72 protein-coding genes and 1 pseudogene (1 of these 73 running past the window's edge) are annotated in these 115,343 nt (G+C 33.4%); 10 read left to right on the top strand and 63 right to left on the bottom strand.

Annotated elements, in window-relative coordinates; genetic code table 11:
* From Q5N74_RS13260 to Q5N74_RS13250, 3 genes are all read right to left on the bottom strand, one after another.
* On the bottom strand, window positions 1–715 hold the 5' portion of the coding sequence (locus Q5N74_RS13260) for a glycoside hydrolase family 27 protein (protein ID WP_304389360.1). 491 nt of this gene lie to the left of the window's left edge; only the first 715 of its 1,206 coding nucleotides appear in the window; its start codon is at window positions 713–715; its stop codon lies off the left edge, out of view.
* 146 nt (window positions 716–861) lie between these two features.
* Window positions 862–2,241 carry a sulfatase gene (locus Q5N74_RS13255; RefSeq protein WP_304389358.1) on the bottom strand — a complete coding sequence of 460 codons (1,380 nt, stop codon included), beginning with the start codon at window positions 2,239–2,241 and terminating at the stop codon, window positions 862–864.
* Between the two features lie 17 nt (window positions 2,242–2,258).
* Window positions 2,259–3,881: a T9SS type A sorting domain-containing protein gene (locus Q5N74_RS13250; RefSeq protein WP_304389357.1), complete on the bottom strand. Its 1,623-nt coding sequence runs from the start codon at window positions 3,879–3,881 to the stop codon at window positions 2,259–2,261.
* 261 nt (window positions 3,882–4,142) lie between these two features.
* Between Q5N74_RS13250 and Q5N74_RS13245 the strand changes: the two genes are divergently transcribed.
* Both Q5N74_RS13245 and Q5N74_RS13240 read left to right on the top strand, forming a co-directional pair.
* Window positions 4,143–4,442 (top strand): EF-hand domain-containing protein, encoded by a 300-nt coding sequence (locus Q5N74_RS13245; protein WP_304389356.1) that lies wholly within the window; start codon window positions 4,143–4,145, stop codon window positions 4,440–4,442.
* Window positions 4,443–4,567: 125 nt separating this feature from the next.
* On the top strand, window positions 4,568–7,282 hold the full coding sequence (locus tag Q5N74_RS13240) for an outer membrane beta-barrel protein (protein WP_304389354.1): 2,715 nt from the start codon (window positions 4,568–4,570) through the stop codon (window positions 7,280–7,282).
* Window positions 7,283–7,353: 71 nt separating this feature from the next.
* Here the strand turns inward: Q5N74_RS13240 and Q5N74_RS13235 are convergent, their stop codons facing one another.
* The 22 genes from Q5N74_RS13235 to Q5N74_RS13130 all read right to left on the bottom strand — a co-directional run bounded on the left by Q5N74_RS13235 (window position 7,354) and on the right by Q5N74_RS13130 (window position 43,955).
* On the bottom strand, window positions 7,354–8,052 hold the full coding sequence (locus tag Q5N74_RS13235; RefSeq protein ID WP_304389352.1) for a carbohydrate-binding family 9-like protein: 699 nt from the start codon (window positions 8,050–8,052) through the stop codon (window positions 7,354–7,356).
* Between the two features lie 125 nt (window positions 8,053–8,177).
* A complete protein-coding gene (locus Q5N74_RS13230; RefSeq protein WP_304389351.1) occupies window positions 8,178–10,874 on the bottom strand; it encodes a hypothetical protein in 2,697 nt (898 codons plus the stop codon).
* A gap of 170 nt (window positions 10,875–11,044) precedes the next feature.
* A complete protein-coding gene (locus Q5N74_RS13225; protein ID WP_304389349.1) occupies window positions 11,045–13,306 on the bottom strand; it encodes a beta-galactosidase in 2,262 nt (753 codons plus the stop codon).
* A gap of 18 nt (window positions 13,307–13,324) precedes the next feature.
* Entirely contained in the window at window positions 13,325–13,462 is a 138-nt protein-coding gene (locus Q5N74_RS13220) for a hypothetical protein (protein ID WP_304389348.1), read from the bottom strand.
* Between the two features lie 256 nt (window positions 13,463–13,718).
* On the bottom strand, window positions 13,719–15,158 hold the full coding sequence (locus tag Q5N74_RS13215; protein ID WP_304389347.1) for a sulfatase: 1,440 nt from the start codon (window positions 15,156–15,158) through the stop codon (window positions 13,719–13,721).
* Window positions 15,159–15,292: 134 nt separating this feature from the next.
* Window positions 15,293–16,939: a T9SS type A sorting domain-containing protein gene (locus Q5N74_RS13210; RefSeq protein WP_304389346.1), complete on the bottom strand. Its 1,647-nt coding sequence runs from the start codon at window positions 16,937–16,939 to the stop codon at window positions 15,293–15,295.
* Window positions 16,940–17,222: 283 nt separating this feature from the next.
* On the bottom strand, window positions 17,223–18,626 hold the full coding sequence (locus tag Q5N74_RS13205; protein WP_304389345.1) for a hypothetical protein: 1,404 nt from the start codon (window positions 18,624–18,626) through the stop codon (window positions 17,223–17,225).
* Window positions 18,627–18,649: 23 nt separating this feature from the next.
* Window positions 18,650–20,221 (bottom strand): sulfatase-like hydrolase/transferase, encoded by a 1,572-nt coding sequence (locus tag Q5N74_RS13200; RefSeq protein WP_304389344.1) that lies wholly within the window; start codon window positions 20,219–20,221, stop codon window positions 18,650–18,652.
* A 20-nt stretch (window positions 20,222–20,241) separates the two neighbouring features.
* Window positions 20,242–21,372, bottom strand: a complete 1,131-nt coding sequence (locus Q5N74_RS13195) for a glycoside hydrolase family protein (RefSeq protein WP_304389343.1) — start codon at window positions 21,370–21,372, stop codon at window positions 20,242–20,244.
* Window positions 21,373–21,376: 4 nt separating this feature from the next.
* Window positions 21,377–22,834: an arylsulfatase gene (locus Q5N74_RS13190; protein WP_304389342.1), complete on the bottom strand. Its 1,458-nt coding sequence runs from the start codon at window positions 22,832–22,834 to the stop codon at window positions 21,377–21,379.
* 25 nt (window positions 22,835–22,859) lie between these two features.
* A complete protein-coding gene (locus tag Q5N74_RS13185) occupies window positions 22,860–24,395 on the bottom strand; it encodes a sulfatase (protein WP_304389341.1) in 1,536 nt (511 codons plus the stop codon).
* Between the two features lie 12 nt (window positions 24,396–24,407).
* On the bottom strand, window positions 24,408–25,292 hold the full coding sequence (locus Q5N74_RS13180) for a sialate O-acetylesterase (RefSeq protein WP_304389340.1): 885 nt from the start codon (window positions 25,290–25,292) through the stop codon (window positions 24,408–24,410).
* A gap of 7 nt (window positions 25,293–25,299) precedes the next feature.
* Window positions 25,300–27,840 (bottom strand): T9SS type A sorting domain-containing protein, encoded by a 2,541-nt coding sequence (locus tag Q5N74_RS13175; protein WP_304389338.1) that lies wholly within the window; start codon window positions 27,838–27,840, stop codon window positions 25,300–25,302.
* Window positions 27,841–27,890: 50 nt separating this feature from the next.
* On the bottom strand, window positions 27,891–29,267 hold the full coding sequence (locus tag Q5N74_RS13170) for a sialate O-acetylesterase (protein ID WP_304389337.1): 1,377 nt from the start codon (window positions 29,265–29,267) through the stop codon (window positions 27,891–27,893).
* 8 nt (window positions 29,268–29,275) lie between these two features.
* Window positions 29,276–31,036 carry a right-handed parallel beta-helix repeat-containing protein gene (locus Q5N74_RS13165; RefSeq protein WP_304389335.1) on the bottom strand — a complete coding sequence of 587 codons (1,761 nt, stop codon included), beginning with the start codon at window positions 31,034–31,036 and terminating at the stop codon, window positions 29,276–29,278.
* Window positions 31,037–31,242: 206 nt separating this feature from the next.
* Complete coding sequence (locus Q5N74_RS13160; protein ID WP_304389334.1) at window positions 31,243–32,712, bottom strand: sulfatase; 1,470 nt, start codon at window positions 32,710–32,712, stop codon at window positions 31,243–31,245.
* A gap of 19 nt (window positions 32,713–32,731) precedes the next feature.
* A complete protein-coding gene (locus Q5N74_RS13155; RefSeq protein ID WP_304389333.1) occupies window positions 32,732–35,554 on the bottom strand; it encodes a hypothetical protein in 2,823 nt (940 codons plus the stop codon).
* Between the two features lie 169 nt (window positions 35,555–35,723).
* Window positions 35,724–36,224: a hypothetical protein gene (locus Q5N74_RS13150; protein WP_304389332.1), complete on the bottom strand. Its 501-nt coding sequence runs from the start codon at window positions 36,222–36,224 to the stop codon at window positions 35,724–35,726.
* Window positions 36,225–36,399: 175 nt separating this feature from the next.
* Window positions 36,400–37,698 (bottom strand): T9SS type A sorting domain-containing protein, encoded by a 1,299-nt coding sequence (locus Q5N74_RS13145; RefSeq protein ID WP_304389331.1) that lies wholly within the window; start codon window positions 37,696–37,698, stop codon window positions 36,400–36,402.
* A gap of 373 nt (window positions 37,699–38,071) precedes the next feature.
* Window positions 38,072–38,464 (bottom strand): AraC family transcriptional regulator, encoded by a 393-nt coding sequence (locus Q5N74_RS13140; RefSeq protein WP_304389330.1) that lies wholly within the window; start codon window positions 38,462–38,464, stop codon window positions 38,072–38,074.
* 100 nt (window positions 38,465–38,564) lie between these two features.
* Complete coding sequence (locus tag Q5N74_RS13135) at window positions 38,565–42,710, bottom strand: hybrid sensor histidine kinase/response regulator transcription factor (RefSeq protein ID WP_304389329.1); 4,146 nt, start codon at window positions 42,708–42,710, stop codon at window positions 38,565–38,567.
* 300 nt (window positions 42,711–43,010) lie between these two features.
* Window positions 43,011–43,955 carry a T9SS type A sorting domain-containing protein gene (locus Q5N74_RS13130; RefSeq protein WP_304389327.1) on the bottom strand — a complete coding sequence of 315 codons (945 nt, stop codon included), beginning with the start codon at window positions 43,953–43,955 and terminating at the stop codon, window positions 43,011–43,013.
* Between the two features lie 41 nt (window positions 43,956–43,996).
* Here Q5N74_RS13130 and Q5N74_RS13125 point away from each other — a divergent pair, with 41 nt between their 5' ends.
* Complete coding sequence (locus Q5N74_RS13125) at window positions 43,997–44,119, top strand: hypothetical protein (protein ID WP_304389326.1); 123 nt, start codon at window positions 43,997–43,999, stop codon at window positions 44,117–44,119.
* Window positions 44,120–44,144: 25 nt separating this feature from the next.
* Here Q5N74_RS13125 and galE read toward each other — a convergent pair whose 3' ends face one another.
* From galE to Q5N74_RS13065, 12 genes are all read right to left on the bottom strand, one after another.
* Entirely contained in the window at window positions 44,145–45,164 is a 1,020-nt protein-coding gene (galE, locus tag Q5N74_RS13120; protein ID WP_304389324.1) for a UDP-glucose 4-epimerase GalE, read from the bottom strand.
* Window positions 45,165–45,178: 14 nt separating this feature from the next.
* The gene (locus Q5N74_RS13115) at window positions 45,179–46,198 is read right to left on the bottom strand and encodes a UDP-glucose--hexose-1-phosphate uridylyltransferase (RefSeq protein ID WP_304389322.1); all 1,020 of its coding nucleotides are present in this window, start codon (window positions 46,196–46,198) and stop codon (window positions 45,179–45,181) included.
* Between the two features lie 13 nt (window positions 46,199–46,211).
* Window positions 46,212–47,360, bottom strand: coding sequence for a galactokinase (gene galK / locus Q5N74_RS13110; RefSeq protein ID WP_304389320.1), 1,149 nt, complete (start codon window positions 47,358–47,360; stop codon window positions 46,212–46,214).
* 97 nt (window positions 47,361–47,457) lie between these two features.
* A complete protein-coding gene (locus Q5N74_RS13105; protein WP_304389319.1) occupies window positions 47,458–50,442 on the bottom strand; it encodes a sulfatase-like hydrolase/transferase in 2,985 nt (994 codons plus the stop codon).
* A gap of 26 nt (window positions 50,443–50,468) precedes the next feature.
* Window positions 50,469–51,698 (bottom strand): family 16 glycosylhydrolase, encoded by a 1,230-nt coding sequence (locus Q5N74_RS13100; RefSeq protein ID WP_304389317.1) that lies wholly within the window; start codon window positions 51,696–51,698, stop codon window positions 50,469–50,471.
* 219 nt (window positions 51,699–51,917) lie between these two features.
* A complete protein-coding gene (locus Q5N74_RS13095; protein ID WP_304389315.1) occupies window positions 51,918–53,327 on the bottom strand; it encodes a sulfatase-like hydrolase/transferase in 1,410 nt (469 codons plus the stop codon).
* A gap of 340 nt (window positions 53,328–53,667) precedes the next feature.
* Window positions 53,668–54,801, bottom strand: a complete 1,134-nt coding sequence (locus Q5N74_RS13090) for a hypothetical protein (RefSeq protein WP_304389313.1) — start codon at window positions 54,799–54,801, stop codon at window positions 53,668–53,670.
* Window positions 54,794–56,719: an FAD-dependent oxidoreductase gene (locus Q5N74_RS13085; protein ID WP_304389312.1), complete on the bottom strand. Its 1,926-nt coding sequence runs from the start codon at window positions 56,717–56,719 to the stop codon at window positions 54,794–54,796. The genes Q5N74_RS13090 and Q5N74_RS13085 overlap by 8 nt, the downstream gene beginning before the upstream one ends.
* 30 nt (window positions 56,720–56,749) lie before the next feature.
* The gene (locus Q5N74_RS13080; RefSeq protein WP_304389311.1) at window positions 56,750–58,402 is read right to left on the bottom strand and encodes a sulfatase; all 1,653 of its coding nucleotides are present in this window, start codon (window positions 58,400–58,402) and stop codon (window positions 56,750–56,752) included.
* 2 nt (window positions 58,403–58,404) lie between these two features.
* Window positions 58,405–60,807 (bottom strand): hypothetical protein, encoded by a 2,403-nt coding sequence (locus Q5N74_RS13075; RefSeq protein WP_304389310.1) that lies wholly within the window; start codon window positions 60,805–60,807, stop codon window positions 58,405–58,407.
* 20 nt (window positions 60,808–60,827) lie between these two features.
* Complete coding sequence (locus Q5N74_RS13070) at window positions 60,828–62,696, bottom strand: CRTAC1 family protein (protein WP_304389309.1); 1,869 nt, start codon at window positions 62,694–62,696, stop codon at window positions 60,828–60,830.
* A 10-nt stretch (window positions 62,697–62,706) separates the two neighbouring features.
* The gene (locus Q5N74_RS13065; RefSeq protein WP_304389308.1) at window positions 62,707–64,167 is read right to left on the bottom strand and encodes a hypothetical protein; all 1,461 of its coding nucleotides are present in this window, start codon (window positions 64,165–64,167) and stop codon (window positions 62,707–62,709) included.
* A gap of 250 nt (window positions 64,168–64,417) precedes the next feature.
* Here Q5N74_RS13065 and Q5N74_RS13060 point away from each other — a divergent pair, with 250 nt between their 5' ends.
* The 3 genes from Q5N74_RS13060 to Q5N74_RS13050 all read left to right on the top strand — a co-directional run bounded on the left by Q5N74_RS13060 (window position 64,418) and on the right by Q5N74_RS13050 (window position 68,671).
* Window positions 64,418–66,037 (top strand): sulfatase, encoded by a 1,620-nt coding sequence (locus Q5N74_RS13060; protein ID WP_304389305.1) that lies wholly within the window; start codon window positions 64,418–64,420, stop codon window positions 66,035–66,037.
* Between the two features lie 94 nt (window positions 66,038–66,131).
* Window positions 66,132–67,082 carry an SMP-30/gluconolactonase/LRE family protein gene (locus Q5N74_RS13055; protein WP_304389304.1) on the top strand — a complete coding sequence of 317 codons (951 nt, stop codon included), beginning with the start codon at window positions 66,132–66,134 and terminating at the stop codon, window positions 67,080–67,082.
* A gap of 146 nt (window positions 67,083–67,228) precedes the next feature.
* Window positions 67,229–68,671 carry a hypothetical protein gene (locus Q5N74_RS13050; protein WP_304389303.1) on the top strand — a complete coding sequence of 481 codons (1,443 nt, stop codon included), beginning with the start codon at window positions 67,229–67,231 and terminating at the stop codon, window positions 68,669–68,671.
* A 90-nt stretch (window positions 68,672–68,761) separates the two neighbouring features.
* Here the strand turns inward: Q5N74_RS13050 and Q5N74_RS13045 are convergent, their stop codons facing one another.
* The 19 genes from Q5N74_RS13045 to Q5N74_RS12955 form a co-directional block, all read right to left on the bottom strand.
* The gene (locus tag Q5N74_RS13045) at window positions 68,762–69,691 is read right to left on the bottom strand and encodes a family 16 glycosylhydrolase (RefSeq protein WP_304389302.1); all 930 of its coding nucleotides are present in this window, start codon (window positions 69,689–69,691) and stop codon (window positions 68,762–68,764) included.
* Between the two features lie 86 nt (window positions 69,692–69,777).
* Window positions 69,778–71,346 carry a T9SS type A sorting domain-containing protein gene (locus tag Q5N74_RS13040; protein WP_304389301.1) on the bottom strand — a complete coding sequence of 523 codons (1,569 nt, stop codon included), beginning with the start codon at window positions 71,344–71,346 and terminating at the stop codon, window positions 69,778–69,780.
* A 27-nt stretch (window positions 71,347–71,373) separates the two neighbouring features.
* A complete protein-coding gene (locus Q5N74_RS13035; RefSeq protein WP_304389300.1) occupies window positions 71,374–73,638 on the bottom strand; it encodes a beta-galactosidase in 2,265 nt (754 codons plus the stop codon).
* A gap of 258 nt (window positions 73,639–73,896) precedes the next feature.
* Entirely contained in the window at window positions 73,897–74,667 is a 771-nt protein-coding gene (locus Q5N74_RS13030; RefSeq protein ID WP_304389299.1) for an HpcH/HpaI aldolase/citrate lyase family protein, read from the bottom strand.
* A gap of 159 nt (window positions 74,668–74,826) precedes the next feature.
* Window positions 74,827–76,257: a sulfatase-like hydrolase/transferase gene (locus Q5N74_RS13025; RefSeq protein ID WP_304389298.1), complete on the bottom strand. Its 1,431-nt coding sequence runs from the start codon at window positions 76,255–76,257 to the stop codon at window positions 74,827–74,829.
* Between the two features lies 1 nt (window position 76,258).
* The gene (locus Q5N74_RS13020; protein WP_304389297.1) at window positions 76,259–78,247 is read right to left on the bottom strand and encodes a glycoside hydrolase family 127 protein; all 1,989 of its coding nucleotides are present in this window, start codon (window positions 78,245–78,247) and stop codon (window positions 76,259–76,261) included.
* A 33-nt stretch (window positions 78,248–78,280) separates the two neighbouring features.
* A complete protein-coding gene (locus Q5N74_RS13015) occupies window positions 78,281–79,774 on the bottom strand; it encodes a family 16 glycosylhydrolase (protein ID WP_304389296.1) in 1,494 nt (497 codons plus the stop codon).
* A gap of 9 nt (window positions 79,775–79,783) precedes the next feature.
* Window positions 79,784–81,349 (bottom strand): MFS transporter, encoded by a 1,566-nt coding sequence (locus Q5N74_RS13010; RefSeq protein WP_304389294.1) that lies wholly within the window; start codon window positions 81,347–81,349, stop codon window positions 79,784–79,786.
* Between the two features lie 38 nt (window positions 81,350–81,387).
* Window positions 81,388–83,286 carry a CRTAC1 family protein gene (locus Q5N74_RS13005; RefSeq protein ID WP_304389293.1) on the bottom strand — a complete coding sequence of 633 codons (1,899 nt, stop codon included), beginning with the start codon at window positions 83,284–83,286 and terminating at the stop codon, window positions 81,388–81,390.
* Between the two features lie 301 nt (window positions 83,287–83,587).
* A complete protein-coding gene (locus Q5N74_RS13000; RefSeq protein ID WP_304389292.1) occupies window positions 83,588–85,042 on the bottom strand; it encodes an NAD-dependent succinate-semialdehyde dehydrogenase in 1,455 nt (484 codons plus the stop codon).
* 13 nt (window positions 85,043–85,055) lie between these two features.
* Complete coding sequence (locus Q5N74_RS12995) at window positions 85,056–86,213, bottom strand: mandelate racemase/muconate lactonizing enzyme family protein (protein WP_304389291.1); 1,158 nt, start codon at window positions 86,211–86,213, stop codon at window positions 85,056–85,058.
* A gap of 269 nt (window positions 86,214–86,482) precedes the next feature.
* Window positions 86,483–88,219 (bottom strand): RagB/SusD family nutrient uptake outer membrane protein, encoded by a 1,737-nt coding sequence (locus tag Q5N74_RS12990; protein WP_304389290.1) that lies wholly within the window; start codon window positions 88,217–88,219, stop codon window positions 86,483–86,485.
* 36 nt (window positions 88,220–88,255) lie between these two features.
* Window positions 88,256–91,465, bottom strand: a complete 3,210-nt coding sequence (locus tag Q5N74_RS12985) for a TonB-dependent receptor (protein ID WP_304389289.1) — start codon at window positions 91,463–91,465, stop codon at window positions 88,256–88,258.
* Window positions 91,466–92,179: 714 nt separating this feature from the next.
* A complete protein-coding gene (locus Q5N74_RS12980; protein WP_304389288.1) occupies window positions 92,180–92,518 on the bottom strand; it encodes a hypothetical protein in 339 nt (112 codons plus the stop codon).
* A 39-nt stretch (window positions 92,519–92,557) separates the two neighbouring features.
* Complete coding sequence (locus Q5N74_RS12975) at window positions 92,558–93,559, bottom strand: family 16 glycosylhydrolase (protein WP_304389287.1); 1,002 nt, start codon at window positions 93,557–93,559, stop codon at window positions 92,558–92,560.
* A gap of 24 nt (window positions 93,560–93,583) precedes the next feature.
* Window positions 93,584–94,672, bottom strand: coding sequence for a sugar kinase (locus Q5N74_RS12970; RefSeq protein WP_304389286.1), 1,089 nt, complete (start codon window positions 94,670–94,672; stop codon window positions 93,584–93,586).
* Window positions 94,673–94,683: 11 nt separating this feature from the next.
* On the bottom strand, window positions 94,684–95,361 hold the full coding sequence (locus tag Q5N74_RS12965; RefSeq protein ID WP_304389285.1) for a bifunctional 4-hydroxy-2-oxoglutarate aldolase/2-dehydro-3-deoxy-phosphogluconate aldolase: 678 nt from the start codon (window positions 95,359–95,361) through the stop codon (window positions 94,684–94,686).
* A 174-nt stretch (window positions 95,362–95,535) separates the two neighbouring features.
* Window positions 95,536–96,930, bottom strand: a complete 1,395-nt coding sequence (locus tag Q5N74_RS12960) for a sulfatase-like hydrolase/transferase (protein ID WP_304389284.1) — start codon at window positions 96,928–96,930, stop codon at window positions 95,536–95,538.
* Between the two features lie 167 nt (window positions 96,931–97,097).
* Window positions 97,098–97,955 (bottom strand): AraC family transcriptional regulator, encoded by an 858-nt coding sequence (locus Q5N74_RS12955; RefSeq protein ID WP_304389283.1) that lies wholly within the window; start codon window positions 97,953–97,955, stop codon window positions 97,098–97,100.
* Window positions 97,956–98,288: 333 nt separating this feature from the next.
* On the opposite strand from Q5N74_RS12955, the gene Q5N74_RS12950 reads away from it, so the two are divergent.
* On the top strand, window positions 98,289–99,344 hold the full coding sequence (locus Q5N74_RS12950; protein WP_304389282.1) for a T9SS type A sorting domain-containing protein: 1,056 nt from the start codon (window positions 98,289–98,291) through the stop codon (window positions 99,342–99,344).
* A gap of 917 nt (window positions 99,345–100,261) precedes the next feature.
* Here Q5N74_RS12950 and Q5N74_RS12945 read toward each other — a convergent pair.
* From Q5N74_RS12945 to Q5N74_RS12915, 7 genes and pseudogenes are all read right to left on the bottom strand, one after another.
* The gene (locus tag Q5N74_RS12945; RefSeq protein ID WP_304389281.1) at window positions 100,262–101,989 is read right to left on the bottom strand and encodes a PKD domain-containing protein; all 1,728 of its coding nucleotides are present in this window, start codon (window positions 101,987–101,989) and stop codon (window positions 100,262–100,264) included.
* 6 nt (window positions 101,990–101,995) lie between these two features.
* The gene (locus Q5N74_RS12940; RefSeq protein ID WP_304389280.1) at window positions 101,996–103,879 is read right to left on the bottom strand and encodes a RagB/SusD family nutrient uptake outer membrane protein; all 1,884 of its coding nucleotides are present in this window, start codon (window positions 103,877–103,879) and stop codon (window positions 101,996–101,998) included.
* Between the two features lie 4 nt (window positions 103,880–103,883).
* On the bottom strand, window positions 103,884–107,030 hold the full coding sequence (locus tag Q5N74_RS12935; protein WP_304389279.1) for a TonB-dependent receptor: 3,147 nt from the start codon (window positions 107,028–107,030) through the stop codon (window positions 103,884–103,886).
* A 592-nt stretch (window positions 107,031–107,622) separates the two neighbouring features.
* A pseudogene (locus Q5N74_RS12930) lies at window positions 107,623–107,880 on the bottom strand (tyrosine-type recombinase/integrase); the annotation flags it as partial.
* A gap of 266 nt (window positions 107,881–108,146) precedes the next feature.
* Window positions 108,147–109,403 carry a site-specific integrase gene (locus Q5N74_RS12925; RefSeq protein WP_304389278.1) on the bottom strand — a complete coding sequence of 419 codons (1,257 nt, stop codon included), beginning with the start codon at window positions 109,401–109,403 and terminating at the stop codon, window positions 108,147–108,149.
* Window positions 109,404–109,711: 308 nt separating this feature from the next.
* Window positions 109,712–110,914, bottom strand: a complete 1,203-nt coding sequence (locus tag Q5N74_RS12920; protein ID WP_304389277.1) for a site-specific integrase — start codon at window positions 110,912–110,914, stop codon at window positions 109,712–109,714.
* 867 nt (window positions 110,915–111,781) lie between these two features.
* Window positions 111,782–112,666, bottom strand: coding sequence for an SMP-30/gluconolactonase/LRE family protein (locus tag Q5N74_RS12915; RefSeq protein ID WP_304389276.1), 885 nt, complete (start codon window positions 112,664–112,666; stop codon window positions 111,782–111,784).
* A 303-nt stretch (window positions 112,667–112,969) separates the two neighbouring features.
* Between Q5N74_RS12915 and Q5N74_RS12910 the strand changes: the two genes are divergently transcribed.
* From Q5N74_RS12910 to Q5N74_RS12900, 3 genes are all read left to right on the top strand, one after another.
* Window positions 112,970–114,388 (top strand): alkaline phosphatase, encoded by a 1,419-nt coding sequence (locus Q5N74_RS12910; protein ID WP_304389275.1) that lies wholly within the window; start codon window positions 112,970–112,972, stop codon window positions 114,386–114,388.
* A gap of 158 nt (window positions 114,389–114,546) precedes the next feature.
* On the top strand, window positions 114,547–114,951 hold the full coding sequence (locus Q5N74_RS12905; RefSeq protein ID WP_304389274.1) for a hypothetical protein: 405 nt from the start codon (window positions 114,547–114,549) through the stop codon (window positions 114,949–114,951).
* Between the two features lie 175 nt (window positions 114,952–115,126).
* On the top strand, window positions 115,127–115,297 hold the full coding sequence (locus Q5N74_RS12900) for a 3,4-dihydroxy-2-butanone-4-phosphate synthase (protein WP_304389273.1): 171 nt from the start codon (window positions 115,127–115,129) through the stop codon (window positions 115,295–115,297).
* Window positions 115,298–115,343 lie beyond the last annotated feature (46 nt).

Here is a 115,343-nt window from a genome sequence, read left to right as displayed (position 1 = left end):
CAACAATTTCCATAACACTAAAATGAGGTTTTCCAAAATCTAAAGGTTTTGAAAAATCTGCTCCTCCGGTATGAATTCTTGATCTGATATCTCCTGTAGTTCTCGCCATATTGCAAAAGTCTGGGTACCAATCTCTGTATTTATAGGCCGAGATACTATAAAAAATATCTCTACCGCTTTCATTAAAAAGTTTACTCCATTTTTGATACAATTCTTTTGAAGTTTCTTCACTCCATCCCGATTTTGATTTTGGACAAGTCGCACATGGATCGTCTACGTATTTGCATTGATCTAATTTTATAAAATCAAGTTCCCATGCTTCAAATTGTTTCAAATGCACTTCTTCTCGTCCTGCTGCTCCAACAGGATCACCACCGCAATCATGCGTTCCGGGAACAACATGTAACCCCAACTTCATTCCTTTTGAATGGGCATAATCTGCTAATGGTTTGATTCCGTTTGGAAATTTAACTGGATGCGGTAAAAGCTCTCCGTTGGGACCTAATTTTGTATCTCTCCAACCTCCATCAATAATAACATAAATATAACCTGCATCTCGCAAGCCTTCTTTTACCATATCATCAATAACTTGTTTTACTACTTTTTCATTAATAGCATCTTTGCCAAACCAATTCCAACTATTCCAACCCATTGGAGGCGTTTTTGCTATTTCTGCCTTTTTTTGAGCAACCATTGTTGCGCTGATACAAATCATCAAAAAGCATATTACTGTTGCTTTTAATTTCATAATCTAAATTTATTATTAGTTTTTGTTCATGATTTCTGAGCCCAAAAACCCATCGTTATCATTGTATTAACTAAAAAACGCTTATATTTTAAATAATTCTTTTGATTTCATTTTTAATAAACAGGTACTGCTTCTTTTTCCCATTCAGCAATTGCTTTCTTTAATTCTTTTCCTTTTTCAAGGTTTTTATCGATTAAATCATTCTGTTCGCTAATATCTTCCTTCACATTGAAGAGTTGAAATTTGCCACTGTGGTATTTAATGAGTTTCCAGTCGCCATCAATAACCGCTGCATATTGATCTTCATAACTACGGAAGAAATATAATTTTCTTTTCTCCATGGTATCGCCTTTTAAAATCGGCATTAAACTTTTTCCTTGTATCCAATCATCAGTGCATTTTTTACCTGAAGCAATTTCTATCAATGTTGGATATAAGTCTAAAGATTGCACTGGAATATCAGTAACCGTATTTGCTTTGGTTACCCCTGGGTAATACACCATAAAAGGGACACGAGCACCACCTTCACCTAATGTATTGCCTCCTTTTTTACCGCCGCTAAGTGGTGTATTTGGAAAAGCCCCTCCTTGATCGGAAATTAAAATTATAATGGTATTGTCTGCAATTCCTTTTTCTTCTAAAGCCTTTCTAACTTTCCCAACAGACTCATCCAATGTTTCTACCATCGCACCCAAATCGGCATATTTACCTTCCATTCCTTTGGCCTTATATTTAGCTATCAAATCTTTTCGACCTACTTGCGGCCCGTGCACCGTGTAATACCAAAACGACAACATAAAAGGTTCGTTTTTATCATAGTTTTTGATAAAATCAGTTGCACCGTTTGTCAATACATCCGTTAAATAATCACCTTCCTTAAGACCTGATTTTAAGAATTCTTTAGGGTCTTCATCCGCATTAAAAAATGGGAAATAGTAGTTTTTTGGATGTCCTGCATTTGTTGTTCCGTACATCTCATCAAAGCCTTGTTTGTCTGGATAATTAGCTTCGTGTCCTAAGTGCCATTTTCCGATAAACATGTTATAATACCCGTACTCCTTCAAACGTTCTGCATATGTAACTTCTTCTACTGGCAAATAATTAATGGAAGGCATTTGAACTGGATCTCCTGGCCATAAACTATATTTTTCTTCATCTGGATTTCCCGATATATGACGAACCATTTCCATACGAACAGCTTCTTTTCCTGTTAAAAGTGAAGCTCTACTTGGGCTACAAGTTGGTGTTGGAATATAAGCTCTATTAAAGTCTAAACTCTCCGTTTTTAATTGATTTATATTTGGTGTTTCAAACAGAGGATTTCTATATCCAATATCTGCCCAACCCCAATCGTCAACAAACAATAAAACTATGTTTGGTTGTTTAGATTTTAACGGACTTACAACTTCTTTCTTTAACTGGCTTTTACACGAAACAAATTGAAGTGACATTAATAAGGTTACAACAATTAAAAGGTTGTTTGTTTTATTCATTTTGCTATTTTATTTTATTATTTAATAACTAATTTTTTAATGTTTTCATTATCAATTCTAACAAAATACACACCAGATTTTAAATGAGTTAAATTTAAAGTAATTGTTTCTGCCGATGCATTCAATTCAGATTTAAATCGCTCTTTTCCAAACACATCATAAATTAAAATTTGCTGTATATTATTGATTTTAGATAAATGTATATTCAGTTTTCCTAAAGTAGGATTTGGATATATCAACGATTCCTTAAATTCGAAATTTTTAGTTGATAACGATCCATTTTCTAACGGATTTCTTGGGTTTGGAGTGTTTCGATATTCCGAAGGGACGAAGAAATTAACACCTGAAACGGATTCATTACAAATTTCATAATCATCAAAACTATCCTTGAAAAAAGCGTTTGGAGGTAAATAATAAGATTCTATATTATACCCGTTTGCTGTAACCTCTGAAACAGGTAAATCAATAGGATAATGACCTGGCTTATCTTGCTCAGAAAGTACAGCACCTATTGCTGGACCAGTTCTACTTTCGCCATCCGTATTTAAAGTTGTAGAAATGCCAACACCATTAGAGCGTTCTACACGTAACTGACATGGTATATATCGTAATCGCTTTGAAGGATGCAATTGCGCATCTTGGCCAAAGTTTGCTGTAACGTTTCTTACTATGGAAGCGGAATCGAAAGAACCAGGTGTTAAGCCATCAATCGCTTGTTCATCTGTGGTAAAACCTGCCGACCAAACCACGGCAGCTTCACAACTTGTACCAGTAATATCTCGTATATCAAAAAAACCTTGATCTAAAGTATGTGGAGAAAGTTGTAGGGCACTTTGTCCGTTTGTACATTCAATATTTCTTCCATAAATATTAGATAATTTAATGGCTTCAAAAATAGCCCCCGCAGTATATTGAATTAAATCAAATCCTGTTTCTAACCTCAATGCCACACCACCAACACAAGTTAAATCTCTAAAAAGTATATTTTTACCAGCTTGCAATTGCACTAAGCCGTAGCCGTAATGCCCATTATCCATAGTCAAGTTTTCTATAATACCGCCTTGAGGCACGCCTCTAACCATGTTAATAACACCATTAGAAGTTTTGTAATTACTACCAAAGGCTAATGAGGAAAACTCTGTATAACTATCTGTAATATGAAAATTAGCTATTTTAAAATTACTACAATATTTAAAATTAATGACTCTAATACGGAGTATACTTGCTAATTCACTCAAATCGACATTAAATTTCCCACCTATACCTACAATACTAAAATTATCAATTCCAGCGTTCGCATCTGCATTAAACATCGCATTGTTTACACCTTGAATAGGATTAAACGGAATAAATATGGCACCAGCATCAACCTCCATATGAACGTTCGATTTTAGTGGAACTTCAAGTATTCTATAAGTTCCTGCTTGCACTGTAATGATACCTCCTGAAGTGGTTAATGCATCAATAGCATCGATAAATATCTGCGTATCATCACCAGTGCCAGCGGATGGCGATATTGTTTGAGTACCAGAACCCATAGTAGGATTGAAAAAAGTAATATCTGCTGGTAATGTTTGAGAAAATGATACAGATGTACTAAGCAACATCTGCAACATAAAAAAATGTAATTTTAGCTTCATCTTAAAATCAATTGATTGTTTGCGCTTCTGATACAAACTTTGTTATTAAACCAAATAAAGTGGATTATTCATACTAATATGTCTTTCATAGTTTAATAAATGTTTCTCATGGTAAATTAGCATTCTATTCACCAACATTATATGCTTAATGACATCGAAATTAAATTTAATTATCTCTAAATACATTCTATGGACTTACACGCACATTTTTTTCTTGATTCATGAATATCTTTGACTTATAACAGTTAAAATTAAAAACACATGAAAATTATAAAAATCACATTTGTAGTATTGGGAGTTTTGGCTTTTTCAACATCTTATGGTCAAGATCAAGACCGTGAAAAATTGGAAAAACAAAAAAAACAATTTGATAAAATTGACAAAGATTCTAACGAAGCTATTAGTTTAGAAGAAATGACTATTTTTTACGAAGGAAAGAAAAACAAAAGCGGCGACATTATTAATGCTGACAAAATGTTTAAAAACAAAGATAATAATGCAGATGGCAAACTAACTTTTGAAGAGTTTATTGCAAAACCTGAAAAGAAAAAAAAGAAATAAACTGTTTTAAATAGCACAAAATAAATAAGCCAAGGCCTTAAAATTTCTTGGCTTTTTTTTTACTATTAAACCATGCTTTAATATAAAAGTCAAACTATTTAAAAAATAGTTCAGAACAAACCCATATGTATCGTTTACCCATTTGCTTCCTTATATTTTTTTTACTTTCCACATTTGCTTACTGTCAGTCCTCAGCCATTATTGGGAATGTTGTTAATGAACAAAAAGAACCACTAGAATTTGTTTCGGTGGCGCTATTGAAACAAAATGATTCTACCCTTGTAAATTATACCATTACCGATGTTAATGGATATTTTAAAATTACTGAAGTACCAAATAGTCCATTAATAGTGCAATTTTCAAACATGGGGTACGAAACACAATCTAAATATATAGATTTCAAAAATGAACCCATCGATTTTAAAACGGTTACCCTCTTAGAGAATTTAAGCGTATTAGGAGAAATTACTATTTCCGCCGTTATCCCCATTCAAATAAAAAAAGACACTATAGCATTTAACGCCAGTTCTTTTAAAGTAAATCCGGATGATAATTTAGAATCCCTTTTAAAAAAATTACCTGGGGTAGACATTGAATCTGATGGAAAAGTGACCGCTCAAGGCAATGAAGTAACTAAGATTTTTGTTGATGGAAAAGAATTTTTTGGAGGCGACCCATCTATTGTTTTAAAAAATTTATCGGCAGATGCTATTTCCAAAATTGAAGTTATAGATAAGAAAAGTGATGAAGCTGAATTAACAGGTGTTGATGATGGCAATAAACAAGTTGTTATTAATTTCACCTTAAAAAAATCAAAAAAAAAACAAGGTTTTGGTAAAGCTTCAGCTGGAATGGGGCTAGATAGTCGATACTTTAGTAATTTAAATTATAATAAGTTTTCGCCAAAAACTCAATTTTCTATTATTGGAAAATTTAACAACATCAATGTTACGGGTTCCAGCATTCAGGGATTTTTGGAAAATTCCAATGGAATTGCTGATGAATCCGACGACGAAAATGCCGCAAAACAAAACACCAAAAGCCTGAGCGGATTTTTAAAAACGGGTGTTAGCGGAGTTAATATTGGGCATGAATTTAAAAATAAGGAATCGTTTAACGCTGACTATTTTTACAATCTTTCAGATAATAGTGGTACTTCTAATTCGAAAAGAATCTCCTTCTCGCAAAACAATAATTTTGATTATGAGTCTGAAGATACTTATCATAACACATCAAACAATCATAATTTAAATTTGAATTATGAAAATAAAGCAAACAAAACGAATAGCCTTATAATTAAAGGACAAATTACTTCTAATAAAAGGACATCTAATACAGAAACTTTGGGTTCCTATTTAAATGAACTTTCTGAATTAACAACTACAAACAACCAAACGTTATTCAATGATAATGATAACAAATCGGCTAACTTCAATATTAATTACAATAAAAAACTACAGAAAACAGGAAGAAGTTTCAGTACAGCATTTAGCACATATATAAGTGAATCTGCCCGTGATAATGAGCAAACTACTTTCAATAACAGAAATATAAACACTAATAACCCGAGCTATAGAGAAATTTTTACTTTTAGAGACGAGACTTTTAATACTGAAACCTATAACTTCAATTTTAGATTTAGAGAGCCGCTGGGAAAAAACCATTATTTAAACTTGCAATCGTTTTTAACTACCAAAAATGATAAAGAAGATATTAATCAATTAAAAACTACAGTAACCAATAATAATGCAGAGGAGCTTTTGATATATAAGTATAAACACATCGAAGATAGCTACCGTACCCGATTAGCACATAGTTTTAATTCTGAAAAATTCAATATTTTTAATGGTCTTGAACTTCAGTACCTAAACCGAACATTTGGCGTTATTAATGACGTCACCTTGTCAAAACATTTAGTTTATTTAAACCCTGTTTCAACCATACAATTTAAACCAAAAAAAGGAAGCAAGTACAAATTAGTATATAAAAGAATCATTAAGAATCCGCGTTCATCAGAAAGTTCCACGATAATAAATGACTTAAACCCCTACTTTATAAGACAGGGAAATCCTGATTTAAAGCCCGAAAAAATGGACGATATTTCATTTATTGCTAATATTTTTGAATTTAAATCGAATTTGAATTTTACGTCAAAAATCTCGTATCAATTTTCAAAAGATGCCATCGTTCAAAATATTGACATTGCGGACGATTTTGTTAAAACCAGAAGCTATCAAAACAGCGGAAACAGAGAACGATTCAGTTCTGAATTCAGTTTTGGTAAAAAGATAAACGGACTTGGATTACGATATACCATTAAAAACAAAAATTTATATGGCACCTCGAATTCCATTATTAATTTAGAGCTGAATGATGTAATATCTAAAGATTTCTTGATAGGTTTGGCATTAGAAAACAATAATAAAAACGTTATTGATTTAAAATTCGGAGCCAACTACAGCGTAAATAACACCTCGTTCTCATTAGAAAAAGATCTAAATAGAACTTATAAAAAACAACAGTACTTTACTAATTTAGATTACGATTTATCGAAAAAACTGAATGTAAACACACAGTTTGATTATATTGTTTTTTCCGATAATCAATTTGCATCCAACGTGATGCTTCCCATTTGGAACGCCGCCATTTCCTATAATGTTTCTAAGAGAAACAGCAACATCCTTAAATTAGTTTTGATTGATTTATTGGACAAAAATCTAGATGTTTACAGGCGTAGCACCACCAACTTCTTTGAGGAAACAAACTCTGAAAGTTTGGGGCGATATATTATTTTAAGTTATACTTATAAACTTAGTACTGGTCCGAAAAAGAAAAAATAATACCATCAATTTTACGACCAAACTTGTAAATCATTAAATCCTGCAGTTTCAAGATGAGTTAATAAAGTGGGTTATTCCACAAATTCAAGTAAGCCAAAAAAGTTAGTATCGTGAACATCTTTTTCAGTTGGAAAAATAGTAGAACACGTTCGTCTATTTCCTTCAGGGTCATTTCTATCTTGTCTAAGTGCTAAGAATTTCCATTGGCTACCGGCTTTTACTGGAAAGAATCTATCAACACCTTTAAACGTTTTTATAGGAATTGCCAGTTCCATGGTCCAGCCTTTGTCAATATCAGAATTGTCATTAATAGTACCATCAACAGTAAACTCAACCTCAAATTCTGGATTGAAACCTTTTAATGGTGCGAACTCATTATTATAAAAATTATTTAAATACACTATATCATTAGACGTTTTGTAAAGATTAATTTCTAAACAAAAATGCATATCAAGGCTTTCAGGAACTGGTATTAGAAAGATTTCTGCACAATCATCATGATAAGGTTCTGCATCTCTAACGGTTTCTCTGGCTGTAATATATTGGTCTTCACATTCATAAAACAAATACAAATTTTCTTCATCCCATAGCATTCTGAATTTAGAATTTTGCTGATCGGTTGGTTTTACAACATCAAAAAAATGGTTAAATGGTCTTACCTCAGTATTTTGCCAAATAGCTTCATCTAGTTTACCGTCAATAGTTATTTTGCTATTTGTTTTTGACACTTTAAATATATCCTGTGCAATATTTACTTTTGCTTCTAACACCGCATTAGTTTTATCCTTGCAATGATATAAAGTGATTATGAATAATACCTCGACAATAAATTTTAAATTATTTAAATGGGTCCTTTTTTTCACGATATTTTCTTTAATTTTCTATTTAATATTTTTCAATAGATCACATCAATAAATCGCATAGAACCCGCAGGAACTTTTAATTTCACTGAATTTCCATTAGAATTTATTTTTTCATTACTTAAAATATCAACCATCCCAACAGGTGTTTTCCCTTGAAACAAAATGCTTACCTCTCTGTCTTGAGGATTAATGTAACCTGGATCTATCAATATCAATCTTGTATGATTACCGTCTAATTTAATGGCACTCCAAGAAGCACCTTTTACCACTATCGGCAAATTCATTTCACCATCATTTACCGTATTTTTTATAGTGTCTCCAAATTGATTCGCAGGAATTTTTTTATCTCCATCAAACCCTACTTTTCCATCGGATATAAAAAATGGTTTCCCTTGTTTTTGAATTAACGATTTTGATTCAATTGGAGCCACAGGAACCATGCCATGAGGCATATCAGGCATATAATTTAACCATCGATATTTCACACCTAAAGCAGCGTTGGAGTAATCATATTCAGGGATATCTGTACCAGCCCAATGCATTTGACCTACTGAAAACACGGCATTATCATCATCTTTTTTATATTGAATCAATGAATGATGGTTATCTACCGAATGAATTAATTTTTCGTTGACATCCTTAATTAGATGCCACGATCCAATTGAAAGCATATCGTCTTTATCAACAATTGGTAAAACACCAGATTTCATTAATGCAAACAACACATTAAGCCCAGGTTCTTCGGTAAAAGAATTATCAGCAACTATTCCATAACGAGCACCAAATGCTGCCATTACAACGCCTTGCCTTAAATAAGGTGATATGGAGTTTTGACCGCCAGGAGATAATGGTCTCCAACTTGTTGGATTATCATCTATTAACCGCATTGCAAAATCATTTACATAACCACCTGCAAACATACCAACTCTTCCTGCTAAATTAATATCTTGAAGGCGGTTACTGGTATCTTCGGAAGCAGGAACCAGAATATCACTATATTTTCCAGAGAAGAACATGTCTTTCCATAATGGTAAATGTGAAGTCGCTGCCCAAAACATATTTTTATATCTAAAGTATAATTTAGCCTTATTATTTTTTCTGATAGCTGTTGCTAAACGCGGTAAATACGCTTTAATGAAATATTGAATTCTAGGATCTTCCACATTATCCATTTCGGCATACACAAAACCATAACAGGTGTTTGGTGCAACTTCCAATATTTTTTCTAAGGTTTCAATTTGAATATAAAAAGGGTCGTTGCCATGTCCTGCCCAAAAGGTAAATGGTTGTCCTTTTGCTTCATAATCTCTAGCCATTTGAACAATTGCTTCTCTAGAATCTTGGTATTTTCCACGACCATCCAATTTCAAAGCAATATCGCCTATAATTTTCACCATAGCGGAACGATCTGTCCCTTCTTTTGGCGATTTTTGAATAACAAATTTAATAGCTTGTCCGTTTAACTTTTCAACTTTTGAATCAATCTCTTTTGAAGTTATCATGATCCAATCTTTATTCGATTTCTTTTGATAACTTGGAGGTGTAAACTTTAATGTTTGTTCATATAGCGTATTTAGGTTTTGCTCTACCTCCAACATTCTCCCTTGCTTATTATGCTTGGTTTTCCACCAGTTGTCTTTGCTCACATCATAAAAACAAAGTCCGTTTCCTCCATCCACTTCACCTGCAGCAATTAACTGATTCGTTTTTGGTTCAAAAACAAAATCATTATAAACTAAACCACCATATCTGGCTCCCGATCTATCAATGAGTTTCCCCTTTGAATCCAACACAAACAAAATGCCTCCGTGTTGGAACATAATTTCATTTCTATTTGATAAATAGGCACCTTGTGAATGTCCGTAACGCTGACTTTCTTTATTGGTAGCTTTAAACTGTGCCAATACATTAAAATCGGAATCCAGCGCTGTCATAAATGGGGTAAACGACAAATCAGCAAAAAATAAAACATCGTCTTTTTTATCTTTATTAATATCCGAAATGGTAATATCAGTAACCATTGCTTTGCTTAATTCCTTTAATCTCTTATCTTTTATGGTGACACTTTTAATGACTTCTTTAGTATCAGTATCTAAAAACCCCATAAATTCCCAACGAAATTTATCGTGGTTATAGGTCATTAAAAATAATGATTGTTTATTAGTTTCAATAAAATTTCCTGATTCAATTTTTCGGACTACTCCTTCAATTACGGTTTCAGAAACTAATTTTCCTTTTGCATCTATTTCATATAATTTATAATCATTTCCTCCTGCGAAAATTTGAAGTTTTCCATTATTTCTTACCACAGCTATTTCTGAAAAACGCACTTTATGCCCCGGATTGAATTTCCAAAGTAATTTTCCGTTGCTTTCCCAACAGTATATATTTCCGTCTGCACTTGCCGCTACTAAATCATCATTTCCATCTCCATTTACATCAGTAGCATTCATTTCGAACATGACGGCTGGTGAAGTTGTAACATGTCGCCATAATTTTTTGCCATCGATCGTATAAGCTGAAACGCTTCCATCTAATTCTGAAAGGTAGAGAATCGTTTCTCCTTTTACATTGGCAGTAATGCTGTTTCTGATGCCATTTCCCTCTGTTGAGAAATTTTGTGCAAAAGACCTTTGACTTAAAAACAGCATGGCTACTGTAGCAAATAATAATAAATATCTATGTGTATTTATATGAATTTTAAAGTGCATGCGCTTAACATTCTTCATTGATTTCGACTTTAGTTTTACCAAATATCATTTTATGCTATTACAAAAGTGTATGGACAAGTAAAAGAAATGTATTTGTGAGTTTATAATTACTGAGACTTATAGAATTAAAAAAGGCTTAATCTTCTTTTAAGAATTAAACCTTTTTTATTAAACTCATCTTGACTTTTTTATTTTGAAACTTCAACAAAATAAACCTCGTTCGGTTTTAAAATAGGTGAACTGCTTACAACTACCCCATTAATTATGTCTTTACAAACTATTTTTTGAACACCTTTTAATGAAATATTTAAAGAAGCATTGGTTTTTCCAATATTTACAACAGATAAAATATAATTGCCTTTGTTGTTTTTTGCTACTTTCCAAGCACATCCTTTTACTCCTGTTTCATTAGTTTCTGTAACACTAACTTCAGGCAATAAATTTTCAATTTGAAGTACCTTAAATGCTTCTTCTTTAAAAGTTTCCAAAGAATTAGCGCGAATTAAAGTGCCTTTAGCTTGATTTAGTTTTGGTAACGGATTTCCGTATTCATCTTTTACCAACCTTACATCATCCATTATAACCGTTCCGCCATTATTTAAATAGTTTTGAATGGCTTTTAATTCTGAATCGGTTACAAACTCTGTTTTATGAATTAATACGGCATTCCAATTTGAATTATCCTGCTCATTTAAAATATTTTTTGTTGCAAAACCAATAGGAATACCCTCAAAATGAAGTGATTCGTATAATTCAAATTCATCGTCCATGTGCTTCTTTTTATTTATAGCAGACGTTTTCGAGTGAAAAACACGCAATGGTTTTTTAAGGCGTTGCAACGCCATAATATCTTCGGAATGGGCGTTCAAATCTATAATAGTGGAAGCCACTTCATTAACTATTCGTGGTTGTTGATTATTTGAAGCAGCATAGCCTTTTTCCCCTTTACTTTTTACAGAGCCATCTTCATTTCTTGCCCAAAACCATGTTTGGCTCGCGGTCATTCCATAGGTATGCGCCAACCAAAAGGTTGCCCGTGCATACATAGGATCCAGGTATAAATCTCTGGACTTCGTAGTGGATAAATAATGTAATTCCGAATTAAAATTAATTTTATCCGGACTTACCGATTTCATAAAATCAAAACCCATACACAACTCTCTCCAATTAAAAGCGTAATGATCTTCCCATTCTTCTTTTGGTCCCCACATATGGTTATTCTCTGCACCAGAATCATTTCCAATAATACCGCTTAACTGAGTTAACTCTTCCAAATCAATGCCATGAATACGTTCATTTTCTGTCCATAAATTGGGCATAATTTTTAAATGCACATTTGCAGCTGGGTCATGTTTCTGTATTTCTGTTTTTAAAAATGAATACCATTCGGTAACACGATTCATATTAAACAAAGACCAATCGTACCATTTAGCAGTTCCTCGCAGACTTACATCTATAGGGATTTCAATAGAAACATCCTTAAAGCTTGCAAAATCAGTATTCCATACAGCATTCAACTGATCAATAGTTTTATGCTTATTTTCTAACCATATTTTAAATTTTTCTTTGGTATAATTGGAAACCGGGCCGGATGCCCATGATATTTTATCGTCCACTTTTTGTGTAAAAAAATGAGGTTCGTTACAAAGCATATAGCCCAATTTGGTATATTGTTTCCCTGCCATTTGAGGCACCGTACTTCCCAACAATAGTTTTTGAATTTCACGAGCACCTGGGTTATCAATATCGTAAGCTGTATAGGTATCCTCTCGTATTGCAAAGTCATCACCATATTTTGCTTTTGCCCATTTTGGAACCGTTTTATGATTTAGAAATATGAACCCTAAAGTCCCATTAGGTTTACTGTATAAATCCTTTTTTGTATTTGGATTTAAATCCCCTTTTTCATTGATTACTTGGGAAGGCGTTAAGAGAAACCCATCTTGATTGCCATGAAATTTGGTGAGTTCTGGAACTCTAGGTTTCCATGTATAATCTGAAAGAAAAACAGGTCTGTTATTATATGTTAATTGGTCGCCATCCTGCGTTACTTTAGCCCAATCTACTTGTGGACTTGGTGTTCTAAACACCTTTTTCTCAAGAAGTAAAGTGATATAGTCTGTTGCCTCATCAAGCATCATGGATACTTCCATACGTTCAAAACCTGCAAGTAAGGTTGCCATTTCTTCCGCATTATTCTTGTATCGCTGTACTTTTTTAAAGTAACCAGTATTTTCTTTTACATTTTTCTCATCCCAATTGGCATATTTAAGAAATATTTCGGCAGTACGAACCGTCATTTTTTCTTTCAATACATCGAGTCCTTGTTTTTCTGCTTTTATTATGAGCTTTTCAAGTACATCTATTTTTTGTTTCGCAGCAACTTCTAAAGGTTGAGAATTTCCTATAAAACTTAATGCAGTGAATAGAACGAAAACTAATTTTTTCATATGATTTTTAAATTTTAATTAAATAGTTGCTTGTTCTGTTTTTAACTTAGAAACTGGTTTTCCAAATAAAAACCATATGGATACTATTAACGCTGTGGCAATTCCAACAGCATACGAAACGGTATAATCTAATTTGAATCCTTCAGGAGCAACCAAAATATAGGTTTTAGTGAATTATTTTTAAGGATATAAAATACGGGACTAAATACCCAAAAAATATAGCTGACAGTAAATTAAATGTCTTTCAGAATTTAAAAGTGTAAGTATAAACGAATTAAATAGGAACAAGAATAAAAATATTACCTATCCAATACTGAAATTCACCTTTAATAGTGGCTTCTATTTATCAATAAAATAAATTTCACGGATTAGCATTCCTAAAACAAGCCTTTTCCTTATAATTTTGAAATGACTACATGTTTTTTTTATCCCTGTCTTCCTTTTCTCTAGCGGGATCGTAATTCGGATTTTTTTTCATCATTTGAGCACCAACAGAAACTCTCCATTTCTTTAAATTCAAAAATAATTCTTCTGCTTTTTTAGGTTGAATCTTAGACAAATTATTTGTTTCATTTGGGTCTATAGATAAATCATATAATTCCAAGCTTCCATCCTCAAAAAATTCAATTAATTTGAAATTTCCTTTTCGGATAGCTCCATAAGGTTTGGTTCGATGGTAATGCGGATAATGCCAATAAATTGCATCTCTATCCAACTTTTTTAATGAACCATTGAACAATGGAACCATACTCATACCATCCATATGCTCTATAGGACGTGACGGCAAACCAGCTATTTCCAAAAGGGTTGGATAAAAATCTGTTCCAATAACCACTGATTCATTTTTAGAGCCTTGGACAACAACTCCGGGCCATTTTACAATAAATGGCTCTTTATCCCCACCTTCAAATGAAAATCCTTTATATCCTTTAAGTCCTCCTGTTGTTTCATCGTAGTTTCCGCCATTATCGCCTGTAAGTATAATAATAGTATTATCGGCAATACCTAATTCTTTCAATTTACTCATCACTCTACCAACACTAATGTCTAAGGACTCAACCATGCCTGCACGTTTTGGGTCAAGGAACTCATTTTTTGTATTCTTAAATGATTCAGCTTTAGCTTTATATTTTTGTTCTAACTCTGGAGGACACATTAATGGCCCATGAACAGTGTAATATGAAAAATACAGCAGAAATGGTTTTTCTTTGGTTATAGTATCTAAAAATGTTATCGCGGCATCCGTTAATTTATTTGTTAAGTAATCACCTGGCTTTCCATCATCTAAATTTGGCATATCGAAAGGCGAAAAGTATTTACCTCTCCCTTTTGGTTGTCCCCATTCTCTACCCCCAACATTTGTATCAAATCCGTGATTTGTTGGATAATGTTTATCAAAATCGGGTTGACCTTCTGGCATTAAATGCCATTTTCCAAAGAAAGCTGTTGCATAACCTCCATCCTTTAAAGCTTCAGGCATTGTAATTCTTTCATGATCCATTTTCATGTTCCAATCTGGTACTAACAACTTTGCATTTGGAAATTTATGTCCAGAAATCCAATCGGTTAAGTGTGTGCGAGCTGGATATCTGCCAGTTAATATAGCTGCACGTGACGGAGAACATACCGTACTTGCAGCATATGCATTTGTAAATTGCATACCTTCATCTGCTAATTTATCAATATTAGGTGTTTCGTTAAAATCTGCTCCATAACAACCAAAATCTCCGTAACCCAAATCATCAACTAGTAAAAAAACAATATTGGGCTTATTTTGAGCAATCAACGTCATTGAGCACAACAATAAAGTTAAAGAACTAAGCGTCAATCTATTTAATAGTTGTTTATACATAACTTGTTTTTTTAAATTTAATTGAACGAATCGGTTTGTAACCAGTCGCCTTATAGAATCCTTTGTAATTCTGCGTTAACATTTAATTTGTAAACACTAGCAACAACATTTTTCAAATTTTACTGAAAGCACCATTAATTATTTCTTAAAATTAAAGATTTACTCACTTTTATTCCTTTTTCAGTAATAACTTGAACTACATAAACTCCATCTATTAATTTTGAAACATCCAACTGAGTAGAATTGGAATCTGTTTTCAAATTAGATTTTACCAATCTTCCCAAATAATCATAAATCGCTATTTTACTATTCAAAGGAAGTTGAATTGTTACACTATTATTAGCTGGGTTTGGATATAGTTTAAAAGCTTCGTTCTCTGTTATATTATCTTCTACAGAGAGACCAGTACAATCCACATTTTTTTTATCGTTCTCATATAAAATATTATTATAATGAGTTGATATACATGGTAAAAAACCACTACTGGAAATAGGTCCATCAATTTGAGCCAAATATTCACCTTCAACGATATCAGGAGTTGCCCCACTATCTGGTATCGAAAAATATCCTACTGCCGATGCAGAGGGTATGATACGCACATTATCAGATTCTGGAGCTATAGTAAGATTTGCCCAAGGATACTGGGTTTGAATGGAATTTTCGACAAAATTATACTCTTGTGACAATCGACCATAAGCATTGGTTCCATAAATGGCATGTGCATTTTTAACTAGAACTGGGCCAGTAAATCTTCCTTTTTTGAATTTTACAGGGTCCACCAAATCTCCATTATCATCTTTCAGTTCACTATCAAAAAAACCAGTATGTATAACCACAGCGAAAGCGGAGCTTGTTGATTTCACATTCTCAACATAAACATCTTCATTTATTCTCCCATGAGGGGACAACATAACACAAGCAAACCCATTTATTAGGGATAGATCGCTCCCTTTAATTCCTTTTACAACGCCTAAGGCACGCTCATTATCAGTACCTACAAACTGAATACCTGATCCAGATTCCAATCGTAAGGTTACACCTCCAACACCAGAAAGTCTTACAAAATTTACATCTCTGCCACATTGAACTTGAACCACTCCATATCCAACATGCTGATTGTCACCATGAATATATCTGATATCTCCTTTTAAAGGAGATGAAACCACCTGATAATCTCTTAATCCTTTGTGAATTGAATTATCTGTACTGGTTTGAATGATATATGGGTTTAATGTGATGGCATTAAATTGAGTGAGTGCATCAATTATATAAGCGTCTGATATCCAAAAATTGGTCGTATTTGCCAGCATGAAAGCTCTAACCTGTCCATTCATTCCGAATTCAGTTAAATCAAAGACAAATTTTTCATTAATATCATCGTTTGGTTTGGTGTGATCACAATCACTACAAAATATTTTGACATTATTAATGTTTTCATTCGAATCCACTCCAATCTGAAAAATTGCGGGTTTTGATTGATTGACGGTTCCTTTTATAACGGTTCCTTTGGCTATATCAATATGCACATTCGATTTCAGATAAACTTCTGTTAATTTTACGTCACCTGAAAGCTTTATGGTTCCACCACTTGGCTGTGAAGAAACATCATCAATCAATCCTTGTAATGCAGCAGTGACATCGCTAAAACCACTTCCAATCAAAGTTCTTTCGTATGAACCAACCACACCATCAAACTCAGGTGTAATTTGTGCGGCAATTTTTAAACTAAATAATAATACAACGATTGTCATTAATCGTAACAGTTTTTTTCTATTTTTCATTGGTTATGTTTTATTTGAATTTCAATTAAAGCTCAATCTTTTGAATGCAACTTTTTCTCTTTATTTTTACATCATTCAATAGGTACGATATCTAATCAAATACTAAATTCGTCAAATACGTTTGACATCTTGTTGCTGTGCGTTAATAAAATGTATGTATAAGTAATCCATTGTAAACTTTAAAATTTAAGCACCTGTTTGGCTATTAGTAGATGTTAAACAACAAAAAAGGCAGTAACTAATAATTACCACCTTTATTGAATATTTAAAATTATGTATTTACTTATAAATCCTGCTTTTTCTTTTTCTTTCCTTTATTTTGACCTTTCTTCGGTTTAATTTCTTTTGTTTCTGATTTTGAATTCTCTTTGTCCCAAGTGATATCACAACCATTTATAGATTCTTTTGAAGAAGCAATAAATTCTTTGTTAACCATTTTTCCGTTAGCAACTGGAAAATTTTGAAGCACCAGTCCAGGCGTATTTACTGTATAAAACCCTTGAGACAAATCGGTTCCTCCTTTGGCATAATACATAATTCCTGTTATAGTTGGTCCGTGGTAACTTTCACCATCAATATTAAGTTCTGGATTGATTAGATTTCTTTGGCTACAGGGAACAAATGCGCGTCTTGATCCTCTCAACTGTGCATCTGTACCATAAATCACTTTTAAATTTGATATAACCGAATTAGAATCAAAGGAACCTAGCTCATAGCCCTCAACCATAGCACCATTTTTATCTTTTTGACCTTTCTTAGCACTTAAAAATCCGGAAGCTACAATGGCTCCTGCTTCACAACTTACTGCCGTAAGATCATCCACAAATATTTTTCCATTTATAATGGTATGAGGAGATAAGGTAATAGCCGCTTGTCCATTTTTACAAACAATATTTTTGCCATAAACTTGGTCAATTTTTATCGATTTATCCGTTAAATAGGCTTTACCAATAGCACCTGTTTCTAATCTAAGAGTGGCTCCACCTTCTCCATTTAAATTACGATATAAAACATTTATTGCGGCTTGACATTGAATTAATCCATAGCCATAATGCCCTTTGGAAATTTGAAGATGCTCAATAATACCATCATGAGCAAATAAATATTTTCCTTTGCCAATACCTAAAAGATTGACGGTTATGGCAGAAAAAGGGGTGAAATTATCTATTACCTTAAAATCGGCAATTCTAAAATTTTGAACGCCTCCTAAAGCTATTGCAATAACTCCAAAATCAGTTGTACTTTTCCCTCCTTGACGATTCGAAAAATCAAACGTAAAAAAAGATTTGCTATCAGTACACGACATACTAAAATTAGTGATACGGTTGGTTCCATTTTTTCCTACCGAAAACAAAACCGTTTTTTTAGGACTTGTAGTGGTAAAAACAACTTTTGGATCTACACGAATATGTACTCCCGATTTTAATTCTACCTCAGTATTTATAACATAATTATTGTTGTTTTTTGATGCACCAATCGTTAAAATACCTCCTCCTTTTTTCGCCACTTCATCAATCGCATCTTGAATAAGTTGTGAGTGATTAGTAGCCTTACTAGGTTCTGAAATTGTTTTTTTATAGGACTTAATATCGGGATTATAAAAATTACTATCCGCTGGAATGACCACAGATTGTGAAAACAATGAATTTGCTAATACTAATAAAAAAACTGTTATTAAATTTTTCATGTGTTTGTACTTTACTTTAATTTTTAAATTAATGCGTCAAGTTTTTCGGCTATCGCTTTATTGTTGTCCTTATTAGCTTTCATATACCCTTTTAAATCCTTTGCCAATTTTTTAATTATTAATGAATATTTAGGGTCGTTAATATAATTTACAATTTCATTTGGATCTGCTTTAATATCTAATAACCAAGTATCACCTTTTACCTCAACTACAAGCTTGTATTGCTCTGAAATTGCCGCATAATAACCTAGTTTTGTAAATGTAACATCATTCCAATCGGCTGGAAGTTTTTTTGCTAACAATGGCGTTAAATCTCTGCCTGCAACTTTCGGACAATCCACATTCAGCATACTTAAAAAAGTAGGCATCCAATCGGTATTATTAGCCGCTTTATTTACGACTAAACCTCTTGGAACTATTGGCGATTTACCAGTACTTCCTTGAGCCATAACAAAAGGAATTTTAGCAGATGCTTCATGAATGGTCCCCTTGTTAACACGCCCATGCTCACCTAATAAATCCCCATGATCTGATGAAAATACAATGATGGTATTTTCAAAAATGCCATCGTCTTTTAATTTTTGAATGATGCGACCTACATTATCGTCAATAAGTTTTACCATTCCTAGATATTGCTGGATTTCCTTTTTTAATTTTTCAGGATTTTTTGTTTTACCATCTGGTTTTTGCCATTTTGGAAGCACTTCATTGTCTTTGTTTTTAAAAGCAAAATCATATGTAGCAGGCAACTTTATATCCACATTTGTAAACATGGCATCATAAGGTGCTCTTACGGTATCGGGTGTGTGTGGATCTGGAATACTTACTACATAATAAAAAGGTGTTTCCTTATGTGCGTCAATAAACTCAATGGTTCTATCTGCCAACCAATCTGTAGTATGCTTAACATTTTTAGATTTACTGTCTTCAAAAAGCGGTTGCCCGTATGTATCGGTTCCAATTAATTTTACATTTTTATCGGCGCGATATGGATTTCCTTCTGCATCAATTCCTTTAAATTTATCATGACCCCCAAGAAACATAAACTTAGTATCCTGAAAACCATAATGATCTTCTGGATGACCAACTGGGTATGGTGACCACCATTCATCTCTATCTTTATCACCTGATTCATCTCTACTTTCAGCTAAATGCCATTTCCCTGAATAACCTGTAAAATAGCCCGCATTACTTAAAACATCGGCTATGGTAGTAACATCTTCTTTTAAATATTTACCATCCCCTTTTTTGTTAGAGTTATTGGGAATCCCTAAAGTTGTAGGGTAAATACCAGTAAACATCGAAGCTCTGGAAGGTGTACATACTGCAGCACTGGCATACATGCGATTAAAAATAGTTCCATTTTCTGCTAGTGAATCAATATTGGGAGTTTCTGCAAAAGCGGTTGACCCCCATTGAAATGCCTGATCTGCAGTTAATTGATCGCGATAACAACCTAAAGTTCTAAAGTTGTGCTCATCTGTAATGATCCAAATTACGTTTGGTTTTTTAGTGTTTTGTGAATGTGATTTTAAAGTTGAAAAACCTATGGTGGCAATCAAAAAAATCAATCTGAAATAATTTGAATTCGTCATTTTTTTTATAATTATATTATTTATTTGTTTTGTAAGTCTTTATCAAACACCACCCCAGCAAAAGAAACCACTACAATTTTACTGCCGTGATTATCATTTGCTTTATCTTGCCCTTTACCAACGTCTATTACTGAAAATATAAAATGCGTTACATGTCCGTTTTCAACATAAGCTGTTGGGCGCTCTACAAATTGCCAATCATTTATGGTGCCATCGGTATATTTAAATATTTTAAATTCGTCTTTTTTAAAGGCAATTCCTCTATAGATCCAATCTGCAATTTCATCCTCAGAAGTAAAATGATGTGATGTTTTTGTTGGCCAATGGTTATAAACCATATGATACAATCCGCCACTGTACCAAATAGTTGGATCTTCATTTTTAGTTTGAGGCAATTCTGGATAATTTTTATAAACACGATCACTTATTATTTTATAAGGACCCAAAATTCCGTTATCGCTAATCATTACAGCTGTAGAACGACCCACTAACATATATCTTCCATCAGGTCTTAGTAAAATTTTCACATTGGACATATGTCCATAATTTGGTTTTGTTTTATTCTGGTACCTTGCCAACCCAATATCAAATCCATTAGGATCTACTTGAATTTTCCCTAACAACTTAAATGGTCCATTTGGTGAATCTGAAACAAATATTTCGCCATCAGTAAGTTCACTAGTAACAGCTGCATAACGTCCATCGTGCATTCTTAAACCAATTACGTTATGACCTATTCCATCTTTCCAATCAGGCCATAGTAGACCTTTATCTACATAAAGGCCCATAATGTTATCACTTACCGCATGCATGCCTTTAGAGCCTAAATGCCAACCATCGCTATGAGACATTTCTTGTGTCCATCGACTTGCATACATGTGGTATTTACCATCATCGTCTTTAACAATCTTACCGTCCCAATAACACCAATTTTTAAGTTTTGAATCTTCCAATCCGTTTGAGGTATCACGTGGTACTGCCACGGCATCTCCCCAAATACCTTCAGAAACTAAAGGTTGCTGAGGCTCCATGGGTAGAAAATAATCTACTAATGATTTTCTTTCTTGCCCAGTTAAAGTTAGTAGGTTTAGTATAAAAACAAAAAGAGTTAGCTTCAATGACCTTTCTTTTATCGAATTTAGGTTTATCATAATTTTATTTCTGTGATTGTGCTTCTTTGATGAAAGGAATAAACTTTTCAACCAATTCTGGATGTTGACTTACCATATTATTTGATTCAGAAATATCATCCGCCAAATTGTATAATTCGTAATAAGGCTCCATTTTGGTGTCCTTTGGTGTGATTTTGAAAAATTTCCAATTGTCAACACGCAAAGCCTGATAATATGGATTATTATTCCATTCCCAATACAAATAATTGTGTTTTCTTTGCTGTTCCGTTTTGCCCAGAATTGTTGGTAACAAACTAATTCCATCTACATTTTTAGGAGATGCTAAACCCGTTAAATCGCAAACTGTTGGTAAAAAGTCCCAAAATGCACTCGGAAGATTTGAAACACCACCTTCCTTAACATGACCCTTCCACTTTACAATAAATGGTATGCGAATACCCCCTTCGTAAACATCTCTTTTATGACCTCTTAAACCTCCTGCACTATTAAAAAATTCTGTGTCCTGCCCGCCTTCATAGGATGGGCCGTTATCACTTGCAAACATGATGATTGTGTTTTCAGCAATATTTAATTCATCTAATAAATCAAAAATGCGACCAATGTTTTTATCCATTCTGCTAATCATAGCAGCATAAGTAATATTTGGTTCGTCTTGTGCGCAGTAGCCATCTACATATTGGCTTCCATAGCCACTATCCTTTCCTCCGCCGCCTCCAATTAGTTTTGGAACTTCTGGCCACTTTAATTCCCTGTATTGTGTTTTTGAATCTTCTGGCACCGTTAATTCTGCATGTGGAATAGCAAAAGGCAAGTACAAGAAAAACGGTTCTGATTTATTATCTTTTATAAATTGCAAAGCTTCTTTAGCAAACTCATCATGGCTGTATGTTCCTTTTCCTTTAATATATCTTCCTTGTTCATCACGAATATTTAAATTTTCAGGATATTCTACTTTGGTATGATTTCTCCATAAATATTCAGGATAATAGAAATGGGCAAATCCTTGATTTTCAAAGCCAAAATAATGATCAAAACCTTGTTGGTTAGGACTATTATCGGCAAGGGCTCCTTCAGAAAGTCCCCATTTTCCAATAATACCCGTTTTGTAACCCGCTGGTTTCAATAATTCGGCAACAGTAACATCGTTTGGATCCATTAATTCGCCATTGCGTTTAACCGAAGCATTTCCCATATGCATTCCAGTCATTAAGGAACATCTGGAAGGGGAACAAACCGTTTGTCCGGAATAATGATTGGTAAATTTCAGCCCTTCATTTGCCATTTTATCAATGTTGGGCGTTTTTATTTTAGTTTGACCATATACACCAACATCCCCATAGCCCATATCATCGGCCAGGATGTAAATAATGTTAGGTTTTTGCTGTTTTGCAGTTTTGGAAGTAGTGCTATTTTGCGCACAACTCAGCATTCCCAAAGAACAGAATAAAACCAAATTCATTAACAGTTTAAACTTATTCATGGTATTTAAGTTTTTTATAAATTGCTTAGTCATTATACTTTGGTGCTTTTGTTCGTTTACCTGTTTTATAATCCAACCCCGGACCATAATATTTATACTTATCAAATACATCACCATTTCCTAAAGTACGAGGATCTCCCTGAGCGATTAGTTCAGCTTCCATTTGTCTTTTCATATTTTTAGCAATTTGTATATATTCTGGCAATCCAGCCAAATTATTCATGCAATTTGGATCGTCTTGAATATTGTATAATTCTTCCTCGGGTCTTTTATCAAAACTCATTTCAAAATAATGATACTCACTATCGTCTGGTTTTAACTTTGTTAAATACGATTTTGTTGGTGAACCATCGCAATTCATATAATCATATTCCGGATTTCCTACCGGCCAGCGTTCTGGTTTTATGTTATGAACATATAAAAATTTATTATCTCTAATGGCACGGACAGGATACGCTAAATCGGTACCATCTTCATTAGAACGCCCCACATCATGACGTTCTTTTCCCAAAAGAACATGGTCATTCGCAGCATCTATCTGTCCGGATTTTTCAGATTCTAACAAGTTTTTAAAACTTTTTCCCGTCATTTGTTCATGAGGTTTCAAACCAGCAACTTCCATTAAAGTAGGGGCAATATCAGGGAAGCTTACAAAATCTTCAACAGTTCTTCCTTTCAGAATTTTTCCTTTCCAATAGGCGATTAAAGGCACGTGAAATCCTTCTTCATAAATTTGACCTTTTACTCTAGGAAAAGGCATTCCATGATCGGAAGTTATAATTACCAAAGTATTGTCAAGTAAACCTTTATCTTCAAGTAATTTAATGGCTTTTCCAACATGGGTATCAAACCACTCCACTTCAACAGCATAATCTAAAAGATCTCCTCTTATAAGGTCATTATCTGGATAAAATGGCGGAACCTTAGCATCTGCTAATTTTTTGTTTTCTTTTTTCCATGAATCCAATTCATAAAACCGGTGTGGTTCTTTTGCCCCTAACCAAAAGCAAAATGGTGCTTTGGAGTTGTTTTCATTTAAAAACTTCTCAAAATTAGCCGCATAATCAATATTACTAATTCCTTTATGAGGCGGTGTTAATTTAATAGAACTGTAATCTGGCCCTGCAGGGTTAATATCTCCTTTAAAAACTCCTGGTCCCCAACCTTTTCCTGTAAACCCAACGTTATAGCCATTTTGTTGCAACAACTCTGGATAAAACTTAAATTCAGTCGGCATTTTTGGATTGTGGTTTGTAGCTTCTTTTAACTGCCAACTATATTTTCCTGTAAGTATACAAGCTCTTGCTGGTGCGCATTTAGGGTTACAATTATAGGCATTATTAAAAACGACGCCTTCTTTGGCAATATTATCGATGGAAGGTGTGCTTATAAATGTATCGCCATAAGCTCCAAAACTATTCATGGAAGCATCGTCTGCAATACAAAATAATATATTAGGCTGTTTTTCTGATTTATTAGAAATATTGGTTTGTTTTGTTCTACAACCAAGTAGTAATGAAACGACTAAAATTGTTGCGAGTTTTAAACTTTTATTTATCATAGGATTTTTGATTTATTCTATTAATTTATTTGCAAAAGCGATTCCCAATCGCACTTGACCCTCCGTATTGTAATGCACATTATCTGTGTGCTTAGGAAAATCTGTATAGGGACTATCTCTAAAGGTTTTAATTATTTTTACATAATTTACTGAATTTTCTACATCAATGAATGCTTTTCGAACCAAATCTGAACCTCCTTCAATTCCATAGTGAGAATTTGTTTGACATGCTACAAAAGGCATGTTTTCGATATTAAATTCTGAGCGGTATTTTTCAATTAATTTCTCAAGATTTTTGCCATAACTATTGGCAGATACTTTGGACTGCGCATCATTTTCACCTTGCATCCAAGCCATTCCAATAATTTTATAGGTTTTACCTTTTTGAGTAAGAATCTCTAAATTCTTTTTAATGCTTTCCATGTGAATTTTGCAAAGATTCCAGCTTTGTTTGGCTTCTCCTTTTTCAATTTCTTTGGCTTTTTCTAAAGTCCATTCTGGATTCCATGCTCCGTAAAGTGATGTACCCCCTTTAGCTTCTTTAATTAATAAAAATTCCTGATTTGGATATTTTTCTGCAAGCGTTAAACCAATTAATAATTCTGGTCCAAAACGCTTTAAAAAATTATACTTTTCGCTGGGTTTGTTATTATAATAACTTAATGGTTTTTGTGCAGAATTTGATTGACTGACCCAAACTCTATTTGATACTTTTTTAATACGCTCTTTTATCGATTCTTCTAATTCGTCATAATTTCCAGCACCTGCCATATTAGATTGACCAGCTAATAATACAACCTGAACTTCATTATTGGAATTTACTTTTGACTGCGCTGAAACACTTAAATTGATTGCTAATAATGTTAGAATAAAAAATGTAGAATATCTACTTCTCATAAAATATTTATTTTAATCTATTAACTATTACTTTTTTGGTTTCTATTTTATTATCGGATTCTATTTTTACAAAATAGATACCATCCGTCATGTTTTCCATAGAAATTTCAACCATGGGTTCTTTACTTTGAATTGTTTTTAATAAGGCTCCAGTAATAGAATACAAAGTTATTTTACTCTCCTTTTGAGTGTTAACTTTTAATATAGAACTTACGGGATTTGGGTACAGCTTGAAACTATTAGCATCCTTTTTGCCAACTCCCAAACTCCTAGAATCGGTAATTTCAACAAAATAAAGTTCGTAAGGCTTTAGTATCGGATTATTAGTTACCTCTACGCCTTTTGATAAATCTTTTGCCATAGTATTCCCAATGGCATTCTTTAGGGTAATTGCCAAAGTGGCATCTGTTTTACCAAGATTAACAACTGATAACACATTATTTCCATTGCTGTTTTTAATACATTTCCAAACACAACCTTTATGGCCCGTTCCATTAGTTTCTGCTACAGTAACTTCTGGTGATTCATTTTTGCTATCAATTATTGATAAAGCATTTGATTTTATTGCTGAAAGTGCTGAAATATTCATTAAAACACCATTGCTTTGATTTAAACTAGAAAGCATTTCTCCATATTCATTTTTCTTTAAACTTACGGCATCAATAATTATGGTTCCACCGTTATCCAAATATGCTTGCAAAGCTTCTAATTCGGCTTGGGTAATGAATTCTGTTTTATAGATTAATATAACATCCCATTGGTTATTATTTTGTTTTTCAATAATGTCTTTGGTCGTAAACCCAATGGGAATGCCTTCAAAATGTAGCGATTCGTACAATTCAAACAAATCATCCATATGAGTTTGTTTGTTTATTGCAGATGTTTTTGAATAAAAAATACGAATTGGTTTTCTTTGGCGTTGCATAGCCATAATCTCATCAGAATTGGTGTTTAAATCCATGATGGTCGATGCCACTTCATTAACAACTCGAGGTTGATGATTGTTCGATCCTGCATAACCATTCCCTACTGCCAATCCATTTCTTGGTGAACCATCTTCCGTTCTTGCCCAAAACCAAGTTTGGCTTGCAGTCATGCCATAGGTATGTGCTAACCAAAATGTTGCTCTGGCATAGGCCGGATTCATATATAAATCTCGGCTCTTTCCCGTTGATAAAAAATGAGCTTCGCTGTTTAAGTTAATTTTATCTGGACTTACAGATTTCATAAAATCATAACCCATGCAAAGTTCTCTCCAGTTAAATGCGTAATTAGCTTCCCAGTCTTCAGTAGGTCCCCACATATGATTGTAATCGGCACCAGAATCGTTCCCAATAATGCCACTTAAATCGGTTAGCGCTTCTAAATCAATACCGTGAATGCGTTCATTTTCGGTCCATAAATTGGGCATAATTTTCAAATGGACTTTGGCAGCAGCATCGTGACTTTGAATTTCAGATTTTAAAAATTTATACCATTCAGTTGCCCGGTACATATTAAACAAAGACCAATCGTACCATATAGCTGTTCCTTTTTTACTCGTATCGATAGGAATAGCAATGGTTACATCATTAAAGTCAGCAAAACTAGTTCCCCATAAACTATTTAAGCGACTAATAGATACATGTTTATTAGCTAACCAAGTCTTAAATTTATCTATAGTATAACTGGAAACAGGCCCCGAAGCCCATGCTAAATTTGTACCAGTAGTTTGCGTAAAAAAATGAGGTTCATTACACATCATATAGCCCAATTGACTGTATTTTTTCCCTGCCATTTTAGGCACTGTACCTTCTAATAAAAACCCCCACATTTCTCTTGCACCTGGGTTATCAATGTCATAACCTGTAAAAGTGTCTGTTCGCATTTCAAAATCGCTTCCATATTTTGAAATAGACCAAGCTGGAACATTTTTATTATTCATAAAAATAAATCCCATGGCACCTGTTGGTTTGGTGTTTAATTCATTTGTTGTTGAGGCTTTGATGGTTCCTGTATTATCTGTAACAAGACCAGGTGTTAAAAAATAACCGTCTAGATTTCCATGAAATTCGTTTAATAATGAAATTTCTGGTTTCCAGGTATAGTCAGATAGAAAAACAGGTTTTCCATTAAATGTAAGTTGGTCGTTTTGGTGCGTAACCTGTTCCCAATTGACATTTGGAATTGGCTTTCTAAATACTTGACTTTGACGCAAAAGTGTTAAAAAAGCAGTTGCTTCATCTAACATTTGAATGACATCATTCCGTTCAAAATCAGGAAGAATAGACGCCATTTGAGAAGCATTATTTTTATATGCTGCTACCAAAGCAAACAAGTCGGTATTCATTGTGGTATTGGCCTCATCCCAATTTGCATAGTCTAAAAAGACTTCTGCGGTACGAACGGTCATTTTCTCTTTTAAGGCATCAAACCCTTCGTTCTCAGCCTGAGCAATTAATGCATTTAAATCCGTAATTTTTTGACGCGCTTGTTGTTCTAAAGTCTGAGCGCTTAAAAACATCATGTTTAAGAACACATAACTAAATATCAGACTTTTCAATTTCATAATTTTATATTTAAATCACAACATGTATTAAGGAGCTATTTGTATTTGAATTACCAGTTATCCGTTCTAAACGAAGATGCAGGTAATCCGGAAGTATTAAACAAGGATCCATCTACCCAAGCTGCCCAACCATAACGAACTGCTATTGGCTTTTGAACTTTTTCGCTTGAAACCTCCAATTGACCTTTAACAATTTTTGCCTCGGCATCCTGAAAAACTTTGTCTTCACCAGCCACTTGAAAACCAGACATTTCTTTTCCGAAATTAGCTACCCCATTTGGCGCAAAGTCAAATTCAATTTCAACCTTATTAGCATTTACGTTTATCGATTTATAAATTGGCCCGCTATATTCTATTCCTTTAAAATCATAGGTTTTTGCCAATGCCCATAATGCTAAGCGTTCACCAACCTTCTGTTTTTCCGCAGGATGAATATTTTCGTTTTCACCAATATCCAAAGTCACTGCCATACCTGTATTTGGCACAGATTGCATCGTTTTTAGTTGCTTTTCACGTAAAAATGCCTGATCCTCTCCGCCCCAAGCTAAGGGTGCTATTTGAACAAAATAGAATGGGAAATCTCCTTGATTCCATCGAGATCTCCAACTTTTAATCATAGCAGAAAATAATTTTGTATACGATTGATGATAAGTTTTATTTGCTTCACCTTGATACCAAATAGCGCCTTTTATAGTATAAGGTTCTAATGGATGAATCATACCGTTATATAATTGTGAAGGTAGTTTTTGAGGTATTGATTTATCGGTATGCCAATGATTGAATTCTTTTAATTCGGTGTCCATGATTTCCTTTGGTGTCCATGCTTCTGCCGGTGTTCCTCCCCAACTGCTATTGATCAATCCAATTGGCACATTCAGGTTTTCTTGCAACATCTTTCCATAGAAATAAGCAACAGCACTAAATTCTTTAACGGTTTCTGGAGTCGCCATTTTCCAATCGCCTTCACAGGTTTCTAATGGTTCTGAAGCCGTTTTTTTTCGCACTTCAAAAAATCTAATCTGGGAATTTTCACTTTTTAGAATCGCCAGATTACTCCCAATCACTGGCTGCCCTTTATTACCTTTTACAGGCATTTCCATATTTGACTGTCCTGAACAAATCCAAACTTCTCCAATTAAAATATTGGATAAAACGATTTCATTTTTGCCTTTAATTGTTAATTCAAATGGTCCTCCAGCTTCAGATTCATCTAAAAAAATTTTCCAATTTCCGTTCTCAACTTTGGCTATATAAGATTTGTTTTTGAAAGTAACCTCAACAGATTTTTCAGAATTAGCTTTACCAAAAACAGCAATTGGTGCATGACGCTGTAATACCATATTGTTTTGGAACAATGGATTTGGTGTTACTTGAGCTATTCCAATTTCACATAAAAAAAGAGAAATAATGAAAAATAATTTATTCATATTAAAGACTATTTTAGATTTTTAAATCCTTTGTTTCCTTTAATTTTAATTGTTTTTGAAGACTTTTCGTCCTTCAATATAGAATTCTCAGAGTCACCTTGGTATGTATTGTTCAAAACCTCCACATTGTTACAATTGATAAAATCGAAAATTGGTGCATCAGGATACAATGCCTTTCCTTGCGTTTTATCTTGTATTATGGTGTTTCCTGAAATTTTCAAACCGTCCACTCTATCGGCGATAATTATACGACTGTCAAAAGTTCTAATCGTATTATTTTCAAAACGAATATTTTTATCGAACAATTCGGTTTGATCGAATGATTGATTTAAACGCGGCGTCACATACATAACGGCATGTTCTGAACCACTATAGGCTACGTAATTAAAATTATTGTTTCTAATTAAAACATCTTCAACCGCTCCAGATTCGTACCAAAAAAATGTTTCACCACGGAATAGAATTGATGACATCATAGACGAAAGCTCGTTGTATTCTATAACTATTTTTTTAGGTGTTTTAATAATTATATTTCTGGCACGGTGGTTTCTAATAGTGTTGCCTCGCATGGTGAACTCAGGATTCCAGGTTTTGTTTTCCAATATATCACCCTTTGTTAAACTTGCTGGAATTTTGCTCTTGAATGTTAATTCTGAATATTTATCATTTATATATTTAACCTTTACTACTTCATTTTCACCGGCACGTTTCGGACTTGGATTTTCAATATACCAAATTTCATCACCAACACTTGCAAATTCAAACCCCATTTGTTCGAAGTGCTTCAATGCAATTCTAAGGGTATATTCATCAAGAATCGCATCTACTTCAACATAGGTACCATGCACATTGGTGCCATCATCCAACATATTTTCAAAACGGCAATTTTCAATTAAAATAGCGCCTTTACAATTGGCAAAATGTGTAGCATCGGCAATGGTAGAAACCACTCTATCAGTTCCTTCTTTTAGGTAAACCCCAGAATTTAAAATATTAATATCCGAAGTTCTTTCAAACAAAAAACCCATACCTAAAGCATGGTGTACTACAACATTGTTAAAATTAGCATTGCTGGAATTAATTGTTTGAAACGCTGGAGCATATCTATTTTGCTCATGTGGTCCTTTTGAATGAAGTATGGTGCCTACGGCAGGATATTTTTTTAGTGGCTCATGAAATCTTAAAATGCCATTCGGCATTTTCTCCACCCATCGTGGATTGCTGTTTAAATCCCAAGCTCCATGAGCAACTGCCTTTGTGTTTTTATCAAACGACAGTGTACTTCCTAATTCAAAAAAGTGAAAGTCGTCAATATTTGGAAAATTGAGTTTTCCATTATTTAAAGTCCATGAAAACCCTTCAGTTGATGGTTTAATATCTCGCCACCCTTCTTTTTCATTGATGGCCATAACTTCACCCTGAAATGAAAACGGAATATCCCAATCGATAGAAAGGTTTTTTACTGAAATATTTTTACAATTTTCAAATTGAAAAGGAGCTACTTGACCGTGAAAAATAAATTCTGACCCATTTCCTTCAATTTCAACAGCATTAAAATTTTCAAACCTAAAAACGATTTTTTTAAATCCATTTCCGTGATTTGTGATAAAGCAATATTTATCCATGGCATAATCTGGAAGGAATTTGTAAGTCCCTTTTTCGAAAACTAGTTTTATATCGCTATCCTTTACATTCTCTAAAGCTTTTCTAACTACCATAGTCATATCAGCATCAGAGGGTTTGAATTCAATGACTGTTTGAGCTTCCATATTGGAAGTGTTGAAAAGAACAATTAAGCAAATTAATTTTAGAAGATTCCAATTCATTATTATGGATTATTTATATTGTTATATATGTTGATTAAGCTATGTGATTCTATTTGTAAATTAAGCTGAAAAATAGAATAGGTTTGTATGTGTCAATACATGTATTGTCTTTGTTAATAAAATTCAATAGAATATTTGAAATTCTGCTATTAAAGATTTACGCCTGTACCTTGCATAGAATTGTCATGGTCCCACATGATTATCCAAGGATCTTTTGTTTCAAATTGGAACTTTTTAAGTTTATCTTTCATTTCTTGTAAAGTATTCTTAAAACTTTCATTGTCGGCGAGATTTTTTATCTCATTTGGGTCTTTTTCTAAATCAAAGAGCTCAAATTCTGGTCTGAACAGAAAATCTGAAACCTTCTTGGGACCATAATATTCTATATTATTTCTATAAATACTTTGCCATGTTGAAGATGCCCATAAATCTGAAGCAAACGGATACTCTAATCGATTTGCAATATTCCAAATCAATTTATAATTGCCACTTCTTACAACGCGCATGGGGTAATACATAGTAATTTCGTGAAATGTATGAGATGCATAAATAGCGTTCCAACCTTCGGGATTTTCTTGATCTATAATTTTGTCGAACGATTTTCCATGAAAGGCTTCCTGTTTATAATCCACCTTTGCCATATCTAAAATTGTTGGGGTTAAATCTACCCATGAAATCATAGCATTATTAGTAGCTCCTTTTGACGATTTGGTAGGATCTTTAATAATGCATGGCAATTTAATACCCGGTTCATAAACCGTTGTTTTCGCGCCTGGAAATGCCATGCCATTATCAGAAATATAAAAAACAATCGTGTTATTGGCTTTTCCAGTTTCCTGAAGCATGGTCATCAATTTACCAAACCCTTGGTCTATTCTGGATATGCTTTGGTAGTATTGCGCAATTTCTTCTCTTGTTTGTTTTGTGTCCGGTAAAAAATTTGGAACTAGAACATCATCCGGATTGTAACTAACCGTTTCAAAACCTTTATAACCTTCTTTTTTATTTCCAAAATTATTAGGCGTATCCCAATTTTCTGGCTTGAAAGGATTTCCCCTGTGTGGATCATCGGTACAGAAATAAAGAAAAAATGGTTTATCCGATTTTAAAACATCGCCACATTGTTCTGCCATTTCAACGGTGTTTCTTGGGTCGGCTTCCAATACCGTATTAAAATGATATACTTTTTCTGGTGCTACGTGATATTTACCAATTCGTGCAGTTTCGTAACCTGCTTTTTCTAATAGAACTGGTAACGTTTGAATGTTATCATAGGTACTAAAATGGTGATAATCGTGTACATGCCCATACGATCCTGTGGCATGTCCAAATTGCCCAGAAAGGATTACCGACCTGCTTGCTGCACAACTTGCACTGGTGCAATATGCGTTGTTAAATCTAGTGCCTTCGGCGGCTAATTTATCCAAATTAGGCGTTTTCACCACTGGATTTCCATAACATCCCAAAGCATCTGTACCATGATCGTCGGCAACAAACAATATAATATTAGGTCTATCTTGGCTAACTTTAATCTCTTCCTTTTTCATTTTTGTGCAACTAACAACGGTAAATGCTACACAAATAATTGCCGCTTTTATAATGATTTTTAAATTTTTCATTTGGTAAATACTTTTTAACTTAAAGTTTATCTTTTAATTCAATGTCAATAAATCGGAAAAGACCACATGGAATTTCAACTTCTACCGAACTTTTATCAGATACATTAAAGTTACTTTGCTCTAAAATATCCGTCATTTTTAATGGTATTACTGTATGAAATGTCACAATGGCTTTTCTATCATCTGGATTAATATAGCCATTATCAACAATCGTTAACCTTAAATGATTTGGTGAGGTTTGTGCTACTACCCAGGCCACATCACCAGAAACCGTTAATGGCAATAACTTGGAACTTTCTTTTATATTATTTTCAACCGTTTTGTAAAATTCATTCGCTTTAAAGGTCTCTTTTCCATCTTCTGAAATATAATTTCTACCGTCCGTTATATATTCTTTTAAAATATCTTTATAAAGCGGATGCATATGATTTTGAATGAATCCTCGAGCCGCACTTTTATCGGCATACACACCTTTTTGAGGTGGTGTTATTAAAACCATTCCGTTAGAATACGATGGCAAAAAGCTCAATCGTCTTTCTTTAACTCCTGCTGCATATTTTGAAAAGTCCCAATCGGTAACGGGTGCTCCCATCCAAGATCCGTTCATCCTGCTAAATACAAAAGCATTGTTATCTTCAAAATCTGAATCGTAAAACGTGGTCCATTTCACATTGGTGCCATCTTCCATATAATGGTGGTCTGGTTCTTTCATACTTAAATGAACAGGTGAAAAACTCACAATTTCTTCACGCTGTGGTACATATAATGCACCTTTTGCAATTAATTCCCATAACAGACTCATATAATCTTGATCTACAGGGAAATTATCTAAATATTGTGCACCACTTGAAACATGATAAACCATGGTTCTTAAAAAATGATTTGGTAGCATTTGGTGTGAATGCTGACGCGAACGGTCGAAACTAGTATTATCTCTGGCACCTCGAGTTCCCCAGCTATTTACAGAACCACTTGCCCAAAGCCCCATGCGACCCGCTATACTTAAATCCATGGTTTTATCGGTGGTTTCTTCCATAGAAGGCACAAAAACATCGGCAAATTCACCAGAAACCAAACGCGACCACATAGGGTGGTATATATCACCTTGCCAAAAAATATTTTTAGACCGCAAAAATATATTGGTGTTTTTACCTTGTGCATATTTAGCTAAGGGAAATATTAAATCGTTTAAAACATATTCAAAATCTTTTGAATGGTCGCCCATTTCAGGATAAATTAAAACAGTTTTCTTGCCTTTTGCAGCATCAATTACCTTCTTTGTTGTGCCCAAACTGTACATATATGGGTCGTTTCCATGACCAGCCCAATAGGCTATTCCGGGTGCGTTTTCAAACTTTGGAATAATATTCTCCAGCACTTGCTCTTGAGATAAAACATATTTCATACGCTGGTCGCGCTTCTCACTATATACTTTATTAGACATGGTAGAACGGTCCCAATTTTCTTTGTCACCTCTAGGAGTATTTAAAAACAGAGGACTTTTATAATGTTCACTTATATTTTTAGCAACCGATTTTGACAATGCTGTAGATAAATTTTCAGACATTAAATACACGGGTAACGGAGCACGCTCCCATGAAGGTTTTTTGAAACTTTTTAAACGCTCTCTAACCTTTGAAGAATTTGAAAGAATAGTACTTATTTTACCAGGTGGCGCTAAATTTTCGTAAGCTTTTTTCCATTTCGGATTATCTGTATCCATGACATGTATACAACTACCTCCACTTTGGCTACTTGCTAATATAATTTTATTAGTCGCAGGGTCTTTCCACATATCGTTATAAGAATATTTACCATCTAAAATCTCCGTAGTTTTAGCATCTAAACCTGGAGTCGATAGCAAAATATTGTTTCCTATTAGAGTTAAAAATTTAAAACTATTACCATCTTTTATTGTGGTAGGTTGAGCCACCCTATAGCCAAATCCTAAATTTATTGGCTTTTTTGAGGTACTAAAAACTGTTGATTTATCTGTTTCGGGATTATAAATTGAGAATCCTGTGTCTTTGGTATGTGCTGAGGTACCCAAAAGAATTTCCTGTGTTCCATCACCATCAATATCGACAATGGTCATATCTCCTACGTCAGACAAAACATCTTTTTTTGACAAAGCCCTGCTTTTAAAAGGCAAGTCTGCAAGGGGCTTAAAAAAATAAAAAGATCCTTTGCTTTGCATGTGGTTATGACTACCATGTACAACTAACACCTCAGAACCATCTGGCTGCTTTAAGGTTTTTAAAAAATTAATGGTGTGCTCTTTTGTTTTTGGAGCATTTTTACCCCAAGGTTTTAAATCCGAATACGTTGAAGATTTAATTGCCTTAATTAAAACCCCTTTCGGGGTTAAATAATAAAAACTTTTATCAAAACCTCCACAAACAACATACATATTTTTACCATCATTAAGTGCCGTTACGGCATACATTGGTGGCGGATTTTTATGCCCTGTTTTAAATGTCCAAACGAGATTTCCTTCCGTATTTAAACAATATAAATTGCCATCGGCATTTGCTATCAATATTTCATCTATACCGTCTCCCGTAATATCCTGACACCATATATCATGATTCATAAATCCTGACAACGGATTCTTCCAAAGTATTTTTCCATCGAAAGAAACCCCAAGAACAGTACCTTCGTAACTGCTGGCTATTAAAATAGTTTCCTTTTTGGTTTTCCCTGTGCGTACCTTAGTGATCGTGTATTTTGTATCGATACTGTACAGCTCACTTTTCACATCAATCTTTTGTTGCGCAAAACCACTATTAGTTAATATAAACACAACTGAAATTGAAAAAAATAATTTTAAAAAAATTCTCATAATAAGGCTATTGATTTGAAAGATAAAATAACAACATACATACCGCAAAGTTGTATGCCACAATTTATAATATGTACTTAATAGTACAAAAAAAGGAAGCTACGTATAACTTCCTTTTTAATTCAATTATTTTAATATATGGACTTTTCGTTTTTTTATTTTAGATGAACTATTTCGAAATTATTTTAAAATCGTCTAAATAAAAAGTACCTGTACCGCCCCATTTTGGGTTTGTTGAAACTGATATTATCAATACAGAAGCTTCTTTTTCAACAAGCATTTCTTCACTAATACTTACCCATTGGTTTGTTGGCACTTTGTTCAACTTAAAACCAGTCTGTACAAATGGTTCTTTTAAATTTATACTAAAACCAACAACTTTTGAATGCTCTTCAATAAATATTTTTGAAGTAATCGTATAAGTTCCTGGCGAAAGTTTTACATCTTTATTTTGAATTTGAATATTATTAGCTCCAGCTGGAAAATCACCACAACTAAACTTTAAACTTTTTGTTCCTTCCGCAGCTTTCTCGGTAGACACAGACCAAATTTCTTTATATTTTGTCCACCATTCTTTTTGAACGTTTTCAAAATCGAATTTAACGTCTTGAGCCGTTATATTCATTGCATTTAAACTTACAAAAGCAATTACTACTGCTAATTTTTTCATTTTGAATTATATTTAGATTTATATTATTTCAAATATTACATTATAAAAGTCATGAATTGTCTTGCAGCGTAAATGGATTGTGGTTGATAATAAATACAAGGAGCGATTTACTCTTAAAACAGTAAAAGGCTTCATATAAATTATGAAGCCCTTTACTTAACAATCAATTCTAAACTTATTTTTTAATAATTTTTTCTTGATAAACTTTTCCTTCATTTGAAATTTTCACGAAATACAGTCCACTTCTTAAATTAGAAACTGATACATTCTGTAAAGCATCAGCCTTCTGGATTGACTTAACTGTTGCACCTAAAATATTGTAAATTTCTATATCGCTTCCAGCTGGACTCTTAATATTTAATGTTTCATTAACTGGGTTTGGGTAAATTGCTACACCTTGTAACGTATTATTGGCTACAGATAAAGTTGGTGTAAGTTCTGCATGCAAGTCATCAATATAAACTATATCCCCAGCAAGTAAATCTGCTCCAGCTATTCCATATCTAAATTGAGCCGTTGAATAAGGACCATCAGGTGTGAAAGCAAAATCTACTTTTTCCCATGTTCCATCTGTTTTAGTTGTTGTTTTTATGTCTGATTTCGTAGTTAAATTACCAATGACGAAATCAGTACCAAATCTACCTTGTCCTTGAACTTCTATTACTGGAGAAATACCAGGGGTACTAGGTCTAACAACTTTTACCCATACAGAAGCTATCATAAAGTCTGAAGTAGTTGCACCTATATCATGAATGTAGTCATTAAAAACATAATGAGTTCCACCTGAAGGAGCGCTATATTCATGTTTCAAACTGTAGGTTCCCGTATGAGCATCGTTTGAACTTGAACTAATATTTGCCCAAGCTTGAGTAGCAGGATTAAATGGTGCAATGGAACTGCCTAAATCCTCAAAACTTGGGTTTTTAACCAATCCACTAAAAGTAGTTGGTGGCACTGAAGTTAGAAATTCTATTTCATCAACAACAATATCATTCTCCCCAGCTGTTCCACTGGCTGGATAATTTTGTCTAAAATATAGTGTAATTTCTTCGGTTGCACTGTCCCAATCTCCCCAAGTACTCAAATCCACATATAGAGTTTTAAACTCAGTATCATTGGGTGTTAAAATAGTTAAATTAAGTGGGGTATTTCCTGCTCCAGGTGTTAAAAGCCTTAATGAATTACCGTTAGAATTGTTTTTAACAACAAGTTTCATTGCTTTTTTTGCTGTAGCATCTATTGTTTGTAGTGTTAAATCTAATTTTATTTGAGCATTATTGCTTGTTCTTTTAAATTGAATGGCGCCATCACCAGAAATCCCTTCAGTAGGGTTGTGGGCGAAATCTATAACATTTTGACCAGCAATCCAATTGTCAGTCCCTGAACTAAAATTAAATAGTTGAGCATGAACTTGTGTTAGTCCAAACATACAAACCATTGTAATTAAAGTTTTTGTAAGTAATTGTGTTTTCATAATTTTTATGTATTATATGGATTAGTAATACCGCTAAACTATACCATACTTCAATTATTTTTGTATCTATGAGTAAATTGCTTGTACCTATCAGTACAGAAATCAATTGACGTCTTTTAATTATTGACTAATTATTTTATTTTAATAAGTAATTAAAATAAAGATGCTTCTTTTTAATATTTGAAAAGGGTAGAGTAAAGGTTTTGGAATTTTTGTTTAAATACACTTTAGTGATTAAAATATGGTGCCTTATCAAATTACTTCCTTCTGATCAAAGTAAATTAAGATAATCTAAATTTGGAAATACTAGAACACACAAGCAATAGTGCATCCATAAAAACGACTTTCTCCAGCTCGATAGGCTTTAATCCAATCAATTTTTATCTTCTGAATACTTTTTGACTATATGGGAAGCATATTTACCAGGAGGCACATCAAAACGCTTCTTAAACAATTTACTAAAAGGTGTTCTGCTCTTAAAACCTGTCATGGCATACACCTCGTTAACCGAAACGTTCTTTTGGATTAAAATTTCTCTTGCTTTTTTAAGCCTGTAATCTTTTACAACCTCAAAAGGAGTTAAGTCAGTAAGGGCTTTTACCCTTTGGAAAAAATGTGTGCTATTTAAAAATAATTCTTTTATAAAAACATTTAGGTCTAGATTAGGGTTGTCTAGATTTTCCTCAATAAGGTTATATAATTTTTCTAAAAAGGCATTATCGTTTTCGTTGTATTCGTTGTATTCGTTGTATTCGTTATTAATCATACTAAAACATATCTACAATGATTTAGCTCAAAATTAAAGTTACCCTTTTCGAGAAATGTTGTTTAAAGTTTATTAATTGTATGTTACAGTAAAAGAATTTCTAGAAATTGTATTTATCTTCTAATTCTGAAGCATATTTACCAGGGGTAACATCATAACGCTCCTTAAACAATTTACTAAAATGTGTTCTGCTTTTAAATCCTGTCATGGCATATACCTCGTTTACAGACACTTTCTTTTGAACTAAAAATTCTGCTGCTTTTTTTAGTCTATAATCTTTTAAAACCTCAAATGGTGTTAAGTTGGTAAGTGCTTTTACTTTTTGATAAAAATGGGTTCGGTTTAAATACAGTTCTTTAGTAAAATCGTTTAAATCTAAATTCTGATTATCCAGATTCTCGTCAATAAGGTTGTACAACTTTTCCAAAAAGGCATTATCGTTTCTGTTATTTAAGTTGTTTTCCTTTGTAAGCGGAATGCCTATTTGAAAACGTTCTCTTAACTGTTTTCTATTATTAAGTAAGGATTCTGTTCGTGTAATTAGATGCTGAACATTAAAAGGTTTTTTAATATAAGCATCGGCACCGTCGCGTATTCCTTGGATTTTATCGTCTATATTGGTAAGAGCCGTTAATAAAATAACGGGGATATGACTGGTTTTAATATCCGATTTAATTTGTCTGCATAAATCTAGGCCATTCAACTCGGGCATTTGCACATCACTTATTACAACATCCGGCCATTCATCTTCCATGGCATCCAAACACTCTTGCCCGTTACTAAATGTTTTTAGTTTAAAATATTTTGAAAGCACATTCGATACAAACTTCCTCATATCGGAGTTATCTTCAGCATAAAAAATTAATGATTCCGAAAAACTACCATCTATTTTAATATTTGAAGGATTGTTTTGTGGCAGCAACTGCTTTTTAAATTCAAATCCTTTTTCAGCCAATAGCATGACTTCTTCTGTTTTAGGCTGATCTTCTGCTGTTTCTTTTTTTACAATAGGCAAACGTATTTTCATTAGGGTTCCCTTACCTAATTCACTTTCGGCGCTAATGTATCCATAGTGCATTTCCACTAATAATTTTGAAAACGCCAAACCAATACCAGAACCACTTGTATGCACATTTTCATATTTATGTGATTGATAAAATCGCTCAAATACATGAGCTAAATCTTCGCTGTCAATTCCTTTTCCAGTATCACTTACCGATACTATTAAATCTTTGTCATCGCTTCTAAACGTTACTTTTATGGAGTCGTTTGCTTTTGTATATTTAAAAGCATTACTTAATATGTTATTAAATACTTTTTCCAGTTTATCTCTATCTGCTGAAACAATGATATTATTATTCTCAGCTTCAATTAATAGCTCTTTATTGTCATTTTCGGCCATGAAACTAAAATCCAAGCAAATCTCCTTAATGAATTCATTAAAATAAAAACGCGAATAATTCATTTTTAAAGCATTCGCTTCGGCTTTCTGAAAATCGTGCACCTGATTTACTAAAAGTGATATTTTCTTTGATTGCCGTTTTACAATTTGAAGTTTTTCTTTAATATCGGTGTTATTCTTAAACTGTTCTAACAGCATGTTAACGGGGCCACCAATTAACGTAAGTGGTGTTTTTAATTCGTGCGATATATTTGAAAAGAATCGAAGTTTAGCGGCGTTTATTTCTTTTGCCTGATTTTTTTCAAGGTGTTCAATTTGTAAATTATGGTTTAACCTTTGTATTCTTAATACAATTTTAACAACACTATAAATAAGGAGAAGTGCCAATAAAAAATAAAGCAAATATGCATACCATGTTTTCCAGAAGGGTGGTGTTATTGTAATATTTAAAATTTTTGGTTCTGTCCAATCATTGAAAGAATTTGAAGCCATCACTTCTAATTTATATTCCCCGGGTTGTAGTCCATTATAATAGACCGTTTGTTGATGAGACGGCACTTCAATCCAATCTGGATTTACAGGCATCAATCTATATTTTAAATTATGATTGTCTGGATTTAAAAAGTGTAGCGATGTTAATTGAATGGAAAAAACATTTTCATTATACTTTAGTTCTAGTTCGTCTCTGTCTGTTAAATACTTATTGTACAAAACCCTACCAGCAATAGTATCTCCCGGTAAAACAGTTTTATTAAAAATTTTAACATCACCAAATTCCAGTCTAGGAAATGCTTCATTATCTGGTAATTTTTTAGGATTAAAATAGCATAATCCGTCCAATCCAGAAAACAGAAAATACCCATTATTTAATTTAGCAGAAGCAAACCAAAAGTCATCAAAAGGTAAGCCGTCAGACATTCCAAACCTTCTAAAACTAAAATCCTTGGTATCAAATTTATTTAAACCAACATTTGTTGAAATCCATAAATTATATTCATTATCAAATAGAACACTTTTAACCACATTATTTGATAGTCCTTGTTTTTCAGAATATGAAATAAATTTGGGATTTGTTTGACTATTTAAAACCTTGCAGATACCACCTCCTTCTGTCCCTATCCAAAATTCTTCATTTGGCACTCTAATTATGGAGGTGACAAAACTACTGGAAATTGAAAATTTATCTTTTTTATCGTGAACAAATTGATCCACTTTAATTTTTTCAATAGGCAGATCTTCATTAATATTAATTCTAAACAACCCATCAGCATCAGCTCCTAACCAGATGAAATCATAAAGTGGGTCTGCATAAATAAATCGAGCCAATGTTAATTTACTGTTTTTAAAAAATGGGTTGTCATTTAGAGATTCAATATTCATTATATCACTATCCTTATTCATCGTGATTTTATATGCTCCTCTTGCAGAACCTATCCATAAATTCCCATAGCGATCTTCAGTATAAGAACGTGGGGATAAAAAATTAAAAGTCTGATCATTTTTGCTCTTTATCGATTCCATTGTTGTTGTACCGGTTCTTACACGATACAAACCAGACTGTACAATTTTTAGCCACACATTTTTATTTTTATCAACAAAAACAGATTGCACCTTTGCAATATCTTCCTTGGATATCTTAAATGGAATGGGTTCAAAATTATGGCTTTGTGTGTTGAATAATGCTAAGCCACCTATTCCGGTACCTTGGACGCTTGTAGCTATATAAACACGTTTATCATCTAATGCAGAAATAGAAGTTACATTATTTGATTTAATACCAAAGTCATAATCCATTTCTATACTATATTTTTTGAAAGGATTTTCATTAATGTCAAACCTAAACAAACCTTCATTAAACGTTCCATACCAACAGTTATAATTAGAAACAGCCAATATGGCACTGGATCTTAAAATACCCCTTTCTGGCTTATAAGTGGATGTTTTAAATGGCCTTTTGTTTTTTAATGAATCTATATCTTCAATATGTAGTAAGCCGGTATTTAAAGAACCTAACCATAAATTTCCTAAAGAATCCAGTAATGAACTGTTGAATTGTTCAGAATCGAAATCCTTATTCAAAACTTTAAATGAATATGAATCTTTATTTGATTTAAAATCCAATATTGCAATACCATATTGCAGAGTTACCAGTAGTGTTTGATTATCTATTTTAAGAATTGAGTTACTAAAAGCAACTTCATCATTCAAAATTTTTTGAAATTCTTTTGATTGAATATTGAAAAGCATTAACCCGGAAGATGTGGTGAAAATGAAATTATTATTATCTAAATCAATTCCATCATAAAATAAAACAGTATCACCAAATAACTCTTTTGATGGAACAAATTTGCCTATATACTCCTGGCTTTGTTTAAAGAAAAGTACACCATCACCTTCCGTAGCACATGCAATAATACCAGATTTATCGTTTATAAGAATTTTACGTACAATAGGTCCGCTTAATGCAGAGTTTTGTAACTTATTAGAGTATAAACCACTAAATTGTTCAGTAGAATAATTATAGATAGACACGCCTTCATCTGTACCAATCCAAAGATTATTTTTTTTGTCTTCAGCAATAGTTCTAACCCTATTACTTACCAATATATCTTTATCGATTGTATTCTTATAAGTTTTTAGATCGTAACCATCATACTTGTTAAGCCCGTCGTAGGTGCCAACCCATAAATAACCACGAGAATCTTCCAAAATGGATGTTACTCCATTATGTGCCAACCCATTTGTTATGGTTAGGTTTTGTTTGTATTCAAGGGTATTGGATTGCGCAAACGCGCCACAAAAAGTGAATAAAACTAATACTATGTGATTAATTCGTCTTATCATTTGATTTCCAAGCATTCTAGAACAAAAAAAGTAGCGCTTTTATATAATTTAAGCTTAAAAATTATACTCTTAAAAGGTTCTCTATTCATAATCTAATTTAAATAATAATTTCAAAAGATTAATAGGATTACTTTTTTATCTAAAATTAGCAATATACTTCGCAAAACCAAGAGAATTAATGATTCTATTAATTATTTTTCACTAAATGTTCGTAATCAACAAAACCACAAACGTCACCCTGTCCCAATGGTTATCGGAAAAGGGTGACAAAAATATTATGTTGTTTTACTGCTGTTCGAATTATATTTTAAGAACTTTTTCGATAGACACATTATCATCTGCCCTCACCTTTAATATGTACATACCTTGCGATAAGTTAGATACATCTATTCTTGGTTTATTGGTATTTGTTCCTTTCACGGTTTTAATTGATTTTCCAGTCATTGTCAAAATTTCTATTTCCAATTTGTTTATTGGCTTATTGAAATTAAAATTGAAATAATCTGAAGTTGGATTTGGAAAAATACTAAGTTCCGATTTTAAAATATCTCCAATACTTAAAGTTCCTACCGAACCTATCTCTCCGGCAACATTATTTGCTGTTTTATTAAAAGGCCATAAGTTATAATTGGTAGTTTCAGAAGTTGTCCAATTTGCAGCATCATTAATACTGGCTCTTAATTGAATAGGCGTTCCTGAAAGTGCGCCAGTATAAACTCCATTATTCTTGTCTTCATTTTCAATTAAACCATTGGTAGCATCAATTGTATATCCAACTAACGCTGTTGGAATTGCGGAAAATGAATTTCCTCCACCTATTCCCCACCCTGTTGCATTAGTATTTAAACCAGTAATCCATCCAGCATCTGTTCCTAATGTAAGTTCAGCAAATGGTTCTGGCGCTTGATACATTAATACGGTATCCCCTGCCGGCGAAAGATCAAAATCTGAATCGTCATCGGCTCCACCATCATCTTTACCCAATATATTATGTACAGTTGAGCCAACAACTATTTCATTATCACTAGTTACTTGTTTTACTTGACCATCGGAGTCAAATTTCAAAATAGTCCCAGTTGCAAAAGCTACTCCTGCAGTCCAAGTCCAAACATCATCAATACTAAAATTTCCTGTCCAGCCATCTTGAGAACCCATCCATGATCTATTAGAAAATGATATTTTAGTAGTGGCACTTATATCTTTCAACAACATAAAAGTGGAGTTGCTACCTTTGAGTGGAGACATTTATAGAGCAGATTTAAATTATAATTTTAAATTTGACAACTATGAAACATAGAGTATTTGATGACGAGTTCAAAAGGATGGCCGTAGAGCTTTCTAGATTGAAAGGTTCCGTAAAAAATGCCGCTGATCACCTTATAAAAAATGAATTAATGACTTCTAAATAATGATTGCTTTTTTAATTAGAAAAAACTAATTAAGTCCTTTCTCCCATTTCCAAGCAGATATTAATGCATCCTTTAGACTTAATTTAGCTTTCCAACCTAATACCTTATTAGCCTTTGTAGTATCAGCATACGCGGCAATCACATCACCCGCCCTTCTATCTATAATTTTATAATTAAGTTTTTGGTTCGAAACCTCCTCAAAGGTTTTAATAACCTCCAAAACAGATGAGCCTGTGCCTGTTCCTATATTAAATACTTCATAATTATCTGTGTTATCACCATCAATAAGTCGTTTTAATGCGGCGACATGTGCCTTTGCTAAATCGACTACATGAATATAATCCCTTATGCAAGTACCATCTTTGGTTGGGTAATCATCACCAAAAACAAACAATTGTTCTCTTAAACCTTTGCCTGTTTGAGTGATAAATGGCACCAAATTTTGAGGCGTTCCTATTGGTAATTCTCCTATTTTTGCTGATTCATGTGCTCCAATTGGATTAAAGTACCTAAGTGCAATTGCCTTTAAATTCTCTGAAACTTTACAAGTGTCCCTTATAATTTCTTCACCAATTTGCTTCGTATTTCCATAAGGAGATTCTGCAGCTTTTATTGGAGCAGACTCTGTTATTGGCAATGAATCTGCTTGACCATAAACCGTACAAGACGAACTGAAAATAAAATTAGAAGTTTCTTTGTTCAGTAATTCCTGTAAAATATAGATTAATGTGTTCAAATTATTTTCATAATATAACAAAGGCAGATTTACACTTTCTCCAACCGCTTTTGATGCTGCAAAATGAATCACACCAATTATATCTTGATCTTTTTTAAAGAAATCTATTACTGCAGTTTTATCTCTTAAATCTAGCTTTTCAAAAATAGGTTGCTTTTTGGTTATAGCTGTAATGCCCTTTAATACATCTATTGATGAATTTGAAAGGTTATCGATAATAACTACTTCAAAACCTTCATTTTGGAGTTCTACAACTACGTGCGATCCTATAAACCCTAAACCTCCTGTTACTAATATTTTATTTGACATTTTTGTACTTCATTTTAAGTTAATTCCTTCAATCTTTGTGTTGCAATTTCAGCCGTAATATCTCGCTGTGGCGAACCAAACATTTCGTAACCAACCATGAATTTTTTAACCGTTGCGCTTCGTAAAAGCGGTGGATAAAAACTCATATGCCAATGCCAATGAGAATTATCTTCATTATTAGTTGGTGCTTGATGAATACCACTTGAATATGGAAATGAGGTATTAAATAAAGCATCATATGCTTTGGTTAATACGGAAATAGCTTCGGCAAATAGACTTGCTTCTTCCCCATTCATACAAAGAATATCTTTTTGATGCTTTTTTGGGACAATCATCGCTTCAAATGGCCAAACAGCCCAAAAAGGAATTAAAACTACAAAACTGTCATTTTCGAAAATAATACGTTCTTGTTTTTCTAATTCCTGTTGAAGGTAATCTCCTAATAAACTCGTTTTGTTTTTGTTAAAATAAACTTGCTGGTGCTTATCTTTTTTATCTACTTCGTTTGGTAGGGTAGACTGACTCCAAATTTGACCATGTGGATGCGGGTTGCTACAACCCATCACAGCTCCTTTGTTTTCAAATATTTGAACGTAATTGATGCCTTCGTTTTTACCTATGTTTTCATATTCGTATTGCCAAGTTTCAACCACTTTTTGAATGCTTTCAATAGCCATATCTGCCAAACTTTTGGAGTGGTCTGGACTGAAACATATCACTTTACAGATACCTGTTTCGCTTTGCGCTTGTAATAAACCATCGTTTATTTTAAAAGTTTTGGAATCTTTCTGAAGTGCTGCAAAATCGTTAGTAAATACGAACGCATTTTTATAATCGGGGTTTATTTCACCGTTAATTCTCGTGTTTCCTGCACATAAATAACAAGTTGGGTCGTGTGCAGGTCTAATTTCATTTGAAGTGGCTTCATTTTGTCCCTGCCAAGGTCGTTTAGCACGATGTGGTGATACTAAAACCCATTCGCCAGTTAAAATATTATACCTTTTATGTGAAAAATCTTGTAAATCCGTATTCATTTTTATCGTTAGTTTATTTTATTAAATGGGTACCTTCGGAAAGTTTTACGGAATAAATAGAACATACTTTAACGAATTTTTCATTATATACCCTTAAAATATGGGTTTTGAAGTTTTCAGATTCGTTTTTTGCAATTAAATTTATGGTGCAACCACCAAAACCACCACCCATCATTCTTGCGCCTAAAACATGGCCGTTTAATTTGGCTTGTTCAACTAAAAAATCCAATTCATCACAACTTACTTTATATTGATTTTGCAAACCTTCGTGTGATGCATAAATTAATTTTCCAAGTGTTTCTAAATCGCCAGCTTCCATAGCTTTTGATGCTTTTACTGCACGTTCATTTTCCTGAATAACATACAAGGCTTTTTGATAGTTTTCAGGTGATACTTGGTCTTTAATAGTTTCTAAATCAAATTCCGTAGCATCACGGAGTGCCGTCACTTTTAATAATTCTGAAATTGATTCGCAAACCGAACGTCGGTCGTTATAAGCACTGTCCGATAAATTATGTTTTACATTGGTGTTTATTAAAATGAGTTCATGATCTTTAAAATCAATTTTATAAGGTTTAGATTTTACAGTTCTGCAATCTAATAATAGTGCATGGTTTTCAATGCCAAACATGCTAGCATATTGATCCATAATTCCGCATTTTACACCCACATAATTGTGTTCTGCTTTTTGTGAAATTAGAATCATTTCTTCTTTTGAAAGTCGTAAATTAAAAAGTTCGTTAAGTCCGAACACCACACTATTTTCCAAAGCTGCCGAAGATGACATACCTGCGCCTCCTGGTATATCGCCACCAAAAGCGATGTTGAAATTGCCGATGGTTTTACTTCTGTTTTTGAGTTCTGAAACAACTCCTAATACATAATTTGCCCAACTACCTTCTGCCGATGGTTTTAATGTATATAATGAAAAAGAAATTTCTTCATTTTTATCAACCGCATAAACTTTCGATTCAGAAGCTTCACTTTTTTGTATTCCGGCAACAATGCCTTTATTAACGGCCGCTGGAAACACAAAACCGTCATTATAATCGGTATGCTCACCTATAATGTTAATTCTCCCTGGAGAAAAAATCAGTAATGGGTCGCTTTTAAATCGTTCTTTAAAACTTGTTCTTATTTTGTTTAATAGTGTTGTGTTCATGTTATGCGAAGTATTTATATGTTTTAATGAAGTTTATAAAACTTCAAAAAAAACAAGATTCTCAATTTGCAAATAATAAACTTCTTTAGTTATTTTTTTAAATTTTTAAAACTTTTTCTATACATACATGATTATCTGCTTTCACTCTTAAAAGATACATACCTTGAGCTAAATCGGATACTTTTATTCTTGGTTTTTCAGTATTTGTTCCTTTTACTGTTTTGATGGTTTTACCAGACATTGATAGGATTTCTATCTCCAATTTATTTACGGGTTTATCAAAATTTATATTAAAATAATCTGAAGTTGGATTTGGAAAAATACTTAATTCCGCTTTTAAAATATCTGCAATAGCTAAAGTTCCTACAGAGCCTATATCACCTGAAATACCACTTGATGTTTCATTAAAACTCCATAAATTATAATTATCATCTTCTGAAGTTGTCCAATTAGCACCATTATTAATGCTTCCTCTTAATTGAGAGGGAGAGCCCGATAAAGCAGCATTATAAATACCATTATCCATGTCTGCATTCACACCATTTGTGGCATCAATAGTAAAACCTATTAATGCCGTGGGAATAGCAGAAAAGGAATTCCCGCCTCCATCGCCCCAAAGCGTAGAATTAGTATTTAACCCCGTTATCCAACCTAAATCTGTTCCCGATGTAAGTTCTGAAAAAGGTTCAGGAGCTTGATATATTAATACAGTATCTCCAGCAGGTGAAAGATCGAAATCGGAATCATCATCTGTACCACCATCGTCTTTGCCCAAAATATTATGAACTGTAGATCCAACAATAATCTCTACATCATTTTTTATTTGTTTTACTAAACCATCTGAATCTAATTTTAAGATAGTTCCACTTAAAAAAGGCTCTCCCGCTGTCCAAGTCCAAACATCATCTATACTGTAACTTCCCGTCCAACCATCTTGAGAACCCATCCAAGATCTGTTCGAAAATGACATTTTTGTAGTGGCACTTATGTCTTTTAACAACATAAAAGCAATAGCACCTTTATTTCCTGATTCTGCTTTAAAACCAACAATAGCAATATCTCCCGCTGTTAAAGATGTGGGAACAATAACATCAAAAACATTGATATTTACAGGGGTTACGTTCACCGATCCAAAGTTTGTTGATTGTAAAGTAATGGTTACTGCTTCACTAATTTCATTTATACCATCTGTTGTGGCTTGTATGGTTATTTCAGAATAATTTGTACCATTTAAAATAGTAATTGAACCAGACAGAGCGGTATAATCTGTGCCATTTGTAGCATCTCCACTTACTGAATAAATAATTGTAATATCTTGAGATGCTAAAACGCCATCTGGTAAACTTACTTTGAATTTACCATCTGTTATTCCTTCAACGGCATCTGTAATTCCTGTGATGCTTATTTTGTTTAATTCACTGTCTAATAACAATTCTGAACTTTCAAAAAGTAGATCATAAGCTGGTAATGTTCCATCATCCCACAATGCTGAATGTGGATGCCCATTTCCACCATCATCATTATCATACCAAGCTGGTTTTACATCCTTAAAATCTTTTGCCCAAGCAACTGCATAATCTAAAAGGTTTTGAATAATTGTTTCGGCATTAGGTTCTGAAGCTCTAACATCTGAGGTTTCCCCAGGATCGTTAATTATATTATATAGTTTCCAATTACCGCTACCACCAGTTTTAACAATTTTCCATGGATAGGACATAATCGCACCATTTTGAAACCCATTTTGTGGTCTCACAATATAAATAGGTTCTCCATTAGGTCTTAATTCTTCACCAGTAATAAGCTTATCCATAAAGTCTTTTCCATCAATAATTTTATTAGGAGGAACAGTGGCTCCAGCTAAATTAACCAATGTTGGGTATAAATCTAATGCGCTAATTTGGTAATCGTAATTGGTTTTGGTTGAAATTTTATCTGGCCAATGCACAAACATTGGTACTTTGTGACCGCCTTCTAAAACGCTTCCTTTTAAAGCATCAAGCGGATAATTTACTGCACCTTTACTGTATGTATAACCGCCATTATCACTTAAAAATATAATAACCGTGTTATTATACACATTGATATCCTTTTTCATTTCTGTAACCAGTCTGCCAATGTTTTTATCTAAATTAGACACCATTGTTGCATACGTAATACGATCTTGAACAAACTCTTCAATTTTTTGTGGTTGCTCTTCCAAAGGCCATTTAGTTACTTGATTCGATTCTGTAATGTAGGTACTATTACGAACTAAGTCCTCAAAATTTGGATTATCAATTTTAAACTGAGCAATTTCAGATGCTATGGCTTCCAATGGTGTATGCGGTGCATTATAAGCCAAATACATAAAAAATGGATCTGTTTGATTTTTATTATTGTTGAAATAATTGATCGCATCATCTGTGAGAATATCTGTTAAATAATCTTCATTCTCTGCATCGCTAAATTCAGATTCAGCTACATAATTTCTATTTCTTTGTAATGGATCTTGATATTCGTTGGTTACAGGGTTGGCACTACCAAGTCTTCTGTAAAACGCATCTTCATAACCGTTTTCAAAATAGCCCTTTCCTCCTCCTAAAAATCCAAAGAAATAATCGAAACCTCTATCTAAGGGTTGATAAGAACCTTCAGCAAATCCTAAATGCCATTTACCGAATGCTGCCGTATTATAACCACTATCTTGAAGTAAATTTGAAAAAAAAGTTTCATTGGTTGGAATTCCTAAGGTAGAGGTAATATCGTTAGGTAAATTATATTGTGCTCCTATTCTATGAGGATACATGCCTGTTAACAAAGCGGCTCTACTAGGGCCACAAAAGGGATGTGCAACATGGGCATTTCCAAGAATAATACTGTTGTTAGCTAATTGATCAATATTTGGCGTAGGTATTACTCCCAAATCTGTTGGAAAACTGGCACTTCTATTAAAACCTACATCGCCATAACCCAAATCGTCGGCTAAAATAACAATAATATTAGGTCTTGTTCCTTGGGTTTGACCAATAACTTGAGTTACTGGAACCATACAAAGCGCCACTAATAAATACGTTTGTAGTTTTTTAGATATCATATACTTCATTTAAAATTGTTTTGTAGTTATAAGTTTTAGTTGATAATAAGTTTTTTTGTTTCTATGATGTCTCCAGATTTTATCACAACGACGTAAAATCCTGATCGTAAATTGGAAACAGACACTTTAAAAGGCTCCATTGTTTTAACAACATTAATTAATTCTACACCAGCAACATTATATATTAAAATTTGACAATCACGTGGCGTGGATATATACAAATCTTCAAATTTGTTGCTGTCAAAAGGATTCGGAAAGATTTTAGTGTTATTTAAACTTGAATATTTATCATCTAAACTTAATGTTCCCTTTTGCCACACTCTTAAGTATTCAATTTCAAAATCCACAACCCCATCATCTTTTTTTTCTGCTGGACTGTTTAATTCTAAATCGGCTAAACTTGTTGGCACACCATGCCATGGAAAAGTTTCTTGATCAAACCATAGTTTTATTGGCTTGGTCACTACATAATTTTCATTCGCTCCATTACCACCATTATTATTTGCAACATCGTTATAGGCATTAATAACTGTTCTGGGTACATCTCTAAATAAAATACCATCAATATAAATTTTAACACCATCAATACTCCAATCAAAACCATAAGTATGAAACGCATCGGCTACGCGAAATCCTAAATCATGGCTTTCAGTGTATGTGGTTCTACCATTACCTGCAGAACTCCAATCGTGTATAGACCACCAAAGTTCTTTATCCTTCCATAACTTATTCGTTTGTCTATGGTCGCCAAAAAATTCGAAAAAATCAAATTCTGTATTATTGCCTGTGGCCCAAAAAGAACTGGTTACTTCGGCATCAGCAGCTTTACATTTAACTTCCAAATAGCCATAAACGAATTCATTTTTAGCAATAACAGCGGCAGTTGTAATATTTTCATAAGGATCGCCAACAGCGTCAACAGAAGGCGAAAATGCGTAACTAGGCTCCCATCGGGTTTCTAATTTAAGTTTTCCATCTTCTAATCGAACATTGTTTGTTGAAAACTGAGAAGGTGCTCGTCCTTTAAAATTGGATTGGAAAACACCATTTCTTCCTTGAATAAGCCATTTGTTTTCATTTAAAACTGAAGCATCAAACTCATCACTTATAATAGTGTTTATTGTCCAATTCCCACTATTCGTTGGGTCTGACATCGGATATACTTGCGCCTTGGACACTTGGATAAATAACGCAAAAAACCCTACAATGAAATAGAGATTTTTTGCGGAATTAAATTTTGTAAATTGTAGGGTAATTTTATGCATACACTTTTTTTGTAAAGATAAAATGCATGCTTCTAAAATGACCTTGAAGATTTACCCATGAATTATTGATTTTTACCCTTTTAAAACGAAATATCCCTTAACCTCCTCAAATAATTACAAATAAATTTATTACAAAACAAAAAAACACCAGTAGTAAACAAAGCTGTTCGCTACTGGTGTTTATATTATTACAATTAATTCGTTTTTACTTTAAATGAACTAATTTGAAATTTTAAATGTATTTATAAACTCACCCATTTTCTTTTCTTTCCAAATTTCTCTTAAACTTTCTGGGTCAAACCATCTTGGTTCTGTGTGTTTTTTACTCCACATTTGAGCACCTAATACCATGGATTTTAATTGCTCTGGATTTTGTTTACTTAAGTCTGTTGTTTCACCCATATCTTTATTAATATTATAAAGCTTCCATGGGCTATTATATGCTTTCGTAGCTTTCCATTCATCTTCTCTAACACCAACATCAGAAAAACCATTACGATGGCGCATAGCAAATATCATTTCTCCTTTGCGTGGGTTTTCCCCTTTAACTAAATCATTCAAAATATTTTTACCATCAAGTTGTTTGTCTTGAGGAATTTTAGCATTTGCAATACTGGCAAATGTTGGATAGAAATCTAAGGCTGTAACCGGGTAATCAAACTTTTTACCAGCAGGAATTTTGTTTGGCCAATGAAAGAACATAGGCACACGGAAACCACCTTCATAAGTGTCTCCTTTTACACCTTTAAGAGGATAATTATTTGCTCCTTGGTCAGTTCTTCCTCCATTATCACTTAAAAAAACGATTAACGTATTGTCATATTGATTTGTCGCTTTTAATGCTGCAACTAATTCCCCAACACCTCTATCTACAGCGTACACCATTGCAGCATAAGTGCGTCTTGCTTTATCTTTAATATGATCAAATTTCTGCATATCATCTTCTTTAGCTTCCAAAGGTGTGTGTGGTGCGTTGTATGCTAAATACAAAAAAAATGGTTTATCATTTTTTGAAGAATCAGATACAAAACGAACTGCATCATCTGAAAGTTCATCTGTTAAATATTCATCTTCCTCAACCTCAACACCATTGCGTTGTAATGGTGTTAAGTATTCCCAAATATGTTTGTTTCCCGCAGCTTTTTGCTGGTTATATTTTGTAACATAATCTTCGGGAAAATAGTTATGTCCGCCTCCAAGAAAACCATAAAAATCATCGAATCCTCTATCTTTTGGTTCATATCCTTCAACCGCCCCTAAATGCCATTTTCCAATCACACCTGTACGATAACCCGATTCTTGTAGTACTGAACTTAAAAATTTTTCACTTAATGGAATTCCCTCTCCAACGCTTTCCTCACTATTAGCAGGTAAATTAAATTGAGACCCAAATTCATGTGGATATCTACCCGTTAATAAAGCAGCTCTACTTGGTCCGCAAAATGAATGTGCTACATAAGCAGATGTACAAATAGTGCCTCCGTTTGCCAATTTATCAATTTCAGGAGTGATGATATCTTTTGATCCATTAAAACCTACATCGGCATAGCCCATATCGTCCGTCATAACAACAATAATATTAGGTCTTGAAGTTTGGGCATCACTTGATTTTACTGATTGACTTTTCACGCCTGAACAACATGCAAACAGCAATACTATTGACAAAATCAAACAATTATTGATACTTTTATTAATCATGGTTCTTAAATTATATTTGAATTGAAATATTTTCAAAAATTAATACGGAAACGAAATTACATATTAAACCCTTCCTTTTTGATTTCATTTTTATCATAAACAGAATCAGAATTACCTTTTTTATTTAGTAAAAATCACTCTTTTCTAGCAGGCATTTCACGATTGGGATCCTTCCCAAATTTTTTTTCAATATGGTTGCCATAAACAAAACAACCTAAAACTAAAATTAAAATAATTACTAAAAAACTTATCATATTGTTAAACGCTAAGGTTACAATTTGTCTTTATTTTTTATATAAAACGCCTCTACTTTTTGCTGTTGCAGTGTATCCAAATTTTCATTAATTAGAAACCAATAAGTTCGACGTGCTATTAAAAAATTCGCGTCCAATAATGGAATTGTACAATCTATTACTTTAGTTGAGTTTGCATTTCTACTTTGCATCAATTCTAAAAACACCATCACTTCTTGAAATGATTTTAAATTAGGTATCTGAACACAAAATAAATCTAAATACGCTTTTGATATTTCAAACGGACTAGCATGAAGCGATTTTATAGCTGCAATTTTTTGTTCCTGCCCTCCTCTTTCGAAAATATTTTTCACTACTGAAAAGTATATACTTTTGGGAGCTGTTTCAATATATTTAAAAGAGGCTCTTAATAAATTCGCATCCTTAAAAACACGATTTAAAACAGCATTTGTAAAGTCTTCTCCATAAACTTTTCGTTTGGTTAATTCATTTAGTGCTAATAAATAATAATCCTTATTTTTTTCATTCAGAAAATCTAAAAGTTGTTCATTAGATACAGTTTCTGTTGTATTCTTTTTTATAAGAGCAACCATATTTCCATTTGCCCAATGCCACAAGGTATAACAGGTTAATGCTGCTCCGGCTACCGTGTCATTTTCATTAAGTTCCAAGGCCGTAGCGCCAGAAACCGCATCAACGTCTTCAAAATCTGTTTCATCAACAACGGTTAAAACCTCATCCAATTTCACCTCTTTAAATGGCGAATTTTTATTGGAAAGAATAGATTGAAGTTTCACATAATCTTCGGACTCAAACAAATCGGCTTCATATTTTTCGAGGGTGGCTCCTTCTTTTAGCTTATAGTTTTGATATTCGCCAATATTATTCCAAAAAATTCGAACAGGAATAACCTTGCAAACCTGCTCTAAACAAATCACGGATTTCACATCCATATAATATTGAATAGGAAGGCTGTCTTTATTTTGAATTTCTATGAGAACGACTTCCATAGGTTCTTTTTCCCCTGGATGGTTAACATAAAATGTGTGCTGAATTTTAATATCGTAATTATTGGAAACATCACTGCCACTTTGGAAAAATATCCAAAAAGGAAATGTTAAAATAATGACAATATTCAGTTTACTAAGCATAACAACGTATCTCGAATAATTTCACATGTTCGGCACCATAAGTTTCTGTCATTTTTACCCTAATGGCCGTAACATTCATGCTATCAAACTTAAATTTTATCAAACGTGTACGGTTTTCTTTAATATCTCCAATATTTTGCCAAACACCATTTACACGCCCTTCCAAACTTAAAGATTTCAACATTTCAGGGGGAATAGCATTACCATAAAGATCGTCATTTCTACTATCTTTACGCATCATGATGTTCCGCTTTACATTGGTATCGCACTTTATCTCTACTGATGAAAGTGCTATTGGCAATTCCCATTCCAATTGAAGTTCGGCAGATAATCCATCAGATTGCCAATGGTTAATTGCACCATCTATATCTCTTGATATACCATTAGTTAAGTTTTTAGCATCACCAGATAGTGTTGTTGAACCAAAAATTAAATTAGCTTTTCTTGCTAAATCATTTGGGTCATTAGCTGGACGTTTTGGGATAAAAACGTCATCTCTCATTATTTGTTCTTGAAGTTCATTAATATGTTTTTGAGCTACTTCTCTAGGCAATATATTTTTCTTATTACAAATAGTTGCCGCTGTTCCTACAGCTTGCCCCATTAAGGCACAAGTTGCCATAATTCTTGAAGATGAGAGTGCAATATGTGTTTGACTTACATTTCGACCAGCAAACATTAAATTAGATACATTTTTAGAGTACAAAGCTCTAAAAGGAAACTGATATACTTCATCAAAATGATGATGAAAATAACTTGGTGGCTCTGAAATATTTTCGATTCCTCCCGGATTATGTTCGTCTAAAGACCAACCACCAAAAGCGATGGCATCTTCAAACTGCTTATATTCAGTCATGTCTTTTTCAGAAACAATATAATCGCCAATAAATCTTCGGGATTCTCTTCTTCCAGGTAATGAGCCTACCCAATCTAGTGCTAAATTTTCAGCTTCAGGGAATTTTCCTGAGTTTTTAATATAATCCCAAACTCCATGTAAATAACCCATTAATTTATGCCTATTCACCTCAAAATCAGCTATAATATCTCCTTCACTACCTACTTCAATCCACCAAATACCTTCATGATAACCTGCAAATTTTCGTTTTAGACTTGCGCCTTCGTGAGTGTATTTTATAACATAAGATGGTGGACTATATTTTATAGGCCGACCCATGTCTTTTGAAGACATCAAAAGTGTAGCTCCCATTTGCCACCCATCTGGCTCATCTGGGGCGTAGGTTTCATTAAACTCTGCTTTTCCTTCTCTTCCCGTTCTATATTCAGCGCCTGAAGTTGCTGCTAATAATCCATCACCTGAGCAATCAATAAATATATGCGCATTAATAGTATAAAGAATTTCAGTTGTAGCTTGCCAACACAAGGCAGATTTTATTATATCACCTTTCATTTCAGCATCTACAGCTTGAGTATTTAACATCAAGGTTAAATTGGGCTCTCTTACTACAAAATCATACAATACATGGTCGAAAATAGGAAAAGATTCTTGTTCATTTTCAAAACGATTATGCAAAAGCATTTCTTCTATAATACCAGTTTCACGTTCTGCTTCGCCATTATTAAGTTGATTTACACCATTTAAGTGTACACGCATTTCACTTGATGCGTTACCTCCTAACACTGGTCTATCTTGCACTAAAACGGTTTTAGAACCATTACGAGCTGCGGCAACGGCTGCACAAATTCCAGCTGCACCACCACCTATAACAGCAACATCATAACCAATTGTTTTTTTTCTAGAAGGCATACCCGTCTTTCCTGTACCAAGATGATACCATTTATCTAATTTCCTATCGTAAACGACATCCTGAGTACTTGCACAAGAACTGGCAACTAATGGAATGACACCAGCAGCTATCGCCGCTGTTGTTCCTTTTTTAAAAAAATCTCGTCTTTGCATGTCTTAAAAAGTTTAATAGTGTTTTATTACTTAGTTGGTTATTTCGTGTTTGCTTTTTGGCAGATTACCTTTCCATCCTTTAACAAACTGAATCATTAATTTGGTAACCAAATCTGGGTTTTTATCTGCAATATTTACCGTTTCCAATGGATCCTTTCTATGGTCATACAATTCGATGAAAATCGGTTCCTTTTCAAGATGTGCTCTGTCTTTCCAAACTATAAAACGATATTGTTCGGTACGCATCGCATAACCCATCAACGTGTTTTCGAACATGTCGCGATTCCATTTTTCTTTTTGCTGTTCAATAATTCGACCTTCAACTTCTTCAATAAGAGGTCCGAAATAGGTTTCTCTCATGGCAGGTCGTAAAGGATAAGCACCCCATTCACGCAAAGCCGGTGTTGGAAATTGACTAAATGCAGCCGTTTTCCAAGTTTTGTTTGGGTCTTTAATTAATTCTTTAAAGCTATATCCTTCAACAGTTTTTGGTATTTGTAAACCTGCTATATCACATAAAGTAGGATATATATCTACCAATTCCACTAAAGCATCTGTTTTTTTTCCACGAGTTTCTTTTGGCATATTGGGTGTCAAAATCATCATTGGTACTCGTGTAGCAATTTCGTAATTGGTGGCTTTTCCCCAAATGCCCATATCTCCTAAATGCCAACCATGGTCACTCCAAACCACAATAATAGTATTTTCTCGAAGTCCAGCTTCATCTAAAGCTTCAATCATTCTTCCAATTTGTGCATCTACATAACTCACACAAGCTAAATAGGCATGTTTTAATGTTTTGGCAAGTTCCAAATCAATAGACCCTACCTTTGGAATACCATCACGTACACGCAATTCGAAAGAAGGATGTAAGCCCATTTGAGCACCGTGATATGGCATGGTATCTTGTGCAGTTATATTAATTTTATCTCGGTCATATAAATCCCAATACTTTTTTGGAGCTGTCCAGTTTAAATGCGGCTTATTAAAGCCTAGTCCCAAGAAAAAAGGTTTATCTCCATTTGCCGCCATCTCTTTCATGGTCTCAATGGCCAATTCTGTATTGTAGCCATCTATATAACCATTGTCTGGAACATCGGCACCTTCGTATGCTGGACCACTGGCTAAACCAAATTTTGCGACGTCACCATATTTTTCAATCATTAACTTTCGTTGTCGCTCCGTGGCTTCAATATTTTCTTGTAACGCAAATCCACCGGGTTCTTTTACACCTTTAACTGTCATGCTATCTACAGCAGGTTTTCTGCTCCAAGACAATTCATCATCTAAATCGCCATGGTGGAATATTTTACCTGTATAGACAGTTTCATAACCATTTTCTTTAAACATTTGCGGCAAGGTTACCACATCGGGATTGGCTTCCCTAAATTTGATGTAATTATGGAAAACGCCGCTGGTTTCAGGACGAATTCCTGTTAACAAACTTGCCCTTGAAGGACCACAAATAGCTTGTTGACAATAGGCTTTATTAAATAATAAACCTTCACTAGCTAACTTGTCTAGATTCGGACTTATTGCAATATCAGACCCATAACAACCTAATTCCGGACGTAAATCGTCAATAGTTATAAAAAGGATGTTCGGTTTTTTCTTTTGCAAAACTTGCTGTTCTTTACAAGAAAAAAGAGCGATGATTATTAGTAAGCAAATAACTCGATTCATACTTATTTTATTTCTAGTAACAACACTTCTTCTGATGCTAAGTTAAAATCAGAATCAACAGAATTGGATGTTATTAAATTTTTAATAGTTACTGGTGCTCCTGATTTTAAAGACAATTTAATCTTAGTGGCATCGTTGCCTACATTAAGTAAATTAAGCAAGTAAGTACCATTTTCTTGCTTAACAACTCTCGAAATTGTTGTTTTGAAGTCCTTGCCGTTATCAGATTCAATAATCACTTCAGGCATCTGACCTGCTACTTCAGCTAGTGCTATCTTTTTTATTTTTGAAATATCTGCATCTTCTAAAACTATAAGTTTGCCTTTACCTGAGGTTAATTTCTTATTTCTTTTTTGCCCATATTCGTTCATTGATAAGCTTTCAGAAGAATCAAGAATTACTTTACCTCCATTATTCAAATAAGACTGCAACGCATTAAATTCAGCATTGGTTACATATTTTGTATTATAAACAACCACAGTATTCCAAATACTATTATCTTGTTTTTCAATGATATTTTTAGTAACGAAACCTAACGGCAAGCCTTCAAAAAACAAGGACTCATATAGCTTTCCTGTTTTCGTCATATAATTGGATGTATTAATGGCAGAGGTTTCAGAATAGAATAATCGTAACGGACGAGGTTGTTCGCGAAGCTTTACTATTTCTTCAGAAAAGGTATTTAAGTCATACATAACCTGAGTCACTTCGTTAGCTATATGAGGTTGCATGTTGTTTGAACCAGCATAAGCACCACCTAAACCTGGATCAAAGAAATTAAGTTCACCTTCCAATCTATCTTCTGGAGAACCATCGGGATCTCTTGCCCAAAACCATCCCATATTGGCATCCATACCCATTAAGGTTGATAACCAATAAACATTACGAACGTAACTAGTGCGTGCGTCCATATCTCTCCACATACCTGATGAAAGAAAGTGAGATTCAGAATTTACATTGATTTTATTTGGACCAACAGACTCTAAAAAATCTTGTAAAATAGCCATCCCATCCCACTTGTAGGCGTATTGCTCAACCCAATCAGACTTTATCTGCGGTCTAATACTTGGGCCACCTAAAGCTTTGGCATCATGACCAATCATAGTAGTTAATTCAGTAAGGGCTTCAAAGTCCATCCCATGAGAACGTGAATCCTCATAAAATGTACGTGGGAATAATTTAATATGAGTATCTGCTTCAGGGTTTACGGCATGTAATTCATCTTGATTAAATTTGAACCAATTTGTAACTCTATCCATATTATAACGGTTCCAATCAAACCAGATAGGTTTACCTTGTAATGCCGTATCTATTGGGATTTCTATATTCACATTATTGAAACTAGTAAATGAAGTGTTCCAATTTGAATTTAGCGTTTTAATATTACCGTTGTATTTATTTTTCAACCATGACTTGAAATTATTAAGAGTGTATGATGATATCCCATTCATCTCTTTATACTTGTAAGTCCAGTGATCTTTTTCTGAAAACCAGTGTGGCTCGTTAGCAAAAATATATCCTAGTTCCGTCACTTTTTTACCTTTTGTCAATTCTCCCGTGCGACGGATAATTTTACCCCACAGGTCTCTTGCCAATGGGTTATCAATATCAAAACCAGTAAACAAGGAACGTCCTTTTCTTATTTCTGGCTCTTTGGCTTCAACCCACTCTGGAATACCCATAGACCAATAAATTAGGAACCCTATATTGGTATCTGGAATACCCGTAAGTTCCTTCATAAGTTCCTCATCAAAGGTTCCATCTTCTTTTAATAAAAAAGAGTTAATGGCACGGTCATGGTCCACTGGATATAGGTTCTCACCACCATGATAAATGGCCCCTAAGTGATCATTATAAACAGATTTATTAGTTAAAGGTTGTCCTACCGTTTTTGAAAAGTAATCATATGGAAAAGAAGGTTTACCATTGCTTACAAACATGTTATCTCCAGCTTTAGTATTTTGCCAATCTACTTTGTTCACAGGACGACGTGTAGTTTCGCCACTAAGCTCCTTATTTAATGCTTCTATACCTTTATCCAATATTTGAATTACTTTTTTACGTTCAAAATCAGGCAATTCTTCGGCCATTTGATCTTTTTTATCAGCATAATAGCGCTCATATCCAAACAACTTTGCAACAGCATCTTTATTGGACTCATCCCAATTGGCAAATTTTAAAAATTCCTTTGAAAACCATAGTACCGTCTCTTCTCTAGTGACATCAATAGATTTTGACCGAGCCTCTTCCATTAAAGACTCAAGATTGCTTATTTTTCGCAATGCCTCTTCTTCCAGAGTTACAGGTTCATTTTTACAACCTATAAATGAGAATGCCGCAATTAATAGGAGACCTAAAAAGAATTTCGATACTAATGATTTTTGATTACTTTTTTTAGTTTTCATCTTTATTATTTAGTTGTTTATTAAAATATCAAAAATTTACCTGCTTGATATATTTTGTTAATTCCTGTTAATGTTAAACTTTGATTTTCTCCATTACTCCAAGTGACTACAGCTTCTTCAACTTGGTCACATTCACCTAGCCCAACGTGTATATACGTATTAAAACTATGTGAATATGGTGAAGACGAAGCGCCTACAATACGTTTATATGTACCATTACAAGCTCTAATTAATAGTGATGCTCCCACAGCGGTCGCTTTTCCTGATGGCGAATTACCTATATTTACTTGTAAGTAATTATTTTTAGAGATCGTGTTATTTGTGAACAAATGCCATCTACCTCTTTCGTTGGCATAAATTATATCTAGATCGCCGTCTTTATCATAATCAAAAGCATCAGCGCCCATTCCTGTGGCACCTAATTCATTTCTAATGATTCCATGATTTTCTGAACCTACAAATTTCTTTCCTTTATCATTACGATATAAAAATTGGTCAATTTCACTTGCGGAATGTCCATAACGTACCACAAAAATATCGTCCCATCCATCATTATTAAAATCACCAATTGCGGAACTCGTGGTTTGCTCAGAAATATTGATTCCATATTTAATACTAACATCTACGAAAACACCATTTCTATTTTCTAACAATTTTGCAGGCATATCCTCAAGTATAACAACCTTTGGCTTTTCTATAACATTATGTATTACTGCAGAGTTTGCAGCATCTGTATCGCCTTCAATACGCCAATAACCATCACCTAAATACCCTATGTATATTCCTTTTTTTGATTTGTCTGTTGGCCACCCTTTTGCTTCTTCTTGAGTTAGGGTAAAATCATGCTGTCCGTGCTTATCTTCTTTACGTTCGAACAATTTTTTATTAGCACCAATAAAAACATCAAAATGCGGAAATGCCATTTGAAGGTTTTCTAATTTGAAATCGCCTTTTATTTTTAGATTGTCATACAGAAAAGGTTTGTTTCTTTCGAAAAAGTAGAAGGTTTTAGTGTTTTCATCGTAATCACTTTCTGAATCAAAGGGTTCTTTAGAGCGCGTTAAAAACAAGTCTAAATCACCATCGTTATCAAAATCAATTTCAGAAATACTATTTACATTCTCAGTATTTGAGATGTCACCTAAAACTAGTTCAGATACATCTTCAAAATCGTTCACACCATTTCCTTTAAGAGCTAATATTTTTTTGCCTCCATAAAACAAGATATCTGTAATATCGTCATTATTAAAATCCGTTAATAAAGTACGCATATTAAAAGCATCAGCAGTTGGTAGGTATTTGTTAAACTCAAATTGCAAGTCTTTATTTGCTTCATACAAAAAGTGCGCATGATTTAGCTTGGTTCCACCTGGAAATGAGGACGTCACTAAATCCATCACGCCATCTTTATTCATGTCAACAAATTTAACGGCTCTACCTCTGCTGCCTTCAAAATGTGAAAAAGCTTCACCGCCTTGTATCGTTCTATCTAAATTAACCTGAAACGACAGCGTTTTACTTGGCTTCGCGCCATTTCCACCTCCTGGTTGCACCAAAATATCAATAAGTCCATTTTGATTATAATCCCCAACAGCTAAACCATGAGTATCTCCCAAAATAAATGGCTTACCATTAATATAAGTACCTTTGTTATTCCAGAATATTTCGACTCTTCGAGCATGATCGGTGAGAAGTAAATCTAAATAACCATCTTGGTCCAAATCTGCAATTACTGCGTTGTCAAATTTTCTGCGCGAACGGGCTTCAAGAGGTATTATTTTTGAATTTGCTTCACTAAATTTAATTTGATTTTGAAGCTCAATGATATGGTTTTCTTGGGCGTTTATTAAACTTGAAAACAAAACGATGGTAAGGATGAGATATCTCATTTATAAAAAATTATATTTTATTTGAATTGTAAGTGTCTAATAGATATATATTATCGGCTGTGTCCTTAATACAGAGCTCCAATGTTTGGAAGCTTGAATCTATTTTTATGGTCATTTTAAAAGAAAAAGCTTCTAACGGGTTTACTTTACCCAAATCAATGATTTGGGTAACTTCTCCAGATTCATTTTTCACATGAAGGATTGCCTTGCCTTCAATAAAAACCCCATATTCCCCACTCAACGATTTAGTTTTATTATTAAAATTCATATGCTTGGTGATGATTCCAGTTTTGTTAACATCAAGTATTGGCAATGAATTTATTTTAGCAGCCCCTTGGATTTCATTATAATCGAAATACTCATTAGCTTTTAATTTGTAAATAGGTGTTTTAATTTCGGTTTCCAAATATCCTGTTTCCAAACCGCTGTTATAAATTTCAGCATTAACACCATATTCATAATTTATCGTTTTGTCATAAGGCTCAAAAATCTTTACAAATGCGGTTTGTTCGAGTTTATTCACATAACAAATCCACGATTTTGATGCTATCATTCGAAACCCTGCCATTAAATTATAATCGTAATGCAACTCAAAAATACCAGGTGCTACCTCGCCTTTCCAATTGGTGCCAGTGTTAAAATATTTTTCTAAATGCTCTTGATTATTCTTATCAATTGGAAACCGATTTTTATTAATAAAATTCCAGCGGTTTTGTGGGGTTGTTGTAATTTCAAACTGTTCCCCATCAGGGAGTTTAAGATTTTCATTAAAAGGAATATATGCTAAAAAATTTTCGCCATCCTCTAAATCGGGGTTGCTTCTTGAAGGATGCTGACTTGTGATTTTAAGACCTCTTTCAATCGTATTTAAACCTTTATTCTGAAGTGTGTGTTTTATAAAAGCCAAACTTTTACCATCTTCAATATGGAGACTGCGCTTATATTGAAGTTGCTCCTCAATTTTATTTACACTACTAAATGATTTTGATTGATAATCATAAACCGGAACTGGCAAATTTTGAATACCTGAAGTTACATTGATGGTTTGTTGGCCTTCATTATTTGTTGAAATTTCTACATAATAAGGACTATCTCCTATGGTAGCAGGAGGTGGCCAGCGCCTTGTTTTTTCGCCATTATCGTTTATTGCACAATTATCAACGGGTATTGGCACCAACCTATACCCACCAAAATTACGCCACTCATCTTGCTTAACTTCATCATTCGGCAAATAAGATTTTCCTAAAAGCTTCGGGTTTATCCACAGAGAAGAAACGTTGCCTAAATTAAATTCTAAAATCCTTCCCGCGGCATCTGGAACTACCGCAATACTTATAAATTTATTTTTGGTAACATGAACATTATCCCATCCCCAATTATTATAATTATTAATAATGGACACTTCTGGATTTGATTGGGCAAAAACACCAAAATTTATAATAATAAGAAAGCAAGTGTAAATAATTTTCATTTGGTTATAATGTGTTTTTTACCCGTTTGCTAAGTAAAAACATAAAACCACTTCCCGTTAATTGAAATTTACCCACTATTAATGCAATTTTACCCATTACCCCAATCTTTCATTAAACGAAACCAATTATGGGTAAAATATCTTTAACAAAAGATAATATTAAAGAAGTTTTTTTTAAATAAATATTGGTAATTTGAATATTTTAATCTTAATTAAATCCGGAACAAAGAATTATTCAAACTTTTATATAATGAAAAACATCCATATAATTTTTCTTTTCACTTTTACATTTATTCTTTCATTCAATGGTTTTTCACAAAAGAAAAAACAACCGAATATTTTGTTTATCGCTATTGATGATTTAAGAGGCGAATTAGGTTCTTATGGTTCAGAAATAGTAAAATCACCTAATATAGATAAGCTTTCTAGCTCGGGTGTACAATTTAATCGTGCCTATTGCCAACAAGCTATTTGCGGACCATCTAGAGCCAGTATCATGACAGGAGCTCGACCAGAAACCATTAATGTTATTGATTTGTTTCAAGATTTTAGAGAAAACCGACCTAGTATTATAACCATTCCTCAACACTTAAAGAACAATGGTTATGAAACAGTTTATACGGGAAAAGTGTTTCATGGTCAATACACAGACGAAGAAATGTCGTGGAGTAGAAAAGCTGTAAAAGTGAAAGTAGGTCCAAACGTACCAGAAACTGATGGTGGTTACGCACTTCCTGAAAACCAATTGATGTACTTAAAAAACAAAATTGCATTAGAAGAAAAATACGGTGAAAAAGTAATCCGTGAAAATTGGCTGGCCAAAGGTCCTGAAACCGAATGTGCCGATGTGCCAGACGAAACTTATGAAGACGGCTACAACACTTTATCTGCAATAGCCACACTTAATGAAATGGTTAAAAGCGATAAACCTTGGTTTCTCGGATTGGGACTATTAAAGCCTCATTTAGACTGGATTGCTCCTAAAAAATATTGGGATATGTATGAAGAATCAAGTATCCCTATTGCTACCCAAGTAAATCCTCCAAAAGATGGTGCGTCTATGGGTTTGTCAGAATCTTTAGAAGTTCGTGTGGGTGCCGATATGCCAAAAACAGCCGAATTCTCGCCAGAACTGCAAAGAAAACTGCGTCATGGCTACTATGCCTGTGTTAGTTATATTGATGCTCAAATAGGTAAAATGGTTCAAGCTTTGAAGGATTCTGGTCAATATGATAACACCATTATTGTATTATGGTCCGACCACGGATTTAACTTAGGCGAAATGGGCTATTGGGGAAAAGCAACTAATTATGAAATGGCTACCCGCGTACCATTTATTATCGTAGCACCTGGAGTAACCGATAAAGTAAAAGGGCAACAATCGGATGCCTTGGTGGAACTCGTTGATGTATTTCCAACTTTATGCGATTTAACGGGCTTAAAACAACCTGAACATTTAGAAGGAAACAGTTTGGTTTCAATACTTAAAAAGCCAAGTTTACAATCAAGTAAACCTGCATTTAGTGTTTTCCCCACACCTGCATTGCGCGAATGGGCGGCACGACCTTTTACTCCACCTTTTAGAAACTCGTTTTTTATGCCTTTAATTGAAAAAATTGAAGCCAAAATAGAAGCGCAAATGGGTGATAAATGGAATCGTAAAACCTTCGAGAAGTTTGTGATGGGTTATGCCATGCGTACTGATAAATACCGCATTATTATTTGGAAAGACAGACGATTTCCTGATGACACACCACTTTTTGTTGAGCTTTTTGATCATGCCAACGACCCTAACGAAACGGTTAATATTGCGGCACAAAACCCTAAAACTGTAAATGAACTGATTGCTTTATTTAATAAAACATATTAGAAAAACAAATCGCCATTAAAAATCCAAAGCCTCAATAATAACAAGCTTTGGATTTTTTGTTTAGTCGAAAACGAACCAAAATAAAATCCAGATTATGACATTAAATAAATTGATAAAACCGAGTTTTATAGCTACAATTCTTTTGTGCACTGCTTTTGAATCAACATTGAATGCCCAAGATAAAAACACCACTCTCCCACAAGAAATTGTGTTTCATGCACCCGGACAAAACCCCGAAGGCATCACCTTTAATGCTACCAATAATACTTTTTATTTAAGTGCCATTAACCAAAATCCTTCTATCATATCAGTGGATTTTGATGGCAATGTTAAAACATTTTCAAACGATAAAAATGATACATCAAGAGCTAGTTTTGGCTTAAAGACCGATATAAAAAATAACCGATTAATTGCTTGCATTAACGGGCCGAAAATTGGAAACCTAAATATTTACAATCTTAATAGCGGCGATTTGGAACACATTATCAATCTTTCATCCTTACTTCCTGAAAAGGAAAATTATCAAATAAATGATTTGATTGTGGATAGCAACAACACTATTTATGTTACTGGCAGATTGGAAGATGCTATTTATAAAATTAACAAAGATTTGAATCCCAGCGTGTTTTTTCAAAAGGATGGATACACGAAACCAAATGGTATTGTTTATCATCCTGACGGGTTTTTATTAGTTTCATACAGCCATCAAAATTCTAGTTTAGTAAAAATCCCCATTAATAACCCTGAAGCTGCAGAAATAGTGCTTATTGAAAATTTTGATTTTAAAGGTTTTGATGGCATGCTTTTAAATGAAAAAGGTCGTTTGGTTGGTGTTACATTTTCACCTGATGCCGATGGAAATCATGCGGTAATAGAACTAAAAAGTGATGATAACTGGAAAACTTCCAGTGTTTCAAATTCTAAAACAACAAAAAAGAGCACCACAATTACTCAAATAAAACCCAATGTTTACTACGTTATAAATCAAGATTGGAAAGATAGAAATGCAGAAAACTGGACTTTAGAAAAGGTTGCGTTTGATTAAAATCATTATCCCGTAAAGTAAAAACACCTGTTTCGAAACCTCAGTTTTTTAAAATATTCTGTAAGAAAAAATAATTATATTTACGGGATATGAGTGATAAAAGTTATTATATAACGAGTTGTGAACAAGATTAAGAAACATTCGAATTGAAAGAGAAACTTCAGAAAAATATAGAAAATGAAATTCAAAAAATTAGTAGTTTTCTTCTATCCGAAACCTTTTTAATTAAGCACAATGAAAAGTTCCCATTAAACAATAGTGAGATTACTTTAACAAAGGTTCAAGAAAATATTGATTTTGATTTAAAATTAAAAACATCACAAAACCCAAATGAAGTTACATTTAAAAAATTGGGTTTTAATGCGGATTTCAAACTCATTTCGGATAAAAATATATTTCTGATTCCAGCACGAAGTGCAAATAGATTAGTCGGAAAAAGTTTTGTTCCAACCAATAATTTAAAGGGAGAGTTTGGAACAATATATTCTGAAAAATTTCCAATAAAATCAAATTCTATATTTCGCTCAATACTTAATATTGGAAAGGAAAGTTTAACAACAATTTTTCTAGGGCAAGAATATTCTTGTGGAGAAACTCATTATGCTTTGGGATTAATTGTATTAGAAGTAGACAATCTAATTTTTCACGTTTATAGACATCGACAAAAAGATTATAACTTATTAGTTATCGAATGCTTAAATAAAACGGATTTAGAAACTTTTAAAAACATTAGCGAATTAATTTTAAAATCAATTGGGTTTTTAACTGGTAATTGGCATCAAAATGAGCATTTCATATTCTCTTATAACTCTTCAAATTTTGAGAACACAGAAACACTTTATTACGAATCATTAGGAGATTCAATCATTTCTAATCAAGAAATTATAAATCCTAGCCAATTTAGAACGTTTATGGAAACGGATTTGGAAAAACGACCTTTATTAACACCTTTATTATTCCCTGAAAAGACGTTATCCAAACTTGTAAGCGACCTAAAAGAAAAACCTGAACTAGAGCGAACAGTTGAGCTACTAATCGAAGGAAATGGAATAAGTTCACCTTTAATTAGATGTTCAAATTTCCACGTAGCTCTAGAAACAATTGTTGGATTAATTAATTCAGAAAATAAAAAATTCTTTGAACCTATAAAGAGTACTGAAAACCTAGAAATTTTAAAAGAAGAACTACAAACAATAATCTCATCGAAAAAAGAAAAATTTAGCGAAATAGAATTTGAATCACTAGTTAAAAAAATCACTTATATAAATACACCTTTCAATAAAGACAAATTTCTATTGGCTTATGACTTCTTTAAAATAGAATTACCTGAAAATTTAAAAAAACTATTAAACAATAGAAATAAATTTTTACACGGAAAAACACCATACAAAGAAGGAACACTAAAAACTAAAATGAAAGAACTGAATTTAGAAGCTGATAGAATTCATATGCTAGTTTCAATTCTTCTTTTAAAACACTCTAATTATAAAGGACATATAAAAAATCAAGCAGCTTATCGATTAGAGACAAAAAGATATTACGAAGAACCTGATTTCGAAATAAATGAAAGTGTATTTTACAGAATATAAATCCAGTGCACAACATTCGTATAAATCAAATAGAAACAGGATTCTAGAAAGTAATTACACCCTCTTCATAAATTTGGTGGTGGTTGATAACTAGATTTTCTCCCAGACCCGCACATAATCCACATACATGGTAGTAGGCATACCAGATAATTTAGCTGAAGCTTTAGGGCTTGTTTCAGGATTTATAGCATTGTTTCTGTTGTTAAAAAATTCAACAAAAGGTTTTCTCAATCCCAGTGAAAGCGTCACATTCTTAGGGCGTTTCCAGTAAATATTTGGTTTTCTTCCAACTTCTACTCCATCAACATACCAGATAATTTCCTGCTCGTTAACTTCACATCCATAGATATGAAAATCTTTTGTAGGGTCCCATGGCGCTCGCCATTTATTCAATTGTTCATTTGGATATTTTTTAGGTCGCCTCCAATCCCCCTTTCCGTTTTGCTTTACTACGGCATGTAGATTTAAATCCAAATCTTGAATGTCGTCTTGATGCCCTTCATACCAATCAAATTGTTGTAATTCTACAATATCAATTTCACTGTATACCGTTTCACCTTCTTCAACAGAATAATCAAAGTTACTATATAACCAAAATGAAGGACAAACACCTTCTCCAATATCGGCTCCTTTAATTTTAGCTTCAAAATAACCGTAAGTAAACGTATGGTACGATTTTAATATCCCAGATTTAAAATAAGTGTCTCCATCCGGAGCATTGTTTGGGTTTTGCCGCATGGTTAATTCGGCAATGCCGTTATTAATATTTACATTTTCTGAATTGTCCCATTTCCAAGCTGTGGTATTAGGAAGATTTCCTGTTTTAATCCATTTCTTCCAATCCGGACTTGAACCATTAAATTCATCAGAGGCACTCCATTTGATAGTCCATTGATCGGATGAGTTAGCTGTTTTTATTGGTTTTTGCCCGTATGCAAACCCGAATATTGAGATGTAAAATAGTGCAAAGAATACTAAATTCGAATAACTCGAACAACGTTTTTGTTTTAATTTTTTCATCTTATAGCCATTAAAATGTTTAGTTTGATTGCAATCTAATACTTAGTAAGGTATTACTTTTCAACTCACCTTTTTTTATGAAAGCGTTAGTTAACAATTAATTTTCTACTTACAACCTTATAATCAATTTGAATTTTTACGAGGTAAATACCCTTTACTAATTTCAATTGAGATGGATTTATATGAATTTCTGATTTCTGAATATATTTATTTGATAACACGTTTTTGCACAATAGATTATAAATGTCTACGGCTACATTTGATACTTCTGGAATATCAATTGTTAAAATTCCGTCTTCATTACTAATTGGATTCGGATACATTTTTACATGGCTTTCAATATCAAAAGAATTAACAGACAACGCTGGACAGTTATTTGAGTTTACCTGATTATTATCTCTTGAAATAACTAAGGAAACAGACCAATTAAAACCTGTTGCTTTATTCATTAGCTCAGTCGATGTTGGGACATTTATGCTATAATATCCGTTACCTGTAGCACCTCCAGTGGTACTTGCACGATAAAGTAAGGGCGCTATTGATGGTCCAAGATGGTAGGTTTCCATATCGGGAATTGGGTTTGGTCTCAATATGTTTGGATCCGTTCTTAATACACATGGAACCCATGGAAAAACACCTTGTTTTACTTGTGCATTTGTACCATAACTAGAGGTAACATCTGTGATTCTCGAATCTGGATCGAAGGTTCCAATGGTGCTTAAATATGCTCTATCAATACGCACTGCCGCCATACAACCAGTCGCTTCAATCTTTTGCACATCAACCCATCCATTTGTGGCATCCCACGGTTGCAGCATCACTGCTGCATTTCCTTCGGTACATTTAATATTATATCCTGAAATCTCAGACATTTTTGCGACACTTAGTGGAATTGCTCCGCCAGAGGCACTAACGTCGTCACTTTCAAGACGGAGTGTAACACCACCTCGTAAGGATGTTAAATCTTTAAACAGCAACCGTTCTCCAGTTCGTACCTGAACAACACCATAACCGCCATGGGCATTTATACTGGTTAAATTTTTTATCAATCCTTTAACTGGTCCTGTCCAAATGTCGTTTCTCTTACTTGCAGAACAGTTTAATGCCGCATGAATGGTGCCGTTGTCGTCAATATAACAATCGGCCACCATAAAATTTTCAGTTTCTTTTACATTGAAGGGTGTAATTCTGGTTTCTTTCGCTAAATGGGTTAAATCTATTTTAAATTGTCCGCTTAATGCTCTAATGCTCACGTTACTAGATTTTACCGAGGTATAACCAATACGAAAAACAGACAAATTAGGAAGGCTATTAACGTCCGCCGTTTCATATGGTTTAACCACTGCTAAAGCATCAAACATTAAATGCACATTAGACTTTAATTGAATTTCGTTAAACTCCCAATTACCAGCAGAAATTGTAACAACACCACCGCCAAGACCAGTTAAAGTATTAATTGCAGTTTGCAAGGTAGTAGAATCGTCTCCCACATTATTAACCAAGGTTATTCTTTGTGCTGGAGGAAAACTAGCCGAATCATCAGTAAAAAAATCACTTTCTACTCTATCGACTGGAAACATTGAAGGTGCATCAGGTTGGGCAAACCCCAAGTTTATCAAAAATAAAAATAATGCTGTGATTGTAGTTTTTTTCATGGATTTAAACTTTAATAGTAATTGATACTATTTATTTTTCGTTTTTACTTCAACAAATAATACTTCGTATGGTTTTAATGTTCGTTGAGAACTTATTGAAATACCGTTTAACAAATCGAAACAAGTTGTCTCATTATTCGAGTTCCTAAATTGAATATTCAACGTCGCATTTGTTTTTCCTAAATTTATTATGGACAGTACATTGTTGCCGTTTTCATTCTTGATACATTTCCATGTACAACCTTTTATATCGGTTCCGTTTTCTTCTATAATGGCAACTTCTGGTGCATTATTTTTTTGTTCCACAATTTGTAATGCTTTCAATTTCATTTCTTCTAATGAATCAATGATAATTAATGTCCCTTTACTTTGAGTTAAATCTGGTAAAGCAATACCATATTCATTAAATTTCAAACTCACTTTATCAACTATCACTATTCCGCCTTTATCTAAATAACTTTGAAGTTGTTCTAATTCGTCCTGTGTTACCTGTTCTGTTTTTTGAACCAGCACAACATCCCAGTTTGACGGGTCTTGCTTAGCTATAATATTTTTTGTTGCAAAGCCCAAGGGAATGCCTTCAAAATTTAAAGACTCATAAAGCTTAAATAAATGGTCCATGTACTCGCCTTTATTGTGCGCAGACGTTTTTGAATAATAAATACGAATTGGTTTACGTTGATTTTGCATCGCCGTTATTTCTTCACTATATGAATTTAAATCCATTATAGTTGAATGCAATTCATTCGTAACACGAGGTTGCTGGTTGTTTGACCCACCGTAAGCATTATCACTAAAGTTTTCTTTTAAGGAGCCATCTGCTTTTCGTGGCCAATACCAAGTTTGTGAAGCATTCATTCCTAAAGTAGTTGCAGCCCAATAAACGGCGCGAGCATATTTTGGATTCATATACAAGTCTCGTGTATGACTAGTACTTAATAAATGACTTTCAGAATTAAAATTTATTTGATTTGGCTGTACAGATTTAAAGAAATCGTAACCCAAAAACAACTCTCTCCAACCAAAAATATAGTCATCTTCCCATCCCATTTTCCCATTGCGTGTGTAATTATAGTGTGCCGCAATGTCGTTGCCATTTATTTCACTTAACTCCGTGAGCGCCTCTAAATCAATTCCTGTACATGGGTCGTTGTCGGTAAAAAATGAAGGCATAATTTTTAATTGCGCTTTTGCACTCGGATCATATTTTCTTATTTCCTTTTTCATCCAAGTAAACCATTCCAATACACGCGCGTCGTTAAACGTACTCCAGTCATACCATTGGGGCGTTCCTTGTCGTGAAATATCTATGGGATTTTCAATAGTTACTTCATTAAACGATGTATAATTTGTGTTCCAAATTTTATTCAAATTAGCTATGGAACTATGTTTTTCTTTTAACCAAACTTTAAACTTTTCAATAGTAAAATTACTTACGGCACTATTATACCAAACTTTTTTATTACCATTTTTATAATTAATCCAACGCGGCTCGTTACAAAGCATATAACCCAAATTGGTGTATTTATTTCCTGCCATTATTGGGACCGTTTCTTTTATTAAAAAAGACATCATTTCCTTGGCTCCCGGATTATCAATATCATAATCAAAAAAAGGAGGCCCTTGAAACTTGGTAAAACCATCGCCATATTTGGTTGTTGCCCATTTTGGAACGCCTTTATTATTGATAAAAACGAAACCAGGGGTTATACTTGGTTTACTATCTAGATTACTCAGAATATTTTCGTTTACTTTTCCTGATGCATTTATTATTTGTGCGGGAGAAATAAAAAAACCGTCTAAACTTCCATAAAATTCTTCTAATTTTTTTGTTTCAGGTTTCCAAGTATAATCTGCTAAAAATACAGGACGATTGTTGAATGTAATTTGTGCTTTCTCTACATTCACTTTTTTCCAATCAACGTTAGGAATTTCTTTTCTATTTACTTTCCCGTCTTTTAAAAGTGTCAAGTATTCTATAGCTTCATCTAACATTTTGATGACATCAGTTCTTTCAAAATTCGGAAGTTCCGTTGCAGTTTCGAATGCCTTATCTTTATAATTACTAACTAGTTTAAACAGCTCGGTATTTGTTGCAACATTTTTCTCATCCCAATTTGCGAACTCTAAAAAAACCTCTGCTGTACGAACGGTCATTTTTTCTTTCAAAGCATCTTTAGCTTGTTTCTCTACTTTTGAAATAAGGGTATTTAAGGTTTTGATTTTAGCTTGCGCCAATTTTTCTTGTGTTTGTGCATTGCATAAACCCACAAACAAAAGAGTAAAAAACATTAGAAACACCTTTGATTTTAACCGAATTAGCATATTATCTATTTACTAAGAATTTTTTATTGTACAATTTATTTCCGTCTTGAATGGTAATGGTGTAAAATCCGTTTCATAATATTTTACAATTGATAATTCAAGTATAAAGAACCTGATTTTACGAATTTAAAAATGAACAAAACTTACCCTTTACCAATTAAAAATTATCTAATTACAATTTTAAATGGTATACATGTTTATTATCCTACTAATAAAAAGATAAATTTAGACTGTGATACGGTCTTGGGATTGTGCGTTCATCTTTTCTACAATGCCTTTACAGGCATCGTAAAAAATACCGACATCTACCGCGTAAGAAATATATTTAACACCAAGATCTATCCATTGTTTGGCAGATTCTGGACTTTCTACAAATGTACCTACTACTTTTCCTAAACGAGATGCCTTTTCTACAATCCCTTTCATTTGCGAAATCACGATTGGATGATTTACTTGCCCGGGTACGCCGCAAGATTGAGACATATCGTATGGGCCAATGAAAATAACATCGACACCTTCCACTTTTAGGATTTCATCGATGTTATTAAAGGCTATATTTCCCTCAATGTGGATAATAACGCCCGTGTTTTTGTTTGCGTCACCGAAATAATTCTCCTTAGGCATGGAAGCATAATCTGCGGCTCTAACATATCTACAAACACCCCTAGAACCTTCTGGAAAGAACTTTGCAGCTTTAACCACACGTTTTGCATCTGCAGCAGTTTCTATTTGAGGCACTTGAACATACGCAGCTCCAATATCCAATGCTTTTGAAATCATGTTTTCATTGATTTCCGGGACTCTAACTACCGGAACAATATTTTTGGCTTGTGCTGCCCTAACATGGTTTTGAATAGTTTGGATCGAATTTGGACCATGCTCTAAATCAATAATCACAAAATCGAAGCCCGCGAATGCGGCTACTTCTACTAAAGCAGGATCGCTTACTTTCATAAATGATCCTATTACAAATTTTTTATTTTCGAATAAACTCATCTCTTTTATTTAATAATAAATTCATACCTCGAATTATTGTTAGTACTTTCTGTGCGTATTAATTTTTTTAACATGATTCGAACGGTTTCAAATTAAGAATCAGTATGAAATTTGAACAAAAGCGGGACAATAGAAAAAATGCCGATACTAGAATGTTTTTTAAAACCCAAAATTTCCACCGTATTTAAAATGTTCTGTAGGTTTTGATGACTGTTTAAATAACGCTTCAAACTCGAGAACCTTCTCAGGAAATTTTATGGCGATATTATTTGATTCCCTAGGATCTTTAGATAAATCATAAAGTTCGGTTACATTTTTCACTCCATAACGCACTGCTTTCCATTTATCTTGACGAATAGCTTGCCTAAATCCAAGATCATTACCATCTTTAGGTTTTTGGTTGAGATGAAGTCCCCAATATAAATATGGGTGAATAGACTGCTGTGATTTGCCTAATAATGTTGGTAATAAAGAAATTCCATCCGTCTGTTTTGGTACATCAATACCAGCAACTTCAGCAATGGTTGGCATCATATCTTGAAATGCAGCCACATGAGTACTGGTTGAATTAGCCTTAATTTTATTAGCCCAAACCGCAAAAAAAGGAACACGAATTCCGCCTTCATATAAATCTCTTTTTTGTCCACGAAGCACTCCATTACTAGAAAAGAAATCTTTATCATGACCATTTTCCACATGACCACCATTATCACTTGAAAAAATAATTAGAGTGTTCTCTAATTGACCATTAGATTCTAAATATCGTATTAATCGACCTACTTGCTCATCCAAAAGGGTAATTCTAGTGGCGTGAAGGCGTTCCAGCTCTGGCCAATTCATAGATTTATACATATTCTTATTTCGAATATGTATTTCGTGGGCATGAGGAACACGGTATGACATGAATAGGAAAAAAGGTTTTTCGCTACTCCTTTTTTCAAAGAAATCAATTGCTTGGGTTGTACGAAACTCATCCATACAACTATACTTATCATAATCATACCTCTTAGAATCCATGAGGCCATTAACCCAATCCATATCAGGATCTATTTTAAAATCCCCATTTAACCGAGACCATTGACCCTGTACCGCATAATCAAAACCACGATTTGCTGCCCAAGTTTCAAGATAATATGGGTCGTCCAAATGCCATTTGCCAAAAAATATAGTTTCATAACCAGCAGGTTTTAACATTTCGGCAACTGTTATTTCAGTCGGTTTTATAGATACGCGATCTAATTGATTTCTATCTGTATAAAAGCCAGTGTTCCCACGAACTGAACTATGCCCAGAGTGTATACCAGTCATCAAAACAGCTCGTGAAGGTGCACAAAGCGCATTACCAGCATAAAAATTTGTAAAACTCATTCCCTTCGCGGCTAATGCATCTAAAAAAGGTGTTTTAATTTGTTGTTGTCCATAGCTCCCAAGTTCTCCATATCCTAAATCATCTGCAAGTAAAAAAACAATATTAGGCTTTTTTGAGCTGGCTGTATTTGATTGCGCATTAGCTGTAAAAATAACCATAGCAAACAAAAGACTATTAGCAACATATAAAGATATTTTTAATATACTTTTTTTATATGCCATATCAATTCCAAATAATAGGCATAAATACCGTCATTTCTGCTTGCCCTCTGTTACTCCAAACAAAATACGGCACCAATTGTGTTTTAAACGATGTAAAACTCGGCTTCGTAACTGTTTGATACATATCGTCATTTTTACCAGTTCTTAACAAGAGTTCTGTTTCTACAACTGTTACACCACCTAAAAAGTCATTTTTATGGACGGCATTTAATGGAGAGTTTGTGTTATAATAAATATCTAAAATAGAAGCTTCCTTTGGTAAGTCTGGTGTTTCTATACAATATACAATCGGCCCTCTTTTTACAGCAACTTGATTTCTTACTTCTTCAATTCGGTTATGACCTTCAACTAAAGTTACTTCCATAGGCATATCTAAAATAATAACATCGTTAGCTTTCCAAACGCGCTTTATGGTTGCAAAATTTCCAGGATTAACAGTAACACCAGCGTCTTCACCATTTACTTTTAGAGTACTACCTACTGCCCACTTAGGGATTCTTACTTTGATTTCGAATGCTGAATTTTTACATTCATCTACAGTTATTTTAACTAGTCCTTTCCATGGATACTCTGTATCTTGAGACAGTTTTAATGGCGAGCCATCTAACATGGTTGTGTCCAAATTATTCCCTCCGAATAAAACAACAGCAACACCATTTTCTGATAAATTATATGCCCATCCTGAACTTTTACAAATGGTTCTTACTAAGTTAGGTGGACAACAAAAACACTCTAAATAGGGTTGTCTAACTGGGCTTTCAGTAACATCAGCGTGCGAATCGTAATTTCTAGAATTGTTAACCATCCTTAATGGATTGGAATAGAAATAATCTTTCCCTTCAACGCTAATTCCTGATAAACCACTGTTATATAAAACAAGTTCAATAATATCTGCATATCTGGATTCGTCTTTAATTGCCATCATTCTACTGCTAAACATGGCGTTACATAAGTTTGCGCAGGTTTCGTTATAAGCAGTCATATTCGGCATCATATAGGCGTCTATAAAACCTTCTTCAATCATATCTAAATTGGTAGAAGCGCCGTAATGTGCTTGACCTACGGCACCAGTTACATACATTTTCTTACCTGTAACATTTTCCCATAAGGCGTCTAAAGCATCAAGTAATGCTTTTTCACCAGTTTCGGCATACACATCGGCAGCTCCTGCATAATAATACAAAGCTAAAACGGCATGACCAACGGCTTCTTTAGATTCTCTAAAAGGCGTTCTTTCTTGAACCATATCACCAATTGGATAACCAAGTGTTGTAGAATCATGCTTAATTTCATAAGTTCCTCTTCTGTTGATGAACTTTTCGGCAAGTTTTAAATATTTTTTATCTCTTGTAGTTCTATACAATTCTACCAATCCCATAATTTGAGTTTGGTTAAATCCAAAACGCTGATAATGTTTTGTATCAGGCATAAAATAAGCACATAACAAATCGGCCATTTTTACAGCAATGTCTAAAAAATTACGTTGACTAGTAATTCTATAATGAACAGATCCTGCGATAAACAAATGCCCAAAATTGTACATTTCATGGTATTTTCTATTTTCAAAACGGTCTACACCTTCTGTAATTTGAACATGTGTATGAATGTAACCATCTTCTTCTTGAGCGCGTCCAATAACACCAATATATTCATCTAATTCTTTTAATATAGATTCGTTTTTAGTAAGACCGTACACGTACATTTTGGCTTCCATAAATTTATAGAAATCGCCATCATGCCAATAAAATCCTTTATGAACACCTTTCTTTTCTCCAGCGGCAATTTTGAAGTTGTTTAAGCCATGACCGATGTCTCCACATAATAAATCGCCCATATAAGGAAGCATTTTATCTTCTGCAATTTTTACTTTTTCAGCCCAAAATCCTGAATTCCATTTACAGTCTCCAAAATTGATGCTTTTTAACTTTACAAACGGACTCTCAAAATTGTTTGTTATGGCGTTGCTATGTTTGTTTGAACTTGTGCTCATAATAGTATGGTTATAGTGTAATCTTATTTTAATTTATTTTTTTGCTTTTTTTATTGCGATATCATCAATAAAAATTTTCGGAGCTTTATCTTTCGGTAAATCTTCTTTTCTAATTTCTATTTTAAGTTGATCGTTTTTTGCTGAAGCTGCAGTTTTTGAAATGTTGGCCTCAAGAGTTACCCATTGACGTCTAGCTAATTTAGATAAATCTTTAAAAACAATTTCTAACTTAGGATTTTCAAAGGAAACATATATTTTTTCCGAAATCCTACCTTGATCCAACCATACTTTCATAGAAAAAGTGTAATCACCAGTTCCTAAATTTATGGCACCTTCAGGTGTTAAAACAGAAGCTTTTTCAATTTCAAAATTTTCGCCTTTACCGTATCCTGCAAATTGAAGACTCTCCACGCCACTTGCATATTGACCTTCTACAATTGAAAAATATTTAGAAGACCCTTCATCAATTAACCAAAATTTTTGATACGCATTAGCATTAGAATCTTCAGGAACCATGGTTAATGGTCTTGGGACATCTTCAAATAAGATTGGACCTTCAAAACCGTAAAAAGCACGGTCTTTTGCCAGTAAATTATCCGAAGGTTTTTGCCAAACTCTCATATATTCAATTTCAAAGTCGACTGGTAATTCTTCTTTATGCGGAAGACCTAACCAAAAGAAAATTTCAGAATCCAACCAAACCTCCATTGGGTTGTTAAGTACCCAGTCTAACCCCACATCGTTTTGAGTAAAGTGGTGAACTAATTTACCATCAATAAATAATTTTAAGAAATCTTCGCCCCATTCTGCACCATAAACATGAAATTCATCAGCAGTTCTATAAGGTAAATCTTCAGTATGTTGAAATACATTTGTTGGTCTTTTAGCTGGTGGACTCCAATCGTGAGCCGTAGCTAAATAAGAATTTGCCTTAATGTTTCCCGATTTTTTGGGGTTACCCATTAATTCATACACATCCAATTCTTGTTCATAACCAATAGCCCAAAATGCACCTGTAATAGCAGCATTTCCTACTTTAGATTTTACTTCCATATACCCGTTTAAAAAACGTTTTTTAGAAATAACTCCAGCGGTTGTTACAGGCATCGGTTTTCCTTCATATTCACCATATTTGGCAGTTCCCATGTTTCCATCGGTATATGTTTCTTGAAAAAATGGATAATCAGGCTCCCATGCAGTTCTCAATTTTAATTTCCCATCTTCTACACGTACATTATGAGGCACGAATTGTGAAGGTGCACGCCCTTTCCAAATGTAATAATCGCCATTTTGACCTTCAACAAACCATTTTGTGGTATCTATTGAAGTACCTTCAAATTCATCACTAATTTCGTCATTTAAAACCCATCCTTCTTTGTTTTCTTGGTCTGAAAATGGATTTAAAGTGCTTTTAATAGTTTGAACCGTTTTATCAGTCTTTATTTTTTTTTGGGCATTACAACCAAAAACTACTAATAATGCTAAAAGGAGTATGAAATTTGGAACGTGTTTTAGTTGCTTTATCATTTTAATCAGTTATTTTGTTTTTAATTTTAATTGAATCTCTTCTATCGTTAAATTTTTAGTTTCCGGTAGGTATTTATAAAGAATTATTAATCCTATAAAAACAATTCCACCATAAAATAAAAATATAGTACTTGCACCCATGGTGGCCAGTTGCCAAGGAAAAAGAAACTGTGTTAAAGCACTTATAGTACTAGAAAGAAGTGCGAAAAATGGAATGGCAATTCCTCTAACTGAAATAGGGAAAATTTCTGAAAGCAATACCCACATAATTGGGCCGACCGAAAAATGAAATGCTGCGATAAAGCTTAAAATACCAATAAGAATTAAAGTGGCATTAAGTACGGCCGATTTTTGAAGAAAAACACTAGAATTGTCTCTGGCAGAAATATCTCCCATAACCCCTTTTACGGCTTCTTTAAACTCTATATCTGTTGCAAATTGTTGACCTACTAAGGTCGTCAATTTTTCCACATTTGGTATATCGCTCATTTCTGCAATAGCCTCATTAGTTACCTCGTATTTTGCGGAACCAAAGCCATAAGCACATATTCCAAGACTTAAAATTACCCAAATTAAACCAGAAATCATCATGGGGCGTCTTCCTAACTTGTCTATTAACACTAATGATAATACCGTAAAAAGAATACTAACTAAACCTATCCAAATGGCTTGTTGAAATGCTGCTTGCTCTCCTAAACCTAACTGCTCCATTACTGTTGGTGCATAGGTTAAAACAGCATTGATACCTGTAGATTGTTGCACTATAGCCATTGTAAATGCTACGATTGTAACGATAGTCATCTTTTTACTAAAGATTTCTTTCATCTGACTTCCTACTGATCTGTCTTGATTACTTTCTTGAACACTTAGTTGCATTTCTGCTACCTGTGCATCAATGTCATTTTCTGGAACAACTTTGGATAATGTACGTTTAGCTTCTTCGTACTTACCTTGATATATTAACCAAGCTGGACTACGGGGTACAAGATAAAGTAATCCAAACCAAATTAAAGCTGGCACAATTTCAATACCTAACATCCATCTCCAAGTATATTGTTTTAATCCAATGGCAGTTACCCATTCCGCATCAGAATTAGTATTTTGAAGTATCCAATAATTAATAAAATATGCTGCTGTAAGACCAATAACTATGTTAATTTGAGTCATTGACACTAACTTTCCTCGATACTCGGCAGGTGCTATTTCTCCAATATACATAGCTGCTAGAGTAATTGAACTAAATGCTAAACCTCCAAGAAGTCGCGCTACAAATAATGTAACAAATGTAGGTGCAAAAGCAGAACCTAACGCCGATATTAAGTACAACGCAGCAATAACTTTTAAAGTTGCTTTTCGTCCGTATTTGTTACTCGACCAAGCTGCTAATGGTAAAGCAATTAAAACACCTATTCCTGGTCCAAAACCTAAAGCACCAACTTGCCACTCATTTAAATTGAACTCTGCAGTAATGAATTTAAATGCTCCAGAAATTAAAGCGGCATCAAGCCCAAAGACAAAACCACCCATTGCTACAATGGTAGAGTATTTATAGGCGTTTTTTTTAAAATTGCTCATATTAAGTAAATTATTTAGTTGGTTTGTTGGTATAAATATTAATTATTTTTTCCTATTAAAACTTTAGTATTCAATGTGGTGATACTTTTTTCTATGGTTTCGCCATTTGTGTAGGTTACTTTTACTTTTACAGCCTCCTTGCATGTTCCTAATCCGAAATTCATAAAATTGTTAAGCCCTTGGGAATATTGTGCCCCTGTTGAACCTACTCTTTGAATTTGAGTGTTTTTGCACGATTTCACTTCCACCTTGGCTCCTAAAGCGGTTACTTTTCCTGAATTAGAATTTCCCACTTCTATCGTGATAAAATGATTGTTTCCAGCTTCTGCTAATTCATTTTTAAACAAGTGCCACAATCCTCTTTCATTGCCCAAAACCACATCGATTTTTCCATCTTGGTTATAATCGATGGTCTCAACCGCCATTCCTATGGCTCCTAATTCTTTAGAAATGATTTGATGATTGGTTAGTTTTTCAAACCCTGATTTTCCTTTATTCAGAAAAATTATCGACTCATTAGCATGAATCAAATTACCTCTTTTTACAATTAGGATATCTTGATACCCATTATTGTCGAAATCTGCAATGGTTACACCTTCATTATTTGATGTTTCAAAAACATGTTGTTCTTTAGTAACATCAACCAATTTCCGTTCTTTGTTTTCTAATAAAATATCGCTTAATTCTTTAGGATGATTATATTTTGGATAATCTTCTACGCCATGAACAATACCTGTTGATGGTGCCGAAAGATAACCGGCTATTCTCCATTTTTTATTGCCTATATAACCAATGTACCAGCCTGATTTGTCTTTAAAATTAGTATTATCTGGAAATCCAAATGCATTACTATTCACCAATTTAATATCTTTACCTGTATGAGTTTCGCCTTCAAATGTATAATCATAGGATGCTTCACCAATATAATAAGTATCAGCATTTGGCCATTGCGATTGCATATTTTCTAATTTTAAAACATCTCCAACGGGCATTTCAAAATTAAATTCGCCACGTTTTGTAAAAAAACCTAAGGTCTTTGTTTCATTATCAAAAAAGGTTTCTCCAATTTCAAAACCATTTCCTCTTGTAAAATATAAGTCTAAATCGCCATCGTTATCAAAATCAATTTCAGCGATTCCTGTTACATCTTTAATATCATAAGGAAGTACTTCCTTTGAAACGTCGGTAAAAGTTAAATCGCCATTACCTTTAAATGCTTTAACGGGTCCATTTCCGTACATTACTAAATCGAAAACGGCATCGTTATTAAAATCTGTCACCAATGTTTTTTGACCATCAGCCTTTACTGCTGGTAGTGTAGAATGAAGGATAAGCTCTCCATTACCATTATTTTTATATACATAATTTTCACTTTCGCCATTCTTTTCAGCCCCTGGAAACGCAAAATTCAACAAATCTAAATCTCCATCATTATCGCCATCCAAAAATTGTAAGGTTCTGCCTCGCATTAACTCTAATGGGACATTAAAATCAGGTAAAGCAATGAACTCTCTATTTTTAGTAACTCTAAATGTTTTTGAATTTCTGGCATTGCTACCCGAACCGCCTCCACGAGACATAATGACTTCCAAATTTCCATCAAAATCAAAATCACCAACAGCAACACCATGTAAATCTCCCATGATAAGATCATAAGGTTTTTCGAATTTACCATTGTTATTCCAACAGACTTGAATACCAAAACCGTGGTCGTTTATCAATAAATCTTGATAACCATCTTGGTCTAAATCGGCTACTACTGGCGCATCCCATTTTCTTAAGTTTTTCTCTTGTTTTGGAAACTCTTTAGTAACCTCGTTAAAAAAATCTTTCGAATTACTTGTATTTGTTGCCTGTGCATTACCAAAAGAAATGGCAAAACAAATCAGAACAACTGTTATCAATAATGAGATATGTATTTGGGTATTATTTTTCATTTTTTACTTTTATTCTTTAATAAAACAGCGAGGTTTATAAAGTCACATTTATTACTTTGGAATTTTTTTACCGAAGGAGCTTCAAAATAGGTTACTGGCGTATTGCCTTCGCCAATTTCTAATTCATACGACTCACTTTTTATAGGTTTTTTTGAACTGTATAAGATGAAATGCTATTTAGTTTTCTGGCTAAATATATTTTAATAATGAAATAAACTCTTGCCTTTGAATGCTGAAATATTTATTACTAATAAGGAAATAAATAAAAACAACTTTTTCATAATAAATAATTTCATCCAGATTAAATGGCTGATGAAACTCGTTTTTTAACCAAATAATCTTCCAAAGCTAAGTGAGAACAATCGTGTCCAATACCGCTATTTTTAAAGCCTCCATGTGGTAAATAGATAGCATATTTAACACCATTTATTTGAATTTCACCAAACTCTAAATCTTCAGTAAACCGCTCAATTCTCTTATTATTATTAGTAAAAATATATGAAGCTAATCCGAATTCCGTATCATTTGCTAACTGTAAAACTTCCTCATCTGTTTCAAAAGACATGATGCCGGCTACGGGCCCGAAAGTTTCTTCTCTAAACAATTTCATTTCTGTTGTTATACCAGAAACCACAGTTGGTTGCATCCAATAGCCTCCTTTAGGTAAATCATGAGGAATTTTACCTCCATATTCTAATGTTGCCCCTTTGCTAACCGCATCTTCTATTAATTCGAACATTCTGTCTCTAGATTCACTAGAAGCTAAAGGTCCCATAAAAACATCTTCGTTTTCTTTAATTCCAAATCCTATTTTTAGTTCTGATGCTCTTTTTACATAAGCTTTTAAAAACTTATCATAAATGTTTTTATGAACAAATATTCTGTTTGCAGCTACACAAATTTGACCTGTATTATGAAATCTTAATATGATTGCTAAATTTAAAGCGGTTTCAAAATCTGCATCTTCAAAAACAATAAAGGGTGCATTTCCACCCAATTCCATTCCTAATTTTTTGATAGAAGTTGTACTATCTGCAATTATTCTTTGTCCTGTTTGCGTAGAACCAATCATGGTTATTACAGCTGGAATTTTGCTTGTAGTCATTGGTGTTGCAACTTCCCTACTAGAACCTGCTAAAATATTAACAACTCCTGCAGGGAAATTAATGCTATGCAAAATTTCGCCAAGCATATAAGCTGATAATGGGGATAAGGATGATGGTTTAATGATTAATGAACAACCAGAAGCCAATGCTGGCCCAATTTTATAACCCACATTTAATAACGGAAAATTCCATGCTAAATATGCAATGGCAACTCCCGCCGGTTTAGAAATCATTTTATGTGTATGTGTACCCTCGTAATCTGGAATTTGCTCTTCTCTTAAATTTTTCATGGCGTTGGGATACCACTCTAATGCTTCAGTAAGTCTATCAATATCTTCTTGCGATCCGGCATAGGTTTTACCCATTTCATGCACCATGGCTGTTTTAAGTTCGTGCTCTTTTTCTAAAATAGCAGCACGTAATTTCAGCATCCATGCTGTTCTTTCTTCCAAAGACAATTTAGACCAATACTTAAAACCTTTTTGAGATGATAGCAAAGCCTTTTCGGCATCTGCTTTTCCAGCTTTAGCTACTTGAGCAATGACTTCGCCCGTTGCAGGACAAATAATATCTTCTCTTTCTCCACTTACAGAATCAACTAATTTGCCATCTATATATAATTTTTTATAACCGAAATTTTCTGTCTTCATAACCATAATTCTTTTATAATATACTCTTTTTAAATGTTGTTTTACAAACTGCGTATCTTTCTAAAACAGCTTTATCAATATCAATTCCAAGTCCTGGTCTGTTTGGAACTTCAAGATACCCGTCCTTCATTTCAATAGCAGGAAAAGTTAATTTATCACGTAGACCATTTTCAGTTTGGTCGTATTCAATTAGGAAATCTGGTTGGTGCATTCGTCCGGGAATCGACTCAATATTTGCAATAAAATGCAATGCGACATGAAGACCGATAGACGTTCCCCAAGTATGTGGAATTAAATCGATTCCATTTGTACTTGCCAAGGTAGCAATTCGTTTTGCTTCTGTTAAACCACCAGCTGCACAAATATCTGGTTGAATAATATCTACAGATTTACTTTTGATTAATTGCTGAAACCCGAATCGTAAATATTCGCATTCACCACCTGCAATTGGTATGGATGTTTTTTGTCTCAATTCATAATGCTGATCGTAAAATTCTGGTGACAAAGGCTCTTCAAACCAACTTATATCATACTTTTCTATTTTTCTAGCAAGTTCTATAGCTTCTCTTAACGAATACGCATGATTAGAATCTACCATTAATTGAATATCATCACCTATAATACCTCTAAGCTTCTTTACATTAGCCACATCTTCTTTTATGCCTAATCCAACCTTCATCTTTATAGCCTTAAAGCCTTGCGAAATATAAAGTTTTGCTTCCTTTTCAAAATCTTTAGTAGGGTTATTATGATCGGTAAAATACATACCGGTAGCATAAGGTCTAATTTTTATTCTGTGAGCACCACCCAATAAGGTTGAAATTGGCAATCCAAGTATTTTACCTTTTAAATCCCAAATAGCAATATCAATGGCACTAATTGATGCCATTAACACTCCTCTTCGCGCAAAATCTAAAGTTTTACGGTACATTTTATTCCAGATAACCTCGTTTTGTAACGGATCTTCACCTACAACTATAGGTTCTAGCATTTTAATCCCTGTTTCTATTAATGCTGCTGGCCCGTAACCTTCGCCCCATCCATACGTTCCGTCTGAAGCCGTTACTTTTACAACACAAATGCGTCTTTCAGCATACTCCCATTGAGAAAAGAAAAAACTGTTTGAAAGTTCATCTTTTAATACAAATGCTTCTATTTTTTCAATTACCATATAATATGTTTTATTATTAAAGAAAAATATTTTTTAATGTTTGTTAAACAATAAAAACATGAATTTATAAATTGAAATTATCTTACTATTTCAATGTACTAAAATAAACGATATCTATAATTTAACACCGTGTTATATTACCCTTGAAATAATCAATATTACCTAATTGCATAAAATAACATTTCATCAAAATAACTAAAAAAACCGAGAATTATATTCTCGGTTTTTTTATAAATACTCATTTAAACCAGTATAAAAATATAAACTATTTAATAGAAATCGTTTTGTTTTAATGTAGGAGATATCTCAACCTCTGATGCAGGTATTGGCAAATAGTACATCTTCTTATCCCAAGGTCTATTAACAACTGTATATTCTACAAAAGTTACAGGTCCTGCTGTTGGTTTAGTCCAAGTTAACCCTTTTATATCAAAACCAAGTTTGTCTTCATTCATCCAACGTCGTTCGTCAAAGAAACTATGTCCTTCAAAACAAAGCTCAACACGTCTTTCTCTTTTTATAGCTGCCTTTAGAGCTGGTCCGGTAAGCCCAATAATAGTTGGTTGTTTTGCTCTTGTAGATACAATATTAAGATATGTTAATGCTAATGCATCTTTGTTTTGTTCAGCCAAAGCTTCAGCATAATTTAAATAGACTTCAGCTATTCTATATAGAATATAAGGGCGATTAGGAGAAATTTCGTTTGTTTTTGTTAATGTTTCATCTTGAAACTTTCTAATATTATAGCCTGTTTTAGATGAATGCTGTACGTTCCCCAACCCTTTAGGAGAATCTAACCCGTCTGGTGTTGTTACACTTGGAGTTACGGCCAGTGCATAATCAACAGGTCGACCTCTAAACATCGCCCCTTGATAATTAAGGTTTGCATAATACCTCATTTCTCTATTCGTATTTGGACTTGCTGGAGTTACACCCCCAGTAGCTGTTCCGTCGGCAAAATTAAACTCTAAAGCAAAATTATGGGTTGGAGAACATAAACCCCATCCACCATAGCCACTAGGTGATTGTGCTAAATCAGGCAAAGAGTTTGCTGCATTAAACCCACCTGTACCAACTTCATACAATCCAGCAGCATACGGTCTTGCAAAAAGTATTTCGCTATTTGGCGACAAAAACAATTTTTGATACGCTGCTGCATCAGCTACTTGAGGTAATGCATTATCACCAACAATGTCTATAATATCTTTTGCTGCTTTCTCAGCATCCGCCCATTTGGTAGCAACAGAATATGAATACAATTCAGTATTCTGAGTTTGCGGTAATGAAGCAGGATCATGTACTTTACTAGCAGCATATAACAGTGTTCGTGATTTAACAGCCATTGCTGCTAATTTTGTGGCTCTTCCAAATTCTGCTGCTGGACGCGTTGGTGGCAAAATAGGAGCCACAGCGTCTAATTCAGCTACAATAAACTTAACACAATCTTCATAACTGTTTCTAGTAAAACTAAAATCACCAGTTAGTTGATTTGGCTCTGTAATTATTGGTACTCCCCCAAAATATTTAATCAATTTAGCATATAAATTGGCTCTCAAAAACCTTGCTTCAGCAATTAAAAGATCTGCTTTAGCTGGATTTGCTGCTTTGGCAGGACTTCCTTCAATGTTACTCAAGAATTCATTGCTTGATTGCACATAAGACCAATAATTTTGCCATTTCACTTCAAAAGCCAACCCAACGTTTGAGGTGGACCAACCACCAGATCTTAAATTATAAATATCATTTCTGTCCTGAAAATTAAATTTAGCTTCGAATGAAGCTCCTTCAAGGTTAATTCTTTGACCCCAAAATTCATTTCTTCTAATTGCCCAACCTTCTGTACTATTGTACATGGTTACTATCAATTTCTCTACTTGATCAATATCCTGGTATATAGCAATAGGAGTAACCGAATCTTTTGGTTCAACATCTAATATTTCCTCACAACTAAACATTATAAAAAAAGCCGTTAGAAAACCGATTGATATTATTTTTATATTCTTCATTTTTTTTCTTATTAAATTATACTTTTTCATAACCCATTAGAAATTTATGTTTAAACCTAACGTAACACTCTTTAAAGATGGATACGTACTGTTTCTAAAGTTATTGTAACCTGTTGCTTCTGGATCTAGTCCTAAATCATATATTTCTGAGAACATGGTAAATAAATTAAACCCTCTAACAGAAATTTTTATATCGGCAAATTTTGTGACATCTTTTGTGAGTGTATACCCTAATTCAATTTCTTTTAATCTTAAAAAAGAGCCGTCCTTTAAGTAAAAATCGGCACCTTCAAAACCACTGTTTACCTGATTAGGACCCGTACTTTGCAAAGCACTATAAGAATCTCCTTGTCCAAAAGCACGCGGATATGATGCATCACGGTTATTTGGTGTCCATCTATCATTAAATACAAAATCTGGTTTTGCTCCTGATTGATCAAAGAAAACTAATACTTCTGCTTCTGCCTGTCCTTGTAATAGAAAATTAAAGTTCCAATTACTAAAGGTTAAACCTCCATAAATACCATATTGAATTTCTGGGATGGCAGAAGAATTTACTCGTATTCTATCTTCAGCGTCAATTTTATTATCACCATTTGTATCAAGGTAGATAGGTTCTCCTTCTACCGTACCAGGTTTTTTAACAGCAGTAGCATCCACCTGAGCCTGGTCTCTAAAAATCCCCGCTGTAGGATAAACAATATACGAATCAATAGATCTTCCTTCTCTCTTTCTATAATCAGGTACATTGGCAGATTCACCTAAATTCACTACTTCGTTTTTCGTTTTAGTAAAATTAAAACCAACATTATAGCCTACTTTTCCTATTTCGTCATTCCAAGCCAATTCTAGTTCCCAACCAGAATTGTTAACCTCTCCTAAATTTTCATCTGGTAGGTTCGGCAATGTTAACCCTGTAATATCTGGAATTGAACTGTCTTGAACCAAGATATCGGTTCTTTTTTGATAGAAATAATTAAAATCTCCAGATAATCTGCTATCAAAAAACGCATAGCTCAAACCTAAATTCTTTATCTCAGCTGTTTCCCAAGTAATATCTCCATTGGGCACGTTGGCTCTTCCAAACCCACCTACTTGTACTCCAGGAGTTCCAAAAACATAGCCATTTGGTTGATACCACCCATTACCTTGGTTATTTGAAGGATATCCAAAGTCATATCTATTTAGATATTGAAATTGATTTACTCTATCATTACCCATTATGGACCAAGAGGCTCTAATCTTTAAGGAATTGACCCAATTAACATTTTCCATAAAAGATTCTTTATCAATTGCCCATGATACAGCTACACCTGGAAATGTACCAAATTTATAGCCTGGAGCAAACCTACTTGAACCATCACGACGTAATGTTAAATCAATAAAATATTTTTTCTGAAAGTCATAGGACATTGAACCGAAATAACTTACAAATGCAAAGGTTTGTGAAGTACCTCCGTTGGTTTGAAGGGTGCTACTACCAAGATCTAGCTCCGTAATTGTATCAAAGGTAAAGCCAGTTCTTTGCGCAAAAAATGAACGGTTCTTTGTTTCAGATTGTTCATACCCTACAAACGCACTTAAACTATGGTCATCTCCAATCAATGTTGAATAATGCAGCGTTGAGTTTAATAATGATGTATTGCTTCTATTAAACGTTTCATTTAACACTCTATTTGCACTTACTTGAAACCCTTGAGATGGTACATATTCACCATTAACAAGTTGGTAATAAGTCCAAGGTTTATCCCAATCCTTTTGCTCATAACTAGTTTGACCTAAACTGGCAAAGCCTCTTAAACTTAAACCTTCAACAAATTTATCCATTTTCCATTCATAAGAAATTCTAGAGTTAAGGTTGTTAGTTATTCTATTTACAAAACCAGACGCGTTACTCGTCATGATTACAGGATTCTGTCCGTTTTCACCTCCAAAACCTGGTAAGCCATTAGGATAAACCCCAATATCAGTAGGTCGGTTTGTATAAATATGTTTGTAAATGTTTGCTCTATCAACACCAGGCTCATTGGATTCTCCTACTCTACCAGATACATCCACTCCCAATTTAAAATCTTCAAAAAGTTTAATATCAATATTTGAACGCAGTTGATATTGGTCAAAATTTAAATCACCGGATTTATAAATACCCTGTTGCTTAAGAGCATCACCACTAACAAAATAATTCACATTTTCATTACCTCCTGAAATAGATAAGGAATGTCTTGTTTCTGGTGAAGATTTAGCAAATGTTAAATCTGCCCAATTCGTGTTAGGGAAATTAAGTGGGTCGCTGCCATCCGCATATTTTGTTATATCAGCTTGTGTAAACGGTAACGCAACATTTTTTCTTGCCGCTATTTCATTTTCATAAATCGCATACTGTTCTGAGTTCATTTGATCTGGAAAAGCAGAAAATTTAGACACCGAATAAGACGTGGAAAAATTAAATTTTGGTTTACCAGACTTACCTCTTTTTGTGGTTATCAAAATCACTCCATTTGCAGCTCTAGTTCCATAAATTGCAGCAGCACCATCTTTCAAAACAGATAAAGATTCAATATCTTGCGGTGCCAATTGTGAAAACGAACCATTAGGAACTCCATCAATTAATATTAAAGGTGAATTGTTATTTAAAGTAGATTTACCTCTGATTAAAAGTGTTAAATCATTAGAATCCGTAGAACCAGGATATCCTCCTCTATCTACAACAATTAAACCAGAAACTTTACCCGATAAAGACTTGGCAACATCCTTATTAGCAGTATTTTGGATCTCCTCAGCATTTATGGTACTAATAGAACCAGTGATATCCCCTCGTTTTCTTGTGGTATACCCAACAACAACTACTTCATCGAGTTTAGCCGTATCCTGATCTAAAACTACAATAATGCTTTTGTTATTACCTACAACTACTTCTTTAGTGCTATAACCAATGTACGAAAACACCAGGACAGCTTGATTATTATCTACTGTTATACTGTAGTTCCCGTCAAAATCTGTTTGAGCTCCTACTGTTGTTCCTTTTACTATTATATTAACTCCTGGTAATGGTCCATTTGCATCCGAAACTGTTCCTGTAACCGTAATTTTTTGAATCGATCCTATTTCTGTTTTTTCTATTTCAGAAAAAGTATTTGCATGTATTTGAAAAAGTGAACATACAATTAAACAAATTGTAAGTCTTAACTTTAAATCAAACTTTAATGAATAAAGGGTATTTCCCTCTAAATTAAGGTGATTTTTCATATTTTTGTTTTGAGTTTAATGGTTTAATTAAGTTTGAATCATTTTATCTAATCGGTGAATGTTCTAGCATTTGCCGATTTTTTTTTGTAAAATGATATTAGTTTAGTTGATTGATATAGAAGTTTATGTCATATAGTACAGTTAAAGTTAGTTATAGCTTAACTCAAAATTAACATAAGATAATTTAAAAAACTGTCACATATTACCCTTCATCATAAAAAAATTACCTTGTTTTGTTTTTTTTAAATGAAAAATCTTCAAGAGATTACCCTTGAAGATTTTCTTAAATATAAAATATGTAACTCTAAATGTTACTTAATCTTTTGATTTAAATGTTTTGAAGTTCTTCACGCATTCTTCATAAAAAAGTTGAAGTTCTTCTTGAGTTTTATTTGTTATTTTTGCAGAAAAAATCAATAAAAATTTTGTTAACCTCATTTATTTTTGGTTTTTTTCATCTTCAGATTTTCGCAATTTTTTAACTTGTTAATTAACCGCCATGAAAATATAAAAATAGCCAATTGGCGCACTCATTAAATCGTTTGTTTGACCATTGTCCAGGCTAAAATATTTGGTAGCAGCCTCCACAAAAAAAATGATTTTTTTCATTTGGCAATTAACTTGTCGGAATGATTCTGCAACAGTAAATAACATTAATTAAAAACATATTTTTCTTGATTTTCCTTTAAAAATTAATTAACTTTTAAATAAAAATTAAACTTTAGGTAATTCTTCTCTCATCCTTGCTAAGAATGGTTGAAGTTCCCCATTAGTTTTACCTGTAATTTTAGCCAAAATTTGATTAAATTTTGTGTTAACTTCATTTAATTTTGTTTTTTTCTCTTCACCTTCAGAACTTTTAGCAGCAGTCATATAATCCGTTATATAAGCATTTCTGGCGTCTAATAATTCTTTGTGTTGATCTTCATTTAAACTAAACTCTTTTACCGCAGCTTCAACAAAATATTTAATTTTCTTGTCCTGTGTTTTGTTTTGCGCATAAACTCCAGTGAATGAAGCTATCATAATAAGTACTAATGCTAGTTTTTTCATAATTCTTAATATTAATGTTTGTTTATTGGTTTTTAATAATTATACTTTTTTTTGCCAAACACGCACATATTCAATTTCAAAATCGACTATGCCGTCATCCTTTTTTCCTTCCGGACTATTTAATTCTAAATCTTCCTTACTATCTGGAACGCCATGCCAAGGGAATGTTTCTTGATCTAACCAAATATGTATTGGGCCTTTCATTACCCATCCATTAGGCAATTCTTGTTCTTTAGCATAAGCATCCACTTGTTCTTTTGTTGCTTGTGTGAATAATTTACCATCAACATACAGCTTCAAACCGTTTTCATCCCATTCTATGCCATACACATGAAAATCATCGGCTACTCTAAAGCCATAATCTAAATGTTCGGTATAAACAGATTTTCCTTTGCCTTCTTTACTCCAATCGTGAATAGACCACCAAAGTTCTCTATCCATCCATTCTTTTCCTTTTTGACGATGGTCACCAAATTGCTCAAAAATATCTAATTCAGTTTGACTACCCGTTGCCCAAAAGGCACTAGTAATTTCGGCATCGGCAGCTTTACTTTTTATTTCCATATAGCCATATTTAAACTCTCGACGACCAATAAAACAAGCGGTTGTTAAGTTTGCGAATTTTTCAATTTTATTATCTTTTCCCCAAGTTTGTTTATTATCATCTGCAAATGGAAAATCAGGTTCCCAACGGGTTTCTAAAATTAGCTTTCCGTCTTCTAATCTGTAGTTCCTTCCTGAAAATTGCGATGGAGCACGTCCTTTCCAAACGTTTTTATTTGGGTAATCTGGATCTTTATAAACCGGTTTCCCATTTTCAAATTTCCCAACAATGTACCATTTATCTTCATCAATGGTAGCTGCATCAAATTCATCACTCACATCTTCATTAAGCATCCAATTACCTGCATTATTTGGATCTGAAAATGGATAAACTGCTGAAGGATTTACTTCTGATTTCATAGAAACTGATTGACTTTTACAATTTAGAGTCAAAAAGCAAATAACCATCATCATTAATAATGCAGATATTTTTTTCATTTAAATTATTTTAGAATAATTAAATTATCTCACAACCCTACCAGATCCAGAACCACCCATAAGTGCTTCAACTTCTGAACGTGTTGAAAAGTTAAAATCGCCTTTAATTGAATGTTTTAAACAGGATGCTGCCACGGCGTATTTAACTGCTGTTTGAGGTTCTTTTAAATCTGCAGTTGTTAATGCAAATATTAAACCCCCAGCAAAAGAATCGCCGCCACCTACTCTATCAACTATGTTTTTAATTTCGTAAGATTGATAATTGCCATTGGCATCTAAAGGCGCGAAAAAGGCTTTATCTGAAGCCACATCATATAACATAGCACCCCAATTGTTATGTGAAGCCGAATAGCTTTCACGTAATGTGATAGCTACCTTACTCACATTAGGAAATTGTTTTGAAACTTGGCGCGCTACATCTGGGTAACGAGAGGTATCTAATTTTCCTGCATGTACATCTGTATCACCGGCTTTAATACCTAATACATCATGACAGTCTTCCTCATTTCCAATAACTACATCAATGAAAGGTAAAATTTTACGCATAGTTTCTTGTGCTAATTCTCTAGCAGTTTTTGATGCATCCCAATCCCAAAGTTTTCCTCTAAAATTTAAATCTATTGACACCGAAGCGCCAGCAGCTTTTGCATTTTTGGCTGCTACTAAAGTTGCTTCTGCAGCATTTTTTGAAAGCGCAGGTGTAATACCACTTAAATGTAACCAGCTTGCACCTTTAAAAATAGCATTCCAATCGTAAGCATCTGGTGGTGTAATAGCGATTGCAGAATCTGCTCTATCATAAATTACATTACTTGGGCGTTGATTGGCACCTGTTTCTAAAAAATACAATCCTAAACGACCTTTACTAGTTCGTAATACATATTGAGTATCTACACCCACGGCACGTACAGAATCAATTGTAGCATCCGCTAAAGCGTGTTTTGGAAGCGCTGTAACATAACGTGCCACACCACCAAAATTACAAATTGATGCGGCAACACTAGCTTCTGCGCCAGCATACGTCATATCAAATTGACGTGTTTGTCTTAATCTTAAATTTTCTGGAGCAGCTATTCTGCCCATTATTTCTCCAAATGTTACGACTGTGTTCATAATATTATATACTATTTATTAGCTTTAATCTTTTTAATTAATGTTCTGATTTCGGTGGCATTTTTAGTAATTTCTGCCCAATTTTCTGATTGGATTAATGGACGTTTTGCAACCCATGACCCACCGATTGCTGTGATTAATGACGATTCTAAATACGAACCTGCATTTTCCAAATTACATCCACCTAATGGAATAAATTTTGGATTTAAATATTGATAAGGTGCCACCATGTTTGTTAAGTGATCCATTCCTCCTGAAGATTCAGCAGGAAAATATTTAAGAACTCTACAACCTTCTTCAAGTGCCATTTCAATATCTGTTGGCGTCATAATTCCTGGTGCAAAAGACAAACCTTGTTTTCTTGCCTCCGCGATAATTTTAGGATTGCATCCTGGTGCTACAGCAAAATCTGCCCCGGCATCTACAACCGCTTTTACTTGGTCGATAGTTAATACAGTTCCAAATCCCAAACAAATTTCCGGCACTTCTTTCTTAATTAAACGAGCAGCATCCAGTGCCACAGGTGTACGCAGTGTTAATTCGATAGCATCAATACCGCCTTCTAAAAGTGCTTTTGCTACTGGAACTGCATGTTTTAATTCGTCAATGATAAGTACAGCTATAATGCCTACTTCGTCTATTTTTTTGATAATTTCTGGCGACATCGCCTGTTGTGCTATTGGATACATTTTGAATATTTAAAATTTTATAAATGCTATTCTCAAGATTTTTGAGATATTTCTCTTTACAAAATAACAGCATATTCAATGTTATAATTAAGCAAAACTTACCCACTTCATACATTATTTTACCTATTTAAGGAAATGGATAATCAACCTTGAAACTATAAAAGACTAGAAGAACTACTCAGATTTAAGTTTCCAATATTGATCCATACGGTCTATATCGTATTTTTCATACTCCCGTTTAAGCAGCCAAAGAGGTCTTTCTAAAGTAAGTTCCCAAGCAAAAATTTCTTTATACATTTTTTTTACAATGTCTGGGTATTTATTTGCAAGATTATGCTCTTCTGCGATATCTTTAGAAATATCAAATAGCATGGCAGGTCGGTCTGGAAAACGAATTAATTTTAAATCGCCATCTCTATAGGCAACTCTGGTTTCCTTTTTCCAAAATAAGGTTTGATGCGGTCTTTCCTTCTTTTCACCTTGAATAAAAGGCATTAAATTTACACCATCAATATCTTTTAATTCTTTAATATCTCCACCAGCTGCAGCAAAAAAAGTAGGGAGTAAATCGAAAGTGCTAATAGGGTAATTATAAGTTGAATTTTTCTTGATATGTTTTGGCCAACTCATTACAAAAGGAACGCGAATTCCACCTTCTAAATGGTTTGATTTTGTACCGCTAAGCGGTGTGTTGATAGACGCATTTTTATCGGAAGGACCGCCGTTATCGTTGGTAAAAACTATGATTGTATTTTCATCTAAACCCAGCTCCTTTAATTTTTTAATAACATTACCACAAGCTCTATCTAATGCTAAAGTCATAGCAGCTAATTCTTTTCTGTTTCCTGTAAGATTAGGGAATTTATCTAAATCTTCTTGTTTTGATTCTAAAGGTGTGTGAACTGCGTTAAAGGATAGCATGATAAAAAATGGATTATCTTTATTTCGCTCAATAAAATCAATAGCTTTGTCTGCAAAAATATCGGTAGCATATCCGTTTGGTTCCTCGAAATTGCCAAACCCATTTTCCATTCGCTTATCTTTATGGCCCTCTGCTAATTGATCTTTATACGCATAATAACTGCGGTCTCCACCTCTAAAACCATAAAACTCATCAAAACCTCTTTTCATGGGATGGTAGCGATCTGCATCTCCTTGATGCCATTTACCATATAATGCCGTTTTATAACCTTGCTGCTTTAAATAATCTGCCATGGTTATCTGATCTAATGGCAACCCCATATCCTCACCTTTTAAACCTGAATTTTCACTCATAAACCCAACTACATTAATTTCTTCATAACCAAATCTTTGTTGGTACTTGCCTGTCAAAAGTCCTGCCCGTGAAGGACCACATGTAGCATCGGTAACATAACCTTGTTTGAAAATTACACCACTTTTTGCAAGCTTATCAAGGTTAGGCGTTTTTAAATCTTTGCTTCCCTGAAAACCAAAATCTGCGTAACCTGCATCATCAGAAAACAACAAAATGATATTTGGTTTTTTTTGTGCATAAACATTATATTGAAATACTAAAGTAAGTAGAATTAAAAGCTTGATTGTTTTCATGATAGATAAGAAATTATATTAAATGATATACTTACTTAAAAAAAGTAAATCGTATTTATCAATACAAAGGAAAATGAAAACAGTATAGTATCTCTATTAAAAGTTACCCTTTTAATACACATTATTACCCTAATCAAGGGATGCTCTAAATTTAAGATTGAAAAAAACTACAGAGAATATCTATATTCTTTAGGAGTACTAGACATAATTTCTTTAAACTGCTTATTAAAATTAGGTATTGACTTGTAGCCTACTGAATAACAGATTTCAGAAATAGGCAAATCTTCTTGAACCAATAAGCGAGACGCATTTCTAATACGTACTTCATTTAAAAATTCAGTAAATGATTTGTTCGTCATTTTTTTGAAAAATCTGCAAAAAGAATTAGTGGTCATACAAGCAATGTCAGCTATTTCAGTTAAGGTAATTTCTTGTGAATAATTATCTGAAATATATCGAATTACGGAATCTAATCTATCAGGTTTATCTAAGGAATATTGACGCATATCTGAAGATGACAACAAGGTTTTATCTTCAACTTTTGACAATCGATATAAAATATCCAAAACTTTTATTGACTGCTGAGTAGATGATAAATATGGAATCTCCATTAATTCATTATGAAGTTTTTTGCTAACACTTCTTCCAAACGATACACCAAATTTTGATATATCTAGAAGCTCATTAATTTCTGAAAATTCAGGATTTTTAAAGGTATCTTCACCTATAAAGTTTTTTAAAAACTTTATAACAATCGTTTTAACTCTTAAACCTTTGTTGTCTTCATAATATTCTGGGTCATTTCTCCAAAGATGTGGTAAATAACCACCAACCAAGACTAACTCACCTGGGTAAAAAGGCGCTACACTATCACCAACAAAACGTATGCCTGTACTTTTAGATATATATAATAACTCAAATTGTGGGTGGTAATGCCATGCTACATCCATGCAGGGTTCATCACGCTCATCTGCAGTTAAACGTTTATTAATATATGTATTTGAATCTTTTAAAACTAGTTTCATCTTATGGCTTGTCGGTATTAAAAAAAATGTTGCTTACTATCCATTTTTTCATATACTAATATAAAAAAAAACAGTTACATAGCAATTTAATAACGGTATTTTAACTTACCTCCCCTATTTTATGTAGAATATTCGAACAACACATAAATTATCTAACCAAATTTACCCACAAAAACTATTTATAACATTCTTAGACTTCCCTCAGTACAATTAAAAACACTTTTTAAAATAAGGTAATTTTTATTAATAGTAGGGTAATATTTACCAGTACTAAAGTCTTTATACGCAGTAAATTGCACTATCAAATATTCTAATTTTTAAATCTGAAACATTATGAAAAAAATTTACTCAACCATTTTATTTGTTTTTGCACTTGTTGCAATTACAAAGGCACAAACAACTTTAACTGCAGGCGATATTGCTATTGTTGGCTACAAATCGATTAACACGAATCAAGGTGCCATCGCCTTTATTATATTAAAAGACATTGATGCCGGAACTGTTATTGATATTTCTAATCGTTCATGGTTAGCTGATCAAACAGGTTTTACTGGTTCATATGGAGTTGATGATGTATATACCTGGACTGCGACCAACGCAATACCTTCTGGAACCATTCTTACATTAGGGACTGGTGAGGTTGTAACTAGAGTTACCGGAGGTGCATCAACATCTGTTGGTACCACGGTAAAACAATCTCCAGGTGGCACTACTGCGGGTTTTAATTTATTATCTAACAATGCAAGTAACGGAGATTCAGTTCTGTTTTTTCAACATTCAGGTGCATTTGATGAACCAACTGATGGAGCATCAGCAGGATGGATTACTGGAATAAAAACAGGAATTGATTGGGCTGAAGTAAAAGCAGGCACCGCAAATGCATTTTGTGCAAAACCTACAGCTTTAGATGGTGCCGATTTAACCATCTTATTCCCATTTGGTGCTGGTACAACGATGCAAAACGGCGTTTATAATGGTCAATTGCTAGGAAGCGCTAGTGCTTTAAGAGCGAGTATCAGCAACATTGCAAATTGGACAACAAGCTCGCTTAATGCAAACGATGGTGGCGCTCATATTTATAAATTATGGAGTTATGCGGAAAGTGATGGTACTGATAACGGTCAAATTGGATCATCTGGCACTTTATCAACAACTACAAATACAGCTTTCGAATTTTCAACATATCCTAATCCAGCAAAAGATGTGTTATATATTAATACAAAAGAGCCATTACAAAAAGTAGAAGTATACGACCTTTTAGGTAAAAATGTACTTTCTGTTAAAAATAATACTGAGCACATTAATGTATCGTCATTAAACAAATCACTATATATTTTAAAATTAACTTCAGCTAATGGAGTTTCAACCAAAAAATTCATAAAAGAGTAATTAAAATCTTAAAATTGTTTATAAAAAAGCTTCCTTAGTTTACCCTTTGGAAGTTTTTTTTGTGCCATTAATCTTTGGAAAAGCATTTAAATATATGGCAACACTTTGTTTTATTTCTCTAATTTTGAAGTTACTAAACATTGGTACAAACACCGACCGAATATAAAACGATTGAAAAAACGGAACACTATTACAGAAAAAATCATCCTGATATAGTAATCGTTCGAAAAATAATAGACACCCTTTTTGATAAAAAAAATCATCTTTTAAAGGGGAAATTTGTAGGTTCCATAATTAATAACAATTTTCAAGAATCTACAAATTATAATTTATAAAAATATAACCGTCAAAGGAAACATCATAACAGATTCTAATACGATTATTGTAAAGTTAACAATACCTGATAACAGCGAGAGAATTATCTCTGCTATTTCAAATACCATATTACTTATTTTTTTGTGTGTTATTCTAATTATCGCAATTAATAAATCAACAGATATCATTACTTATTTCATCTCAATAGTAACGTTCGGGTTACCTGGATATCACTTAAATTATTAGATTGATTTCATATTGTTATTAACCTAAATTAAATGACTCTGCGTATTTTATTGCCAAAGAAATTAAAGAATAATACTTTTGATTATTAACTATTTGATTCCAATGGAGTGTATAGTATTTACATTAAATATTTCCCTGAATATTATCAATATAAATTAAACACTTCTATATCTTAAACAGAGTAAAAAACAAAAACTCGGTTAAAAAAAAAGGTAATCACATTAATATGTAAATTACCTTTTCTCTTAACTCTTTAATTTAATAATTATCTGACTCATTAGGTTTTAACCTAAAGCATCAATTAAGTTCCTTAAATCTATACAATACTAAATTATAAATTTCTGTATCTAAATTTTTTATCTGGTTTCTATTTTTAATACTTTTAAATTATCAATATAAAACACTTGTCTTCCTGTAACACCACTATTGTCGGCATTTCTCACATTAAAAACAACATTCCCTCCTAGCGTTCCATTCACAGAAAAAGTACGCTCCAGAGTAAACCATTCGCCTATAGCGGGTGTATTAAATGGAATACCCACCCCAGATGGTGATGACGACGCACCTTGCATTGCATTGAATATGCCCATAAAATTACCACTTTCAACAAACACATCAAATGTAAGTTTATAATCCCCTGTAGGTATGTTAGAATTTGATACTGTATTATTTATTAATCCAAAATATCCTTGCGTAGTTACTAAAGGTAAAACAAGATTGTATTTCATTGAAGCACTACCGTCGCTAGCCTTTTCAGTACTTCTTGCTGCATATAAAGATCCGTCGGCATTGGTGATTTGACTTAAATTATTACCTACCACAAAATGTGTATAACTTTGAGCTCCTGTTGTACTTGATTGAGAAGCCTCTTCAAAACTAGGGTTAAAAGCATTTGCTAAATAATTAATAAGCAAAGGAGAAACTGTTGCGTTATTGAATGGCAATAACTGCCTATCATCAATAGCTATAATAGCTGTGCCATTGTAAGAAAGCTTAACGGTGTCTGAATTTAATATAGGTTGCGCAAGCTCTAATTCAATCATGGTTTCATCTGTACTGCTTACTTTAGCTGAAGTCACAGTAAAATTTTGATTGAAAGATCCATTTACAACGTTAACTGAAAAATTATTTGTCAATCCTGTAAACGACTCTAATATTCCATTAACCCTAAATGCGATATTTTTAGTACCAGGGATATTGTCTGTGTCTGCAACTGCAAATGCATTACCGTTTATGGTAAACGGTTTTGTAGATGGAATTACTTTAATAACTGCTGGTATTGCTTTTGTTTGTTCAGAATATCTAAGCGTATTGTTTCCTTTTTTAGCTCTGGAAACAGTTAAAACTGCCGTGTATTCCCCAACTCTATTATAAGTCACTACTTGTTCAATTTCTGTACTAGTTACTGGCTGACCTCCTTTAAAATCCCAAATTCTATCACTTGGTCTTCCTGTTGTTGTTAAATCTTTAAAGGTTAATTTTGAACCAGCTTCGATAGTAATAGTAGTAAAACCACTAGTATTATCTATACTTGGGTTTTGGTTAGCTGAAAGAATCACCTCTTTACCATCTTCCAAATTTTTAACAGAAGCTTCTGCATTTAATTTGGCATGTACATCATATTTAAAAACCGTCGTTAATTCCCATAAGCCATCAGCAGTTTGTACAGCATCCTTCCCATATAAACTTACGGCTTTAGTAAACTTGTTTTTTAAAGTTACCGTTGTTTCTCCTTCTTCTTGAAATAAAACATGTACAGCATCTTTCCAATGGGTATTACCTAATTCAGGATCAATAAATCGTGCTAAATCAAGACTATCTTTTCTTGTTAATTCTGAGTTTAAAAAACGAGTACCATTTTCAATGGTCCAATATCTTGAAACAACACCTTGGGAAACATCCGTTAGTGAACTAAAATCATCGATAGAAATAGGAATGCTATTTGCTATAGTACTTGCACTAATGTTATAAATACCAGTTGTAAAAACTTGCGGCTTGCTAAAATCTGAAGGCTGGTTATAGTCGTCAATAGTACAACCTACTAGCGCTACAAATAATAATAAAATTAGATTATATTTTTTCATAATTTCTTAATTTTCATATCCGTTATTGTTAATATCTTCTTCGTTTGGTATTGGTAAATACCCAGCATTTTTGTTATAATTCCCAGAAACTCCTACAAATTCTTGAAATATTTTTTGAGCTTGTTGGGTACTAGCATCCGCTGGAACGGTTGATGCATCTACTGTTATTATATCACTAATAAATCCCCCACTTACATTGGTGTTTGTTCCTCTTGCTAATGCTTGTGTAATAGGTCGTCTACCAGTTCTTGGAAAATCTACACCTTTATAATATATAGTGCTTAGGTCTGTAAATCGCTGTGGAGCTATGTTCCATCTTCTTAAATCTATAACACGTATAGCATGACCTTCTAAAGAAAGTTCTAAAGGTTTTTCAAAATACATAAGTCTTTTCATTAAGGTAGTTTCATCATAAGCCACTCCTGGGTTATCCATTTGACTGCTTAAATCTAAAGGCATTAAAGCCCATCTATCACGAATTTTATTAATTTCATTTATTGACTCCTGAAGTTTCCCTTTATATATATAGCACTCAGCTAAATTTAATAATACCTCCGATAAACGATTAATTACTACATTTTTACCCGATTGCTGTACGCCGCCTGGAGTAGCTATTTCACTTGCCAAACCTAAATCATGATTTGTATATTTTTTAAAGGCTACAAAATCACCTGTATTATTACGTAAACCTGGCCATGACCCCGCAGCAGCTGGAAGGGAGTTTAAAACATTAGGAAATGAATATATTGGCGTGTCTAAATCATTATTTAAAAACAACATATTTGAAGATCTTAACGATTCACGGCGCGTATTTAAATTTCCGTCTCCTGTAGTAATAGTATTTACAGATTTACTAGTATCCAGTGGATCGTTTTCATAAGCCATAATTAACCAAGCTGCTGGTTGCATAAAACTTTGTCCGCCAAACTTAAAATGAGAAGCTCTCCAAGCCAATCGATTACTTGGGCTTGCTTCGTTAAAAACATCAAGTTCCTCACCAAATGTATTTGTGTAAGGAATTTCGAAAATAGATTCCTTATTAAAATCTCCTAATGTTGTAAACATTTTTGAAACACCTAAAGTTTTATTGTCTATTTGCGTTTCAAGAGTATAACCGTAACTGTCTCTTAGTTCTTCATAAAGAGTTATAGCTTTATCAATAAGTGCCATGTTTTTTTGTCCGCCCTCGGTAGCTTCATATAAATATGAATTAGCCAAAATCATTTTAGCAGCTCCTTTGGTTACTCTACCTAACTCGGTAACTTCAGAAGGCATTGGTAAGTAAGGTAAAGCGTCTTCCAAATCTTTTCTGAAAAATGCGATAACTTCAGCTGAAGTTGAAACATCTTTATGTCTAAACTCTAAATTAGATTCATATTTGTCTCTTATGATTACAGCTCCTTTGTTAAAAACTGAATGTGCATAAAAGTGATACAACCCCCTGAAGAAAAGTGCTTGTGCACGTTGTTCATTCCAAGCTTTTACTTGATTGGCTGTGGATAATGTAGGCTCAATTTTATCTAAGGCTGCCAAAGCTTGATTTGCTGTGAAAATCCCACGATATAATGCGCCCCAACGTTGCTCTATTCGTCTAGTGGATGGCGTAACAGTTTGATAGTAATAATCTAAATGTTCTGCTTGACCAATACTTGGCGTTAATCTGTTTTTGGCAGCACCAATATCGGTTCTAAAGTTATCTTCTTCAATACTCAACACGTAGTGGTTGAATAATGAGTTATAAACACCATTAAGAACTCTATTTGTATCATCTAAATTATTTACAGACTCGAGAAGTTCTGGAGCGTTGGGGTTCGGTTCTTCTAGGTAAGTTTCACATGAAAAGCCTAAAAGAACTAAAAGTATTACGTAAACTAATTTTATATTTTTCATTTTCTTAAAAATTTAATCTTAAACCTAAATTATAACTTGCTGTAGTTGGAATGATGCCATTATCTATTCCTTTAAATTGGATATTATTACCACCAACTTCAGGATCTAGACCTGTATAATTTGTAATTGTAAGAACGTTTTGTGCATTGGCATAAATATTAAACCTTGTAAGTCCTAATTTATCTGAAACCTCTTTAGGTAAGGTGTAACCCACAACTACATTTCTTAAGCGAACAAATGATCCATCTTCAATGAAGAAATCGGAGCTTCCATTATAATTGTTATCTCCAGATGCCCTAGATGTGCTTCTAAAAGTTGGAATATCTGTATCTTCATTGACTCCTGGAATGTATTGATAAATTAGATCTCTATGACGACCCGCTTTCATGGCACTAGCTCTTGTAGCATTATATACTTCATTACCTACAGAAGCAAACCAATTAGTAAGGAAAAACCAATTTTTATAAGTGGCTTGAATATTAAGACCCATTTCATAATCTGCAAGTCCGCTACCGCTGTAAACTCTATCTCCTTCATCTCTTAAGGTACCATTATTGTTAGAGTCAACATATTTTAAATCACCAAGTTGTCTGGTTTCACCATATTTAGCATTGTATGCTGCTAATTCTGTAGCATCTTTAAAAATACCATCAGTTTTGAATACTAGGAAAGAACCTGCTTCTCTTCCTTCCTGTAAACCAATTGCTCTTGCTAAATTGTCGCCAAATACTGGTGTGGTAGTAAACATTTGTAATCCGCTTTCAGATTGAAGGTTCGTCACTACGTTTTTGTTTGTAGTGAATGTCCCTAAAATGTTAAATCTAACATTACCTACTTTTGGTCTATATCTTAATGTAGCTTCAAAACCTTTATTGGTCATGTCTCCAACATTGAAAACGGCAAATCGGCTACCTGTTAAATCACGGTCTGCTTGTACCGAAGCACCAAAACTCGAGTTTATTTGAACTTGAGTTAATAGATCCTCTTTTTTAGTAGTATAATAATCCGCAGTGAAAACTAACATACTTTTCATAAAACTTACATCAATACCAAAATTAGCCTGTTTAGTAACCTCCCATTTTAAATCAGGATTACCGAACTGTTGTTGAATAATTCCAGAATTTTCTTGATCCGTACCACTCTCACTTTGAAAGTTTGCATTGTAGCCTACCGCTACAGGACTATATATGGAGTTAGGGGTAAAACGGTCGTTACCTGTCGTACCATAACTAGCTCTAAATTTTAAATTATTTACCGTTTTTTTAAAGCCTTTCCAGAAATTTTCATCAGAAACTGTCCAACCTAGTGATGCAGAAGGGAAAAATGCATATAAATTATCTTTTGAAAATTGATTGGAAGCATCCATCCTTGCGCTTGCGCTTAATTGATATTTTCCATCATAATCATAAAGAACACGACCTACGGTACCTACTCGTTTCGTTTTATAATCTGGCTCTACTGTAGACGGCCCTGTAAAATTTAAAGTGACATCGGACCCTAATTCTTCTCCAATAGTTGCAGTAGATAAGTTAACATAAGGATCAGAAAATAACAATCCCCTTTTTACAGCACCAATAGATGAGAAATAATCTTGTTCAACATTAATAATTGCGAGTGCATTTATTTTATGTTTGTTAAATTGTTGATCGTAATTTATACCACCATTCCAATTGATTAATACATTACGAGATCGTCCTTCATATATAAAACTATCAGAAGCTGTACGTAAATTGTTACCATTATTATCAAATAACGCAAAAGGCGGTTGCACTTGTTTTTCTTGTTCATTTTCTATAACACCACTAATTAGCGTTGTTAATTGAAAATGATCATTTAATTGATATTTAATATTAGTACTTGCTTCAAATCTATCTCGACCAACTTGTCTGTCTCTTGTTATAGCTTCTAATATTTGACCATAAGCAGAACTTGCTCCAGTATCTTCATTTTCACTGGTGAAAGATGTTGTGTTGCCATCTACTTGATCTAGGTAAGGTAACGCACGTTGTCCAAAAATAAGTAAGTTGAAATTTGGACGTTCTCTTTCATCAACAGTAAAACCAAATCCATTATCTATAGTAAATTTCCCTTTAGTTAAATTAACGTTGGCTCTTAGGTTGTATCGCTTTAATTTAGAATTTATAACGGTACCCTCCTGATTAAAAAGTCCCATGACAACACTATATTTTATATCTTCACTACCACCCGAAATATCAAAATTGTATCTATTTATAGTAGAAAAATCATTTTCAGTAAAATCTCTTAAATCATTATCATTAAGCAAACTATATCTGTCTGAACTTGCAGCAGAAGTTGTTCTCGTTGGATCATTCAAATCAAAAAAGATTTGCTGATTGGTATTCATAAGAGGTGTTTGGCGTGTAATTATTTGCAGACCATTAGTAACCTCTAACCCTACTTTAGTATTTCCAACTTTTCCTCTTTTCGTTGTTACTAAAATAACACCACCTGCAGCTCTTGTACCATATATAGAAGCTGAAGCCGCATCTTTTAAAATATCCATGGTTTCAATTTCATTAGGATTCAATCCAGGATCTCCAGATTGCGGAACGCCATCTACAACCCATAATGGTGAATTTGAACCTGTTAGTGATGATATCCCTCTAATAGTAATTGCAGAACCTTCTCCTGGCTCACCACTATTAGCTGTTACGCTCACACCAGCTATTTGACCCTGTAATGCAGCACCAATATCACTTGTTATTACATTCTCAAGTTCTTCTGCTTTTACTTGGCCTACCGAGCCTGTAATTTCTTTTTTCTTTTGCGTACCATAACCAATAACTACCACTTCGTCTAGCTCTGAAATATCCTCTTTCATCAAAACATTTAATTTAGGTCCAGTTACCTTTATAACTTGTTTTTGAAAACCAACATAACTAAAAGCTAATTCACTGTTAACTTTAGTCTCAATGGAATAATTTCCATCAAAATCACTCACAGCTCCTTTTGAAGTTCCTAGCACCAAAACTGTCACACCAGGAATAGGCATTCCATCTTGTCCAACAATTGTTCCTTGTACTATTACGTTTTTAGTTTGGGCAAACATGCCTCCATGTAAAACTAAAATCAAAATGAGCAACCATTTACTCAAAAAGTTTCTAGCTATCAATTCTTTTCTCAATTTCATTTGATTTATTTTAGTTTAGTTAAAAAATCAGATATATAATGATTTAATTTCCTTATTGACTTTGGATTTAATTAAACACATTTATAGTATTTGGTAAAATTAATTGTTATAGAGGGAATGAAAACACCAATATTTACCCCTTGCTAATTAAATTTTACCATTATAATCAAAAAATTTCTGATTATGGTTTTTAATTGAGTAATTGTAGATTAAGTTAAGCCATTTACCTTGAATGGAAGATAACAGAATTGAAACATTCAAGTTAAATTAAGATGATTTGTAATCATATATTAATCTATCCGAAATTTTTCTATTCAAAATTCGTAATAGGTTCAATAAATGCTTCATTTAACACAGCGCTTCCAGCTGGAACCACAACTTATGCATTTGCAAATATACAACTTCATTATCTCACTACTGGACATGGTGAGTTCATGCTTTCTTGTCTCTTTTTAATAAAGAAAGGGGTCTTTATTTTAGTAATTCATTTTCATATTGCCTCACACACAAAAAGATCTAATACAAAAAACTATTAAGACTAAAGAAGAGCGCTTTATTATCTTCACTAAAATCAAATAGAAATAAAATTTCATCAAACAATTCTTAAAGAGTTTGTATTATTAGAGCCTATAACACCTTCTTTTTTCGATTCAATCACTCTTAAAGTTTGTGCGAGTTTCCACATATCCCTACTTACCTTTGTTTCAATAACCCGGGCATACTTCTGGGTTGTAGAAATCTTTTTATGGCTCAAAAGATTTGATACCGTTACCAGCGGTACATTGTTTAAAAGGGTAATCGTGGTGGCAAAAGTATGACGGGCAACATGAAACGTTAGTTTTTTATCAATACCACGCTAAGACCAAAATTAAACAATAATAATGTTCATTGAATTAAATAGGTTCATTATTCTTGAACACAATTAAAATATGAACATATACAATTCCAATTTTATTTACAATTTGTAAATCGCGAATTGCAAAATTAACTTTGAATAGTTTTGTTTGCCTTTGGCCTTAATAATAAAAACAAAATGTTAAAGTTTGTTAAATCGGTACAAATTCGGTGACCATTAAAAATGTTGCCCTTTCGAAAGGCTTATAAACACTAGAAAGTTCATTTTCTGGTCCTTCTCTCTGGCACCTTTTTCATGCTCAAAAATTGATCTCTTAGCTTTTTCATATCATCACTGACCTTTCGCTCTAGGACCTTAGCATAGATTTGGGTTGTGGATATTTTAGAGTGACCCAACAATTTTGAAACCGTTTCTATGGGAATACCATTACTCAGTGTGACCGTAGTGGCAAATGTATGTCTGGCTATGTGAAAGGTCAGATTTTTATTGATGCCGCATACATCTGCAATTTCCTTTAAATAAGAATTCAATTTCTGATTTGATATTTTAGGGAACAAACTTCCTCTAGATTTCGATTTATGGTTATTTTTATATATCTCCATAATTTGTAAAGCTTTCGGCAATAAAGGGATTCTAATGTGCTTGGTCGTTTTTTCTCTTTTATAGTGAATCCACAATTCGCCGTCAATCCCAATATTGATATTGTCTTCTGTTAAGTTTATTACATCGATATAGCTTAAACTAGTATAACAACTGAATACAAACAGATCCCTTACCAGTTGCAACCGCTCTATCGTAAACTGTTTCTCCTCTATCGCATTTAATTCATCTGAACTCAAAAATCCTCTTTCGTTTTTTATAATATGGGACTTAAAGTTTATAAATGGGTCTTTTTCCATCCACCCCAATTTAAGCGCTAGATTAATAAGTTTCCGAAAGCGCTCTATATGTTTCATCACCGTATTATTACCCATTTTCCTTTGGTGATCCGTTGGAACATATCCCCTTAGATATTTTTCGAACATGAGTATAAAATTATAATCGAGTTCCCTCAAATACATATCAGTGGTCTTGTAACGCTTCAATAGAAACTTTGATATATACTTTTCAGTAGTATAATAGTTTTTTTGAGTGCCCCACTTAAGTTTGCCCTCCATGTCCTCATAATGGTAGTTGATGATATCTTTAATGGAATGATTCTGCTCATCATCTCCTAGGTATCTTTCCTTGATGGCATTTGAGGTTATTAGCTTACGCTCTGTCTTCAAGTCTTGGTAGCATTGGAAAAGGTCACTGTTAACTTGTTCTAGATAATTGTTAAGTGTCCGGATGCTTTGGTTTGTTCCACGTGCCCTACCCCTATGAGCATCCCAATCCGATACGCGAACTTTACGTTTTAAACTCAGCGTTGCTCGCTTGCCCTTTACTGTTATCCTTGCATAAATGGAAGCTTGACTGTCTTTTACTCTTGCTAAATCTGCCCAGAACAGAATACCTAAAGTACTTGTTGTTTTCATGATTTCGTCTTTTAGTTAATACTTTTTATTACCAGACGAAAGCCAAATCACTTTAAAGATACATTTAATATTCCGAACAACCGATGGATTTTAACAATTCGGTCAACACATTTCGAGAATTAATTTTGTTATCCGAATTGTTGACTTTTTTAACATAATTTTTTGTTTTATTTTGAAATCGTTATAAATGCAAAAACCTGTAAATCATACGATTAACAGGTTTTTGATATGGATTGATATACTATTTTGTCGGGATGACAGGATTTGAACCTAAACTTTCAAATAAATAAATACCAGTGACATTTAGACTAAAAATTAATTACTTTATCTAGTGCCTCATCTGTATCCTTCTGAAGAAAGTTTGTTTGGTACTGTATGGTAGTTGTAACCGAAGAATGCCTGTATAATTTCTGTAACATTTGAATAGGAATTTTGTCACCAGAAATATTTCCGAAACTATGTCGTGCTATATGCATACTCATTTTCTTGTCTATTCCAGCTTTTTCTGCAACTATCTCTAATCGTCTATTAAAATTCCTTGTGGCAGTTTTTATTCTAGTTCTTAATAATCTATTATCAGAAATATCCACTCCTTCCAACTCCCGAAATAAATACACTGAATCCTCTTCCCTTTCTAATTTATCTAAAATTTTTAAAACTTTATCTGGCACTTTTAATGATACCAATTTACTGTTTTTATCCATTCTATAATATAAACGGTCATCCATAAAATCTTTCCATTTTAATTGGAGCACATCACTTACTCGAATTCCTGCAAAATAAAAACTTAGCAACCATGCAGACAATGCGTATTCCTGTGCTTTGGTTAAACCTTCAACATTTTCTAAAGCGGTTATTTCAGTCATGTTTAATCCAATCTTTTGGGTTTCAGGAAATTTTATCGGGTATTTACCTTTTCCAAAGGGATATAACTTTGCATCCGCTGAAGAATTGGTTATTGCCAAATTAAAAACAGTTCTAATGGTAATCATGTAATTTATAACTGTGCGTCTAGAAAGATTACGCTTACTGAGCAAGAAGTTCTCAAATTCCATAAGCAATTCAATATTTATTTCAGTAAAAAGCAGTTTATCCTTTTTAAGAAATTCTTTAAAAACTTCTACTCGCCTAGTTTCAATATCCAATTGGTGAAATTTCTTCCTGTTTTCAATATTTTTCAAATAAGCTTTCGCAACTTTAAAAAAATCACTTTCATTATTTGAAACCATTTGTTTCTTTATCTTTTTTGAAGATAGATATTCCTCTTTTATTTCAGCGTTTAACAAACTTCTATTCGCTTTGGATAATTTACTAATGATAAGTTGATTGATTTCTAGATAATCTGGATGGGAATTTTTTACACGACCATTTTTAGAATCCCATTGATTCAATTTAATTGCCTGCCCCAAATAAACATACGAAGGTTTTCTATCCTTAATAATCCTAATGGATATAGGATGCAGATTTTTTGAATTCGGTCTTTTGACCAAAAAAGGAGATACTGAAGACATAACTGGTCAATTTTAAATCAATGTACAATTCTTGAAATTAAAGCTCTGCTAAAACATAGCTAAAACATTATACGATATCAAACGCCATCATTGAACATCATAGAATATTGAAAGCGCTTTAAATTATTGATTTTAAAGGTATTTGTATTAAAACGAGATACAACGCTCTCAATTCATAACCCGGAGGTCGGGGGATCGTGCCCCCCTCTCGCTACCAGTAAACACAGGGAAACCCAAGGATTTTAATTCTTGGGTTTTTTGTTTGGGTACAACATAGCTAAAACATTTGGTACTTTTTTCCTCTGGTATCACAAACACACACAAATCGCAACAAATTCAAGCAAACTCTTATTATTTTCTTACAATAGTTCTTCGGAATAATGAAAATAAGCAGGTAAACCTCTCATTTACAAAAAAAATAACATTGGAATTTTTTCTTAATTTTTTATTTTGGAGATGGACTAACATGCCATACAACTCCCTTTCTGAATAAACAAGTAAAAATTGATGATTTGGCAGAAAGAACATTATGTTAAAGCTGACTCTGGTGATAACTCGATTGTGGGATCGTGCCATCATCAAGCTACAAGTAAACAAAGAAAAACTCAAGGATTTTATTACTTGAGTTTTTTATTTTGATAAAGCATTTGCTCTTTATTGAGTCCGCGTTCCAAACTCACATAAATTGGATCAAATTCTATTATACGGTAATATTTACATTATAATGAATCATTCTTTAAAGGTGACTTTGTAATTATTTGATTTTTTTTAAAGTTATAAATTTTAATTCCCATATAGCCTTAATTATTAATTAGCGCATAGCTAAAAGGTTAAACGCTATTTTAAGTGAAAATTGAATATCGGCAATTATCGAACCCCATGAACCGCCATTTCTAAAGTATACACAGAATCCATGGCTGTAATGAAAAGTATTTTTCGATCCCTCCCTCCAAAAGTAACATTGGCTGTCCAACTTTCTGGAACCACAATATGCGCTATTTGTTCACCGTTTGAATTAAATACAGTTACCCCATTTCCTGTTAAGTAAACATTACCTAAATGGTCTATTGTCATCCCGTCGGAACCCATTTCTACGAATAATTTTTTATTAGAAAGCATTCCATTGGCTCCCATGATATAGCTGTAAGTTTTTTTATCCCCAATATCGGCAATATATAATGTTTTGCCATCGGGCGTACCTATAATTCCGTTTGGTTGAACAAAGTTATCTTCGGCTACAATTGTTGGCACATGCGTATTTTTAGCTAGATAATACACTCTTTTCTCTTTTTGTTCGGGCGCTTTATGGTTCCACCAAGAACGCTGATAAAAGGGGTCTGTAAAATAAATGCCGCCACTGGAATCTACCCAAAGATCATTGGGCCCATTCAATTTTTTACTATCAAAATCTTTAATAAGTACCGTTACCTTTTTTTCCGAATCTATGCGCCATAATTCATTCTTTTCATCGGCAGCGGCAAGTAAGTTTCCTTCATTATCAAAATAGAGTCCATTTGAGCGGCCGGATGGCTTCATATAATCTGCTACCGTATTATCCATGGCGTTCCATTTTACAATACGATCATTTGGTTGGTCTGTAAAATAAATATTACCTAGTTTATCTACGGCAGGACCTTCGGTAAAATTAAAACCATCTGCAAGTAGAGTCAATTCAGCTCCAACAGCAATAATATCTTTGTTATTCTTTTGCTGAGCTTTACAGGAAACTTGTATTATAAATAACAAACTCACGCAAATGGATTTTGAGAAAAAAATTGATGCCTTTTTTTTTGATGGATGTCTCATTTAATATTGAATTATTATTACTATTTAGTTTGGGAATTTACAACAATATGCGCTCGAATTAAAATCATTATAACTAATTATAATCCATTTAAAATTTAAATTCATAAAGCCATAATTTCATCTATACGAATAAATTACCCTTGGCAACTATCATTTTTAGTAACTATTGCAACATATTTACCATAAAGAAGCCTGTTTTGTTACATCCTAAAAAGATAGCGCACTGTACATTTACTTAAAAAAAATATTATGGTAAAATTAATAAAAAATAGTGTCCTCATTTTAATGGCATTTTTTTGTAGTATTGGATACAGTCAAACTGAAACAAAAGCAAAATATGTGTTTTTATTTATTGGAGATGGTATGGGGTTAAGTCAAATTTATACTACAGAAATGTATTTAAATGCAAAGCCAGATGAAATTAAAATCGATAAACTTTTAATGAATAGTTTTCCCGTAAGTTCAAATATGACCAACTATTCAGCCAATTCCTATGTTACCACATCGTGTGCAGCAGCAACAGCGATGTCTACAGGATTCAAAACGAATAACGGCATCATAGGAAAATCGCCCGACCAAAAAATATCGTATGAAAACATCTCTGAAAGGGCAAAAAACGCAGGTTTTAAGGTAGGCATATTATCTAGTGTTATGATTGATCACGCCACTCCAGCATCCTTTTATGCGCATCAAAATTCTCGTAATATGTATTACGAAATTAGCATGGAGCTACCCAATTATAATATTGATTATTTTGGAGGCGGAGGTTTCCATTATCCAAAAGGTGGAAAAGGAGACCAACCCGATGCATATGAAAATGCTATAAATAAGGGCTATACCATTGCCGACACTCATGAGGAAATTAGAAATTTAAAAAATGGCGATGAAAAAATAATTGCTATAAACCCTGATATGTATCCTTCAGGTGAATTTTTCTGGGCTATTGATAAAAAAGAAGAAGCGCTTTCTCTTGCCGATTTCACAAAAAAAGGCATTGAAGTTATTGATAATGACAAAGGATTTTTTATGATGATTGAAGGCGGGAAAATTGATTGGGCATGTCATGGAAACGATGGTGTTTCCATGGTTCATGAAGTACTTGCATTGGATGACGCTATTAAAGTAGCTTATGATTTTTATAAAGAACGACCCGATGAAACATTAATTATAGTGACTGCAGACCATGAAACAGGCTCTTTATACACAGGAATAAATTATGCGATGCAGCCTGAGTTGTTGAAATACCAGATAACTTCAGTTCAAGAATTTAAAAGAAAAATGACTGAACTTAAAACTGCGGATCCAGAAGTTTCATTTAATACTCTTTTAGATGTAATACAGCTAGATTTTGGCTTAGGCAACAGTGCTATAGGGTTATCATTAGATGACAAAGATTTAGCCATGTTAAAGTCAGCTTATGACAAACAATTTAAAGGAAACAAAACTATAAACGCAGACGCTGATTATTTAAGTAAAAACACAGTAAAATCAATAGGCGAAACAGCAGCCTATATTTTGAATAATAAGGCTGGAATAACATGGGGCTCTGGCGATCATTCTGGCACGCCAGTTCCTGTTAAAGTTATAGGAAAAGGTCAAGAAAAATTTTCTGAATATTTTGACAATACCGATTTACCTAAGAAAATTCAAAACATTATGGGCATTTAAATCAATCATTTTAGTTGAAATTCTTTTAAAATTCTTTCAATTAATGTGATAAAAAAACAATATCCCATTGTCGAAGAATCAATATTCTTTTTACAAGTTATCAAAACAAGAAGCATTAAATTAATTAAAAAACACAATAAATCTAAAATTAATAAAATATGAAATACCCATTATTATTCGCACTATTCTTATTACAAATTATTGGTTATTCCCAATCGGCTGATGTAAATGGAACTTCTGAAAAAGTTGATGACAAGTTGTTATTAACCATTTTTCTGAAACACGATCAAAGTATGAATTTAAATGAAATTGAAAAGATAAGAACCGATCAAGGGTTTTATGAAAATTTCCCGCCAGAAGGCGTTTCTGTAGTTAATTGGTTTGTGGTTATGGGAATTGGCCAAATGGTGGTATTGGAACTCCCTGCTTCAAAATTAGCGGCGGTAAATCTGGCGATTGAAAGAACCGCATGGAAAGCATTTAAGTCAGAGTTTTATCCAACTTACGACTTATACCCTATTATGGAAAAAAAGTTAAAGAATAAGTTGAAGGTTACTTACTAGAATTCTAGTTTTTATAAATAATTAAATGAACCTGATGAAGCGCTAAATAAGATTGCTAATTAGGCCTAAAAACAAAGCTTATTGATTTCTAAAAAAAAATCAATTTATTGACCTATGTCAAATAATCTGACTTGAGACAACACTAGTTTTGCAATAGAATTTATAAAAACAAAAAATGATACTTGCAGAAATAGATACATTACAAACAATCGATATTAATAGTCAAGAACGGTTAGAAAAAGTATTAAAACATCTTCAAAACGGAAAAGGAATTATCTTAATGGATGACGAAGACAGAGAAAATGAAGGTGATTTTGTAAGCTTCCCCTATAACCGAACTGTTTAAAAGTGTAAAATAATTATTAATTTTAAACAGTATTATGAGAAAAAGT

It is taken from the genome of Mariniflexile sp. AS56, assembly GCF_030552475.1.
Classification (GTDB): Bacteria; Bacteroidota; Bacteroidia; order Flavobacteriales; family Flavobacteriaceae; genus Mariniflexile.
Note: the sequence above shows the minus strand (reverse complement) of the source record. Positions and strands in the feature narration are given on the sequence as shown.

Bases quoted from the DNA above. Each gene is read 5' to 3' on its own strand.
- Q5N74_RS12905 (WP_304389274.1), top strand. From the start codon at position 114,547: ATGAAATACCCATTATTATTCGCACTATTCTTATTACAAATTATTGGT.
- Q5N74_RS13215 (WP_304389347.1), bottom strand. From the start codon at position 15,158: ATGTATAAACAACTATTAAATAGATTGACGCTTAGTTCTTTAACTTTA.
- Q5N74_RS13255 (WP_304389358.1), bottom strand. From the start codon at position 2,241: ATGAATAAAACAAACAACCTTTTAATTGTTGTAACCTTATTAATGTCA.
- Q5N74_RS13195 (WP_304389343.1), bottom strand. From the start codon at position 21,372: ATGATAAACCTAAATTCGATAAAAGAAAGGTCATTGAAGCTAACTCTT.
- Q5N74_RS13005 (WP_304389293.1), bottom strand. From the start codon at position 83,286: ATGAAAAATAATACCCAAATACATATCTCATTATTGATAACAGTTGTT.
- Q5N74_RS13225 (WP_304389349.1), bottom strand. From the start codon at position 13,306: ATGAAAAAATTAGTTTTCGTTCTATTCACTGCATTAAGTTTTATAGGA.
- Q5N74_RS13020 (WP_304389297.1), bottom strand. From the start codon at position 78,247: ATGAGCACAAGTTCAAACAAACATAGCAACGCCATAACAAACAATTTT.
- Q5N74_RS13125 (WP_304389326.1), top strand. From the start codon at position 43,997: ATGAAACATAGAGTATTTGATGACGAGTTCAAAAGGATGGCCGTAGAG.
- Q5N74_RS13155 (WP_304389333.1), bottom strand. From the start codon at position 35,554: ATGAGAATTTTTTTAAAATTATTTTTTTCAATTTCAGTTGTGTTTATA.
- Q5N74_RS12935 (WP_304389279.1), bottom strand. From the start codon at position 107,030: ATGAAATTGAGAAAAGAATTGATAGCTAGAAACTTTTTGAGTAAATGG.
- Q5N74_RS13160 (WP_304389334.1), bottom strand. From the start codon at position 32,712: ATGAAAAATTTAAAAATCATTATAAAAGCGGCAATTATTTGTGTAGCA.
- galK (WP_304389320.1), bottom strand. From the start codon at position 47,360: ATGAACACAACACTATTAAACAAAATAAGAACAAGTTTTAAAGAACGA.
- Q5N74_RS12965 (WP_304389285.1), bottom strand. From the start codon at position 95,361: ATGTATCCAATAGCACAACAGGCGATGTCGCCAGAAATTATCAAAAAA.
- Q5N74_RS13130 (WP_304389327.1), bottom strand. From the start codon at position 43,955: ATGTCTCCACTCAAAGGTAGCAACTCCACTTTTATGTTGTTGAAAGAT.
- Q5N74_RS13205 (WP_304389345.1), bottom strand. From the start codon at position 18,626: ATGAAAAATTTAATAACAGTTTTTTTATTAGTATTAGCAAATTCATTG.
- Q5N74_RS12910 (WP_304389275.1), top strand. From the start codon at position 112,970: ATGGTAAAATTAATAAAAAATAGTGTCCTCATTTTAATGGCATTTTTT.
- Q5N74_RS13175 (WP_304389338.1), bottom strand. From the start codon at position 27,840: ATGAAATTGAAAAGTCTGATATTTAGTTATGTGTTCTTAAACATGATG.
- Q5N74_RS13200 (WP_304389344.1), bottom strand. From the start codon at position 20,221: ATGACGAATTCAAATTATTTCAGATTGATTTTTTTGATTGCCACCATA.
- Q5N74_RS12995 (WP_304389291.1), bottom strand. From the start codon at position 86,213: ATGGTAATTGAAAAAATAGAAGCATTTGTATTAAAAGATGAACTTTCA.
- Q5N74_RS13140 (WP_304389330.1), bottom strand. From the start codon at position 38,464: ATGATTAATAACGAATACAACGAATACAACGAATACAACGAAAACGAT.
- Q5N74_RS12975 (WP_304389287.1), bottom strand. From the start codon at position 93,559: ATGAAAAAAATATCTGCATTATTAATGATGATGGTTATTTGCTTTTTG.
- Q5N74_RS12920 (WP_304389277.1), bottom strand. From the start codon at position 110,914: ATGTCTTCAGTATCTCCTTTTTTGGTCAAAAGACCGAATTCAAAAAAT.
- Q5N74_RS13170 (WP_304389337.1), bottom strand. From the start codon at position 29,267: ATGAATAAATTATTTTTCATTATTTCTCTTTTTTTATGTGAAATTGGA.
- Q5N74_RS13010 (WP_304389294.1), bottom strand. From the start codon at position 81,349: ATGAGCAATTTTAAAAAAAACGCCTATAAATACTCTACCATTGTAGCA.
- Q5N74_RS13085 (WP_304389312.1), bottom strand. From the start codon at position 56,719: ATGCAAAGACGAGATTTTTTTAAAAAAGGAACAACAGCGGCGATAGCT.
- Q5N74_RS13240 (WP_304389354.1), top strand. From the start codon at position 4,568: ATGTATCGTTTACCCATTTGCTTCCTTATATTTTTTTTACTTTCCACA.
- Q5N74_RS13230 (WP_304389351.1), bottom strand. From the start codon at position 10,874: ATGAAGAATGTTAAGCGCATGCACTTTAAAATTCATATAAATACACAT.
- Q5N74_RS12955 (WP_304389283.1), bottom strand. From the start codon at position 97,955: ATGAAACTAGTTTTAAAAGATTCAAATACATATATTAATAAACGTTTA.
- Q5N74_RS13030 (WP_304389299.1), bottom strand. From the start codon at position 74,667: ATGAGTTTATTCGAAAATAAAAAATTTGTAATAGGATCATTTATGAAA.
- Q5N74_RS13035 (WP_304389300.1), bottom strand. From the start codon at position 73,638: ATGTTTTTTACTCTTTTGTTTGTGGGTTTATGCAATGCACAAACACAA.
- Q5N74_RS13015 (WP_304389296.1), bottom strand. From the start codon at position 79,774: ATGATAAAGCAACTAAAACACGTTCCAAATTTCATACTCCTTTTAGCA.
- Q5N74_RS13245 (WP_304389356.1), top strand. From the start codon at position 4,143: ATGAAAATTATAAAAATCACATTTGTAGTATTGGGAGTTTTGGCTTTT.
- Q5N74_RS13135 (WP_304389329.1), bottom strand. From the start codon at position 42,710: ATGATAAGACGAATTAATCACATAGTATTAGTTTTATTCACTTTTTGT.
- Q5N74_RS13075 (WP_304389310.1), bottom strand. From the start codon at position 60,807: ATGAAAACTAAAAAAAGTAATCAAAAATCATTAGTATCGAAATTCTTT.
- Q5N74_RS13180 (WP_304389340.1), bottom strand. From the start codon at position 25,292: ATGAGAAGTAGATATTCTACATTTTTTATTCTAACATTATTAGCAATC.
- Q5N74_RS12990 (WP_304389290.1), bottom strand. From the start codon at position 88,219: ATGAAGAATATAAAAATAATATCAATCGGTTTTCTAACGGCTTTTTTT.
- Q5N74_RS12970 (WP_304389286.1), bottom strand. From the start codon at position 94,672: ATGAACACAGTCGTAACATTTGGAGAAATAATGGGCAGAATAGCTGCT.
- Q5N74_RS12960 (WP_304389284.1), bottom strand. From the start codon at position 96,930: ATGAAAACAATCAAGCTTTTAATTCTACTTACTTTAGTATTTCAATAT.
- Q5N74_RS13025 (WP_304389298.1), bottom strand. From the start codon at position 76,257: ATGGCATATAAAAAAAGTATATTAAAAATATCTTTATATGTTGCTAAT.
- Q5N74_RS13105 (WP_304389319.1), bottom strand. From the start codon at position 50,442: ATGAAGTATATGATATCTAAAAAACTACAAACGTATTTATTAGTGGCG.
- Q5N74_RS13190 (WP_304389342.1), bottom strand. From the start codon at position 22,834: ATGAATAAGTTTAAACTGTTAATGAATTTGGTTTTATTCTGTTCTTTG.
- Q5N74_RS13055 (WP_304389304.1), top strand. From the start codon at position 66,132: ATGACATTAAATAAATTGATAAAACCGAGTTTTATAGCTACAATTCTT.
- Q5N74_RS12980 (WP_304389288.1), bottom strand. From the start codon at position 92,518: ATGAAAAAACTAGCATTAGTACTTATTATGATAGCTTCATTCACTGGA.
- Q5N74_RS12985 (WP_304389289.1), bottom strand. From the start codon at position 91,465: ATGAAAAATCACCTTAATTTAGAGGGAAATACCCTTTATTCATTAAAG.
- Q5N74_RS13090 (WP_304389313.1), bottom strand. From the start codon at position 54,801: ATGCTTAGTAAACTGAATATTGTCATTATTTTAACATTTCCTTTTTGG.
- Q5N74_RS13145 (WP_304389331.1), bottom strand. From the start codon at position 37,698: ATGAAAACACAATTACTTACAAAAACTTTAATTACAATGGTTTGTATG.
- Q5N74_RS12925 (WP_304389278.1), bottom strand. From the start codon at position 109,403: ATGAAAACAACAAGTACTTTAGGTATTCTGTTCTGGGCAGATTTAGCA.
- Q5N74_RS13250 (WP_304389357.1), bottom strand. From the start codon at position 3,881: ATGAAGCTAAAATTACATTTTTTTATGTTGCAGATGTTGCTTAGTACA.
- Q5N74_RS13185 (WP_304389341.1), bottom strand. From the start codon at position 24,395: ATGATAAATAAAAGTTTAAAACTCGCAACAATTTTAGTCGTTTCATTA.
- Q5N74_RS13080 (WP_304389311.1), bottom strand. From the start codon at position 58,402: ATGAATCGAGTTATTTGCTTACTAATAATCATCGCTCTTTTTTCTTGT.
- Q5N74_RS13000 (WP_304389292.1), bottom strand. From the start codon at position 85,042: ATGAAGACAGAAAATTTCGGTTATAAAAAATTATATATAGATGGCAAA.
- Q5N74_RS13070 (WP_304389309.1), bottom strand. From the start codon at position 62,696: ATGAGATATCTCATCCTTACCATCGTTTTGTTTTCAAGTTTAATAAAC.
- galE (WP_304389324.1), bottom strand. From the start codon at position 45,164: ATGTCAAATAAAATATTAGTAACAGGAGGTTTAGGGTTTATAGGATCG.
- Q5N74_RS13065 (WP_304389308.1), bottom strand. From the start codon at position 64,167: ATGAAAATTATTTACACTTGCTTTCTTATTATTATAAATTTTGGTGTT.
- Q5N74_RS13040 (WP_304389301.1), bottom strand. From the start codon at position 71,346: ATGAAAAAAACTACAATCACAGCATTATTTTTATTTTTGATAAACTTG.
- Q5N74_RS12900 (WP_304389273.1), top strand. From the start codon at position 115,127: ATGATACTTGCAGAAATAGATACATTACAAACAATCGATATTAATAGT.
- Q5N74_RS13150 (WP_304389332.1), bottom strand. From the start codon at position 36,224: ATGAAAAAATTAGCAGTAGTAATTGCTTTTGTAAGTTTAAATGCAATG.
- Q5N74_RS12940 (WP_304389280.1), bottom strand. From the start codon at position 103,879: ATGAAAAATATAAAATTAGTTTACGTAATACTTTTAGTTCTTTTAGGC.
- Q5N74_RS13210 (WP_304389346.1), bottom strand. From the start codon at position 16,939: ATGAAAAATAGAAAAAAACTGTTACGATTAATGACAATCGTTGTATTA.
- Q5N74_RS13115 (WP_304389322.1), bottom strand. From the start codon at position 46,198: ATGAATACGGATTTACAAGATTTTTCACATAAAAGGTATAATATTTTA.
- Q5N74_RS13060 (WP_304389305.1), top strand. From the start codon at position 64,418: ATGAAAAACATCCATATAATTTTTCTTTTCACTTTTACATTTATTCTT.
- Q5N74_RS12945 (WP_304389281.1), bottom strand. From the start codon at position 101,989: ATGAAAAAATATAATCTAATTTTATTATTATTTGTAGCGCTAGTAGGT.
- Q5N74_RS13165 (WP_304389335.1), bottom strand. From the start codon at position 31,036: ATGGAAGCTCAAACAGTCATTGAATTCAAACCCTCTGATGCTGATATG.
- Q5N74_RS13100 (WP_304389317.1), bottom strand. From the start codon at position 51,698: ATGCATAAAATTACCCTACAATTTACAAAATTTAATTCCGCAAAAAAT.
- Q5N74_RS12950 (WP_304389282.1), top strand. From the start codon at position 98,289: ATGAAAAAAATTTACTCAACCATTTTATTTGTTTTTGCACTTGTTGCA.
- Q5N74_RS13045 (WP_304389302.1), bottom strand. From the start codon at position 69,691: ATGAAAAAATTAAAACAAAAACGTTGTTCGAGTTATTCGAATTTAGTA.